This is a genomic window from Actinobaculum suis (assembly GCF_900102025.1).
Lineage (GTDB): Bacteria > Actinomycetota > Actinomycetes > Actinomycetales > Actinomycetaceae > Actinobaculum > Actinobaculum suis.
On record NZ_FNAU01000007.1, the window covers coordinates 1 to 115343 of the forward strand.

Consider the following 115343-nt stretch of genomic DNA (forward strand, 5'->3'; position numbering starts at 1 on the left):
TGCGCGGAATATGTTTTACGGGACATGGTAGAAGACTACCTTTCTCCGGCTGAACGCCGGGGCTAGCCTATGTCCACCAACAGGGGGTCAGGTCCCACCAAGCTCTCCCCTGGGGGAGAGGCCGGATGGGATGATCTAAACAGTGCCTCCTGGTGCCTAAAGGACGGTAACACCCCGGAGCAGATTTGGTACCGCTACCACAGGCTGTGGAATACCCAAGTTGCAGATATGGCTGGCGACTTCAGCTACACGCCCACTTTGAGCGTGCGTAAGAACGTGATTGATCGGAATAGTCCCGATGATCAGTTCGAGCTGACTGCTTCATTTGGTGATGTGAAGGAAACCGCTACCACAACCGGCACCGAAACCGGTTTGCAATCCGAATATGCGGGTCCGCTCCCGGTTACGGCCGGTACGAGCGTTACGGTTTCCGAAAAACTCACGACCGGTGGGGACATTGGCAGCGCCTATGCTCCGCGTCTGCAGTGCGTGAATGGCAACGGAGAAACCGTGGTGGATGCTGGCACCGATGCTCTCAATATTCAGGGCGATACGGCCAGCCACACCTTCCAGGTTCCCAAGGCGGTTAAATCCGGTTTGGATCTAACCTGTACCTTCACGAATGGTAAACCGCGGCACAGTTTGCGAGTGGTCAAGCTCGACGCCGATACCTCGACTCGCCTCCCGGGTGCGACGCTCCGTTTGTGGCGCGATGTTAACGGCGACGGCCAGTTGCAGGAAAACACCGATGAGCTGGTTGTCACCAATTCTGAGCAGAGGGTTCCGGACGCGGATGACGGCCGGGTCCTTACCCCCGAAGATGGAGTGGTTGTCTTCCCCGGTTTGCCGGATGGCAAATACCTGATTGAAGAGGTCAGCGCGCCGGAAGGCTTTGTGATTCGCGACCCCGAACGGGTAGAGATTTCTGGCGGAGATAGAAGCATCTGCTTCTTCAACTACCACAAGCGTTTCCAGTTCACGGTAACGAAGGTCGACGCCGATACCTGGGCGCCGCTACCTGGCGCAGAGCTAGAGTTGTGGCGCGATTCTGACGGCGATGGAAACTTCCGTCCCGAACAGGGCTATGACAACCCGGTTTACCCAGACAGCTTGCGACCGATTTATGGCAATGCTTCTACCAAGGTTGTTACCGATGAGCAAGGCGCCTTCACTTGGCGCGGTCTCGAAAAGGGCCAGTACTGGCTCACGGAAACCAAGGCTCCGGATGGGTTCAAAACCATCGAGAAACCAGTGTCGGTTGTGATCACCGATAAAGACGTGGAAATAATGCTTCCTAATGAGCGGATGCGCGGAACTATCAAGTTCGAAAAGCGCGCCGCGGAAGGTGACCGCCCACTCCTGGGTGGCTCGCAATGGAGGTTAACGTACCCCCAGGATATGGGCGGTCCCCAGACGTCAGTACAGTTTGAGGATTGCGTCGAGGCCCCTTGCACGGGTCCCGATACAGATCCCACTCCTGGCGTCCTACAAGTTACGGACCTACCTCTGGGCACTTATTGGCTTCAAGAGACGAAAGCACCGAGTGGCTATCAGCTAGATAGCTCCTCGCGTGAAATCACTCTTGGTTCGGATGAGCCATTCGCCTTGACAGGCGATCAGGCCATTCTCAACGAGCAGCGCACTGGTCCTGCGTTGCCGCTTAGCGGAGGAATCGGACGCGATATCTTCCGCCTTGCAGGGGGAGGAACGTTACTTGTTGCTCTCACTGTATCTCTAATCATGCTTGGACGCAGGCTCAAGGAGAAACTCGGCTAGTACAGCGATACACGCAGTCAGCGAGTTCCGATTTGAAGGGAATTACATATGGGCGCAAAACCTATGAAGCTAAAGCGTCTTATCGCTTTGGCCTTGGCCTTTGCCGTTGCGTGCATGTTTGGAGGCGCAGCCTTTGCTCGCCCCGCATTTGCCGCACCGGCGCTGGGCGATATGCCAACTGACAATGGTTCGATCATTGTCCACAAGCTGGAAAACAACCCTGTTGCAACCCAGCGTGGCGACGGCACGGAAATCAAGCCGGGCTTGGCCAACAAGCCTCTGGAAGGTGTTACCTTCCGCGTTACCCCGGTGAAGGGTCTGGATCTTAAGGACAATGCATCTTGGGAAAAGGTAAAGGACCTCACCTTCGATGCGGATCACAACCAGGTAAAGGCTGGCTCTGAGGTTATTAACCTTGGTTCCGGTCCGGTTGAGGGAGAACAAGAGCAAGATACCAATAGCGAAGGTATCGCGACGTTCGCAAATCTCCCGATTGGTGTTTACTTGGTGCAGGAAACCAACCCGGGCAATAACCCGATCACCAAGAAGGCGGATCCGTTCTTCGTGACGATCCCGCTGCCGTCGACCGGTGGTAAGTGGCTGACCAACGTTCACGTATACCCGAAGAATGACGTTAAGACTCCGGGTACCAAGGAAGTGACGACGGACGAGAACCTCCGCAAGATTGGCGATGAGATTCCCTGGACCATTACTACCAAGGCGACCCAGGATTCCCCGAGCCAGTACGGCGTTGTTGATCAGTTGCAGCCGTACCTCGATTACGTTGCCAATTCTGCTGGCGTGGAAGTAGAAGGTAAGGCGCTGACCCCGGATGTCGACTTCAAGGTAACGACGGGTGACGCTCCTGCGAAGCACGCAAAGATCGCGCTGACCGAATCTGGTCTGAAGCAGATCAAGGCTGGTAATAACGTTGTATTCACGCTGAAGACGAAGATCACCTCCCTGCCGGAAGGTGGAGTGGTGGAGAACACCGCGTGGCCGATCGATGGTCAGCTTGATCCGTTCGGCAAGTGGGATGGAACCCCGGAGAACCCGCCGGTGACGCCGCCTATTACCCCGACGGAAAAGCCGAAGTACGGTCAGTACCAGTTCAAGAAGGTTGACGCGCAGAACCCGGGGCAGCCTCTCTCTGGCGCTAAGTTCGGAATTTACGCTGACGAGCAGGGCACGAAGCTTCTTGCGGAAGCTACTTCTGATGAACACGGCGTTGTGAACTTCCCGGGTATCTACCTCGGTAAGGGTGACAAGGTAACCGAACGTGTTGTCTACCTGAAGGAAATCCAGGCTCCGGCTGGTTACGTGCTCAACGACACCGCCAAGAAGATCACCCTCAAGCCGGGTGCATACCAGCTTCAAGATACTGACAACGTGACGAACACCCAGCAAAAGGGTCCGAACCTGCCGCTGACGGGTGCGCAGGGCAAGCTCTTGCTGAGCGTTTCCGCGATCGCGGTGCTCGCACTTGCTGGTGGTCTGGCCTTCCGCAACAGCCGCTCCAAGGTGCGTGGCTAAGCACGGCCAGTAAAGCCAAACTCGGCTCCCTCCTTTTGAGATGCTTTAGCACTCGTCTTGAATGCTGAGCACTACGCACGCCGAGTGGCTATGCAAGAGAACGGGTGGGGCGTGCCCTGGAACACTCCAGGTACGCCCCACCCTTCCTCTATGTTTATTTCTGAGGCGCCGCGCTTCTTAAAAAAGATCGCGTTGCGCCGTGTAAAAACGGCATCGTTGCAAGACCCAGCAAAATTAGTTCGGGTACGCGTGCACGCGCCGAAATTTAGTGCGAACGGTCCAAACACGGTTTCCAAAGACTATTGGGAGTAGGGATGAAGCGTTTAGGCACGGCCTTTCTGGTGGGGTTCCTGGTGCTTCTGGGCGCCGGCTTGTGGTTCTACCCGAGCGTGGCCGGCTGGAAGGCTCAATGGGAACAGTCCCAACTGGTAGATGACTACGCTACTGAGGTAGACCATGCCGAACCGGGCAAAGCGGAACAGCTTGCCCAAGCTCATCTCTACAACGACGCCCTTTCCGCCGGAGCAGTGCTCGGCTCCAATGAACGCATCCCCGAAGGCGTCGGCCATCTGGCGGAAAACCCCGAGAGCGGGGAAAAAATCTTGCCCTATATGCAGCAGCTCAACGTGGGCGAGAACGATCTTATGGCCCGTTTACGGATTCCCAGCATCGACGTCGACCTTCCCGTATATCACGGGACCAGCGATGAAACCCTACTGAAAGGCGCCGGCCACTTGGAAGGCACCTCGCTTCCGGTAGGTGGCAAATCCACGCACACCGTGGTCACCGCACACCGCGGCCTAGCTAGCGCCACCATGTTCACGAACCTTGACAAAGTAAAGGAAGGGGACACTTTCACCCTCGAAGTCTTTGGCGAAATTCTCACTTACCGCGTGTTTTCCATTCAAGTGGTGCTGCCCGAAGAATCCGAAGAAGTACGGGTGCAAGAAGGGCGCGACCTAGCAACATTGATTACCTGTACGCCGCTCGGCATCAACACGCACCGGATCCTGGTGACCGGCGAACGCGTGATCCCCACCCCGCAAAGCGATATCGACGACGCCGGTAAAAAATCTGCCCTGCCGCGCTTCCCGTGGTGGGCGGTGGGGCTCGGCGTCGCGCTCCTCCTAGTGCTCGTGTACTGGGGTTACGAGATCCGCATCTACCGGAAAACCCGCAAAAATCTTCCCGACGCCGCCGCATCCGGTAACACGGGCGCGGCCAGCAACTCGGGCGCGGCAAGTAGCGAGAGCACAGCCGCCAGCGCGGGCACCGCGAACACAGCCGGCACAGTGGGCGTAGCGGGTAGCGAGGGCATAACTAAAATAGCCCCCGCATCCGGCAGTGCGGGGGCAAAGGCTAGCCGCGCACGCCGCCGTTCCCGCCGCCGCCGGCGCCGCATTGGTAGACATGAACGATTTGCGGGCGGACCCGAAAGCCCGCCCGCAACAAAGCCTTAAAACCTTCCGCCGCAGAAAGCGCCGGCACGGAAGCTAAAGCTCCGATAACCTAAACCCGATTTAGGTTTCCGGTTTAGGTGGCCGGTTTGCTATTTGCTATTGCGTTGCCTGCCGAGTTCCGTCGTGTAATAACCGGCTTCCTTCGCGCGGTCGTAGGAACGCTGGATTTCGGCTTCTGCCGCTTCGCGGCCTACCCAGTGGGCGCCTTCCACGGATTTGCCCGGTTCTAGGTCCTTGTACACTTCGAAGAAGTGTTGAATTTCCAGCCGGTGGAACTCGGAAACATCTTCGATTTCGGTACGCCACGAGGCACGCTGATCGGTTGCCGGCACGCACAGCACTTTATCGTCGCCACCCTTTTCGTCGCGCATGCGGAACATACCGAGCGCGCGGCAACGAATCACGCAGCCGGGGAAGGTGGGCTCTTCCAATAGCACTAGTGCGTCGAGCGGATCACCATCTTCGCCCAAAGTATCGTCAATAAAACCATAATCGTCCGGATAGCGGGTTGACGTAAAGAGCATCCGGTCCAAACGGATACGCCCATCGACATGGTCAACCTCGTACTTATTGCGGTTGCCCCGCGGAATCTCGATCGTGACGTCGAATTCCATCATGGTGTTGTCCTCCTCGATTACACCGCGCACTATATTTCCCTGGCTAGGGTCCCATTATTGCCGTCTTTTGTGCCAAGGGCCAACTATTTGGCTCTCAGGAGTTGTTTTCTAGTCAGATTACGGCCCGTCCGCCCGCGGCGCAGAGCGGAAACCCGCAATTCCCAACCGCGTAACAACCGCGTAACAACCGCGGGCACCGCCCGCGCTGCAGGAGCAGAAATCACGGGAGCAGAACCGCTGCGTGCCGCATAATCCTGGCGGCCAATCGCGGGCTGCGGCGCGCGCGGCGGCGGAAACCAGCTGAGCGTGCGAGAATGAGCCTGTGAAAAAGTCGTATGTGGTAGCCGGCGTCGTTATTACGCTACTAAGCGGGTACGGAGCTCTGGATGCAATGGATGTGGTACCCGGGCCGCTTACCGTGGCACCCAGTGTGGAACCGGTAGCCGCATACCCGCAGGCAGCCACGCCAGGCGCTGCCACGCCTGCGCTCGCCCCGGCAAACGAGACCGCGGAAAAGTATCGCCCACGCGTGGAACAAGCCCTGCAGGAATTCGCGGCTGATCCGCGCGCAACCAGCGACCTTTCTGTGGTGGTGCGCGATCCGGCCAGTGGGCAAACTCTTGCCAGCCTCAACCCGGATACGCCGCGCATTCCCGCCTCTAATCAGAAACTTCTCACCGCGGTTGCGGCCCTGCACGTACTGGGGCCCGATACGACTTTCCCCACCGTCACCCGATTGGATGGCACCACGCTCTATCTGGTGGGCGGGGGCGATAACCTGCTCTCCCCGGATAGCGGCAACCCGGAAGGTGTGGATGGGCACGCGGGCCTGGGCGAGCTTGCCAGCAGTACCGCGGCGCGCCTTAAAGAATCCGGAATTACCAGCGTTGACCTGCGCGTAGATGCCTCCCTATTTACCGGGCCGGCTTACAACACGCGCATGCACCCGGGTAACCAGGCTTACATTATGGAAATGGCGCCGCTCGCCGTGCATGGTTCCCTGGTGCCCCGCCACGGCTACCAACCAGACCCGGCGGGTAACGCGGCTTTGGTGTTTGCGGATCGTTTACATGAAGAGGGGATTGAGGTGCGCGGCGTGGCTCCCGCTCCAGCAGATGGTGGCGACGCCGCCGCAAACAGAGAATCCGGGCCGCAAGATAGTTCCGGGCCGCAAGCGGGTTCTGGGAGCGAGGCAGAAAATGGTGCCGATAGTAATGCCGCGGCCGGCACTCGCCAGGTCGAAAAGGCCAGCGCTCCGGAAACGGCCCGCGAACTAGCCCGCGTGGAATCGGCGACCGTACGCCAATTGCTCGATTATATGCTCACCGAATCGGATAATACGACGGCGCAAACTCTCGGCCACCTCATGGCCGTGGCCACCGGCCAACCCGCGGATTTCGAGGGGGCCGCAAAAGCCACCCGCACCGCACTTACCGAACTCGGTTTGCCGCTCACCGGCGTAGAAATCGCCGATAACTCCGGGCTTTCTGATGAAAACCGGGTAACCGCGAAATTGCAGGTAGCAATTATAGATGCCGTCTATTCGCACCAGGATCCTACCTATGGGGCAATCGGAGCCGGGCTGCCCGTATCCGGGTTGAATGGAACTTTGGATAAACGGCTGGGAGGCCCGGACACGGGCGGGAAAATCCGTGGCAAAACCGGTACTTTGGCCGAAGCCGTTTCAATTTCGGGCGTACTCACCACCCGCAGCGGCAATGTGCTCGAATACTCAATCCTAGTGAACGGTTTAGAAGACCGTTCGATACTGGATGCGCGGGCGGCAGAAGATGAATTTTTGGGCAAGCTCGTAGCGCTGGAGTAGTGCTGCCCGGGCGGGCGGAAGTTGGAAAACGGCGGGAACCGCATGGCGCTGAGTGATGAAAAAAACAGCCCGCTTGCGAATATGTCTGATAAATTCGCTGACCGTCGATAGTACGCGCAAAGGAGCTGTGCACCGCCGTCTGGGTGTGCGAAAATGCCGCGCTCGCGCGGGTCTTTCCAGGTTTTGCAGAAAAGGTTGAAAGGGATGCAAGGTTGCCCCTAATCCGGTATTCTCGGATTTGTCGGACAAGTTCTGTGTGCAGGGTCGCATGCTGAACTTGGGAGCGCCGCAGGCGCTTTGCGATAACTCGTCCATGTACTCAGTGCGCGCGTATCTGGTCCACGTTTGCCGCGCGGAAAACTTCCCAGTTTCCCCGGTAGCGGGATATTAGATATGCACGCGTTGTTTTTCGACGCCGGAGGGCACGGGGCTGTGCCGAAGCCGGCGTCGTTTGCAACACCTGAGCGTGAAAGGGAAACACATGAAAAAAGAGGGGATGCCACGCCCGTGGAAAGCATTCGCGGTCACCGTGGCAACATTGGCACTTACCGTATCGCCCCTAACGGTATCTGCCACACCGGTGCACGGCGAACAGAGCTCGCCGAGCTCGGCACAACAAACTGAAACCACCGCGCCCACGATAGAAACGCAAGAGCGAGCCGCACCGGCCGAGCAAACAGCACCGGCCGAGCAAGCCGCGCCGGCCGAGCAAGCCGCGGAAAATACTGACCCGGGTGCACAAAACTCCGATAGCTCGGCAAAAACGCCGGAAGCTTCCGGCGCTGTGACTAATCCTGCCGCAGAGTCGGTAGCTAACACAGCAGAAAATGACGAGGCTACAACCGCTGAAAATGGCAAGGAAGCCACCGCGGAGAAAAACTCGCCGGCTGAAAAAGAACTCACTTTGCGCAATACCTTGCCCGAATATGAGCTTCCAGGAAAGCACGTAACAGATGTTATGAAAGCTCCGGGTACCGAACGGCAGTACCTGGGCCAACCAGATCTGATTCGTACTCGCACTGGTCGACTCATTTCTGCTTTCCCGCAAGGCCACGGGCACGGACCACTCATCATGATGGTCTCCGACGATGAAGGAGAAACCTGGAAGGAAAAAACTAACACTCCCGAATCTTGGAAGGGATCCCAAGAAACCCCCACGCTTTTTGTACTCCCGCTAGCCGAGGGTAAAGAACGCCTGATGCTGGTTACCGCCAACCCTGGTTGGGGCCGCGATAGTGCGGGTTTCCAGTACGGCTGGAATACCTCTTATTCTGATGACAACGGCGAAACGTGGACGGAATACAAGCACTGGTATCCGCGCCGTGCCGCAGACAACAAAGACAATGACGCAATTGTGGCAATGGCTTCTCTGGTGCAATTGCGTGACGAAGCAGGTAACCCGATCCCCAAGTGGATGGGTGTTTACCACAACCACGATTTCGTCAATTTCAAGACCTATTTGACGTTTGAAAATGGCGTTGAGAACTGGACCGAACCAGAGCCTTATCTGGCGAAGTATCGCGATAAGGAGTCCGCCTGGCAGATGTGCGAAATCGGTATGTTCCGTTCTCCGGACGGGAAACGGATCGTTGGCATTTCGCGCAGTCAATCGCACAATAATTTGCCCGGGATGATCTACTCCGATGACGAAGGTGAAACCTGGTCCGAACCGGTTTCCATGCCAGGTTCTTTGGCTGGTGAACGGCACAAGCCCACATATGATCCGGTGAGCGGACGCGTAGTTATTCCAATGCGGGAAATCCGCTACGACCTCAATGGCAACAACAAATTTGATGGTCCAAATGACTGGCGGGCCGGCAACTGGGTTGCTTGGGTTGGTACATACGAACAACTCATGAACCGTGAAGACGGCGAGTACCGCATTCTGCTTGGCCGTGATTACGCAAACAACCGTTACGGTGGGGATACCGGGTACACCGGCGTCGTCACGCTGCCGGATGGCACGTTTATTATGCATTCCTACGGCCACTGGGATGAAGCTTTCTCTAAATCCTGGGTGGATCCGAAGCGCAAGAGCTATTTGGTAACTACAGACCTTGCTTATATCAAACAAGCAAAGTTCCGGCTCGCGGACGTGGAAGAAGCCCAGCAAGCAAGTGAGGGTTCACAAGGCGAGGTAGAGGTTCTTAACCCGAAGTTCTTGCAGGTGTCTTTGGAACGTACAGATGATCTTGGCGCACCTGTTATGGAAGGCGATACGCTCACCTTCAAGATCACCTATAAGAACCTTTCTGATCGGACTATTACCGCCTACCCGGATTCCACGAATCTGGATAACGTTCTTACAAGTCACAATAAGAACTGCCGGTGGGGCAAGCTGCTGGCTGGAGATACAAAGGGATGCCCGTTCCCGACCTATAAGGTGACTGCAGAAGACGTTGCAGCGGGAACCTTCACACCTTGGGTATCTTTCCGTGCGACGACGGACGCGGCCGGAAACGACGTACTCGAGCCCAATATTCGCGCGGAAGCCGAACCGATCAAGGTGGTTCCCGGGAAGCGGGAGAAGGAAGATCCGGCGGCCACTCCCGCCCAGCGTGGCGATATGGAAGCGGTGCGCTTGGCCCGAGCGGGCGATGATTACACTTGCTACCGGATTCCGGCTCTAGCTAAGGCAAAGAACAGCTGGCTGCTGGCCGCCTATGATGGCCGGCCCGGTTCTTGTGCGGATGCCCCGAACCCGAATTCGATTGTGCTTCGCATTTCTAAAGACGGCGGCGCTTCCTGGGAAAAGCCCACGGAAATTGCTACCGGCCATGGCACTATGCAGTCGGCCGATAAGTACGGCTATTCGGATCCGTCCTTCATAGTCAATGAGAAGACTGGCCGCATTCACGCTTTCTTCGTGAAGTCGTATGATGCACGCTTCCAGGATTCGCATGCTGGTACCGATCCAGACCAGCGCAATGCCTTGCACGCCGTGGTCGCCCATTCGGACGATAACGGTCTGAACTGGAGCGAACCGAAAGATATCACCGCGGCAATCACCAAGGATCCGGCTACGCGTTCCCGCTTCGCGGCTTCCGGTGCCGGTATTCAGATGAAGTACGGTGAACATGCCGGCCGGCTCGTCCAGCAGTACACAATGACGCAAGCAAACGGCAACTATGCCGCCGTTTCCGTATTCTCTGACGACGATGGCGAAACCTGGCAAGCAGGTGAACTGTTCGGCGTCGGCATGGATGAAAACAAGGTGGTAGAACTTTCCGACGGCCGGCTTATGGTCAACTCGCGGCCAAGTTCCGGGCCGAACTATCGGAAGGTAGCGATTTCGGAAGATGGCGGCCAAACCTACGGGGACGTGTGGGTGGAAACCCAACTGCCGGACCCGCGCAATAACGCCTCCATCATCCGTGCCTTCCCGGATGCCCCGCAAGGTTCGCCGGAAGCGCGCGTGCTTCTCTACTCCTCGTCTTCCCCGCAAGGGCGCCAAAACGGCCTGGTTCGTATTTCTTACGACGACGGCGCTACCTGGTCGCGCGGAACCCAGTTCAACACTGGCTACATGGCCTATTCGACCATGGCCGCGCTCGGTGACGGCCGCTACGGCATCCTCTACGAAGGCGGTTCGGGTAACTACACGAACGACATCATGTTCGCCACCTTCGGCCTGGACTGGATCGGGGCACTCCCGTTAGCTTCCGGTAACCCGGAAAGCGCTGTGCATCGCGGTGCCGATTCGACTATTTCCTTCACCCTCACGAACCTGGGTAAGGAAGCGCTCACCGGGCTCACTTTGATGCCAAACCTGCCCTCTGGGTGGCAAGCCAAGACAGACCAGGTGGAAGTACCGACTTTGGAACCTGGTAAGGAAACCAAGGTGGAAGTGCCGGTAACAATCCCGGCGGGAGCTTCCGATGGGGAATACCCGATCTTCGGGCTCGTGACCCGCGAAATCGACGGTAAGGAACAGCTGAGTAATGCGCGGGCACATGCCAAGCTGACGGTGCGGGAAGGCGAAAGCAACCCGGTAGCTGTCAAGGTAACGCTCGCTTCGGAATTGCCGGCCGAAACCTCCAAGGATAATAATGGTACAAGCAACCTGTTCGATAATGATCCGGCCACTATCTGGCACACCCCGTGGGGTCAGCAAGCCAGCCTGCCGATGAATATTGATCTGCAGTTGGAAAAGCCCACCCGCGTGGTCCGGGTAGAAATACTGCCGCGCGGCAGCGGCGGTTCCAATGGCCGTATTTCTGATGCCGAACTGTGGGTGGGGCCGGATGCCGAAAACCTGCACCAGGTGGCTTCGAGCCAGTTCCCGAACTCCGCGCAGCCGGCAAACTTCTTCCTCGATGAAGAAGTCTCTTACGTGCGTATCAAGGTGACGGGAACCCACGGTGACGGCAGTGCTAACCGCTATGTTTCCGCCGCCGAGCTCGGCGTCTACACGATGCCGGCCGCAACCACCACCGATACCGAAGAAGGTACTGAAGGTGGCACCGAAGGCGGCGACCAAGGTGGAAGCCAGGGTGGCGACCAAGGTGGCGATCAGGGTGGCGACCAGGGTGGAAGCCAGGGTGGCGACCAGGGCGGCGACCAGGGTGGCGACCAGGGCGGTGACCAGGGAGGCACCGGTAGCGATACCGAAACCCCCGCGCCTACGCCAAAGCCGGATACACCTGCGCCAGCGCCTGCGCCAGCGCCTGCTCCTGCTCCGGCCAAGCGCGGCGTGTGGGCCGAGAAGAACGACCCGCGCGGTATGTTCTACGTGAACGCTTGGGGTCAGGGCCAGGCTGATCGCACGGTCAACTACGGCAACCCGGATGATGAGATCATCTTCGGTGATTGGGATGGCGACGGCGTGGATACGCCCATGGTGCGCCGCGGCAATACCTTCCTCGGTACCAATCGTTTCGGGGGAGTAGCCGAGTTCGAATTCACCTATGGTTCGCCCGAAGATACCCGCGTGCTCGTGGGTGATTTCAACGGCGATGGTAAGGACACGATCGCGGTGGTGCGTGGCAACCAGGTACTGGTTCGCAACAGCCTCACCTCCGGCGTCGCCGATGCGACCTACGCTTACGGCAACCCGGGCGATGAAATTCTGGTTGGAGATTGGAACGGGACCGGTAAAGACACCTTGTTGGCCGTGCGCGGCAACCGGTTCTTCGTGCAAGCCAAGCTCACGGACAGCGTGGCCACGCACGAATTCGCCTACGGAAACAATAGTGATAAGCCGATCGCTGGCGATTGGAACGGCGACGGGCGGGATACCGTGGGCGTGGTGCGCGGCAACCACTTCTACCTGCAAAACGGGCTGCGCACCGGCGTTGCGGATGAAGTCCATGCGTACGGCAACGCCAAGGACTCAGTCCATATCGGTGACTGGGACGGCGACGGCATCGCCACCCCGGCAGTCGACCGCCGCTAAACCTGGCCGGTGCCGGCACCGCGAAATCTGATACAAAACCGGCACCGTTAGACCGGCTGTAACCAGCGGGAGGGGCAGAACCACTACGGTTCTGCCCCTCCCGTTTACTATTGCCGAAGATGCCCGCCTCCATGGAAACCGTGCTAGCAAAGAGGCCTAAATGAGAGTGCTGTTGATATAAGGACAGAGCAACAATTCATTTTCCCCTGTCTCACGCCAAATGTGTCGGAGGTCCCGGCTAAGGTATACACATGGAACTGACGGGGAATTTTGGTGCGGGACTATTGGGCGCGAAAGCGCGGGGAAGCAGAGCCGGGAAATCCCGGCCCGGAACAAGGAATCCCCGCGTGGATCCAATCGCGGCAGGGGCGCGTGGTTTAGCACAACTGATTGCCGGGCGTGGCCCGGCAGCACCTTTAGGTACCGCGAAAGCGGTCAATACAGTACTGATCACGCAAGCTAAGCGGGCACGCAATTTGATTCCGCGGCTTACCGAATTAGACGTCGATCTTTCCGAGGTGCGGGTGGGGGCCGTGAGTCGAGCAGATTGGTTGGACGGAGCCTCCTCGGCCGCACAACGCACGATTGGTGATGTTTCTGGTCTGCCGGAAGTACCGTTGGTACCGCTCATTTATTCCTTCATGGCACGAAATGTAATGGGCCAATACGAACCAATAACGGATACGATCATGCTCGTTTCGCCTAATCTCTACCATTTCGAACGCGAATACGGCCTAGAGCGAGAAGAACTAGCTTTGTGGACGGCCGCGCACGAGTTCACCCATGCCGCGCAGTACCGGGTAGCCCCGTGGATACAAGAAACCTTGGCCGGCTATGTAATTAGCGGCGTCAACAAGGGCGATAAAAAGGCGACTGAAAACATCAACGCCCTAATGAGCCTGCTCGAGGGTCACGCCGAATACATTATGAATACCGTCCCGCACCGGATAGTTCCATCCCGCCGCCGTCTCGATATGTCAATGCTCGATCGGCGCAACCGCCGTTCCCGTTTGCAACACGTATTCGAATGTTTTGGGCTCAACTCGAAAGCCGAACAGTACCAGCAGGGCCGCGCCTTCGTGCAGGCTGTGGTTGCACAAGTTGGCCTGCACGGTCTTAACCAGGTGTGGGAAAAGAGCGAGAACGCTCCTACCCTGTACGAAATCTATCGCCCCTCTCTCTGGGTCGAACGGGTGGTATATGGCGCGAGCGAAGAAGAAGCAGCAGAAAACAGCCAGGGCAGCCAGGGAGTCGCCCAATGATGGCTGGGCCACCGCCTGCTTTTGCGCAAGCACGGCGCACCCTGCGCCGCTTGCTCGCCGAAACCGGGCTACCGGCCGGCACCCATTTGGTGGTTGCCGTTTCCGGCGGATCAGATTCCTTAGCCTTAGCTCATGCCGCGCTTTTCGTGGGCCGGCGCGAAGGCTACCCGGTATCCACAATCACGGTGGACCACGGGATCCGGCCCGAATCTGCCGCGGAAGCTACACAAGTAGCTCACACTATGCGCGAATGGGGAGCTTCTGAGGCTCGGGTCGCCAAAATCGAACTCTCGGCAGCTGCATCCAGCCCGGAAGGGAGCGCCCGGACCGGCCGTTACCGCGCCATTGCCGCCTACGCACGCGAAATCGCGGGCGCTAGCCAGCTTCTGAGCACTGGTCTTTCAGCTTCGAGTTTTCTGCCCGGCGTGGCCGTACTGCTGGGCCACACCATGAATGACCAAGCCGAGACGGTGCTTTTGGGGCTCGGCCGCGGCTCGGGGGCGCGGTCTTTAGCGGGCATGGCCCCAGCCGGCCCGCTCCCAGAACATGCGGACCTGCTTGCCTTGCGCCCGCTCCTGGATATCACGCGCGAAGATTTACAGGAAGCACTGGCCGCAGAACAAATTTCCTGGGTTGATGACCCAAGCAACCGGCCCGATGGGCCCTGGCGGTCAGCTAGCGGAGAATCCCTCACCCGCGCAGCCATTCGCCACCAAGCCCTCCCGGCACTGCGGGACGTACTAGGCCCGGGAACCATGCAGGCCTTGGCACGCACCGCCAAACTCTTGCGCCGCGATAGCGAATACCTGGAAAGCACCGCCGAAAATATTGCCCGCCGCCTCGCCGCAGGCGAGCGGGGTGAGTACGGCGTCGGCGAACTAAAACAGCTCCCGCCAGCACTGCGTTCGCGCGTGCTGCGAATCTTGGCACAATGGGCAGGTGCCCAGGAACTAACTTTTGCGCACACGCAAGCCCTGGAAGCGCTCGTTACCGGCCCGGGCGGAACGCGGCAAACTGATCTTCCCGGGGTGAAAGCGGTGAGAAGTAACAACCAGTTGCGCTTCGAAGGCATAAAGTAGCAAGGTACACGGCACGCGCGCGCCGCGGTTCTGTAACGTGTACACACGTACATCCGGAAACTGGCACAGCCAGCCCGCCGGAAATAAACAACCCACCCGGCGCAGGAAGGCGCGGGCGAAGAAAGGAGAGTCGGTGGACGCGACCGATATGGGCGATAAGCTTGAGCACATCCTGATTACCGAGGAACAAATCCAGGAAAAGCTCACCGAAATGGCCGCCGCCATTGACCGCGATTACGACGGTGATCTACTAGTAGTGGGCGTGCTCAAAGGAGCCGTCATGGTGATGGCAGACCTCGTCCGCAAAATCCATTCCCCCCTGCACATGGACTGGATGGCGGTTTCCAGCTACGGCAAGGGCACAAAATCTTCCGGGGTAGTGCGGATCCTCAAAGATCTGGACACAGACGTTACCGGCCGGCACGTGCTCATCGTGGAAGATATTATCGATTCCGGCCTCACCCTCGACTGGCTGAAACGCAACCTTTTGCAACGCGGTGCCGGCAGCGTCCGCATCGCCACCATTTTGCGCAAGCCAGATGCGCTTAAGGTTGATGTGCATGTAGATTACGTAGGTTTTGACATTCCTAATGAATTTGTGGTGGGCTACGGGCTCGACTACGCGGAAGATTACCGCCATTTGCCATTCGTTGGCACACTCGCACCCCACGTGTACGGAGGTTAAGTGGACCAGAGGAAGAACGAAGACCCAGGGCAGGAAACGTTGCGCGGTGCGCAAGGCGGTGTGACGCCCGGTAGCGATACTTCGCAGGAACCACACGGGTACGACGCCGTCCGCCCGGCAACCGGCCGGCGGGCCAGAATAGAAAGCCCAGCCGAAGGCACCCAAAACACGCCGCCCGCGGCGGTAACCCCCGCGCCAGCAGGCGTGGACGGCCCGGCAGTACCTGCCGGCCAATCGGGACAACCCGGGCAGCCCGGGCAACCAGGGCAGCCTTATGGCCAGCCCATACAGACCGGCCAGTACGGGCATCCGGCTCAACCAGGCCAATACGGGCAACCGGCTTTCCCCGGCCAGCAGGTGCCATACGGCCAGCCCTCGCCTTACGGCCAGCCTCTGCCCTACGGCCACCAAGCACCGCCCGCGCGGCCGGGTCAACATGCCGGGCAACCCGGCCAGCCAGGCCAGTACGGCCAACCGGGTCAGTACGGCCAGCCAGGTCAGTACGGCCAACCGGGCCAGTACGGCCAGCCGGGTCACCTGTCTGCAGCGGGGCAACAGCCGGGGCAACAGCCCGGCCAGCCCGAACAATCCGGCCAACCTGCACTACCCGCAGGGCAAACTCCCAGTGGGGGGACTGCGCCCGGCACGCAACCGGAAACCGAGTACGAACGTGAGCGGCGGCGTCGTCGAGCCAAACCGCCCAAGAACTTGCTCACCAACCCGGGCGCGCAACGCCGGCAAAGTGAGCAGCAACGCGAAGAAAATCACCGCAAATCCCGCAACCGTACGATTCTGGGGATTGTGTTGGTGTTTTTGGCGGTGCTACTCGGCTTTAACCTGTATTCCTCGATGCAGTGGAAGCTGGTCAACACTTCCGAGGGCATGGAGTTACTGAAGAACGCCCAGATTGAACGGGCCGAAGTGACGGACGGCGCCAACCAGGTCAAACTGTGGTTGAAGGAAGATACCAAGACGGTTATGCCCAACGGTCAGGAAATGCCGGTGGGTAAGCAGGTACGGTTCCAATACTTGGATCCGCAGGGCAAACAGGTAGCGGAACTGCTCGAAAAGGCCGATATTGAACGCGGATACCGTTCGATCGTGCCGCAGCAGTCCTTCCTCAGCTCCCTGTTCGTGATGCTCTTCCCGGTAGTCCTGATTTTGGGCGTCTTTTATTGGATTATGCGCCAGCAGCAAAGCGGGCGCGGCCTGGGCTTACGGGACCGTAACCCAGAAGCCGAAATTCCAGACGTTACCTTTAAAGACGTAGCCGGGGAAGACGAAGCCGTACAAGAAGTTTCCGAAGTGGTCGACTTCCTCCAAAACCCAGACCGGTACGAAAAAGTGGGCGCAAAAATCCCGCGCGGCGTGCTCCTCTACGGGCCGCCCGGAACCGGTAAAACTCTGATCGCCCGCGCGGTGGCCGGAGAAGCAGACGTTCCCTTCTTCTCCATTTCTGCTTCCGAATTTGTGGAACTGTTTGTGGGTATGGGTGCTTCGCGCGTACGCGAACTGTTCAAGACGGCGAAGAAAAAATCCCCTTCCATCATCTTCATTGATGAGATAGACGCCGTGGGCCGCGGCCGCGGCGTTGGCATGGGCGGCGGCAATGATGAACGCGAACAAACCCTCAACCAGCTGCTCGTAGAAATGGATGGTTTTGACTCGCGCGACCAAGTAGTACTCATCGCCGCCACAAACCGGCCGGATGTGCTCGATAAAGCACTGCTACGCCCGGGCCGTTTCGACCGGCAAATCGCGGTAGATGCTCCCGACCAGAAGGGCCGCGAAGCCATTTTGCGGGTCCATGCCGAAGGGAAACCTTTGGGGCAAGACGTCGAACTTGCGGCGATCGCGAAACGCACGCCCGGGTTTACCGGCGCGGACCTCGCCAATATTCTGAACGAAGCAGCCTTGCTAGCCGCCCGGCACCACCGGGAAGTCATTACCAATGCGGACGTGGATGAAGCTTCCGATCGGGTAATGGCCGGCCCGCAGCGGCGCTCCCGAGTAATGAGCCCGGAAGACCGGCGCATGACGGCCTATCACGAAGGTGGGCACGCGCTCGCGGCAGCGGCTTTGCACCACACCGACCCGGTAACCAAGGTGACGATCTTGCCGCGTGGCCGGGCCCTCGGGTACACGATGGTCATGCCGGAAGAAGACCGCTACTCGGTTACCCGCAACCAACTGCTCGACCAGTTGACCTATGCGCTGGGCGGTTTCACCGCGGAAGAAGTGGTATTCCACGATCCTTCCACCGGGGCATCGAATGATATTCAAAAGGCCACGGAAACGGCCCGGAAGATGGTCACCGAATACGGGATGAGCACCAAGATAGGGGCGGTACGTTTGGTACCAACCGAACAAGAACAGGAAACCCCGGCCGCCTTGGCTAATAAGCATTCGGAAGAAGTAGCCGCAATTATCGACGCCGAAGTGCGTGAACTGCTCGAAACCGCGCACACCGAAGCCTGGCAAATCATTAACGAAAACCGGGATGTGCTCGACCATTTGGCTGGCGTACTCCTCGAGAAGGAAACCGTGCTGGAAGCCGAACTGGCCGAAATCTTCAAGAACGTGCGCAAAGCCCCCAAACGCGAAGTGTGGCTTTCGGACCCCAACCGGCCGGTATCCCACTTAGCGCCGATCCCGCTTCCCGAAGCCGAACCGCGCCCCGCGCCGGCCCCAACGGCACCGGCAGCGCCGGGTAGCGGCAGTGTGGCAACACCGGGAGAGGCTCCCGCACCGGGCACTGGCGCGGCGCCAACGGCAACGCCAACGCCGGCACCGGGCAGCAGTAATGCACCTGCGCCGGCACCAGAAGGAGAGCCGGAAGGAGGCACACTTGCCTAAGAAAAATCAACAAGAACCAGGGCCGAAAACCCACGGTGCTGCGCGGCAGGGCGAACCAGCACCAGCTGCCGCGGCAAAGCCAGGCGCGCCGCAAAACGCTTATACGGGAACGCGGCCCGTTGACGGGCCGCGCATCGAAGCCGCAGTGCGCGAGATTCTGCGTGGCATTGGGGAAGATCCAGACCGCGAAGGTTTGCGCGATACGCCGGGCCGGATCGCCCGGGCCATGGCAGAAGTATTCGCGGGTATCGGCCACGATCCGGACGTAGTGCTGGACGCCCAGTTCGACGTCGGTTTCCATGAAATGGTGATCGTGCGAGATATCGAATTCCAGTCCGTATGTGAACACCACATGTTGCCTTTCTACGGCACCGCGGCCGTGGTCTACATTCCCGGCCCCGCGGGCAAAGTGACGGGATTATCGAAACTAGCCCGGCTGGTGCAAGGCTATGCCCGCCGCTTGCAGGTACAAGAACGGCTCACTACCCAAATTGCGGACGCCCTCATGCACCGGCTGGGCGCGGCCGGTGCCCTGGTGATTATCAAAGCCGAACACATGTGCATGACCATGCGGGGAGTACGGAGCCAAGGTGCTACCACGGTTACGTCTGCGGTACGCGGGCAGCTACGCAAAGCCAGCACCCGCGCCGAAGCGATGAGCCTCATCGAAGGTACATAAACCTCGAAGGTAAATAAGCTCAGGTAAATAAGCCCAAGGAGAGCAGAGTTTATGGAGATTTTCGGAGGCCCCCGCACCCGCGTGATGGGTATCGTCAACGTGACCCCGGATTCGTTTTCCGACGGCGGGGCGTGGGATACTCCCACCAAAGCCATTGCGCATGCCCGCCGGCTTGTAGCCCGCGGCGCAGACGTGATCGATATTGGCGGGGAATCCACCCGGCCCGGTGCGAAAATCCTCAGCTGGGAAGAAGAGTGGGCGCGGATCAAAACCGTGGTAGAAACCTTGGCCCCAGAAATCCCTATCTCCGTAGACACCTACCATGCCCAAACCGCGGCGCGGGCCGCGCGCGCCGGCGCGGCCATTATCAATGACGTGACCGGCGGGCAAGGCGATAGCGAAATGTTCGGCGTCGTCGCCCAAGCGGCACAAGAATACGGCACCGCCTACATTTTGCAGCACGGGCGCGGCAACGCCCAAGAAATGAACGCGCGGGCCAACTACACGAATATTGCCGCGGAAGTAAAAGCCGAAGTATGCGCCCGGCTAGAACTAGCTATAGCCGCCGGGATTCCGGCCGAAAAAATCATTTTGGACCCCGGCTTCGGCTTCGCCAAAACCGGCCGGCAAGACTGGCAACTAGCCGCCCACATCGAACCCTTCCTCAGTTTGGGCTACCCGGTACTAATCGGCGTTTCGCGCAAACGCTTCCTCGCCGCCACCGAAACCCGGCCCGGTAACACCCGGCTCGGCGATACCCGGCCTGGCGATACCCGTACCGGTGATACTCTCCCAAGCGATAGCAGCCAAGGTGCGGCCCACCAAGGTGACGCCGCGCCAGCGGGTGGTGACGCCGCGCCAGCCGGTGCCAGCGAGGTGGCGGGTGCCAGCGGGGTGGCCAATACCAGCGAGGTGGCGGGTGCTAATGCTGTGGAAACTATGGATGGGGCCACGCTTAGCGCGCATCCGCGCGATGCGGCCACCGCGGCGCTCACGCAATATTTTGCGGAAAAAGGGGTGTGGGCCGTGCGGGTGCACGACGTTGCTCCTTCGCGCGTTGCCACCGAAGTGGTGGCGAATCTTGCCGCGGAAGGCGCCTACCCGCAGATGCCCGGCACGCGGGAAGCATACGGCGCCAGTAGTTCGGGCGCTCGGTTAGTCCAGAGTCCCCAGAGCCCCGAGAGTTCCCAGAGACCCCGGAGTTCCCAGAGTGCCGAAAGTGGAGGCGGGAGGTAATGGAAACCACTCGTTACGGGTACGTTTTTGATACCGTCGCGATTCACGGAGTGGAAGCGATCGGTAGCCACGGCGTTTTCGATTTTGAGCGCGAACGCCGCGTGCCCTTCCGCGCCGATATTGAAGTGTTGGTGGATGCCAGCCAGGCAGCGGCGCGCGATCAAGTGGCCGATACGGTTTCCTATGCGGATCTCGCGGCCGACGCCGAAGCTATATTGGCCGGCCCACCCGTAAACCTGATTGAAACCCTGGCGGCACGTATTGCCGAAGCGGCCCTGGCCCGCGGCGGGCTGGCCGCACAAGTAACCGTGCACAAACCCGAGGCGCCGGTAGCCCAAAAATTTACGGACGTGGCCGTTACCGTACGGCGCGATGGGCCACTACTGGCCCGCGGCACCATCCAAGAGGTAGTACTCGGTTTAGGTGCCAACCTGGGAGAACCAGAAGCCGCTTTGGACTGGGCAATTGGCGAAATCAAAAAACTGCCCGTGCACGTCAGCGCCGTCTCGGACTATTACCGCACTGAGCCGGTACTGGATCCCGGCCAAGCCACCCAACCGGACTATACGAATGCGGTCCTCGTGCTTACTACCGCGCTCGCACCCCTAGAACTGCTTGCCGCTCTCCAAGAAATTGAGGTGCGTGGCGGGCGGGTGCGGCACACCCATTGGGGCCCGCGCACCCTCGATATCGACATCGAAAAATTCGGGGACATTAAAAGCTCATATTGGCGCTTGCAACTGCCACACCCGCGGGCCGCTACGCGCGGTTTCGTACTCGAACCCTGGGCAGAAATACAACCCGAAGCCGAACTAGACGGCATACCCGTACGCGAACTTGCGGCCGCGCTCGCGCGCAACACTTCTGAAACCGCACCCGCAGGCAGTGCTTCTAAAACCGCGCCGGCGGGTAATGCTTCTGAAACCGCGCCGGCGGGTAATGCTTCTAAAACCGCGCCGGCGGGTAATGCTTCTGAAACCGCACCGGCGGGCAATCCCCGGCCGGGCGGCGCAGCGCCGCGAAGTACAGCGCCGCGAGGTAGTTCTACCCGGCCCGGAGGTGAAGCGTGAATCGCTCCCCCTGGTTAGTTACCTGCGGCTGGGCCATACTGGGCTTGCTGTGCGGCGAAATTGGCCGCCGGCTTCTCACCCATTCTCCGGCCAGTATTCCCCTGGCAACCTTTTTGCCGATTCTTCTAGTAGCCTGCGTGCTCGCCTGGTATGGCTGGCAAGTACGCCGGCTACGCAAAGGCGAAGAAAGCTATATCGACCGGCTCACCGCTGCCCGCGTTTATGCTTTCGCACAGGCCGCAATCCGCACCGGAGCGCTCATGTCGGGCTTTTTCGGCGTGCTCGCCCTCGCCTACGCCGTGGGGATTTCTACCGCCTGGACCAATGACCAAACTTTGAGCGTGGCCCTGGCCTGCCTGGCCAGTATTGTGCTCACCGGCGTGGGCATCGTCGTCGAACACTGGTGCCGCATCGACCCGCGCGATGACGAACCCGAAACCGGGCAAACCCCAGCAGTAGGCCCACAACCGGGCCCCCAGGTAGCACGAGACGCCCACCCGAAACCGAACCACCCGCTAGCACCAAAACAGCCCTAACCAGCACCCGCCCGTAACGCCCAGCATCCGCCCGCAGCGCCCAGCGCCCGCCCTAACGCCCGGCACCCGCCCGGCACCCGTCCGGCAGCAACCGGCACCCGCCCGTAACACCTCTTACCGCTCCCCAAAACGCGATTTTATGAAACGGTGCGCATGCGCGGCCCTGGAAAATGCTATTTTGGTGCCATGACGTACACACCCCTGGCGCCCGAGATCGCTTTCACCCCGGTCTCCCCGCTCTACCGGAATGTGCAGATCGTTGCCCGGGCTATTCCCTGGGGAGTATTGGCTCTCGCGCTCGCGGCCGCCTGCGCTTTCTGGTGGAAACAACCCTGGACGTGGGTTTTCCCGGCCGCAGTTGTGGTGATCGGAATTTGGCATTGTATTATCGCTGGGCGGCAAGTCAAAGCGATCGGCTACCACGAAACCGCGGAAGAACTCCTCATCTGCCGGGGTATTATGTTCCGAAACCTCTCCGTAATTCCCTATGGCCGCATGCAAACAGTAACGTTAGAAGCCGGGCCGATCCTTTCCCGGTTTGGGCTAGCCAACCTCACCTTAGAAACCGCTTCCGCGGGGAGCATGGGAAACATTCCGGGCCTGCCGCGCGCGGAAGCTGAACGGTTGCGCATTCGCCTCACCGATAATGCGCAGGCACGCCTGGAGGGAATCTAAATGAGTACCGCGGAAATCCCGGCGGTTCCGGAAGAACTTTGGCAACCGGTTTCGAAGTGGACGTCGGTACGCCGCGCGTTGAGCGTGCTGGCCATAATCCTTCTATGGGTGCTGGTTATATTCGTCCGAAAACTGGAAGATAAAGACAATCTGCGGGAAACCTTGGCTAGCTTTATCGAACCGATTGCCGGTTATTACTGGCTGGTTTTTGCCGGCCTAGCTGCAGTGGTGGCGGCTACGGCTCTCTACGGCTACCTGGATTGGCGGCATCGTTCCTTCGCGGTGAGCGATTCGGGGGTACACGTGCGCTACGGCGTGCTTATGAAGAAACATAAGCACATGCGCTGGGATCGTATCCAGAAAATAGATGTGCGCCGCAGATTATTTGATCGCCTCACGGGGCAGGGGAGCCTCGCGGTAGCGCCGGGTGGCATCCACCTAGAAAACTTGGAAATCGGCCTCCTTTCGGTAGCCGACTGCCAGAAACTACGCACCGAACTGCTCGCGGTGGTAGCGCGTGTGCGTGCGGGCCAAGCCCCACAAGTAGGCGACTGGGCCAGCCGTAGCGTCGAAAATGAAGGCGAGGAAATCTACCGCCTTAGCTTCTCCCGGCTGGCTGGCTCCCTGATTTTCTCTCTCACCGCGGTTTCCGGCCTATTTTCCGTAGCGATCAGTATTTGGTTGTATAAGGCGGCTGAAACCGGAGGCTTTTGGGCCCCGCTCATTTTTGCCATCACCGTGGCGATTAATATCTTCCGGAACTTCGCGCGCGCATGGGGCACCCGCGTGGCCGTAACCCCGGATGGTTTGCACATGCAATCCGGCCTGATTTCCTATCAAGCCCAAACCATTCCGCCCGGCCGTGTACATGCCGTGAAACTTTCCCAGCCGGGCCTGTGGAAATTGTTCGGCTGGTGGAAACTAGAACTCGTTACCGCCGATGGGATGAATATTACCGAGAGCGCCTCGGGAGACCCCAATAAATCCCCGCTTATTCCGGCCGGCACTCTCGAAGAAGTACTGCTTGCCACCTGGGTGCTTATGCCCGATCTGGGGGTACCGGATAGGGAAGTTTTCTTGCGGGAAGCTTTGAGCGGCAATTTCCAGGTGGCTGGTTTCGTTCCGGCCCCGCGCGCCTCGCGCTGGCTCGACCCGATCGGGTGGAAACGTTCCGGGGTTGCCCTCACCACCCGTTTGGCGGTGCTTCGGCACGGCCGGTGGTGGCGGCGTCGCCTCATCCTCGTGCTCCACCAGCACTACCAGTCTCTGGTGGCTAAGCAGGGGCCGGTGCAGCGCCAACTCGGCCTGGCAACTCTCAATTTCGCGATGGTTTCCTCCACTTTCAAAGTAGAGCAGCAGAACATGAGTTTGACGGATGTACAACAACTGCTCGAAACTGAAAACCAGGCGGGGAAAGCCGCCCGCGCGGCCGCGAACCCGTGACGAAAGCCCGGGCATCTAGCGAGAGATCGGCAATATTATTGAGTGAAGTCTTCATTTTGTGGGAAGCCGATATTACCCTGAACTCATGTTGCATATATATGGGCCCGGTGGTGTTGGCGGGCTTATTGCCGGCGTACTTGCAAAGAATGGGCAGGATGTAGTGGTAGTAGCTACTCCGCGTACGGCTGATGCCATCAATAACGATGGCCTGGTAATCCGTTCCAAAAAGTACGGGAATTTCTCGGTTCGAGTAAAAGCGGTTACGAAACCCGCTCGCGGCGCGCAGATCCTTCTCACCACTAAGGCATATGCGCTTGAAAACATCGCCAAAACCGTGAAGGCCGCCAACCCTTCCGAACTGGGTAGCTTGTTCAACGGTTTCGCCTTCGCCCGGCGCGTGCATGATCTCACCGAACACGAATCGTGGTGCGGAGCCATTCGCGTACTCTCCAGCCGCACCGCTCCTGGCGTGATCGAACACACCTCGAAATTTATGCGGATCGAACTGCCCGATAGTGCCATGGATGGCGAAATTTCGCGCGTGCTCCTCGAAGGTGGGCTCGACGTCGGCTTCGGCGGCACAGAAGAACAGGTGCTGTGGCGCAAACTCCGCTCACAGTCGCTACTTGCCTTGCTGACCGCGGCCACCAACCTGCCGATCGGGGCAGCCTTGCAACGCCACCCCGACCTGGTGAAAAATGCGGCCGATGAACTGGCCCGCCTCTCCACGCTCATGGGCTTGCGGACCTCGCGCAGCGACGTCATCCAAGCTCTCACCGCTATGGACCCGGATGCCACTTCTTCGCTCGCGCGCGATGTAGCCGCCGGCAAACCTACCTCCGAACTCAAAGAGCTCGGCACCGACATCCTGGAACTTGCCTCCCGCAACGGGATCCCAACGCCCGCGCTTGCCGTATTGGTTTCCGCCGTGGAAGACCGCGTGCGTGGCCGCCGCGCGTAGCAAAGTTTTAGCGCACCGCGCGGCCGCGTAGGGCTTAGTACCCGCGCGGCCACGCGGTGCGGCGGCAGGCGAGTAGCGTAGATGCGCGAGTATTGTGGGGAGCATGTTTATGCGAACGACGCCGCCCGCAGATGGCCCACACGAATCGGGCACACAGCCCGAAGCTTGGCAGGAACGCCACCTGCGCGAAGGAAGCCCGCAAGCAAATTCTCCGCAAGCCCGGCCGGGCCGCATGAAGATCGGGATTCTTTCCGCCGGAAAAGTAGGCGTGGTGCTCGGGGCGGCGCTGCGCGGTGCCGGCCATGAAATCATCGGTGCCTATGCCGCTTCGGAAGCTTCCCAAGACCGTTTGGATGCGATGCTTCCGGGCGTGCCTGCACTCCCGATTGAAGAGGTAGTGGCCCGGGCACAAATGGTGCTGTTGGCACTGCCCGATGACGATTTGGAAGCGATGGTTTCGGGCCTGGCCGAACTTGGTTTGTGGCGGCCCGGGCAGTTGTTGGTACACGTGGCCGGCCGTTTCGGCACGGGCGTGCTGGACGCTGCCGCCACTGCCGGTGCTCTTACCGTGGCAGTCCACCCGGCCATGACTTTCACCGGTACTTCGCTGGACATAAAACGCCTGCTCGGATGCCCGTTCGCGGTTACTGCCCCGCCCGTATTGCTACCTATTGCGCAGGCTCTCGTAGCCGAAATCGGGGGAGAGCCTTTCACCGTGGAAGAAGAAGACCGCCCCGCTTATCACGCGGCCCTCACGCACGGCGCTAACCATTTGGTCACGCTGGTCACCCAGGCGAAACGTCTCCTGGAAACCGTGGGCATAGAGGATTCTTCGCAATATCTGCGCCCGCTTTTGACGGCCGCTTTGGAAGGCGCCCTCAGTAGCGGAGAGGCCGGGCTTACCGGCCCGGTAGTGCGCGGCGACGCCGAAACCATTACCGAACACCTCCACGCCCTCGATGCCCTCAATAAAACCGCGGCCTGCAACAGCCCGGCCGGCGCGGGCGCGCCTGCGGCGCCAAGCAGTACGCCCGCGGCGCAAGCCAGTGAGGGCAAGCCCGCAGCACCAAGTGATTCTGCGGGAGAAACAGCAGCTACTAGCACCGCCAAGGAAGTTGCTGGTGTGGCCAGCCCGGCAAGTTATGCTGATATTCCGCCGGTTTACCGGGCACTGTGCCGGGCCACTACCGACCGCGCGGAAGCCCGCCGGGTTTTGCGCCCCGAAGCTGCCCAGCGCATTCGCGAGTTGCTGGGCGAAGAATAGCGGCCAAAGCGCGAAGATCTAGCAAGGTGAGCGGAAAGAAGCGGCTGGGTGAGCGGGAAACTTGCGTAGGTGCGCGAGAGTAACAGGCCGGGCGTGCGGGGCGTGGCTACTGGTTGTTCTCCCGCCTACATTTTGCGCGCGCGGCGCGGCTCCGGGTTACCATATGCGGCGTGGTAGAGGTAATTCGCACCAAAGCGCAGTTGCGCGCTGTGCGCGCTGAGCTAACCGGTTCCGTTGGGCTTGTAATGACGATGGGGGCGCTGCATGAAGGGCATCTTGCTCTAGTGAAAGCTGCCCTGGCACAAACCGATAACGTAATAGTTTCTATTTATGTAAACCCGCTCCAATTCGCACCCACGGAAGATTTCGCTTCCTATCCGCGCGATCTGGAAGCCGATTGCGCCCTGCTCGATACTCTGGCGGCGCCCGCTTCCGCTCCCGCAGGTGCCGAAAAAACCGGTGTGGTGCGCGCGGTGTTCGCACCGAGCGACGCCGAAATGTATCCGCGCCAGCCCTTGGTACGGATCGACCCGGGCCCGGTTGCTACCCGTTTTGAAGGAACTACGCGGCCCACCCATTTTGCGGGCGTACTCCAAGTAGTACATAAGGTATTCAGCCTGGTAGAACCGGATATTGCTTTCTTTGGGCAAAAGGACGCGCAACAGTTAGCGCTCGTGCGCACCATGGTGGCAGATCTGGATATGCCGCTCCAAATCCACGCGGTACCAATCGTGCGGGAAGCTAGTGGCCTAGCCCGTTCTTCGCGCAATACGTATCTTTCCGCGGCAGAAAAAACTCACGCCCTTGCCCTGTTCCAAGCATTGCAAGCCGGAAGCAAAGCGGCTGCGGCCGGGGCCAGCCCGGAACAAACTTTGGCGGCCACGCGCGCAGTGCTCAGCAACGCCCCGGGGGTGCGGATCGACTACGCCGAACTCGTAGACCCGGAAACTTTCCAGCCGCTTACCGCCCCGGAAGATTCTGTTCCTACTCCCACAGCTTTGCCGGCCCGCGGCTTGCTCATCTTGGCCGCCTATGTGGGGCCCACTCGTTTGATCGACAATATGGAGGTCACTTTTCATGCCCACGCCTAAAAACAGTGCTACTAACTCCGCCGCATTTTCCACCACGCCGGAAGAAGTGCTGGTTGCGGCATCCGTTGCGGCACCGGTGGTGGCATCGGCTGCGGCAGCAGTTACGACGCCGGAAGCACCAGTTGCTACGCCGGAAACTGCGGCTGCCGCACCGGCTGGCGCAGCTAGTTCGACCGGCGTGCGGTGGCGCCGGATGATGACGGGCAAAATCCATCGCGCCACGGTTACCGGCGCAGACCTGAACTATGTAGGGTCGATTACGATCGACTCCGATCTGCTCACGGCGGCCGATATTTTGCCGGGCGAGGCGGTAGACGTCGTCGACATTGCGAACGGAAACCGGCTCACTACGTACGCGATACCCGGAGAACCGGGAAGTGGGATCATTAACGTCAATGGTGCCGCCGCGCATCTCGTAGAACGCGGCGACCTAGTAATTATCATTGCGTATTCGCAGCTCGAAGACGCCGTGGCACGGAGCTACGAGCCGCGCGTGGTTTTCGTGGACGGCGCGAATCGCGAAATTGAACGCGGGGCAGAACCCGGCCAAGTACCGGCAGGAAACACGGCAGGCCTGCACTCTTCCGGGATTAGTTTCGCTGCCGCCCGCGCCTAACATTCATCGGCCGGAGCCATGCTAGCGCCTGCCGGAACCATGCTAGCGCCTGCTGGAACCGTGCTAGCGCCTGCCGGAACCATGCTAGGTAAGGGCTACCCGGGAGGGGCGCGGGAAAAGTGGGTAGAGAAGATCTGCTTTTGGCCGCGTTTTGGACCGCCCCGGGGTGTGGGAGGGGCATGTTTACCGAGTGCGCGCTCGGCAAACGCAGGAGTGCGCGCTGGCGTACAACTGGGAGTACGTGCGCGAGTACATGTGGGAGCACGAGCGCGAGTACGTGATTTTGCCAGCGGGTGGCCGCGGCTTTCCAGCGAGTTAGCACGCCACCAGGTACCCTAGGAAGCGTGACTACGAACGAATCCGAATCCACATTGAAGAACGCACCAGATCAGGTGCCTGGCGTGGACCTTGCCGAGGTGGCGGGGGTCCTTGGTGATGATGCGCCGGAGCAGATCCGTAACCGGATGGCCAAACGTGAACGGCTGTTGGCGGAGGGTACGGATCCGTACCCGGCAGAGGTGCCGATTACGGCGACTATCCCGCAGGTGCGGGAGAAGTATGCGAATCTGGAGCCGGGTGAAGAGCTCACGGATACGGATATTGGCATCGCGGGCCGGGTAATGTTGCAGCGTTCGGGCGGCAAGATTGCTTTTGCGACTTTGCAAGATGGGCCGGGTAACCGTATCCAAGTGTTGTTGAGCTTGGCGAATGTGGGCAAGGAACGTTTGGACGATTTCAAGCACGATGTGGATCTGGGCGATTTCATTTTCGTGCGCGGCTATGCCGGGGCTTCCAAGCGCGGAGAGCTGTCGATTTTTGCGCGGGAATGGCAGATGGCTTCGAAAGCGATCCGCCCCTTGCCTAAGGTGTACAAGAATGAGGCGGGGGAGGATGTTTCCCTGTCTGAAGAGTCGCGGGTGCGTTTGCGGCACTTGGATTTGATTACGCGTCCGCAGGCGCGGGATATGGTGCGTTTGCGGGCCGGGGTAATGAAGTCTTTGCGCGCGAATTTTGATCGGCGTGGATATACGGAAATTGAAACCCCGATTTTGCAGACTTTGCATGGTGGGGCATCCGCTCGCCCGTTCGTGACGCACATTAACGCGTATAATCAGGATCTGTATTTGCGGATTGCGACCGAGCTGTATTTGAAGCGGGCCGTGGTAGGCGGAATTGACCGCGTGTTCGAAATCGGGCGCAATTTCCGCAATGAGGGCGCTGATTCCACCCATTCGCCCGAGTTCACCTCGCTGGAATGCTACGAGGCATACGCGACTTATGATGTGATGGCGGATCTGACGCAGGACCTAGTGCAGCAGGCAGCTTTGGACACTTTGGGCACCTTGCAGGTTACTTTGGCGGACGGTACCGAATACGATCTTTCGGGCCAGTGGCGCAAGATTGATTTGTATGAAACGGTTTCGCAGTGTTTGGGTGAGGAAGTAACGGTAGAAACACCGCGGAAAACCCTCGAGAAGTATGCCGAAAAGCACGATATTTCGGTGGCGCCGTATTGGGTTCCCGGCAAGATCGTGGAAGAACTATTCGAAGAACTGTACGGCGACCAGCTGTATGAACCGACCTTCGTCTACGATTTCCCGGAAGATACGTCTCCGCTTACCCGTCCGCATCGCACCAAGCCCGGGGTTACAGAAAAGTGGGATTTGTATGTGCGGGGTATGGAACTGGGCACGGCCTACTCAGAATTGGCCGATCCGGTAATCCAACGCCAACGCTTGACCCAACAGTCTTTGGAAGCGGCCAAGGGCGATCCGGAAGCCATGCAGCTAGACGAAGACTTCATCGAAGCTCTAGAACAGGGCTTCCCACCCACCGGTGGCATGGGGATGGGGATCGACCGGCTGCTCACCGCCTTCACCGGCCTGGGCATTCGGGAAACCATTACCTTCCCCTTCATTAAACCCAGCGCCTAAATTTGCTACGGCCGCAGTACTTGCAACGGCCCGAACTAAACACGCCGCGCCGCGGCAGAACCAAGCCGCGGCGCGGCGCTGTATTTAAGGTCCCCGGTTGCGGGTCGCTTTGAAAAACTGTCCACCTGGGGGTGGACAAAGCGAATGAAAAAGTGACCGGGAAGATAATATATTTGGGTTGATGTGTGAAGGCGATCAAGCCACTTGTTTTTGGTTGGGTCGCGCTCGGACCGAGGGAGGTCTCATGGAAGCTCACCCAAAACGAACCCTAATATTCCAGATCCTGAAAATAATTATTGCGGCGGTGATCGCGGTTGCCCTGGTGAAATTCGCCTTCTTCCCCAATCAGGAAAAAGCCCCGCCGGTGGTGGCACAAGGCAAGTTCACGAACCCGACCGTTAGTGCTTATACGGCAGATATTGACAATACGCTGAAACTTGATGCGCGGGTGCTACGGGACGAATCGCGCCCGGTGAAGGCCACCGAATCCGGTAAGGTAACGCATTTTTATGTGAACTCGGGAGCGGAAGTTAGTGAGGGGCAAAATATTTTGCAACTCACGCAAACTAATGTTGAACAGGTAGAGGTAGAGGTGCCCGTGCCGGGCGATCCGGATGATCCGTATGCGGCACCGGGTTCGACGACGCAGCTCCAAGAACGCACCACCGAAAAGTACATCAATATTAAGGCCCCGGCAGCCGGCAAGCTCAACCTTGACGTTTTGCAGGGCCAAGAAGTCCAGCTTGGCGAGGTGATCGGCCAGATTGTGCCGGCCACTTTCCACGCGGAAGTTTCGATCACCCCGGACCAGCTTTATGGGTTAGAGCAGCTGCCTGGGGAAGCGACCGTGGCAATTAAGGACGGCCCGGCACCGTTTACCTGCACCGGCCTGCAAACTATAACGGCTTCTGCCGGTAGTAGATCGGGCGTGCCCGGCTTGGATTCGACCCAGGGCGGCCCCGGCAAGGAAGCTACCGGTTCGAACCCGCAACTGCGGTGCGCGATCCCGGCCGAGCAGCAAGTGTATGACGGTATTTCCGCGAAGCTTGAAATCGCGGGGCAGAATGCTACCGGCGTGCTCGTAGTCCCGGTTTCCGCGGTAGAAGGCCGCTACCGGGAAGGGATTGTATACATCCCCGGCCCGGAAGGTAAGAAACCCGAAAAGCGAACCGTGGGTTTGGGCATTACGGACGGAAAGATTATTCAGATCACTTCCGGTTTGGAAGAGGGCGAAGAAATTTTGCAATTCGTGCCTTCCGCGGAAGAAAATGAGCGCCCGCAGGGCCCCATGTTCTAGGCAAGGAGCTGATAAACATGGCGTTACAGCCGCCTTTGCTTAACATGTGGGAAATAACCCGCACAGTGACTTTACAGAACGGCAACCCTTTGCCGATTCTCAAGGGCGTGAATCTGCAGGTGAATGCCGGCGATCACGTGGCTGTTGTGGGGCAGTCTGGTACCGGAAAAACGACGCTGCTCAATATTATTGGCATGCTCGATTTGCCCGATGGTGGCTACTACGAATACGAAGGGCGTTCGGTGGCCGGGCTTTCGGAATCGCAGCGCGCGCATTTGCGCGGCGAGATTTTCGGTTTCGTATTCCAGCAGTTCAATTTGTTCCCTACCCGAAACGCAGTGGATAACGTAGCCGTGCCTCTCCTGTATTCGGATACCGCGCGGATTATGCAACGCCGCCGGCTCGCCGCAGAAATGTTAGACCGTGTTGGTTTAGGGGACCGGTTGGATGCTATGCCCGGCCATCTTTCGGGCGGGGAACAGCAACGCGTGGCTATTGCGCGGGCTTTGGTACGCCGCCCGAAAGTGATTCTGGCCGATGAACCTACCGGGGCTTTGGACGTAAACACCGGTGCCCTGGTAATGGACCTGCTCGAAGAAGTGGCCGCGGAAACCAATGCGGCGCTCGTGGTGATCACGCACGACCCAACGGTGGCAGCCCGCGCCAAAACTGTTTACGAAATTGCGGACGGCGTGCTCCACTCCGGTGGCGCGCCCATTCAGCGGGCCCTTGCAGCCATGCACGAAATAAGCGGGCAACAAGCACAGCCGCCGGCAGCGCCAGCCGCCGGCGTAGAACCCGGGGCAAGGCAAGGAGCTGAACTCGGGACTGAAACCGGGGATGAGTACGGGGCTGGACGCGGGGCTGAACCCGGGGCAGAGCGAGGGGAGACGAGCAATGGGTAGGATACTCGGCGCTCTGGTAGAAGCTTGGGAAGAGATCCGCATTAACCGGATGCGGCTGATTCTTTCCCTGGTGGGCGTGGCCGTGGCCGTATGGGCGATGGCTACCGTGCTTTCGATCGGTTCGTATATTTCTAAGGCGGCGGAGCTATCGCAGGCGGACTTTGCTGGCCGTTCGGGAACCATCGGGATTTCGGCCAACCACATGGGAGATGCTCCAGAAGGTGAGGACTACGAGAACAAACTCCCGTTTATGTTTGATCCGGCGCTGACTGGCGAGTCCGTGCAAGGCGAAAATCCGTTGGAACGCATGATGGAAGGCCCGCGGGAAGATCCTTTCGGCCAGGCCACGAAGGTTATGGCGGAAGAAGCTGGCGCCAATTATTGGACCCGGCAACTCGGCTTCTCCATGTACCTAGAAGCTCCCGGAATGCCCGTGTGCACGGGCGATCAAATGAATCCCTTCGGTGGCATGATGGGCGAGCCCGGCATGATGGGTGAAGGAAGCGCCGAGGGCGAAGGTAGCGCCGAGGGCGAAGCCGATGTGGAAGCCCTGGGAGGCGGCGAAAATGTTCCGGCGAGCGGCGGCGGGCCCGGTGCGGAGAACAGCAGCGAAGTTGGCGCGGAAAACGGCGCCGGGCCGGAAGGCGCCGGGCCGGAAGACGGCGGGCTGGAAGGTGCCGAATCCAGTATGGAAGCTGCCGGCATAGCCGGTCCGGCTGGTCCCTTTGTGGGCGGCGACGCCGGCGACCCCGGTGACCCCGGATTTGGTGCGGGCGGGATCGGCACCTTGGAAAATCCGGCGGATATCGGGGTCGCGAATATGGATATGCTGAGTTTTTCGAGCGTGCCAGATTATTCGGCTGCCCAGCCCGGCGAGGTAGTGCTCGCGGCCGGCGCGTGCATGGATCAAACCGCGGATATTCGCGGCGTAGACCCGAACTATTTCACGATTTATGGCAAGCGGCTAATCGCGGGCCGGCTGCTCACGGAAGCCGATGCGGACCTGCAAATGAACCCGGCGGTGATTAGCGAAAAGCTGTGGAACCAGATGGGCCGGCCCAACCTGGAACTGCATCCACAAGTAGAAATGTACGGCAAGAACATGCCGCGTTTCACGGTGGTAGGGGTGATTGCGAACGCGAGTCCTTTCGATATGCCTTTGCTAACGACGCCGTACGACGCGCTCGTGCAAGTAGCGCCGAAAACCAAGCTGGATACGGCGGAGTGGAAATTCAATGTGATGGTGCCCGAAGGTACGGAAAAGGCAAACCTGAAGGTTATCCATTCCGTGGTGAAAGGCCAGCTGGGCAAAAACTGGAATGTGCAAGATGATTGGGCAAGTTCGTCCAACTGGGCGGCAGATAATTACAATTCGGGCCTCACGAAAGCAATTTCGATTATTGGCGGGATTGTGATTCTGCTCGGTGCTTTCGGCCTGCTCACGGTTTCGATTATTACGGTACAGGCGCGGGTACGGGAGATCGGGATTAGAAGATCTATGGGGGCTTCGGCCCGGCGGATCTTCACCTCTACTTTCCTAGAATCCGTGGTGGCCACTACCGTGGCCGGAGTGGTGGGCGTTATCGCCTCTATCCTCACCATCAGATTCCTACCCGTAAACGAGATTCTCCAGCTAGGTATAGACACCGCGGAGGTGGGCTACCCGCTTTCGGCAGCCTTCCTCGGCGTCGTAATATCCGCAGGCGTAGGTGCACTGTGCGGGATTATTCCCGCCACCATAGCCGTGCGAATCAAACCCATCGACGCCATCCGCTTCTAACCAGCGGTGCCAGAGGCACCGCCACGCAAGCCGTCTTGAATGGCAGAAGGCCCGGTATAGCGTTACGACGCTATACCGGGCCTTATTGGCTTTGCTAGCTTTGTCGCACGCTTTGCTACCAGCCTTGCTACCCGCCTTGCTGCCTGCCTTGCCGCACGCTTTGTTGCTAGCTTTGCTGCCCGCTTTGCTACCCGCCTTGTTGCACGCTTTGTTGCCTGCCGAAGACGCGGGCAAAGTTTTCTAGGACGCGGTGCGAATCGGTCAGCTCGGCAGCGCGAATCTCGCGGTAGATTTCGTCTTTGCGGCTTAGATCCATGTAGCCGCGGTCGGCGTACAAATCCAGCCGGTAGATAATCGCTTCGGCGTCGAGCTCGGGGTGGAACTGGGTGGCATAAGCGCAAGGACCGTAACGGAAAGCCTGCACGGGAGCTCCCTCCCCGGTCGCAAGCAGTACCGCGCCTGCCGGTATCTCCCGCAAAGCCTCATGATGCCCCACAAGTGCCGTGAAATTTTCCGGCAAACCTGCAAACACCGGGTCGGTGGTGGCTTCCGGGGTGAGGGAAATCGTGACCGGACCGGCGTCTTCCCCGTAATGCGTATCCACGGTAGCGCCCAAAAACGTGCCCAAAGCCCCGATCCCGTAGCACAAGCCCAGGAAAGGAATTTCGCGCTCCACCACAATTTCCAACAGGGCGTGGATCTCTTTTTCTACCGCGATTTGCAGGGCGGACTTATTGGCCGCACCGGCGTCGAAAGGACTACCACCCAAAATCACGCCGGCCCGGCCGGCCAGCAACGCTTCCCAATCCGTATCCACATTCCCGGCGTCCACTTCTGCATCGAGCCGGATTTGGAACAGCGCGCTTTGGGGCAGGCCCGCGAACCGGGCCACCGATTCCAGTTCCCGGAAAGCCGCTTCTTCACCCGGGCGGCTTTGCACGAGCAGAAACTGCGCCGGCGCGGCGGAATCGTTGGGCGCGGCGGAATCGTTGGGCGCCGCGAACCTATCCGGCACGGTGGCATTATCCTGCGCCGCGCCAGGGTTTTCCAAAATGTCCAACTGTGCAATCCTTCCTATCCCGTAATTTAAATAAATATACGAACCTCGAAATGGCGAGCTGTGCCTCGGGAATGCTTGCGGTGAGCGGTAGCCGCGAAAGCCGTGGTTACTAACCGTGGGACGCCGAGCTTGTTAGCTGCGTATAGCCGCCCGCTTGTCTACCCGCGGAAGGCCGTGGTTTCTTGGCCAGCTACTGGGGAACGCGTCCACCACACCGCACCGGCGCCCTTCGCCTCATCATTTTCGCGAGAGACGGTAACGAATACGTCCTTACCATCTTCGCCGCCCAGGGTCACCGCCGTCGTACCGGTAATTCCGGGCAGGTCGTATTCTTCGGCGATTGTGCCCGTCGGATCGTAGACGCGGATTTTTCCGGCCCGGTTGAGCGCCACCCAAATATTGCCTTTGCTATCCACGGTCAAACCGTCCGGGGAGAATCCGTCTGCGTCATGGAAAACGCGGCGGTTTACGAGTTCGCCAGTTTCAGTAACATCAAAAACATCGGTGGCACGCGTCGTCGTATCGTTGTAATAGGCACGGGTACGGTCCGGAGAAAAAGCGAGCCCATTCGAAGTGGTCACCGAATCGAGAACAACTTGCGCCTCCAAATCCGGGGAAATCCGCCAAAGTTTCGCCGTGCCGCGCGTTTCATCGTCGCGCACGTAAGGCATAGAACCGGCATAAACGTAACCCCACGGGTCCACGGTACCTTCGTTCATACGGTAGGCCGGGGAGTTAAAAAGGGTGAGCTTTTCTTCCGGGGCACCGAAGGGGTCAGCGGCGAGCGCCAGCCCGCGTTCCGTTGCCACCACGTAACCGCCCTGGGTGCGCGGGCGCACGAAGGCCGCAATTTTCGAACCAGTGGCCAGGCGGGAAACCGCGCCGGACGCATCCATGGTGAGAAGATCGCCGCACAACATATCGACGAAACGCAGGCCACCCCACGCGGAACTCCACACCGGCCCTTCGGCGTGGAAAGCTATGCTGTCTGTGATCTGTTCAAAATTCTGAGCCATTACATAAAGATACAAGCTTTTGCCCGATTCCGGGAGCTTGCCCGCAACGGGCGGAACTGGCCGGCCCCGCGGAAGCTGCCTGCTCGCGGGGTGTGCGGGTCTAGTTTGGATTTTCCGAATCCGGGTTAGGGGCCGGCAAATGCTGCCTGAACCAGCTGGCAGATTCGACGACGGCGGTGCGGGCCTGCGCAATCACGCGCGTCCTTTGCATAAAGGCATGTATGGTGCCCGGGAAAATCCGGAACTGGTGGGGCAGGCCGGCGCTCGCGAGAATTGCGGCGAGTGCGCGCGAATCATCGAGCACGGGGTCTAGTTCGGCCGCGGCAATGTATACGGGCGGAATATCGTATGTGAGGTCGTGACTACCAAGCAGATCGAGATACCGGCCGGCAGGGCCCATTGCCGCTGTTGGGTTGCTTGGCGTTGCCGGGTTACTTGGTGCTGCCGGGTTACTTGTTTCCGCTACTTTGTTGGAACTTAGGGCCGCTGGATTGCCGGAACTTAGGGCCGCGGTATCGCCGGAACCTGCCGGGCCGGCTAACCCCGTTGAGTTGCCAGTTCCTGCCGGGATCGGGCTGGCAAACAGGCCGGCATAGTCGGCGCGATCCGTGGGCCGCATCCCGTCCCACCATCCTCCGTACAGGCGCGCGGAAGCCGAATCCTGCAAGCCAAAACTGCCGTAATACAAATGCAGGGAAGTAATCGCCCTGTAGGCGGTGGTGTAGGCAGCCGCGGCGGCATCACCATGGTTGACCGCGCGGCTATCTCCGGAGTTAGCCGCAATGTTACCAAGGCGTTCGCGGCTTTCTCGCAACATAAGGTAGACGCCGAGTGCCAAGGTGGCGCCGCACGAATCCCCGGCCAGGCCCGCGGCGGCTTGCAGGTGGAACTTTTCGCGGTAGGGCGCGCTCAGCATCGTGGTGATAACGTCCAAGCATTCCGTGAAAGGTTGCGGATACTTGGCCATCGGCGCCAATGTGTAGTCAATCGCTACCACGGCCGCCTGGCTGGCCGCAGCCAATTCTCGGGTCAAGCGGTCATGCGATGCAAATGAGCCGACGCACCAACCCCCACCGTGCATAAAGAACAGCACCGGTAGGCCCAGCACGCGAGCAGCAGTTTCCGTGCTGGGAGCAGGCTGGTTCGCGACTGGAGCGGGCTGGTTCGCGCCCGGAGCGGGCTGGTTTACGGGTAGATTTGCGGGCTGGTTTGTGCCGGAAGCAGGCTGGTCCGCGCCAGGTGCTGGATGGTGCGAGCTGGGCGCGGGATGGTGCGAGTTGGGCGCGGGATGGTGCGAGCTGGGCGCGGGATGGTGCGAGCTGGGCGCGGGCTGCGTGTGCCCGCAAAGAAGCGGGTAGTAAATGCGGACGGGAACTTCCCCGTGCCGCGTGGGAATTCTCGTTTCGCGGATTTCTGCCATTTGCGGGCCGCCGCTATTCCACCAGGCGTGCCGCGCGTCGTAGCGTTGCCGCATATCCGCACAGTAAGCGGCGGTACTGGGGAAACTTTCCCGCGGGCCGTGCGAAACATATAGCTTGCGATCAATGGCGACGGCGCGTTCCGTATCCGCGTCCCAGAGGTCCGGCACATTCCGGCGGTTATGTGCGTGAAATTGTATGCGTTCGGAGCGCGAACGGGGCCCACCAGAAAAATCCATACCTCTATTCATACTCCAAAGTTCAGCCCAAAACCTCCAGCAGGGAGGCTGCGCGGTCCGCCGGGAAACTCAAAGCGGGCCGGGGTTCACCCGGGGCCGGGCTGGGCTTTGGTAGCGTGATAGCCGTGAAGGAAATGGGTGGATCGCGGCGCGGCCAGCGGGAATCAGGCCGGCAAGCTAAGGGAAGAACTGCGGGTAGCAAAAACGCGGGCGCGAAGGCGCCACGCAGTGGCTCGGCATACCCGCGCTCCCGGCCCGGCTTAGACCCTGCCGCTTGGCGGGGTTTACTCGACGATCGCGAACCAGCACCTTCCGCGGATTTTGAAGCCAAAACAGGCGGCGGGGGAAAATCTACTAGCCGCGGCGGCGCACGCAAAGGAGGGCGCAGCTCCCAGCAACGCCGCCGTACCCAGAGTGGAGAACGCCAAGCTCGGCGCGGCCAGAGTAGTGGCCGCCAAAGTCGCGGTACCGCTCAGACCCGGGGCGGTCAGGCGCGTGGCTCGCAATCTCGGGGTACGCAAAGCCGGAGCGCTCAAAACCGGAGCACGCAGGCACGGCAGGCTACTAAGCGGAGCGCAAGCGCGGCTCCTCGCGGCCCGAGAGAAGAAATAGACGAACTGGAATTGCAGCGCCGCAAGCGGGCTCAACGCCGGCGTAGCCAAAATGCGCGGAGTAGGCAGAGCGAAAGTTCCGGATCCGGCAGTCAAAGGTCTGATAGCAGAACCTCGGGGAACCAAAGCCCGGCGGCCCGCAAAACCCGGCGCGGGGGTAAAGCCGCGGCCGGAGCCGCGACGCGCACGCAGGCCGCGCGCCGGCGCTGGCGCGAAAGTGGCCGGCCGGTTGGTGCGGCGGCGTCGGCACGAGAAAGGCGTGCCCGGCAACGCGGGGAACGGCAGGGTACGTTAGCACCGAGTAACGGGAGGCCGAGCACCGGGCGGCTGGGCAAGATTCTGGCGGTGCTGTTGGTAATTGTGGTTTTGGTGGGCGGCGCGATTTGGCTGGTGACCACGGTGTTTGGCAAGGTCACGGAACATCAGGAAAGCCGCGCGCAAACCCCGCAACCTTTGTATGAGCCGGTGGAATGTACGGCGGCAATGCTCGAATCTTCGCTCGGGTTGAAGGGAGGGGTGGTGGGTGCGCCCACGGTTTTCACGCTGACTTTGCGCAATACTTCGATGGATAATCCGTGTTTTATTGACGTGGGCCGTGCGCACGTCAACGTGAAGATCACTTCGGGGAGTGCGGATATTGCGGAGACCGCGGGCTGTGCAGATGTGCCGGAGTCGAAAATTTTGTTACTTGATCGCGGTATGAGTGCCACCACGGAAATCACGTGGCCGGGCCGGGTTTCGCCCGGTACTTGTGCGAGTACGGGAAGTTTTGCGCAGGCGGGTGGTTACCGCGCGGAGGCAAGTGCCCAGGATGGCAAGTTGCTGCTCGGCGATATTACTTTTGAAATGAAACCGGTCGGTTCGCGGTCACAGCAATTGGGGGCAGCCCCGCGAGTCCCGGGCGAAAAGGTCGCCAGTGGGGAAGAAGCAGGTGGCGAAAGTTCTACCGGTGAAGGTACTACCGGTGGAGCCGCCGGCGGGGAAGGAGCTACTGAGGGAGAAGCCCCTGCTGGGGAAGACGCCGCTGGGAACGGCACCGCAGGGGACGGCACCGCTGGGGAAGGGGCCGCTGGGGAAGGGGCCGCTGGGGAAGGAGCCGCTAACCCCGAAAATTCCGTGGGCGCGGGCACCGAAAATGGAGCCGAGGAAGCCGGGAATGGGTAAGCCTCATAAACCGAGAAACCGGAGAAGCTGGCGAAGCTGGAAAACCTGGGAAAACGGGTAACCCGGGGACGCCCGGGAAACCAGGGAAGTCGGGGAACTGGGTAGCCGGGGAACGCGGGTGAGCAGAGAATCCTGGCCAAGGGGAGAATCCTCCGGCCTGCTGCGGCGGCCGTGGCGGCCGTGGCAAAAAGCGGCCTTAGCGGCCTTGGCAAAGAGGCAGACTTAAAAAAGCTGCGGCCTTGGCGAAGAAGCAGCCCTGCAATAAAGCAAAAACCGCGGCGGAAGTAACCATTTTGGCTACTTCCGCCGCGGTTTCGCTTAGCTATCTACCAGCCGGTTTAGGTTCCGGCCTTGCGGCTACTGATACGCGCGCCTGCGGTTTTAGCTTTCGGTGCGCGTACCGGTTCCGGTCAGAATTGGAGGATTCCGCCGTTGAGGGCATCAACCAGATCATTGATGGACTTGCGGCCATTGTTTGGTTGGTTGCCCGTGCCGGTATCAGTTCCGTCTTGGCCAGCATTTGCGCCCGGCGCGGTAGCGTTACCGTCGCCTTGCTCGCTGCCATCTTGGCCGGTGCCGTCCTTACCGGCGTCGTTTCCGGTACCGGACTGGCCACCGGAACCGCCCTTATCGGCGTCGGCACCTTGCCCGTCTCCTTGCCCGGCACCCTGATCGGTAGTGCCCACACCGGCACCCTGCGGCACCGCGCCTGCCTTATAACCGGCCACTGCTTGGTCGCCTACCAGGAAGGTCAGGGTTTGGGGCTTGCTCTTCACCCCGCGTTGGGTTTCGAAGACCACGTTGAACTTGTAAGCGCCCGGCTTCGTGAAAGCCCAAGAGCCGTGGGCGTGAGTCGGTTCCGGAATGTCGATCGTGGTGTCACCTTCCGCGGTGTTAATCAGCATGTCCAGCTGCTTCTTCACGCCGTCGTACTGGTACACGAAAACGTTGCTGCCTTCTGGCTTTTCCACCGGGTCGAGCGTGAGCTTTACAGAACCCCACCCGAACTTGGTGGTAGACCAGCCCGGCCACACGTGCGTGCCATCAAAGGTTTGCCCCAAGTTATAGAACTCGGTGCCCGGCTTGCCCAGGAAGTCGAAATCCTTAGATGCCAGCGGGCCTTTTGCCCCGCGCGTCTTCAACGTGGAATCGGGCACGGCTAGCGTTACCGAATCGATCGTGCGATACACGGAACCCTTCGCGTGCTGGGCAGTATCGTCGTGCACAAAACCGGTAATGCTGTCGCCGAAAGGCGCGGCGCCAATATCCACGTGGCCCTTGGTCAACAGGACCGGCTTCTGGAAGGGATTCTTGTGGGAGGAGCCCAGCGGATCCGTGATCGGTTCATCGCCGAACTGCGGACGGGCAAAACCGCCGCCTGAATCTTCTTCGTCTTTGGCGGCGTTACCGTCACCGTTACCTTCGCCGCTCCCGTTGCCAGAACCGGCGTCGTTACCGGAGCCTGCGCCAGAATCCGTGCCCCCAGCTTCCCCGGTACCGGGTACGCTGCCGTTTTGGGAATCATCTGTTGCGCCCGGTTCGTCTGCGTTGCCGGAGCCTTCTTCGCCTTCACCTTCGCCGGTTGTGGCGCCGCTGCCGGTACCGTCTAGCGTTACCGTGTTATCGAAGGCCGCATTTACTGGGTTGCCGGCCGCGGTATACAGCTCTGCGGTGGAAGACTGCGGTTGGGAATCATCGAGCTTCCAGGAGGACTGCCCGATTGCCGCAGCTACATCCATTTCTGGGGTGGGTACGAAGGTGAACTTGAGAACATGGTCGGTGAGCCAACCGGTGTCGTCCACCAAAGAAAGCTCCCCGTTGGTACCAATCGAACCTTCGAAAGGCTGATCGGAAGCCGGGCTATCGGCGTTCCTATACCAGCCGCCCTTGATTTCCCCGCGCAGGTTCGGATCGGAAAGTTTCACCGTGGTGGTGAACTGATCGCCATCTTCGGAAATCTGGGTGCTGATCGTGTAATCCACCTTGCCGCTGGGCTTGTAGGTATTCGTAGTGAAAGCCGGTGCCTTATCGCGGCTAGCCTTTTGCGGCCAAGCGGAAGCCATCTGGTTCACGGACTTAAGTTGCTCACCCGGAGTGTATTCGATCCCGGTGGAAACCCAGCGGCCGTGGGAGTTATCTGCAGGTACGAATACGGCCTGCAAAGTGGAAGCAGACTTCGTGCTTCCCAGCATTTCGTTGTACGTTCCCACGCCGTTTTGGACCGGTACTTCGGTCAGGAAGTAACCGTCAAGGAAGAAAGCGACGGTACCGGAAGCGGTGGAATCTCCGGCGTTAAAGGTCAGAGTGGAGAATTTATCGTCCCCGTCCGCCCAGGACCTTTTATCGGTGGAGTTGGGCCCCACTGAGAAGCTGTACTTGCTGGTATCGCCTTCGCCGGCGGCGTTGTAGCGGTCAGCAAGCGGCGTATTCGGCTGCGTGGTGGGATCAACCCCGCCCACGTACCAGGTGAAAGGCACCGGGTCGGAAGCAATAATTGCGCCGTCCTTACCGCGCGCTACGGCCCGATAAGTGAGGGTGTAAACACCCGGCTTGGAGAAAATTGTCTCGTTATGGCTGTGCGCGCCGGGAACCAAAAGCGCGGCGCGGTTCGCCGGATCGTGGCTGGAGAGCAGATGGTTCACGTTATCGAAACCAATTGCCATCATTTCCATGCGGCCCGGGCCATCAAAATCGACGAGCTCCAACCAGAACGCTCCATCCCGGAAGTTCTGGGTAGGAATCTTGGCATCGGCACCAAAACCGGCCCAGATCGGTGTATTGCCGGGCCCGGCTACGGCCGGTGCCCGCCACCAGCGGTCCGAAACCTGGGAAACATAGTTGTACATCGGTTCGTTACCAGGTTCGAAAATGTGCAGGTTGCTACCCTGGTTATTTGCCCGCGTATAGCCCTTGCCGAGCCAGTTCGCGGTTTGCCCGAGCGGGTAGTTCACGCTCTTGGCTTCGTTGTACAGCTGGAACTTGCCGTTTTCCCAGAAGACCTTGGGCGCATCAACATGCGCGGCGGTAGTAATGGTCTTGCCCAGGTGTGCGCCGAAAGGCGAATCCTCGGAAACTGGGCGGCTAGTCGTATTAGCTTGGCTGGCTTCTCCTCCCGCGGCAGGCGCGGAAGCGGGCGCTAGCTCCGAATTGGTATCTGCTTCGTTACCGGTTTGGCCGTAGATGGCCGCGGTGTATTCCTCATCGGTAAGGAAACGCAGAGTTTCGGTGCTAGTTTCCTCGGTACCGTTTCCCGCAGCGGCGTCGGTGAGGGCCGAATCGTCGGCAAAAGCGGGGGTGGCACCCAGGGCGCTCGTGAAGGCCAGAGCTCCAACGGCGATAAGCGCGTGGAATTTTCTCATGGGTTATTCCTTCTAAACGAAAGTATTTCCTGGGAATTTTATCGATAATGCGAATCGTTCGCAATAAGGTTTGAGGGTCGACGCCGAGGTATTCGTCTCGCTTACCGCGTGGCTATCCGAGGGGGAGCACGGCTTCCATGGCTTCGCGAATATCGGCGCAGGGTTTGGTGCGCAGGCCTTCCGGAATGTCTTTGGCGGCGGTGCCGCGCGGCACGAGGGCGAGGGTGAAGCCGAGCCGGGCGGCTTCTGCCAGGCGTTGTTGGATGCCGGTGACGGGCCGCAATTCGCCGGTGAGGGCTACTTCTCCGCAGGCGATCACGCCGGGGGCTATGGGTAGATCCGCGTAGGCGGAGGCCAGGGCGAGGGCGATAGCAATATCGGCGGCCGGTTCGCTTGCTCGCGCCCCGCCCACGGTGGAAACGAAAACGTCTTTTTGTTCCAGGGCAAAGCCGAGCCGGGCTTGTAGTACGGCGATGGTGATTGCTACTCGCGAATAGGAAACCCCGGCCGTGGTGCGTTGTGGCCGCCCGGTAGCGGGAACTACGAGGCCTTGTAGTTCTACGGGCATGGGGCGGCGGCCTTCTAAGGTCATGGTTACGCAGGTGCCGGGAACCGAAGAGGTGCGCGATGATAAAAACAGGCCGGAAGGATCGGCTAGCCCGTTGATGCCCGAATCGGTGAGTTCGAAGCAGCCGACTTCATCGGTGGCACCGTAGCGGTTTTTTACGGCGCGGACCATTCGTAATTGGGAATGCCGGTCGCCTTCAAATTGGCACACTACGTCTACCAAATGTTCGAGCACGCGCGGCCCGGCAATATTGCCGTCTTTGGTTACGTGGCCCACGAGCACTACGGGCATGGCGCTGCGTTTAGCCACTTGGACGAGCGCGCTAGTTACGGCCTTGACTTGCGCGGTGCCACCGGCGGCGCCGTCGATCTGCGCACTGGAAATAGTTTGCACCGAATCGACAATCAGGAGGGAAGGCCGCGCGGTTTCTACGTGCCCGAGCACGCGGGCGAGGTCAGATTCGGCGGCCAGGTGCACATGCGGGTGCAGGGCGCCGATACGTTCCGCGCGTAAACGTACTTGCGCGGCCGATTCTTCCCCGGTTACGTAGAGTACCGGGCCTGCTTGGCGAGCTTGGGCCTGCGCGGCGGCTTTGGCGGCAACGTCCATGAGCAGGGTAGATTTCCCCACCCCTGGTTCCCCGGCGAGCAACACGACGGCGCCAGGCACTAGGCCCCCGCCCAGCACGCGGTCTAGTTCACTCACGCCGGTGGGGTGTTTAGTGGCCGCGGCTCGCGGCACCTCGGTAATCGGCGTGGCCGGGCTAGTGGGGGCGAGTGGCCCGGGAGTGCGGGAATCCCCGCCCGGGCCGGCAGCTGCCGCGGCGGGGCTTGGCTCTTGAACTTCTAGGGTGCCCCATTCCCCGCAGCGGGTACAGCGGCCCATCCACTTCGCGGCCGTCCATCCACAGTTAGTGCATTCATAAGTCGGCGTCGTCTTTGCCATACTCATAACCCTAGAACAGGGGTCCGACACTAAAGGCACCGGCGCGAGTGCCCTAAACACAAAGCGTGGAAAATGCGAACATTGCGAAACAGAAAGCGCGGAGTTGCTGGCGGGTGCGGCGTCGGCCCGGCGCGAGCGCCGCCGGCCCTACCGGGTGGCGAACTCCTCGAGGAGTTCCGAATCTCCGGAGACGATAATGACGTCGTCCGCGCCGATGCGGGTGTCTGCGCTGGCATATTCGAAGGCTTGCCCGGCGGCTTTCACGCCGATGATGCGTACGCCAAAGCGTTCGCGGATGCGCGATTGGGCAATAGTGAAACCCTGAATATCGCGCGGTGGGCGCATTTTGACGATGGAAAAACCGTCTTCCATTTCGATGTAGTCGAGCATGCGGCCAGAAACCATGTGGGCCACGCGCTGGCCGGCGTCGAACTCCGGGTACACCACGTGGTGGGCACCGATGCGCCGCAAAATTCGCCCGTGCGAACGCGAAATTGCTTTTGCCCAAATCTGCGTGGTCCCGAGGTCTACCAGGTTTGCGGTGACCAGTACGGAAGCTTCTAGGGAGGTGCCGACGCCGACGACGGCCGTGCGGAAATCTTCGGCTCCCACTTCCTCCAACACTTCCATGGAGGTCGCATCCCCTTGGATAACGCGCAGCCGGCTCGACCATTTTTGAGCCAGATCCGGATCGCGCTCCACCACGAGCACGTCGCGGCCCAGGCCGTCTAGCGTGGTGGCAATAGCGGTACCAAAACGCCCCAGCCCAATTACGAGCACGCCCTTCTCATCAATATCCGCCACGTCAATCCTTTCTGTTTGGCCATACCCAGTCTAAGTGGAAGCGCGGGGGCGAGCCTAGCACCCGGCCGCGCCCGTAAATCCGCCCCACGGAAACCTGCCACACGGAAACCTGCGATCCGGTGCCGCTGCCGCTATAACCTGCCCGCCGCAGTATCGCGGCGCCTCGCTACCAAATAACTTGCTACCTAATAATCAACGTGCTACCCAATAATCGGGCGTTCTTGGGGGAGGCGGATGGTGCGGCGTCGGTTCCGCAAGGCGAGGGCGGCAGCAATCGTCATGGTGCCGGTGCGGCCAAAGAACATGAGCAAAATGAGTACCGCCTTTGCCGAACTGGGCAGGGCCGAGGTAATGCCGGTGGAAAGCCCGCAGGTAGCGAAGGCAGAAATGGATTCGAGGAGGATTTCGGAGAAGTGGAAATCGGTGAGCTGTAAAAGCGCGATCGTGCTGATGCCAACCATGAGGGCGCCGGCAAAAGTCGCGGCAATGGCCAGGCGGAGAACTTCGGCCGGGATGCGTTTCCCAAAGGCTTCGGTATCACGATCGCCCCGGGCTTCCGCGCGGATCGCCAGCAAGAGCACCGCGAAAGTGGTTACTTTAATGCCGCCGGCGGCGGAAGCTGAACCTCCCCCAATAAACATGAGGCCGTCAATTATGAGCCAACTCGTTTCGGACATCGCCCCGATATCCGAGGTGGCAAGCCCGGTAGAACGCGCGTCGGTGGAAAGTACAAGAGCGGCATTAATCCGATCCGCGGTGTTTAAAGCTCCCAGAGTTTCCGGGTTGTGCCATTCGAGAGCGCCGAGCGCGAATGCGCCCAAGATCCACAAAATTAGATACGTGGTGAGCGTAATTTTTGTGGTGATAGACCATTTTTTGGGTCGTTTCCGGTTGCGCCACATATCGAGCACTACCGGGAAACCAATAGCGCCCGCGATCGTGCCGAGCATAATCGGAATGGTAAGCGACCAATTTCCAACGTATGGCTCCACCCCTTCCGGCATGATCACAAAGCCGCCGTTATTGAAAATCGAGACGGCCATGAAATAGGAATGCCACAAGCTGGTAAGGAGCGGTTCTCCTTTTTGTAGGAAGAAGGGGAGGAGCAAAACCAAAAGGATCGATTGCACCGTCAAAGAAACGATCACGACGGCGCGGAGCAAGGACCCGACTTCCCCTAGGGAGGATTGGTTTTCACTGGCCGTGAGCATGCGCTGAGTCAGGCCCACATGGCGAGAAACCGCGCGGCCCAAAATCGAAGCGAGGGTCATTACACCCAAGCCGCCCACAATAAGGCCGAAGGAAATAAAAAGCTGCCCGATCGGGGACCAAAAAGTGGCGGTGGAAACCGTGGTCAAACCCGTTACGCATACCGCCGAAGTCGCGGTGAAAAAAGCATCAATAAGTGGGGCAGGCTGCCCGCTAGCCGTAGCTACAGGTAAGGAAAGCAGCCCGACTAACAAGAGAATAACCAGTGCGAATACTCCCAGCGCTGCGCGGGCCGGGGTTTCGCGGGCGATTCGGTCAACACTTTCACGCATCCTGTCGAGGAGGCGGGCGCGTGCTGCCGGGCGCCCACTCGATACATTTTCACTCACTCCGTGAGCCTAAGCGGCAAAGTCAACACCTGCAAGAACTCTGGTAACTCCCAAAAATGAGTTATCCTGAAGCATGTTGTAGTCGCTTGTGCGACCCTTCATCGAGACTTCAGGACGTGCCATGACCAAACTACCGCTCAATAACCCCCAGTTTTATACGGTTGCGGAGGTTGCTGATCTTGTGCGCGTTTCTCGGATGACGGTGTATCGAATGGTCCACTCTGGGGAACTACCTGCCGTGCGAGTGGGTGGTTCGTACCGGGTACCAGTTTCTGCGGTAGAAGATTTGCTCGGTGGTTCCCTGCCCGAAGCTGGACGGCGTACCGCCGGCGAATAAGTACGGCCAGGTGCGCGGTTACGTGTGCGGCCGGGTGGTGGCCAGGTACGTGGCCGCGTGGCGGTTACGTGCGCGGCCGGGTGGTGGCTAGGTGCACGGTGGCTAGGTGCACGGCTGGGTGGCGGCTACGCGAACCGGGAAGGGCAATAAAACCAACTAAGCGGCTAGACGTGATGACTACCCCACATTAAAGGAAGAAATCAGGGGCGGCCGAGCGGTAAAATAATCCAGGTCTATGGGTGTAGCGCCCGTATTTAAATGTCATCTGTTCCAGGAGGTGCCCGTGGGGTCCGTCATCAAGAAGCGCCGCAAGCGCATGTCGAAGAAGAAGCATCGCAAACTCCTTCGCAAGACGCGCCATCAGCGTCGCAATAAGAAGTAACGCAATAAGAAGTAACTAGTACAGCAAGTATCAGTACGGCCAAGTGCCAGTACGGCAGTACGGCCAAGTGTTGGTACGGCGAGTGCCAGTGCAGCGAAGAAAATCGGGTCCGCGTAGCGGACCCTTTTCTTTTCATTTACGCAAAACACTATTTTCGAAATTTCGCACTCGATTTCGCACTCGATTTCGCTCTAGATTCCGCATCCTTTCGTCTTTCGGGGTTTTGCGGTCTGCGATCTTTCAGGATTTCGCAACCTTCCGCCCGGGGAGAAATGAGAGACATGATTTTTTTGGGGCCGTTGGTCCTGTCAAACCGAAAAAGTGTGCACTACCGTAAACAAAGATCTGCGATTTCAGCTAAATTTTCATCCGCGCACACGAGTGCTCGCCAGGGTGATAGCACGCGGAATTGCAGGTCAGGAAGTGTGGATTTAGTGCATGTGCTACTCAATGCGAGGTAGCGGGTGAGTAAGTTCTGCCGGTATTGGAAATAGGGGATGGGTGCCTGCGCTTGTGGTGCAATCAGGTTTGGGACCTTGGTCTCCGGCCAGATTTCGCGCAAAAATCCATCTCCTACAATGGAAAAACCAGAAATTGAAGATAAAACTGTAGTGCGTCTAAATTTGCGGGTAGGGTCCGCAACCGAGGCGCACGCCGGAAAAATGCGTGATTTTCCGGATGGAACGTTGAGGGGAAACTTCCAATGAACGAAGAAGTCCGCTGGCTCAGCGACGACGAGCAGTATGCCTGGCGTGCATATCTACGTGCAACGGCTATCATCTCCGAAAATTTGAATCGGGATCTGGTGCGCACGCATGCGATATCGCATAACGAGTACGATATTTTGGCACGGCTTTCCGAAGCTCCCGACCGTACTTTGCGCATGTCAGCGCTCGCGGATGTGATGGTACATTCGCGTTCGCGGCTTACTCACACGGTCCGCCGCCTGGAAGATAAAGGGCTTGTAGTCCGTACCGCTAATGAGGAAGATCGGCGGGGTGTGGATTGTACGCTCACCAAGGCCGGTTGGGATTTTGTGGTTGAAGTGGCCGTTACGCACGTCAACTCCGTGCGCAAGCACGTGGTGGATAAGCTGGGGCACGATGATTTTCTCCGCCTGGGCTGGCTGTGTACCCGTCTGGTGGATAATCCGCGCGATATTCGCTAGAGCGCGATTCGGTAAAGCTGGTTTGCTCTGGCGCGAACTGGGCACTTGCCCACAGCACGGTAGCTTCCACCTAGAATTGGGACCATGATTGACGTTACGCGAGTGCATATTGTCCGCCATGGCGAGGTAGATAACCCGACCGGCGAGCTGTACGGGCGCCAGCCCGGATTCCATTTGACGAAGCTCGGCCACCGTATGGCCCAGCGCGTCTCCGATTATTTTGCGGATCGTGATATCCGTGCTGTGGTTGCCTCGCCGCTCGAACGTGCTGTAGAGACGGCCACTCCCACCGCGGAGCGGTTCGGCTTGGAAGTGCAAACCGATGCGAACCTGATCGAAGCAGGAAATAAATTCGAAGGCGTGAACGTCAACCGCAACCGCGCCATCTTGGCCCACCCGAAATATTGGGGCTGGTACACGAATCCTTTCCAGCCTTCTTGGGGTGAGCCCTATACCGAGATTGTGGACCGGATGAGTCAAGCTGTGCGTAGCGCCTTAACCCAGGCACGCGGCGGGGAAGCCGTGCTGGTTTCGCACCAACAGCCAATCTGGGTTTTGCGTCTCTTTATTGAAGGCCGCTCGTTGGCGCATGATCCGCGCCGAAGGCAATGCGCGCTCGCTTCAGTCACCACTCTTACTTTCCAGGCCCGCCGTCTGGTGGCCCTCGACTACGCCGAACCGGCCGCCGACCTGGTGAAAGCCTCCAAAGACATTACCCCCGGAGTTTCCGAAGCGGCACTGCGCAGCTAGAAGCACTGCACAGCTAGAAGCATAGAAACACTGCGCGTAACCAGAAACACTGCGTAGTAAAACGCGCGGACGCCGCGCGCCCGCCCTAGTTTTTCGGTTCCGGAACTTGCTTATGCGGTTCCGGAACTTAGTTGTGTGGTTCCGGGAGCCTTGGTTGCGCGGTTCCGGAGTTTAGTTTTTCGGTTCCGGTGCGCCGGGGCTAGTGGTATCAGTTTCGTTCTCGGGGTGTGGCTCGCCACCATTGGATGTCCGGTCAGCTTCGCCGGCGCGAGCAGAATTTCCGTGTGAGTAGCCGGAGCTGGGGTGCTGCGAGTTTTCGTTGCCGCCGTCTGCGCGATTATTTTCGGCACGGCCGCGATCAGTGTTGCTGGTTTCCGGTTCGGTAGCGACATCCTGAGCGGTTGCTGCCTCACGTTGCTGGCGTTCCCACTCGCGGAAACGCACCCGCGCATCCAAACGAGACAGGAATTCGGGATCATCATCTGGCGCAACCTGCCCGGAACGGCGCGGACGATCACGGCGAAGCCCTTGCCCGCCTAAAGAAATCGAACCTGTGGGATATTTCAGCGGCCAAGAAAGCGCAATCCACAAGACCGAACCGAGCACTGGCAAAACTACCGTCAGCGCGATCCACGCCGATTTTGCCAGGCGTCCGGGAACTTGCGATTGGTCAGTACGAACACAATCGACAATTCCGTAAACCCACACCGTGACCGCGAACAGGGCCATCAACACTCGAGCCATGCCTACAATTCTAACCTCTGGAAGTGTGCACCTCTTACATAACTTGCACACATAAGCAGTCGGCGTACCGCACCCGGCCTGGCTACCTGCATAATCTCGGATAGCCTACCAACACCGCGAGCGCGATTAGCCGCCAGAAACCAGAGGCGGCCGGGCGTGAATTATTGCGCCAACCGGGCCCGAACAATTACCGCAAACCGGCCAAATTCCTCATCCGAGCCAGGCGGCCAGGGCGTAGGCAAACGCCGTCGCCAATCCGTAACTGAGCTCCACGAAACCAGTGTTTCGCAAAACTGGAATGAGGGCGCGCCCTTCTGCCCGCTGCGTGCCCGCGCGGGTAACCGTTCGCGCACACCCGAAAGCAAGATAGGCGGGGTAAGCGAAAAGCACTACGAGCCACCAGCGCGATCCTAAGAAAATGCAAAGCACGACGCCGAGGGCCAAGGCCAGTGCCAAAGTGGCGGCATAAACCTGCCGGGCACGCGCGTCTCCCAGGCGCACGGCCAAAGTGTGTTTACCCGTCACTGAATCGGTGGGAATATCGCGAATATTGTTGACCATCAACAAGGCGCAGGCGATCAGGCCCATGGCGCAAGCGGCGATCCATGCCGGGGCGGGTACGGCAAGTAGCTGCACGTATACGGTCCCGGCGGTAGACATGAGGCCAAAGAAGAGGAAGACCCCAACTTCGCCCAGTCCGGCATAGCCATACGGATGTTTACCTCCGGTGTAGAACCAGGCGGCGAGCGCGGCCGCCACGCCCAGGCCAAGTAGCCACCATTTGCCGGTGAGCGCGACGAGCCACAAGCCACAGACGCAGGCAAGCACGTAGCAGGCAATGGCAGCGCGGAGCACTACTTGCGGTGAAGTTCTCCCGCCCCCGGTGAGGCGGGGTGGGCCGGTGCGTACGGCGTCGGTGCCGCGCACCCCGTCCGAATAGTCATTGGAAAGGTTGACGGCGATCTGCAAAATCAGGGCGATGGCCAGGCACAGCCCGGCTCTTGCCCAGTTGGCGCCGCCGCCCCAAATCGCAATTCCGGTACCGGCAAATACCGGCGAAACACTTGCCGGCAGGGTGCGGGCACGAATGCCTTCCACCCAATCATTGAAAGTAGCCACGATTCGACATTTTAGGTGGACAGCCGGTTTCCGGCTACCTCATGTGCATCGGCTACCCGCATGTGCAGATGGGCGCGGCGGCAGCGGGCGCGCGCCGGTGGGCGCCGGCCGGCCTACCAGTATCTGTGCCGGCCTACCGATGCCCGTGTCTGTGCCTGCCTACTGATGCCCGTGTCTGTGCCTGTGCCGGCGCCTGCGTCTGTGCCGGCCTAGCGGTGCCCATGTTTGTGGCTGCACCCCTCCGCCATTTGTGCTCGTGTTTACACGTGCGAGCCGTAGGCGGAGTAGCCGGTCGCGCCGGTTTGCGGCGGGGCGGGCCGGGCGAAGCGGGAAACTACTTCTACGAGGAGTCCGATTAGCAGGCCAATGAAAATGATGTACCAGTGGGTGGTGGCATTGGCGCTCAAGGTGACAGAGCCCGTGCCAAAACTGGCATCAAGCCGCAAACCGAAACGGGTGATGCCGTAAATAATGGCGGTCACGGAGGTGAAGGAGAAGGGCATAATGATCCAGGAGATCGGCCCGTATTGCAGGCGCGGATCGCGCGAGCGCCCCCAATGCACACCGAACAGCACGGTAGCTACCAGCGCGGCCAACACCACTACTACGATCAGCCAAATCGGCAAGCCGCTGGCAATCAAATGTATCCCGGAAACGCCGTCGCCCCCGCGATATTCGGCCGGCAACAACTGTAAGAGCGAGGCATCTACAGAAATGTTCATGGCGCCGCCTAAGCTTCCGGCCAGTGCCACCGCACCTGCGGTGAGGAAGTAGGGGAAGGCGATCAGGAGCAAGGAGAAACGGCTACCTACTGAGGAGTCGGCGAGTTGCCCGCCGGCTCCGGTGAGCACGAAAATGCCAAGCATTAGCGCCGCGAAGGTCACGCTGAGAATGAACCACGCGAAGGCAATTGCCACCCCGTGGCAGAAAGTGGGGATCGGGGAAGCACTGGTGAGCAGGTAGCGGTTTTGCGGGGTGGAGCGAATTGTGAGCAGGCGCCCAAAACCGGAAGCAAATAGGCCGAGCGGGATCGCGGTGGCAGCCGCCAGGAGCGGACTGGGGTTAATCGAACCGGTAATCCCTTCGAATGCGAAATCGCTACGCGTAAATGCTGCCAAGCCCGCGGTGCAGGCGGCGAGCACAAAGGCGGAAAGCCAGGCGGGCATCCACACCATGAGCGTGGAATTGCGTTGCCCGCGGCCCGACCAGCGGTGCGTATAGAACAAGGTGAGGCCGATAATCGCGGTGGTCGTCAAAGCGGTGGCGTAGAAAGTGCCGTTGAAACTAATTCCGGAAGCGCCATCTATCGTGAGCGACGCCGAACCGCCCAGGCCAAATACAGTGGTCAGGGAGCTGTATGCCGCCAAAAGGTGTTTATAGGTGCCGCCCGGTACTCCCGTATTTGCCCCGGAAGTGGCGTGGGAAAGTGCTCCGCCGATCAACCCGGCCGCCAAATTAACCAGGAAGGCCACTACGAGCGCAATAATCGGTGCGAATGCGGCCACCAACCACACCGAGGCGTGGAAGCGGCGCCGCTTTGGCGGTGCTACCGCCGGTGCGGAAGGCCCTTGCGTGGAAGCCCCTTCATTGAACAAAGAGTCGAAGCGGAAATCGGCGGCTGCGTCTTTGCCTTGCGGCGTCGAACCCGCATCGGAGGCGCGGTTCTTAGTGCCCGTATCGGCAGCGCGCGCGGCGGCACGTCCGAAAGAGGTGGTATCTGCGCTGGCGGCACTCGCCGTGCTGGTAGCGCTCGCTGTGCTAGGGGCGCTCGCCGCACGGGTGGGGCTAGCAGCACTTCTAGCGCTCGTAGCGCTGGCCTCTGGGGCGGAAACCTTACGCGGTTCGCGGCGCACGGGCGGCAGAGTGCTGGACGTCCAGTCGCTTGGAACGGGCCTACTGGGAGCAGGATTGCTGGGCCCCGTACTGCTTTGCCCCGTAACGCTTGGCCCCGTACTGCGCGGCGCAGCGCTAGCTAGTTCCGCACTGCTTGGCGCCGAGCGGAAGGGCGAAGAGCTTTCTGGCGCATGAGTAGACGCATGAGTGCTGGGTGCGTAACTACCGGGTTCGTAACCACCGTACGCATAATCACCGGAAGTAGAACTACTGGGCGCAGAACTCCCTAGCGCGGAACTTTCGCGGGCCGGGCTGCCAAATCGTGCATCGCGCGGATCGCCAACATAAATCCTGCCGGAGGGGCGGTAGTCACCGTCGTAATGGTCAGCGGTGTAGTTACCGTCATAACGATTATCGGCGGGGTAGCTATGGGTAGAGCGGGCCGGGGCGGGGCTACTTGCCTCGCCGGTGGATTCCACAGCATCCAGAGGAAGCGGGATATCCCGAGTGCCGGCCAGATCTCCGGCAGTTACCGGGTCTACCGCGCCGAAGGCAGCCTGCCACGCGGCTTCTTCCGCGGAGAGATCACCTTCCCGGCGCCACTCTGGTTGCTCGGGTGTTCCCGGTTTTCGTGCGTTATGTTCGCCCATTTCCGTTCCTCGTATCCTGCTCTTCCCCATGCACGCGTCTGCCCGTATTGCCGCATACGCTAGCGGATAGGTAGCTACCTGCACCGACTCTGGGTGGCGCGGGTGCTGTCCCGTTATCTTTCTGTAACCATAGCGAACGTTCCTCCCGGTGCGCTCTCTATGCAAAGCGGTTGGCGGCACGGCGTCAAACCTTTATTTTCGCTGCTACTAAGTCCGCGTGGTAGGACCTAGCACCTGCTACTGCGTCGTGCTTTCCCGCCCTATCGCGGCTACTACTCCACGATAGGTTTGGAGTCGGTCACGGCAATACGTACACCGTTTATTGGGTAATTCTACGGTTTGTAGTGGGGGAGAGCACGTTATACGCACCCGTTTTGCGGGGTGCTTTAGCGGGGCGTTTTGCGCCGTCCGACTTGCGCGATTTGGCGTATTGGCCACTTCTAGCCGGCAGCTCGCGAAATAATGGTTGAATGTTGCTATGGCTATGGGTAAGCGTGCAGATCTCAGCAAAAAACCGGTCGAAGTGTCTACCATGTTCGATCAGGTAGCACCGCGGTACGACGCCGTAAACACCCTCCTCACGGCCGGGCAGGTCCACGTGTGGCGGGAGGCAATTGCGCAAGCTCTGGATATTTCTGCGGGCATGCGGATCTTAGATATTGCCACCGGCACCGGTACTTCCGCGGCTAGCTACGCGCGCTTGGGGGCAGAGGTAACCGGCGTCGATTTTTCGCAAGGAATGTTGGAGATTGCCCGTACCCGCCACCCCGGGATTACTTTCCAGTGGGCCGACGCTACGAATTTGCCACAGCCGGATAATAGTTTTGACGCCGTGACTATTTCCTATGGGTTGCGAAATATAGCGGATCCGCAGGCGGCTTTGCGGGAAATGTTGCGCGTGGCGCGCCCGGGTGGCACGCTGGCAATAATCGAGTTTTCGCATCCGAGTTCAAAGCTGTTGCGGTTCCCGTACCGCACCTATCTGAAATACGTATTGCCGAAGGTGGCAGCTTTGGCTGGTTCGGACGGTCCGGCTTATGCGTATCTCATGGAGTCGATCTTGGCGTGGCCGAACCAGCAGGAACTGGGCCGCTGGATACAGGAAGCTGGCTGGCGGCAGGTGGAATATCGGAATGTGACCGGCGGCATCGTGGCAATCCATCGTGCCCGCAAACCAGTAGCCGCGTAACAATGAGCAGGCTTTCCCGGTGGCGGGGCGCCGCGTAAAAATCAAGAAAAAGGTAAGGTACTGAGCCGTGAGCCAAACCAATGCGACGGTACTAACATCGCGTGTTGAAGAACGCCTGGCGAAGGTGGAGCGCTTGCTCGATACTCATGCTTCGCTCGACGATCTACGCGTAGCCGCCATGACAACATATTTGCAAAAGGCGGGTGGGAAACGATTGCGCCCTGCCCTCACCTTGCTGTGTTCGTATTTGGGGCCCAATCCGGAAGATCCACAGGTGGAGCAGGTTGCTGCCGCTATCGAACTCACTCACTTGGCGTCTCTTTATCACGACGACGTTATGGACGACGCTCCCTACCGGCGGGGAAAGCCAGCCGCGCAAGTGGTTTTTGGTAATTCGGCCGCGATTTTGGCCGGCGATATTCTTTTCGCGCGGGCTAATGCCCTCATGGCTAATCTTTCCCCGCGGGCGGTGCACGACCATTCGGTAACTTTTGCCCGGCTCTGCCGCGGGCAGCTGAGCGAATGGCTGGGGCCAGAAGTGGGAGATCCGGAAAATGAATTCTCTCAGCGCAGTTACTATTTGCAGGTTTTGGCAGACAAAACCGGCTCGCTCATTGCCGCGGCGGCGCGCGAAGGCGTGTATGCGGCCGGCGGGACGGCGCAAATAGCGCGCGTGGTCGAAGAATTTGGGGAAAAAATCGGCGTAGCTTTCCAGCTTACGGACGATTACATAGACGTCATGTCCGATTCCACCGAGCTGGGTAAAACCGCGGGTACGGATGTGCGGGAAGGTGTAGATACCATGCCCACGATCCTGTTGCGCGAACGCCAGGCCGCCGGCGAACTTGATTCGCGGGGCCAGCGGATTTTAGAACTGGTAGACGCCGCCCGCCAGCATAGTTCGCGCACTTGCGTGCGAGCGGGGGCGGCTCTCGCGGGAGCCGCTAGTACCGGGCTGGCAGATGCAGCGCCGGCAGGTGCGGCGTCGGCAGGTACAGCTTCGGCGGGTGCGGCGTCGGCAGGTGCGGCGTCGGCAGGCACAGATCTGGCAAGCGGGATGAGCGATGCGGAATTGCAAGAAGCGGTGGAGCTTTTGCGCGGCCACGCGGTGATGGAAGAAACACTGGCTATGGCCCGGCAGTGGTGTGCGGAAGCAATTGCTGCTCTGGCAGCGATTCCAGAAGCCGAGATTCGTGAGGCATTGGCCAGTTTCGCGTGGTCCGCCGTCGAACGCAACGCGTAGCGCGCAGTTAACGCATAGCGTGCAGATATTGCACGAAACCCAATATTGCGCGAAACCCACGGATTTTCGCATGAAACACGTGGCCTTCGGCGCGAAACCAGCGGTTTTCACGCCCACCCGCGGAAGGGTAAGCGGGGCGCAAGCAGAGCTGTGCGCAAGCCGAGCCAGACACGCCGGAAGCTAGAAAGTACACGGGGAAAATAGGTGGGACACGCCGAAACGGGGCACGGAAGCTAAATAGTGGCGTATTGCCTTTTGCTTTTGAGCGAACCCACACCCATTAGGGCCACTTACGTAAGTAGAATATTGCGAGTATGCCCATGGTAAGGAGCTCAAACTAGTGGCACGTTTACTTGATCGAATCTTGCGCGCTGGAGAAGGCCGCAAGTTGCGCAAGCTCGAACGGATATCCGAACGAGTAACGGCTTTAGAGCCGGAAATGGAAGCGCTTACAGACGCAGAACTGCGGGAGCAGACCGACCTATTTAAGGAGCGGCTGGCAGACGGGGAAACTCTTGACGATATCCTCCCCGAAGCTTTCGCCACCGTGCGGGAAGCTGCCAGGCGAACGATCGGGCAGCGCCCCTTTGACGTCCAGGTCATGGGCGGGGCGGCACTGCACTGGGGTGATATCGCCGAAATGAAAACCGGTGAAGGTAAAACCCTGGTAGCCACCATGCCTTCCTACCTGAACGCCCTGGAAGGTAAGGGCGTACACGTGGTGACTGTGAACGACTACCTGGCGTCTTACCAGTCGGAACTGATGGGCCGAATTTACCGGTTCCTCGGTTTGACCGTGGGCTGTATCGTAACCGGGCAAACCCCGGAGGTCCGCCGCCAGCAATACAATGCCGATATTACGTACGGCACCAATAACGAATTCGGTTTCGACTACCTGCGTGACAATATGGCGTGGAAGCCGGAAGAAATGGTGCAACGCGGCCATCACTTCGCGATCGTTGACGAAGTTGACTCGATCCTGATTGATGAAGCCCGTACCCCGCTTATTATTTCGGGGCCGGCAGAAGGTGATGCGAACCGCTGGTATTCCGAATTTGCGCGAATCGTCACCCGGTTGCGGAAAGACACCGACTACGAAGTTGACGAAAAGAAGCGCACGGTAGGCGTGCTCGAACCGGGCATTGACAAGGTAGAAGATGCCCTGGGCATCGATAACCTTTACGAATCTTTGAACACGCCGCTCATTGGCTACCTGAATAACGCCATCAAGGCGAAGGAACTTTTTGAGCGAGACCGTGACTACGTGGTCCTCAATGGGGAAGTGCTCATTGTGGACGAACACACCGGCCGCGTGCTGCCAGGCCGGCGCTATAACGAAGGTATGCACCAAGCCATCGAGGCTAAAGAAGGTGTGGAAATCAAGGCTGAGAATCAGACTCTGGCCACGATTACCTTGCAGAACTACTTCCGCTTGTACGACAAGCTTTCCGGTATGACCGGTACGGCCGAAACCGAAGCCGAAGAGTTCGCGAATACTTATGAACTCGGCGTGGTGCCGATTCCCACGAATAAGCCGATGATTCGGCAAGATCGTACGGATCTGATTTACCCGACCCGTCAGGGCAAGCTGCGCGCCGTCGTGAATGATATTGCTGAGCGGCATGAAAAGGGCCAGCCGATCCTGGTAGGTACCGCTTCGGTGGAAGCTTCCGAAGAACTTTCAAACCTGCTGGATAAAGCCGGCATCCCGCATTCGGTGTTGAACGCTAAGCAACACGAGCGGGAAGCGAAAGTGGTGGCGGAAGCGGGCCGTAAGGGCGCCGTGACGGTAGCAACCAATATGGCCGGCCGCGGTACCGATATTATGCTCGGCGGCAATCCGGAGCATCGTGCGCAGGAAGCTTTGCTCAAGCGGGGCCTTTCTCCGGAAGAAACGCCGGAAGAATACGAAGCGGCCTGGCCGGAAGAACTAGAACGGCAGCGGGCAGAAGTCGCCGCGGAACATGACGAAGTGGTGGAACTGGGCGGTTTGTACGTGCTCGGTTCGGAACGTCACGAATCGCGGCGTATCGATAACCAGTTGCGTGGCCGTTCCGGGCGGCAGGGCGATCCGGGCGAATCCCGTTTCTACCTGTCTTTGGAAGACGACCTGATGCGCCTCTTCGCGGGCGGGGTGGCCGGCCGGATGCTGGAAGCCGCTTCCGACGACGACACTCCGATCGAAAACAAGTCGATCGCGAAAACAGTGCGCCGCGCTCAAGGCTCAATCGAATCGCGTAACGCGGAGATGCGGAAGAACGTCCTCAAGTACGACGACGTTATGAACGATCAGCGTACCGAGGTCTACTCCACGCGCCGCCGTATCTTGGAGGGCGAAGACATTGAGGACATGGTTTCTGGGTTCCTCGACTTCGTGGTGCAAGACGTAGTGGATTCGCACATTGTTGGCGTACCGGAAGAAGAATGGGACCTGGACGCCCTGTGGAACGACCTCAAGGGCTATTACACGCCCGGTTTCACCGCGGAAGAGTTGATGGACGACGCCGGGGTAAGCCTGGACCGCGAAACTTTGCTCCGCGAGCTGAAGGAAGATATTCACGCTCACTATGAAGAGCGGGAAGTCCAAGTAGGTAGCGATAAGATGCGGGAAATTGAGCGGCAGATTGTGCTCTCGGTGCTAGACCGCAAGTGGCGCGAACATCTTTACGAGATGGACTACCTGAAGGAAGGTATTGGCCTGCGGGCAATGGCCCAGCGTGACCCCCTCGTGGAATACAAGGACGAGGGCTACCAGATGTTCCAGGCCATGGACGCCAATATTCGGTCTGAATCAGTGCGCTACCTCTTCCACTTCGAACTGCCGGAAGAACGAGCCGCCCGTTTGCAGCGGCAGGCTACGGAAATCCAGGCGGCGATGGATGCGCAGCGGGCCGGCCGGGCAGCTTTCCAGGCTCGGAAGGAAGCAGCAGAACGGCTTGCCGCGGGAGCCAGTGCGGAAGGCACAGCAACCGGAAGTGGCCAACAGGGCCGGATCGACCCGGCACAGTTGGGTATCAAGGTCGGATCGCGCCAGCAAAACGTCAGCTATTCCTCGGCGGCGAAGGACGGTTCCGGGGAAGCCGAAACCCAAAGCGCTTCCGGGAAGCGCCGGGTAGGGGCGCCGGCCACGGCCGGCCAATCGGCAGCCCAACGCGCCGCGGTATCTGGCGGCAACCGCGCCCAGCGCCGCGCCGCAAAGCGCGCCGCCAAACGCCGCCGCTAAGCGCCATCGCTAAGCGCGCCGCCAGGCTAAGTACCGCGCGGCGTAAGTGCGGGCAAGGCAAGGTGCACTAGCAGGCGCGGCACTACATAAGTGCGGGCAAAGCTCCGCGTGATAGCGGGTGCCGCGCTTGCAATCGCGGGCGTTGCACAACGTAAACGCGGGCAAGGCGTTAGATATAGATACATATAACCGGTGGGTGGCGGTCTGCTTGATTGCAGGCCACCACCCACCGGTTTGTTATTGATTTATGCGTTCAACTCCGGCAGATTCTGAGCTTTGCGCGATCCAGGTGTTGCGTGGCGCAAATATGTTTCAGGCAGGGCTTTACGGATTAGTTTTCGCGCGGCTATCTTTGCGAAGCTGTGGGCGGCGTGGGGTAACTGTTAAGTAGCATGGGTTAGCCGTAAGCGGCACGGGGTAACTGTAAGTGGCGCAGGTTAGCCGAGTTCGAGGGCCATCACTTTCCAGCGCTTGCCGTGATATTCGAGCCGGAGTGCGGCGGCCCGGACTCGGACGCCGTCGTGAATAGCCGCAATCGTTTCCGCCACTCGGGGTAGCGGGGACGTCATGCGCAAACGGCAAATACGAGGCGGCGGGCAGGCGGGAGCTTTTCCTTCGATCCGCATGGCCAGGCCGGCGCGGCGACCCAAAGCCGCAAATACGGCCGGATCGAGCCAGTTGCGCAAATGCGAAAGCGGGCGGTGGCCGAGCAAAATCTGGACCGCATAAATCATCACCCCGCCAGCAACATGTTCGGGAGAACCAGCACCTTCCGGAAGCTCCACATCTAGCCCCACTAAAGAATCACGCCAAATACCGTGATGCGGGGTGGCGGTAAGCGCCACCCGGTCCCAAGGCTTTTTCGGAGAAGTAACCGGCATAGGTTCTTGCGGGATACTGGCCTGCGGCGGGCGGGCTGGGGGAGGAGCTCCCGCAATATGCAAGATCTCTGCCGGAGCACGTTCCGGGATTGCTTCTTGCACCGTCTTTTGCACGGCGCGGGCCGCGGCACTCAGCTCCGGCGGACGCGGCGGAATAGTGCCAGCATCACTTTGCCAGGAGGCGCGGCGCGGTGAAATCGGCGCCGCGCTGGTATTCGGAGGTAGTGAATGCGGCGCCACGCTGGTATTCGGAGGTAGTGAATGCGGCGCCACGCTGGTATTCGGAGGTAGTGAATGCGGCGCCACGCTAGTTCCCAGAGGTGGGGAAGCAGCGGTGGGAGCAATTCCCACGGCACCGGTAGGTGCTTCCGATTTGGCTACGGCAGGGGGCGCGGAAGAGGTCCACGACCTTTGCACAGAAACAGAATCCATGGTTTTTCCTTTAGGTGATATTTCTTCGGGCTGGGAAAGAAAAATCGCTGCTAGCCGGCCGCAGGAATGACTAATTCTTGGCCGGGCATAATAAGACTCGGATTGGTTAGCTGATTTGCCTGCGCGATGGCATTGACCAGCTGCATAATCTGCCCATCGGAAGCATCAGCCGGCAGAAAATAGGTGGCGATCTGCCACAAAGTACTTCCTGCCTGCACAATATGCGTCCGCTCGGCTGGTGTTTCCCGGTTTGGTGTGGCCGGGTCGTTTGCTTCGGTTATGGAACTGGGCCCCGGATCGCTCGCTTCGGCTATCCGCCCGGAACCTGGATTGCTAGGCCGGGTTGCTGAACTGGCGAAATCGAGACGCGTTTGTTGTATACGCGCGCGAGCCGATTCGGGAGAGGTACGGGCCGAACCGGGAGAGGCGGGCGCGCCGGTTTTGAACGATCCACCCCATCCCAGGTCGAGGTCGGTGCGCACAGTTTCCGCGTGCATGGTGGTGTGCGTGGTGGTGTGTGCGGTGGTGTGCACGGTAGCTACCGCAGCAGTATGGCTGGGTGTACCCGGCGCTGCGACGGCGAGGGCCGGCGAAGCGCTAAGCGTGAGCATTGTACCCGCGGCCAAAGCCAACCGCACTTTCCGAGTACCGCAATGCCTTGCCAGAGCCACCAAGAAACCTTGGTGCCCGCGCGCGGCGCGCGCGAGAGCCAGATAAGAAAGGCAGATCCACAGGCTCAGCAACATGCCAGCAAAACTTAGACCACACAGGAGCCAGGACGTGTAAAGTGACCCAGTCGGCCCGGAAAGACCAGGCCATTCAGTGACTAGCACGAACATGAAACCGAGGGCTGCGATTAGAGAACCCCCGCAGATAGCTTTTGTTTTCATTGCCCTCCAATCGTGACGTTTGATGCGGTTAGGACTGATTACATAGTTTCGATAGCGCTAGTTATGCCCTCTGCTGGGTATTCCAGGTCAACTAGGCTGCCAAGTTATCCACAACCAGGACCATTTGCCTACTACCTGCGATCATGTATTTAGGTACCGCATTCGGCGATTAGAGGCCCTATGGGGCCGGCGAAGTTTTGGGGAAGTGCTTTCTGACCTGCAGCTACGCTTCGGGCATGGAGAATATGCACGAAGAAAAGTACGGGCTGCCCACTAATTCAGATATAAACCCGGTGGGCCAAAGGCCTAGACGAAAAAACCTGCCCGAAGGCTTGCCCGTGCCCGCGCAGCTCCGGGCTGAGCCGGCGGCGAGTGTTGATCTAGAGAGCTATATGGAGAGCCTGGCAGGTGATATTTCGAGCCTCTTAGCGGCAGAAGAAAAAGCGGCCCTGCTGGCCAGTGCCCGAGAGTTGCGGGAAGCAGAATCGGCGCGTATCTGCCTGGCGGATTATTTGCGCGGGCAAGTGGGCGGCGTCGTCGAACTAACTACGCGGGAGGGACAGGCAAGCGAGTTACGGATCGTGGAAGTGGCACAAACCTGGCTACTGGGAGAGGGGTATCAACGCCGCGTTTTGGTGCCGGTAAGTGCGATTATGCGGGTGCGGCAAGGTAGTGCGCGGCGCGGCCGGCAAAGAAATGAGCGCGTGGATATGCGTGAGCTGGGGATTGCGATGCGGTTAGAAATAAATGCGCCTTTGCGGGCACTGGCCCGGAAAAACCGCCGCGTCTATATCACGCATGAAGCCGGGAGATTTTCCGGGCAAATCAGGCACGTAGGTAGGGACTGGCTGGAAATACGGGATTCTGCCGCACCTACCGGTCCGCAATTTTTGGCTTTGAGTGGCCTAATCCGAATAGAAACGAATAAATAGGAACGAACAAGTAGAAACTAACAAATAGGTACTAGCAAATAGGCACTAGCAAGTAGGAATGATTAAAAAGAGAGCGCAGAATACAAGGGAACGCACAATGCGGAAGCGGCAAGCGGCAAACGGCTGGAAGCTACGCTTTGGTGTTGCTGCTGCGCTCCGCATGTAGCGCTTCCACCCGTTCTCGCGTGGCCGCATAGCCGCGTTCCACATAATCGGCGAGCACACTTTCTTCGATCCGCCACTGGCCGCGGCCACCTACCTGAATGGCCGGAATTTCCCCGTTTTTGATTAGCGTACGCACTTGGCCGGCAGAAACGCTGAGATAGTCAGCGACGTCAGCAATGGTAAGAAACTTGCTCATATCCCCTCATTCTCCTCAAAGGCTTCTCGTAGAAGCTGAGCCAAAAGTACTACGTGAGCCATTTTGAAACCACCCGCAACGGATGCTATCCACAGTTGTGGATACAGGAATGCATTATAGGGACAAGTATGCCATGGTTCTCCCATAACAGCACCTCGGTGTTCAAAGTAATTAAATCTGCACGAAGTGAGCTCTAAAGACGGCAAAGCGCCTCAAAACCACAAAACGGCCAGGTCCGAAGCAGTTATATAGCAGTACCGAGATGCAGCGTAAACACAAGGAAGGAAGCCTGATGCGTCCACGCCTACAAAGGCTGAAAGACCCGCGTTTGGCCGCGGGCATCGTCTTGATTTTGGCCTGCGCAATTATTGGCGGCTACGTACTATCCGGCCCGCAAACGGTGCGCGTGTACCGGGCAACGGCAGCGGTGCTTCCGGGCACGCCAGTGGCAAAAGCACCTTTGGAAGCTGTGGAAATAAGTCCACAAGTGGCGGGCGCTTACCTGCAAACTGCCGGTGCGGGCACGATTGGGATACCGATTGCTGCCGGCGAGTTGGTACCGCAAAGTGCTTTGGAGGAAGTGCCGCGGGCCGCGCATGTAGTTTTACCGCTCGCAATTTCGCCGGCCGGGGTGATCGCGCCCGGGGATCGAATCGAAATATGGCAGATGCGGCCGCCTGGCGTTACCAATACCGGCCCTGGCAATAACTTCGGGGAGGCGGTAGCCGAGCCGCGTTTGGTGTGCCGCGATGCTCGCTTGGTGGCGGTGCGGGAAGCGTCCATGCAGGCCGCCCCAGAAGTAGAGGTATATATCCCGCTCGCAGATATACCTCCGGTTTTGCGGGCATTAAACACCGGCGCGAACTTCGTGATCCTTTCCCCGCAAGGCGAGCCGGTAAGCATGCCGAAGGACGCGGTAGATAGTGAGCCAAGGAATGCTGACGCCGCGGGTGCCAACGAGGCTGCCGGTGCCGACGACGCCGCGGGTGCTGACGACGCCGCGGGTACCAACGAGGCAGCCGGTGCTGACGATACTGCGGGTGCCGCAGGACCTAACGAGGCCCTAGTCGGCGCCGAAAATCGAGAGGAATAAATGCAGATTTTGCTTTTGCTTCGCGGGGAGTTGGAGATCGCTACTTTGCAAGCCTGCGAACAGACCAGCTGGCATGTGGCGCGCCGGTGTTCTGACCCGGCCGAACTTTTGGCCGCCGCCCAAGCTGGGATTGGTGACGTTGCAGTTGCCGATGAGCTCGATTTAAGTTTTGTGGCCGCGCTGCACCAAGCGGGAGTGCGCGTGGTGGGTGTAGGAGTTTCGGCAAATATTGGGGCCGATGCGGTGGCCTCCCCGCACGCCGCAGAAATCATTTCCTGTATTAGCACCGTCCAGGTTGCACTCGAAAACCATCGGCAGCTAGCTGAAAACACTGCCGCTACTCACACACCTGGCACGGCAGATACCGAAAATGGTCAAAACTCAGGAAGGCGCGGGGTTTTATGCGCAATCTGGGGAACGGGCGGCGCGCCGGGCAGGTCTTGTTTGACGCGCGATCTTGGCGCGGCCAGTGCCAGCCGCGATCCGATCGTGATCGACGCCGATACCTGCAACCCTTCCCTCGCGCAATTACTCCACACCGGCCAGGAAACTTCCGCGATCGTCGCTTTGGCGCGAAAAATAGAAACTGGGGAAGGGATAACCGGGCAGGTGGATAAAAACCTGGTCCGCCTCCGTCCCGGGTTTCGTTTCCTATCCGGGTTGAACACGGGTGCGCGCTGGCGGGAACTGCCCGAAGCCGTATTAGAACGCTTATGGGAGGAACTGCGCAACTACAGCCGTTTACTGATCGCCGATTGTGCGGCGGGTTTGGAACCGCCTTCGGAGTACGACGTCGTACCCGAACACGAAGCCGCAACCAGGACTCTTCTGGAAGCGGCGGATATGCGGATTTTGGTGGGAAAGGCCGGGCCAGTGGGAATACGCCGGATGATCGCGCAGGCCCAGATTGCCCGCGATCATGGACTGGATTTTTATCCCGTGGTAACGCACGTGGCGGAAAAAGAGAAGCGGGAGATTCGCACTCTGCTCGAAAAATATGACATGCCCGAGGTGGGGTGGGTGCGGCGCGATGGGGCGCGGTTCCGGGAAGCTGAAACGCAAGGGTTGCCCGTGCCGGTGCTGTATCCGCGTGCGCCCGTGACCGGTGACATCCGGCGGCTCGCGAAAACAATTATGGCCAGCCTAGAAAAGGAAACCGGGCACAAGAATGCACAATAAACGAGATCCGTGAAAGAACCGGCGCCACGTGAAAAGGCGCCGAATGCACAAACGGCACGGTAGGAACACGCAGGAAGGCGGAGCTTGGGGCGCGCGGCCCTAGACTAGGGGCTATGCGAATCTATATTCCGGCGACCACCGCTGATCTTGGGTCTCTGACGATTTCTGCGCGCATCGTGCACGCGGCAACGCCCGCGCTCGCCCAGGAAGTGGCAGACGATGACCGTGACTATTTGGAAGCCATTGCTTTCAACGCGGCCGCCGACGATTCTCTGGACCGGATCGCGGCAACGCTGGCAGGCCGGCTCGTGATTCCCGGCCAGGAAAGCCCGCGGTATCGCCGCGTGGTGATTGCCGCGGATGTAAAAGATACGGAATTGGTGCCCGTGGATGCGGCCGAGGCGGCGGCGCTGTTCTTGCCCGCAGATACCGCAGCGGCGCAATTACCTTCCGCGCTCGCGATGCCGGTAGCGCTCAGCTGGGAGCAGGTGGCAGCTTTCCATGTTGATTCCTGGGAAGCAGAGAAAGACGTGCAGCTCGTGGTGGAAGCAGATAATGCTCCCGATGCGGGCGATGCAGCGTTCGCGCGGCTCGCCGCAGCAGACCTTCTCTGGTACGACGTATCGGAGAGGCTCGATGTGGCCGTGGAACTTGGGGCGGCATTCCGCGCCTAAGAAAAACTGGTAAGGCTTAGCTGCTGCGTGCTTCGGTACCGCTTGGCCGCGCGCACCTGGGGACCGCCTAGCTACAGCGCAACTGGATGCCGTTTGGCCGCAGCGTAACTACTAGCTACCGCGCAACTATCGGGCCCTTAGCATTTAGTGCAAAACAGTTCGCACGTCTGTACATAAGCGACGTCGTTGGCGTCACGTCTTTGCGGTAAGGGGAGCCGTACACTGGAACTATGGCAAAAATTCAACTAGAAGGTGTTCCGGTAGAAACTGCTGGCGATTTGCCCGCGGTGGGTACAAAAGCTCCTGCTTTCACGGTGGTGAATGCAGATTTGGAGGATGTGCGTTTGGCGGATTTTGCGGGCCAGCGCGTGGTTCTCAATATTTTCCCGTCTTTGGATACGGGTATTTGCGCTACTTCGGTGCGGACGTTCAATAAGCTGGCTGAACAGTTTGCGAACACGGCGGTGATTTGTGTTTCCATGGATTTGCCGTTCGCGCTTGGCCGTTTTTGCGGTGCGGAAGGGATTCAGAACGTGGTGACGGCTTCTGCTTTCCGGTCCGATTTTGGGGAAACGTACGGGGTGCGGATGGTTGACGGCGCTCTAGCGGGTTTGCTGTCGCGTTCCGTGGTGATTGTTGATACCGATGGCACGGTGATTTACACCGAGCAAGTGCCGGAGATCAAGACGGAACCGAATTATGAGGCCGCCGCGCAAGTTCTTGCTTAAACGCGGCGTTCACATAGCCGTGCCTGCACGAGCTGGAGGGCTTACCCTGAACGGTAAACGCCGGAGCAGGGCGTGTAGGCGCGAGCAACGCATATAGTTGCCGGCAGGGCCCGCAAGCGGTTACGCATATACCTTGAGGGTGGAGCTGCCGTCTTCGCGGGGGAGGACGGTGAGCCGATTTTGGATCATGCTACGCATTTCGGAAACATGGCTCACCACTCCCACGGCCCGGCCACCGTCGGTAAGGTTATTGAGCACAGCCATCACTTGGTCTAGTGCATCTTCCGAAAGTGAGCCGAAGCCTTCGTCGATCAATAGGGTGTCGAGGTGAATCCCGCCGTTTTCGGCACGCACCACATCGGCTAGCCCGAGGGCGAGAGAAATCGAAACATAGAAGGTTTCCCCGCCGGAAAGCGTACGGGTAGACCGCACCACATCCCCGGTAGCCGAATGGTCGATCACTTCTAATCCGAGCCCGGTTTTCACCTGATGGGTGCCGCGCTCTTTTTCGTCGGTCCGCACTAGTTCGTAGCGGCCCAAGGAGATATTTAGTAAGCGCTCGTTGGCTACCGCCACGATCTGTTCGAAACGCCGTTGCACCGCATAAGTTTCCAAAGGAATCCGCGTCAAAGATTCGGTGCCAGCATTCGCAATCCCGGCTAGCCGCAACATGGGGGCCGCATCCCCTCGCGCGCTCAACCATGCGTCGTATTGTGCTTGCGTGCGCGCATACTCCGCACTGCCTTGCTTATGCGTATTGGCGGCAGAAGTCGCTTGGGCGCGGGCTTGCCGTAAGGCCGCCTCGGCAGTCTGTGTGGCTTGGCGAATTTCCGCCAAATCCGGTGCTTCCTGGCCGGCTAGTTGCGCGATTTCGGGGCTCGCGAGCGCTTTAGTTACTTCGCTGGTTTCTACCCGATAGTTTTCTAGTTCGGTTTCTAGTTTGGCTAGTTCGGTTTCTTCTAAGGCGTGTTTCAGGACTTCTGTACCGCTCGCAAAGGGCGAGGCGGCGAGCTCGGCTGCGAGTTCTGCTTCCCGTTGCTGTGAGGTGTGGGCAGTATCGGCCACGGTTTGCAAAGCCTGATTCCAGGTTTTTTGGGAGTTTCGCACTTGCGTGGTTGCTTCTTGCCGGGCGTGAATACTTTCGTAACCGGCCAGTTGTCCCCCTATTTTTTGGCGCGCCGCGGCAATGCTAAGTTCCCGGTTTTCCATCGCACCTTGTAGTTGTGAGCTTTGCGCGGCAAGGCTTTGCGTCTCTGTTTGTAGGTCCGCAATGTTTGCTTGTAACGTAGTAATTTTTGTGGCCAGGGTTTGCGCGGTTTGCCGAGCCTGGCGTGCCGTAGCTAAAGCCTCTTGTGCGGCCTGCAAAGTGGCGGCGGCTGTGGCGGGTGTTAGCTCACCAATTTCTGCTTGTTTTTCGGTGATCCGGGCGCGCGTGTTTTGTTGGGCGGCCTCCGCTTTCGCTAATTCGGCACGGGCCTGGGTGGCTACCTGCGCCGCGGCGTCTGCTTCTGCCCGCGTTGCTCCTTGCGGGCTGGGGCTAGCCGGATGCGGATGTTCTACCGAACCACATACTTGGCAGGGTTCCCCAACCACTAATTGGGTAGCGAGTTCGCCCGCGATCGAATCGCGCCACCGTTGGGAAACTTCCTGGGAATGTTTATCGGCCGCCGCACTGGCCTGCACGCAGTCCGCAAGTTGGGCTTCCTGGTTTTGCAAAAGTTTTGTGAGCTCGGCGGTTTCGGTTGCCAGCTTGTGTTCCCGCATGGCTTTATCAACCCGCGTTGCCAATTCCGGTTCGGCGCTGGCCGCGGTTTCTTGGGCGTGTTTTTCTTCCGTGGTGGCCGCTAGTTCGGTTTCATGTTGCTGTGCTTTAGCTGCCAGGGCGGCGGCCCGGGTTTGCAAGGCTTGCAAGGACTCTTCGTCACGTTTCTGGGCGGCTACAGAATCTTGCAGGCTAGCTTCGGTGGCAGCTAATTCGCGCAAATGTCCCGAAAGTTCATCTAGTTCCCGGAGGCGTTTTTCGCCCGCGGCAAGTGCTTGGGCGCGGTGTGCTAGGGCCTGCTCCGGGTCGTAAAACGGCGGGGTAGGAGCCGGGGTGGGGGCAGCGGCGCTCGGCGCAGTGCCGTTTGTGCTGGTAGGCGCGCCGGTTGCAGGGTTTTCTGGACCGGTAGCCACCGCGGCCGTGTCTGTTTGCGTGGGCGCTGTGCCTGTTTGCGTGGGCGCTGTACTTGTTTGCGTGGGCGCCGTGTCTGTTTGCGCTAGTGCCGTGGCAAGATCGAATCCGGTGGGGAGTTTGTGTTTGCGAAATTCTTGCTGTGCCGTTTCGAGGTTTTCTTGCCAGGTGCGAGCCGCTTGGGCGGCGGTAGCCAAACGGTTGGCTTTGCGTGCTTGCGTGATCTGCTCGCTCAGTTCTGCCATGCGCGGGGATGTGGCGGCAAGTTCTGCTTTCCGGGTGAGTAGTTGTTCGCGCCGGCCTAAAAGTTCGGCGAGGGTTTCTGCCTCTCTTTGTTTTGCCGTGGCGGCGGCCGCAACTTGTTCTGCCTGGGTGGCGGCTTGTGCGGTAGCATCCGCAGTTTCCTGCGCACTCTTGGTATAGGTTTCGAGTTCTGCCAGAACCGTTTTAGCTTCTTCGGGGAGTACGACGCCGGTAGCGGTTTCGCTTAGTTCTTGCCGGGCCGTAGTTTCCAAGCCCAGCGCGGTGGCAGTATTTGAAGCTGCCCGCGCGAATTCTTGTTGGGCTTGGGCTACCCGTTTTTGGCTTTCTCGCGCATTTTCTCGCAACCAGTCTGCGATTTGCCCAAAGCTTGACATGTCGAAAATTTTGGACAAGAGCGCGGTACGAGAAGCTGAATCCAGGCGTAAGAAATCCGCAAATTTGCCTTGTGGTAACACAATGGTTTGCACGAATTGGTCGCGGTTGAGGCCGATCAACCGGGTGATTTCAATTCCGGTTTCCCGGGCGCGCGTGGCCAAAACTTGTGCGGATTCAAGTTCGTTTAGGTCGAGTGCGGTTTCGGATAGTCGCCAGAGTTTGGCAGTGGCAGCCGTGGGCGTCTTATTGCCTTCTTTTAAGAATTGCGGGGTGCGGCGCACCCGGTAGGTTCCCGATTCGAGACTGAACACCAAATCCACGTAGGATTCCACGTTGTTGCCCACGTGGTGCGAGCGGAGCCGCTCATTAGTGGAATCTGCCCCGCCGGCTACGCTGCCATACAGGGCGAAAACGATGGCATCAATAATCGTCGATTTACCTGAACCGGTAGGTCCTTCCAGTAAGAACAGCCCGGCCTGGCCGAGGGCATCAAAATCGATGAACTCTGTGCCTGAAAAGGGACCGATTGCCTGTAACTCTAGTCTGCGTAGTTGCATTATTCGGCCTTCTTTCGGGTAGCTTCCACGGCTTGGCGGAGAATTTTTTGTTCCGCATTATTGAGTTCGCGGCCCCCGGAACTAACCATAAAATCTTCGAGAACTTTCAGGGGGTCTTCCCGCTTCACGTCCGTGTTCACCGGTACTGCTGCGGTTTCTTGGCGCCGGTGTTGTACTTCCAGGGCGTGCGGGAACGCCTGCAAAATCCGCGCATTCATTTCTGCCGGGCGGGAATCATCGGTAACTTCAATGCGCGCGAATTTATCCCGATCCGCCCGGTAAGCATCGCCCAAAATGTTTTCAAAACTATCCTGAATCGTAACGATCGGCCGCCACACCGGCGCCGGAATCAGCTCGACTTCCAAATGCGGGCGGCGCCCGCCGCGCACCATATTCGCATCCGTATCAGTATCCGTATCAGTATCCGTATCAGTATCCGCAGCAGCATCCGCCCCAGCATTTGTATCGGGCCAGGTGAAGGTCAACAAAACTGAGCTTTTTGGTGCGCTTTCGGAGAATGAAAAAGCAATGGGTGAACCCGAATAGCGCATGGGCGGAACCGGCTGATTTTTGGCTACCTGTTGGGGCGAGTGCAAATGGCCAAGTGCCACATAATCCACGGGCCCGGGGCCTTCCGTGGCTCCCAAAGTGAAAAGCGCGGCCGGAATCTCGCCAACCCCGCCCACCGAAATATCACGCTCGGAATCAGAAGGAGAAGCGCCGGTCACAAACTCGTGGGCCATCACAATTCGCGCCGGTGCAGCACTTTGCTGTTCTTCGCGTGCGATGCTACGCCGCACGAGTTCCAAAGCGGCTCGCATTACTGCTTCGTGTGAACGGGCGAGCGGTTCGGGAGTTTCGTTTTCCGCATCGGCGCGGGATTCTGCTTCCGGACGGACGTAGGCAAGGCGGTGCCGTTCGACGTCGGGATCAAGATAGGGGATCGGATAAACCAGGGCACGTTCGTTCCCGGAACGTACTTCTACCGGTTCGCCGGCTTGCCGCGGATCGGTGCGAATATGTAGGCCCGGCCGCAATAGCTCGGCCGTAAAACCGAGCCGCTGCGCCGAATCATGGTTCCCGGAAATCAAGATGACGCACGTGTGCTCCGCAAGCTGGGCGAGCGTGCGGGAAAGCAAGTTCACCATGGTGACGGGAGGAACCGCGCGATCATAAACGTCCCCGGAAATGAGCACCGCGTCAATATCGCGTTCGCGCACCAGACTTATCACGTGCTGCGCCCACAGCTCGAAAGCCGGGGTGAGATCAGCCCGGTGTAACGTGCGCCCCAAATGCCAATCGGAGGTGTGCAAGATCTTCATACTTTTAGAGTAACCGCCACCTCCGACACAATTGCCCCGCCCCGGCGCGGCGGCCCCGCTGCGCCACCCCGCCCCGGTTCCTTTGCGTTGCCTCGGCACAGCTTCCCGTGGTTGGCGAGCTTGCCCTCCCATTACCCGGCGAACACACCGGGCTTGCAGCTGCGTTTGTGCAGGTCACACTACTGTTCCCACTCGGGTTTGGGAACTTGGGCGAGCAGGCGCCGGAAAGATTCCACGCGTTTGGCAGCCAATTTACTGGTGCTCTTAAAAGCATCGAGGCCGCAGTCGGGTTCGGTAGGGGCGTGTGTGCAGCCGCGCAAACACTGCAGGGTTGCTTCCTCCAAGTCGGGATAGCCGTGCAAAAGCCCTTCCGCGGAAACATGCGCGAGCCCAAAACTACGCACTCCGGGCGTATCAATCAGCCGCCCGCCTTCCGGTAAAGCGAAGGAAACCGCGCTTACCGAAGTGTGCCGGCCCTTCCCGGTCACCTCGTTCACGCTCCCAATTTCGCGGTTTGCTTCCGGCACTAGCGCATTGAGCAGGGTAGATTTACCCACCCCGGAGTGGCCCACCAATACCGTGTTATGCCCGCGCAGTTCCGCACGCAATTCTTCCAAACCGCGCCCGCTCGCCAGATCCGTGGTAGCGCTGGCTTCGGTGCCCGTCGAGGTACCGGTTTGCGCAGTGTTTTCCGTGGTTACTGCTGTTTCTGCGCCCTCGTTTTCTCCGGGAGCTGGCGCGCTTGTACCTGGCTGGTCGGAAACCGTTTGCGCATGCACATCTGGTAGTGCGGTTACGAAAACTTGCAGACCGAGTGCCTCGTACACGGATTCCACGTGTTTCGGGGAAGCTAGGTCTGCCTTGGTTAGCACCAAAAGCGGTTCCATACCGGCGCAGGCGGCGGCTACCAAACACCGGTCAATCATTCCGAAACGCGGCTCGGGCATTGCTAAGGCCACGACGATAGCCATGCGGTCCGCATTGGCCACAATCGTCCGTTCCCGCCCGCCGCCTTCTTCGGTGGACCGGGTTAGTTCGCTCGTGCGCGGTTCGATTACCACGATGCGTGCCAGCGAACCGGGCCGCCCGGAAAGATCCCCGGTGAGGCGCACGCGATCGCCCACCACTACGGCGCCGCGGCCCAGCTCCCGCGCTTTTACCGCGGTCACTTCCGTGCCTTCATCCAGCAAGACGCCGTAACGGCCCCGATCCACCGCGGTCACCTGGCCGAGCGGACGGTCAGAATAGTCGGGCCGGATTTTTGTGCGCGGGCGGGAAGGCCTGCCGGGGCGTACCCGCACGCGCGGATCATCAGTGCCAATATCGCGCACTAAGCCTCGCCCCTCACGAGCGTTTCCCACATTTGCGGGAAGTCCGGCATAGTTTTTGCGGTAGTTTCTACATCTTCGACGACGACGCCTTCCACGCCCAGCCCAATAATGGCCGCAAAAGTCGCCATCCGATGGTCGGCATAGGTCTGCAGCTGGGCAGCGTGCATGGGCGCCGGAGAAATCAGAATATCGTCCCCGGAAATACTGGCCGTACACCCGAGCCGGTTCAGCTCCGCAGTGATTGCCGCCAGGCGGTCCGTTTCGTGGCCGCGCAACTGGCCAATATTACGCAGGCGGGAAGGCCCGGTAGCAAAAGCGGCCACGGCAGAAATCGTCGGCGTAAGCTCACCGACGTCGTGCAAATCGGCGTCGAGCGGCAAAATCTCGGAAGGGCCATGCAAAGTAAGCACCTCGCCGCTACGTTCCACCCGGCCACCCATACGCGAAAAGATATCGGCAATCTGGGCACCCGGTTGGGTGGTACGAGCCGGCCAGCGGGGGATCGAAACGCTCCCCCCACTCACCATGGCAGCGGCCAAGAAAGGCGCCGCATTTGAAAGATCCGGCTCTACCGTCACCTCACCCAGGTGCAAGGTGCCCGGTTCTACCACCCAGCGGCTTGCCGGGTTACTATCGCGTGCGGCCAGCCCCACCGGCACTTCCGTACCGTCCGCGGCATATCCGCGTACCTTGGCACCGGCGTCGAGCAAAGCCTGGCAAGTCATATTTAGATGCGGGGTAGAAGGCGGCGTCGCACCCGTAGAACGCAGATCCAAACCCTTTTCAAAACGCGGTGCGGCCAATAAAAGCGCGGAAATGAACTGCGAGGAAGCACCCGAATCGATGTTCAGTCCCCCGCCCGCAACGCTACCTTCGCCATGCACCGTGAGCGGCAAAACGGCCTGGCCGTGGGCATTCGTGGCCGCTTCAATCCGCACCCCGAGTTCCCGCAAGCCCTGCACTACCGGGTCCATGGGGCGTACGCGGGCGCCGGCGTCGCCATCCAGGTGGACGACGCCGGAGGTCAGCGCCGCTACCGGCGGGATGAACCGCATTACCGTACCGGCCAAACCCGCATCAATCGTGGCGCCGCGGTGAGGTGTGCCCGAAATGGTGATCACATCTTCCGCTTCGGTTTCACCGCGCTGCCAATCTACGGTGACCCCGAGTTCGCGTAAAGCCTGGGCCATAAGGTCGGAATCACGGGCCCGCAAGGGAGCCTTAATAACTGAAGGCTCCGGGCCAGTACTCAGAGCGGCGAGGATAAAATACCTGGCCATCAAAGATTTAGAAGCCGGAACATCAACCGTGCCACTAATTGGCGTGGGATGGTACGGAGCGGTCCACAGTGTTGCCATTAAGCTTTCTTAGCCTCCTGAATATGCCTGCGGGCATCTTCTTTCATTTGTTGTTTTACTTGGGAAATCTCGGCACGGTGTTCGCGCCACCGCGCATAACGATAGCCGAGCGAAGGTTGGCCCTTACGGTCAATTGCCGCCAAGAGGGCTCCGCCCATAAGGCCCAGATTCGCAAAAAACTCTTTGCGTGGAGTTTCCGGCGCTAGCACCGCGGTGCCGCCACTGGCGGGGCCGCTCGTGGTTGCCGAGCCGGAAGTTTGTGCCGGGGTAGTAGCGGCGGCTGGATCAGTGCCGGGCGTGGCCACCTCGTAAGCAGCCGCGAAGGAACTGACGGTTACCGGGATCTGCGTAGCTGTCAAAAGCGCCCCGGAAAGCCGCTGGTGTTTACCCACCGCAAGCAACCCGCCGCCCACCGCCCGGGTAATACCCAAGACGCGTACAGCTAGGTCACGATGCGAACCTTGCACCTCAACACCCAGCGTAGCCGCAATATTCTCACAACGTGTAACTTGTTCACGATACTGCTGCGGGTTCAGTGCCGCCCGCACACCGTCATAAATGTACGGGGCCGCCAGCAGCGGACGCGCAATTACTCTGAAAATACCCATGCCTCATTTCTACCTTAAAAGCGCCCCGAGAGGTGATGAAGATCGCTAGTCGGAAGAAAGTAGAGCGGAAGAAGCGTTCCAAAGTTGACGGATGCGGAACGCCCACCAGAAAATGCGCGGCCCGAAAATGCGCGGGGTTTCCGCTAATACCGGTAGAGAGCAGGCTAGGCTAGAGGATGATGAGCCAAGAACTTGTACGTAGCGCCCCGGAGGAAACCGCTCAGCAGCGTGCTGCGCGGTTCGAGCGGGACGCCCTGCCCTTTATTGACCAGCTGTACGGGGCCGCGATGCGGCTTACCCGTAATCCAGCGGACGCGGAGGATCTGGTGCAGGATACTTACGCGAAAGCTTTTGCGGCTTTCCACCAGTACAAACCGGGCACGAACCTAAAAGCCTGGTTGTACCGGATCCTCAATAACACCTTCATTTCTAACTATCGGAAACAGAAGCGCCAGCCGCAGCAGACCGATGCTTCGGATATTGAAGATTGGCAAGAATATCGCGCCCAATCTCACGATTCGCGCGGTATGCGTTCAGCCGAAGCGGAAGCCTTAGATAATCTCCCGCCCGCGGAGGTACGCGAGGCTATGTCACAACTTTCGGAAGAGCGCCGCATGGCCGTATACCTCGCCGATATTGAAGGTTTTTCCTACCAGGAAATCGCTGAGATTATGGGTACTCCGATCGGTACCGTCATGTCACGTTTACATCGCGGGCGCAAACAGTTGCGCGAACTCCTTGCCGATTATGCGCGCGAGTTGGGATACGGAAGGAAAGACGAGAGTGAGTAGCGGAGAAATTTGGGCGCGCTGGGAAGTGCAGGCCCGAGACGTGGCCGCCACCAGTGCCGCCGAAGATTGCACTTGCGAAGAGCTGGTGGACCACCTGTTTGAATACCTCGACCATCAGGTACCGCGAGAGCAAGAAGAACGCTTGGATCGGCATATCGCCGGTTGCGAGGACTGCCAAGACCGCGCCCAAGCCGAAAACCACGTGCGCCAGGTACTCAAAAAATCCTGTGCCACTGCTGCTCCCGCTACTTTGCGCACGCGCATCACCCAGCAGATTTCCATTTTCCGCCGCATGACGCACTAGTACATGACGCACTAGTAGCAGCCGGTCCTTTCACGAGCGGGAGATTAGCGGTGGAGCCCGGCGGCGCAAGAATAACTGTGGAGCCCGGCAAGCGCCTAAATGACTTGTAGCCGGTCTTTTCGTGGGCGGGAGATTCCTTACAGCCGCGCTTTGTGGGTGACTGAAGCCCGCTCAGTTGCTACACTAATCCGGTGCATATGCGGCGAATCTGCCGCTTGGGCCATAACAAAAGTTTTAGTAGGGGGAGAAGCCGATGTCGAAGCGCGGTCGTATGCGCCGGGCTCGCCGCAAGAAGAAGGCGAACCACGGCAAGCGCCCGAACACCTAAAAAGGTGCGGGTAGCAATAAAGCTATAAATATTAGGAAGGGCGAAGGCTCGGGAAACCGGCCTCGCCCTTTTTGTTCCCTGCTGTCTTCGGGGCCTACCGCCTTTGTTCTCTGCTGTCTTTGGGGCCTACCGCCTTTGTTCTCTGCTGTCTTTGGGGCCTGCCGCCTTTGTTCCCTACCGCCGAAGTCTCGGCATATAGGCATATTGGCCATTTCGTGTTGGTTTTGCCTGAGGTTTTTGTTGTTATTGCGGGCGAAAATGCGTTTTGAAGTCGATCTAGCTTGGGCCTTGGTTGGCCATTTCGTGTTGGTTTCAGCATGTGGAAATTCGTGGTTAGGCTGCCCTAACTTCACTACCATGAGCGGTGCGTGCGGGTGGGTGGCTCCGAAAAAAAACAGAGCCAGCCCGCGGTGAGCGTAACGGGCGCGGCCTGCGCGCAAAGCGGCTAGCCGTGAATGCGGCTAGCCGTATTTGGAAAAGCCTGCCGCTCATATTCACAAATTGGAGAAAGAAGGACACGTGGGAAAACAGGTGCATTGGGATGGCCAGCTCAATGAGGAAGCAATAGCGCTGTACCGCGAAGGTGGGAAGATTACTGTTATCCCCACGAAGGTGGGTTACATTATTGGCACGGTGGATCGTACCGGTTTGGAACGGAAATTCCGGGTCAAGCATCGCGCGCTCAATAAGCCTGCGGTGGTGCTGGTGGGCTCCATGGAGGAGTTGCGTGAACTGGCCCAGCTAACCCCCGAAATTGAAGGTTTTTACCAGGAATGCTGGGACCGCGATATTTTGATGGGCTGCATCCTGCCCTGGCGCCCGGAAGCAGAAAAGTACATTCCGGAAGGTGCCAAGCATCTGGTGCAGGACGGCTTGGGTACTTCGTGCTTCGTCCTCAAATTCGGGGTGCCGGGTGAACAAATTGCCGCGAAACTGTGGGAGGAGGATAAGACGATCCTCTTCGCCTCTTCCGCAAACCCCTCCGGTAAGGGCAACCGTGGCCTGGTAGAGGGCATCGGTGAAGAAATTGCCACGGAAGCTGATCTGATTATTGCGGCAGATGAATACCCGCGTTCGATCCAGCCCACAGCCACGGAAGAAAGCCGCTGGGGGCAAGGCATTATGGTTTCCATGGTGGATCGGGAAGGCAAACTCATTCCCGAACAACACGGAAAGCGCAATGTGGAACCGTGCCCAACCTTTATTCGCAAGGGAATCTACAATGAAGAAGTATTGGAGATCCTGGTGCGGCGCTTCAATTCCTGGAACTTCCGGCAGGGCGCTTACTACTAAAGATGCTAGGCGCACCGCGGGCGCGCTAGCGAGAGTGCCGCGGGCGCGCTAGCGAGAGTGCCGCGGGCGCGCTAGCGAGAGTGCCGCGGGCGCGCTAGCGAGAGTGCCGCGGGCGCGCCAGCGAGAGTGCCACGGGCGCGCTAGCGAGAGTGCCGCGGGCGCGCTAGCGAGAGTACCGAAGCCGCCGAGTGCTCCACAGGCTGTAGGCTTAGTGGATGAATGAAGGAGGTTTCGTGAAAAACGTCCGGGTAATTTTCGTCGGCGATGAACTCGTGGCGGGATACGGTGATGCCCGCGCGCTGGGATGGACGGGCCGCGTAATGGCCCGCACCCTCACGGACCCGCCGCTAATGAGTTTTAACCTTGCCGTGCCGGGAGAAACCACGGCGGAACTAGCGCAAAGGTGGGAAGAGGAAGTAGAGCGCCGCCTGGACCCGGAAGTCGAATGCCGGCTCGTGATCGGGTTGGGCTCCCACGATGTGGAAGCCAGCAGTTCCCTGGCCCGCACTCGCCTCCATCTGGCCAACTTATTGGATTCGGCAGCACGGTTGCGGCTCGAGCCGTTCGTCGTCGGCCCGCCTCCGCGCCCGGGCGTGCGCCCCTGGGCTCTCGAAGAACTTTCGGATGCCTACGCAGATGTGACCACCCGCCGCGGTTTTCGCTACGTGGATACTTTCCATCCGCTGGAAAATCATGAACAGTGGAACACAGATATGGAACTTTCAGGCGGCTACACCCCACGGCAAGCCGGTTACGGACTCATGGCCTGGCTGGTCTTGCACAATGGCTGGCATACCTGGTTGGGCGTGCGGTCCGCCAACTCCACCGAGCAGTAGGCCACACCAAGCACGCCGACCGCGCCAGGCACGCCGACCGCGCCAAGCACGCTGAGCGCGGCAAGCACGCTGAGCGCGCCAAGCACGCTGACCGCGCCAGGCACGCTGACCGCGCCAGGCACGCTGAGCACACCCCGCGCAATAAGCCGCGCCGATCCCGCAGATTGCGCCGACATCCCCACTTCAAAACGGCATCCGGAAAGCGCGGCTCACACCCGGGCCCGTATATTCACCGGGTTTGTATAGCCCCTCGCGTTCCGAAAGCGCGGCTCACACCCGGGCCCGTATGTTATGGACTACACGCGCGGGAGCGGAGCGATTCCGCTTAGACTATTTCCATCATGAAAGAGGGCCATTTACGGCTGGTGAGCCGTGACTAATATTTTGCTGTTGTTGATTGGCCTCTTGCTGACAGTGGGAACTGGTGTTTTTGTGGCGGCCGAGTTTTCGATGGTCGCGCTAGATCCGGCTGCGGTAGAGGCACAAGCCAAGGATGACCCGAAGGCACGTCGCGTTGCCAAACGTTTGAAGCATCTTTCGCTTTATCTTTCCGCCTGCCAGGTAGGTATTACTCTCACCACGATTCTGTTGGGCTATGTGGCACAAGCCCCGCTAACCGAAATTTTCGCGCGGTGGCTAGGGCATACAGGCCTGGCACAAACCGCGGCGCTCGCAATCGCGGCGGCCGGGGCCTTTATTATCGTCAACCTGTTCTCCATGCTTTTCGGGGAACTCGTGCCAAAAAACATGGCGTTGGCAAATTCTTTGCACACGGCCGAACTTGTTTCCAAACCCCTGCACTGGTTCACGGTGCTTTTCAAGCCGATCATTATCGCGTTCAATAACGCTGCCAACTGGCTCTTGCGCAAATTCGGTATCGAGCCCGCCGAAGAAGCATCTTCTGCCCGGTCTGCTACCGAGCTGGGAGCTTTGGTGCGGCAAAGCGCGGCCGCCGGAACTTTGGAACCATCCACCGCGGAACTTCTCACTGCCTCGATTGGCGTGGGCCGGCTCACCGCCGTCGACATTATGACCGATCGCGGGCGCGTGCACTACATCCCAGATACCGCGAGCGCGGCAGATGTGGTGGCTTTGGCCGCACAGACCGGTTTTTCGCGTTTCCCGGTAACCGGGGAGAAGGGGCTGGATGATATTCGCGGGCTCGTGCATTTGCGCCGGGCCGTGGCGGTTCCTTATGAGCGCCGGGCCGAAGTAGCGGTTACGAGCAGTTCGCTCATGTCAGAAGCTCCGGTGGTGCCGGAAACGATGGATCTTTCTAATTTGCTCCTGGAGTTGCGGGATACCGGTTTGCAAATGGCCATCGTTGTGGATGAGTACGGGGGTACTTCCGGAATCGTTTCCCTAGAGGATGCGGTGGAGGAGATCGTGGGCGAAATTGCTGATGAGCATGATCCGGATTTGGAACCGGGCCATCGCACCGGTTCGGGTACGTGGGTGGTTTCCGGGCTTGTGCGTCCCGATGAGTTACTGAAGGCGGCCGGTGTGGCCCTCCCGGAAGATGGACCGTATGAAACTCTGGGTGGGTTGATTATGACGAAACTGGGGCGCCTGCCCGCGGTTGGCGATCAGGTGCGAGTCGATCGGGTTACCTTGACGGTGCTTTCGCTGGATGGGCGCCGGGTGGAGGAAGTAGAGGTGCGTGCCGACGACGCCGAAACTTCCGGCTCCGCGGCAGATGGCTCCGCGGCGGCCCATTCGTCAGCTACAGCCGAGGAGGGCAGCGATGAATAATTGGCTGGCGTTAAGCCTTACGGTGCTGCTGCTTTTGGGCAATGCCTATTTTGTGAGCGCAGAATTTGCGCTCACCGGTTCGCGGGCTTCCCGCTTGGAACCTTTGGCAGCCACGAATAAGCGGGCACAAAAAGTTTTGGCGGCGATCCGCAATCTCAACGAAATGTTGGCGGCCTGCCAGTTGGGCGTAACCATTTGCTCGGTAGCCTTGGGGGCTTTGGCCGAGCCGGCGATTGCGCGTTTGTTGGCTATTCCCTTGGAAGCGATAGGTGTGGGCCCGGCTGTGGTGCACACGATTTCCTTCATAGTGGCCTTGCTGTTGGTGACGGCTTTGCACGTGATTATTGGCGAGATGGTGCCGAAGAATGTGGCGGTCACGCATCCGGAGAAAAGCGCGCTCCTGCTCGTCCCTTCGCTCCTGGTTTTCGATAAAATCTTCCGCCCGGTCACGGCCTCTTTGAACTGGATTTCCTTGCATATTGTTTCCTGGCTGGGAATGAAACCGCGCCACGAAGTAGTTTCCGCTTTTACGGCCGAAGAAGTGGCCTCCATTGTGGAAGTTTCGGAACGGGCCGGGGTGTTGCAAGATCCACAAGGCCTGATCTCCGGGTCCCTGGAATTCTCGGAACGAAGCGTGGGGGAGACGATGGTGCCGCTGTCCGGCGTCGTGAGCGTACCGGCCCACGTAACCCCGGAACAGATCGAGCGGCACGTAGCAGAAACCGGGTTTTCGCGGTTTGTGGTGCGAGACCGTAACCACGTGCTCGGATACGTGCATGTGAAAGATGTGATAGCGGTACGTCCGCAACAGCGGCGGCTGCCCATACCGATGTCGCTGGTGCGGCACATGGAAACTCTGCGCGCGGAAGACGAAGTGGAAGATGCTTTGCGCATAATGCAAGGCACAGGTACCCATATGGCGCTCGTGGAAAAGAACCCGGGTGAACTGGGTGGCATTATTTTCTTGGAAGATGTGATCGAGGAACTCGTGGGGAATGTGCGCGACGCGATGCAACGCGAACGCTAATTAGATTCGCAGGATCTTGCTTACAAAATGGGGTTGCGATAGGCGGTGGCAATCACCACAACCCGCGGGAAACACGGGAAGACGAGGGCCGATAATCAACCCTTTGTTCCTGCTGTGAGCAAGAAAGTTGCAAACTCGTTATACTCCGTTATCATTTTGTGACATAGCGGTGAGTGCTATCCTCCCGCTCGTAGTATTTTTCTTCCGTGCGTTTTGGGGTCGATTTTTCCGCGACGCTAGGCGCACGAGTATTCGGCGATTTGCAACAGATGGAGAACCCGAGTGGCTCAGGAGCGTTACGTCACCGCACCCGCACGGCGGTCGCGGCTTGAACTGCGCTCTGAAACTCCGCCTCCGCGTACCCGCCGGGAAGCAAAACTCGCCCAGTATGTGGCCGTGAGCCGCACCCAGCGCACCCAGCATACGCAACAGTCTCAGCAGGCTCAGCAGGCCAATTCACGGGCCGGGAAACGAGCCGCAAGTGCCACGGGTGGCACGCGTGTTTTTTCGACGACGCCGTCCGCCGAGCCCCTGCCAGATCGCTCGCGTAACACTGCCCCGGGCACGCAACCGTTACCCACTGCCACGCCGCCTTCGAGCCGCGTAGCACGCCGGCGAGAAGAGACAGCGGCGAACTTGGCTGTGCGGCGCCGGGCGCAAGCAGAGCCGCAAGTATCCCGTTCGGGCCGGCGCGCGGCCAGCGCGGTACCGGAAGCCATGGAGCGGCCAGAAGATTCTCCGCGGCCGGGTCGGCGCGCGGCCCGGCGTCAAGAAAACAGCAGGGCAGAGGTTAGGCGGGCAGAAGGCCGGCGTTTAGAAACTAGCCCGGCAGAAAGTAACCTGGCTGATAACCGCCGCGCAGATACCAACTTGGCAGAGCTAAGCCGGGCAGAAAGCCGGCGCCTAGAAACTTCACCGGCTGATATTGCTCCCGCGGGGCGTATACACCCGCGCGGTATAGCCACGAGGCGCGCGGTGGATCGCGAAGGGGAGCAGGAACGGGCTGTTCGCCGGCGGGAACGCGCCGAACATTTGCGGGCTGAACAAACCCGGGCGGCAGCCTCCCGCAGATCGGGCCGGCGTGCCCAGATTCAAAACGAGCTGGATAAGGCTTTCGCCGCGGTGCTTTCCGCGGAAACCGGGCCCGTGGCGGGTGCGGATATGCCCGCACCGGCAAATCCTGTGGCAGATGCTCCGGTGGCGGCGCTGGCTACTGTGGCGGCGCCGGCTACTGTGGCAGCGCCGGCCAGGAGATCGCGGGTGGGCCGTCCGGCTGCGGCGCGGGTAGCGGCGGCGTCGGCCCCGCAACCAGCGCACACCGCGGAAGCTAGACCGCTCGCATCCACTCCGCAACCCACGCAGCTGCAGCCGTCCCTGCGCGCCACGCAAGCGGCAACGTCAACGCAGGCAGCAACGCCCACGGAAACAGCAGAAAGCCGGTTGGCGGCACGCGTGGCGAAGGCCGCGGTGAAAGCGGCGAAGGCCGCGCACGCGCCGCTGGAATCTCGCGCCTCCCGGTTGGGGCTCACGCGGCGGCGGCTCATGCTGGTTGGTACGGCAGCGATTGCCGGTATTGCTTTCCCCGCGGCGATGACCTTCCAAGGCGCCGCCTCGCAACCTTTGACCAGCTCCGTGGTGGGTCCGGATAGTGAAGAAGACATCTCCACCCCGGCCAGCCTTACCGGGGCGCGCACCGCACAAGTGAAATCACAAGTGCGGGCAGCGGCGCAAGAATCGGTACTTTCCTGCGCGGTGACCAGCGGTGCTTCCGGAACGCGCACGGCGCTCGCGGTACCCACCTCCGAAATCATTGTGATGCCGCTCGAAAGCGGCGTGTACCGGGTCAGCTCGCCATTCGGGGTGCGTACCGACCCGATCACGGGTGGCCGCTCCGTCCATGCCGGGCAAGACTACGCCGCTCCCGCCGGCACGCCGATCCACGCGGTCGCGAACGGCAAGGTCGTGCACGCGGGTGCGGGCATCGAAGGCCGCTCCAACAACCTCATCATTATTGAGCACGAGGTTGGCGGGGTGAAGTTCCAATCTTGGTACGTACACATGTACGACGACGGCGTCTTCGTGAAAGAAGGCGATGAAGTGACGGTGGGGCAAGTGATTGGTGCCGTTGGTTCGAACGGTTATTCCACCGGCCCGCACCTGCACCTAGAAATCCATGACGCGCAGGGTGAGCTCATGGACCCGGCAGTCTTCCTCGCCGAGCACAAGGCCATGCCGGTAGAGGACTTGTGCAAGTAGCGGCCGGCGAGGGTCCGAAAAATTAAGGTGAGCTTTGCGCACTGGTTACGCATTTGCCACGCGCGTGAACTAGCGTATCTGCTATGCCGGAACCTGTGTACCAGATCAGCGAAACCCCGCTTGTAATTGCCCATCGGGGCGGGGGTAATGAACAACCGGAAAACTCTTTTGAAGCCTTCCAAGCCATGTATGACGCCGGCTTTCGCTATTTCGAATCCGATGTACATGCCACTGCGGATGGCGTGGCGGTGATTATGCACGATCCTTCCCTGGATCGCACCACCGATGGGTCAGGGCTTGTAGTTGAACACACCTGGGCAGAAATAGAACAAGTGCGAGACGCTTCCGGCCACCACCCACCCCGGCTCGATGCCGTTCTGGACGCCTTCCCGGATGTGACTTTCAATCTTGACGCCAAAGAAGATACTGCCGTGGATCCGCTCATCACCACCTTGCAACGCACGGGCGCTACCAACCGCGTGTGCCTCGCGAGCTTCTCACAAAAACGGATCGACCGGATGCGGACCTTGCTTCCGCAGGCCGCCTATTCGCTTGGCACTTCCGCAATTGCGGGACTGGTAGCTGCTTCCAAAACTCGGGCTGCGTTGCGCTGGGCCCGCCACGGTGGCCGCGTGCTGGGTTTACCCCGCAATATGGAAGGGATCCAAGCCGTGCAGGTGCCCGTTTCCTTCCCGCTTCCGGGGTTTAGCATGCTGCCCGGTTCACCCGGCGTAAAAATCCGCGTGGTCACCCCGCGATTTGTGGAACTAGCCCATGCTTATGGTCTGGCCGTACACGTGTGGACCGTGAATTCGTATCCGCAAGCCGAATGGTTGGTCGATATGGGGGTAGACGGCATTATCACGGACGAACCCACCATGATCTCGCGCCGCCTGCGCGAATCTGGCCGCGGAGCGATAATCTAAACCGCAGTAGCAGGGCGGGCGCGGCTAAGTAGTGGGCCACCTGATGCTGGCTTGCTGGTGGGAAAGCGTTCGCGATTTGCGTGCGGGGCAAACACGGCGTGCGTGCGGGGCGCGGGGTAGTGAATATACCCCCGTGGGGTATGATGCGGGCCATGGCGAAGCAGGAGAAAACAGCCCCGGAACCGGAAAACACCGCACCGAAACAACGAGAAGGTGCGGCCCCGGAACCCGAAAACACCACGCATCCGCATGGCTATATTCAAGATAAGGAACGGTATGCGCGGCGGATGAAACGCATTGCCGGGCAGGTGCGTGGCATTGAACGTATGATCGACGAAGGTAAATACTGCATCGATATTCTCACCCAAATTTCTGCGCTCACCGCCGCTCTGGAATCGGTAGGAATTGCCCTGCTAGATGACCATATGCGCCACTGCGTGAGCGAAGCCGTACGCGAGGGCGGGGATGTGGCCGAAGAAAAGCTTGCAGAACTCAGCACCGCCATCGCTCGTTTCGTGCGTTCCTAGTATCTGCGGTATTTGCTGCCAGGTACTGCTAGAAGGTGCGGTAACCGCGCTCGGAAAACTCCATAGCCACTGCCCGAAAACTTAGTAGCCTCGCTGTAAAACCAATTCCTATTTGTACACTTTGGGCGGGAAGTTGGCACAAAATAGCGGTTCTTGAAGGTTTACTGGTAAGCTGGGAGGGCTGTAACTGAATACAATGTTGGGTATCGCGAAGTGGCGGTACACATAATTTGCCCCGCGCGCTTATGTGCAGGCCTGCAGAAACTAATACGCCACCGTAGTCGTGGTTTCTCGCCCGCATCGGGTATGGCGAATTGGATATAGTGAATTTGGTTTTCGCTGCGTAAAGCTGGTCTTGCTGTAGCGAGCTGAACTAGTCGCGCACACGCTCGCATAATTTCTGATTTATTACCGGAAAATGGCTACCCGTCGCATCGGTATACCAATCATGACGCGTCAAATGCGGCTTACGGAGCGCCGCCGCGGAGCATTGCCGTGGAACACGGCCAACCCAACAAGGCCTGTACTTTCAAACCCGCGTGGGGCAGCAAAGCAAACCAATGGAGGTAGAAGATTATGAAGGCATGGCAGTTTATAAAAACTGGAGAACCGCTACAGCTCGCGGAGGTGCCGGAGCCGAAGGCCGGGCCGGGAGAAGTAGTTATTGATATGAAGGCCGCGGGCCTATGTCACTCTGATGTAGGCCTGCTGGAAGACGAAGGCTGGCTTTCCTTACTGGCGAAAACCCCGATCACCATCGGGCATGAAAATGCTGGGGTGGTGGCTGAAGTTGGGGAAGGTGTCACAGATTTCCAGGTTGGTGATCGCGTGGGAGTGTGTCCTACCGCTGACGGCGTGGGCGCACCTGGTTACGGGTTCGACGGAGGCTTTGCCCCCAAGATGGCAGTTGACGCTCGGGCGTTGGTGCCGCTACCAGACGGCGTCGACTTTGCAAACGGGGCCGCCGCAACCGATGCGGGTATGACGTCTTACGCCGCGCTCGTGCGGCAAGGTGGAGCCAAGAAGGGCGATACCGTCGGCATTATTGGCTTGGGCGGTTTGGGTCAGATCGCGGCGCGGGTTGCCGTACTCATGGGCTGCGAAGTTTACGTGGCGGAAATCAATGAGGATGTATGGAAGCTAGCCCGTGAAATTGGGGCGAAGGACGTCAGGAAGTCAATCGCCGATTTTGCGGACGTTACTTTTGATCTGATTGTGGACTACGCGGGTTTCGGTACGACGACGGCGCAGGCCGTGGACGGGATCCGGCGGGACGGCACGGTGGTAGTAGCGGGCATGGGCAGACTAGAAGCTACGATTTCCACGAAGTCGCTGATTTTGAACCAGTGCCGGCTCATTGGTTCGAATGGCGGCACGAAGGAAGACGTAGCTGGCGTGTACGAGTACATGGCCACCGGCAAACTCAATCCGCAGCTCACCAAGATTAGCTTCGAGGAGATTCCGGAGGGAATCGAAAAGCTCAGGCAAGGCAAAGTGGTGGGCCGGCTGATAGCCGTCTACGAATAAGAAACTTGGCCGCTTACGTTCCGAAGCGACCGGCCGGGCCTCTAAACGGGGCATGGTAGTGCCGTGCCGGTGCGAGCGGTAGTGCCACGGGATGAAAGCCCCGTAGCGCTAGCGCGCGGCGCGCGGTCCGCAACGTCCGCGAGTCGCGCGCCGTGGGGCACAAAACCTGAGCTGGCAGCGTTTCGTGGAGGTTTCGCACAGTTCACAGCGGGGGCGGGCCGAATTTCCCCTGCTTGACACCCGCCCTCGGTTTAGGCTGGAGGTGTAATGCTCAACCAGGTGCGAAACCATGCACGGAAGGAACGTAATGAGCACTCACTTAGATCTCGAAGCGCAACTGGAAAATCCCACGGAAGCAGAGATCCGCGCCATCGACGCGTGGTGGCGTGCCGATTGTTATTTGACGGTCGGTCAAATTTATTTGCAGGATAATCCGTTGCTACGCCGTCCCCTCACCGCGGACGATATTAAACCTCGGTTGCTTGGCCACTGGGGTACTAGCCCGGGGCTGGCTTTTATTTACGCGCATGCGAACCGGCTCATCAAACGCACCGGTCAAAACATGATTTACATTACGGGTCCGGGCCATGGCGGGCCGGCCGTCGTCGGCGCTACCTACCTGGAAGATACCTATACCGAGGTTTACCCGGAAATCACCCAAGATGAAACCGGGTTACACAAACTTTTCCGCCAGTTCTCGCAACCGGGTGGCATCCCCTCACACGTTTCGGTAACCACTCCCGGTTCGATTAACGAAGGCGGGGAACTGGGCTACGCGCTCGTGCACGCTTTCGGTGCCGTTTTTGATAATCCCGATTTGATCGCACTCACCGTTGTGGGCGATGGTGAAGCCGAAACTGCGCCGCTGGAAGGTTCGTGGAAGGGGATTTCCTTCCTCAACCCGGCCCGCGATGGCGCGGTGCTTCCCATTTTGCATTTGAACGGTGCCAAGATTGCTTCGCCCACGGTGCAAAGCCGTAAGGATCCGGAACAGTTGCGCAAACTCTACGAAGGTCACGGCTATGAAGTGATCGAAGTGGAAGGTAGCGACGTACCGGGGATCCACGAACGGTTCGCGCGGGCTTTGGCCCAGGCCTGGCACAAGATCAAGCAGATTCAAGCCGCCGCGCGCGAACTGGACGCCAATGGTGTGATGAAGGGGCTCACCCAGGTTCCCGGTAATGGGGAAATGCCCACGTGGCCGATGATTATTTTGCGTACCCCGAAGGGGTGGACGGGCCCGCACGAAGTGGACGGCACGGTAGTGGAAGGCACTTGGCGTGCACACCAGGTACCGCTGGCCGGAGTTAAAGATGATCCCGCGCATTTGCAGATTCTCGAAGAGTGGATGAAGTCTTACCGGCCGGAAGAACTCTTTGATGAAAACGGGGCACCCACTGATTTGGTGCGGGCCAATAATCCGGAAGGCAAACTGCGCATGTCTGCCAACCCGGTAGCTAATGCGGGTGGTTCTTATGCGCCGTTGAGTATGCCCAACTGGCGGGAATTGGCGATTGATTTTGCGCCCGAAGAACGCGGCAAGGCGGCGGGTAAGAAAGAATCCACCCGGTACTTGGGGGAGTTCATGCGGGAACTGTACCGGCTCAACCCGCAAACTTTCCGCGTCTTTTGCCCCGATGAGCTCAACTCGAACCGTTTGGGGGCGGTGCTGGAAGAATCCGACCGTACCTGGATGGAGAAAACCAATGAGCTGGACGTAAAGCTCTCCCGGGCCGGCCGCGTAATGGAAGTGCTTTCGGAACACAATACGCACGGCTGGCTGGAAGGCTATACCCTCACCGGGCGGCACGGGCTGTGGGCTTCTTATGAAGCTTTCGGCATGGTTTCTATTTCGCAAACCATTCAGCACGGCAAGTGGTTGGAAGAAGGTGTGAAGCTGGATTGGCGGGCCCCGGTGCCGGCGCTAAACCTGCTGCTTTCTTCTACCTGCTGGCGCAATGACCACAATGGTTTCTCCCACCAGGGGCCGGGCATGCTTTCCTCGGTGCTGAACTTGCGTGGGGATATCGTGCGCGTTTACTTGCCGCCGGATGCTAACTGCTTGCTGGAAGCGGCCAGCCATATTTTCCAGTCCACCGATCGCGTGAACCTGATCGTGCAGGATAAGCAACCGCAATTCCAGTGGCTCACCCCCGATGAGGCTTACGAGCACGTAGAACGCGGGTATGGCATTTGGGATTGGGCCGGGAATGAAGATCTGGAATCCGGGGAGGAGCCGGATATTATCTTTGGTTGCGCTGGAGACGTAGTAACCGCGGAAGTGGTTGCGGCCGCCCAGATTATTCGCGAACGGCTCCCGCAAATGAAGGTGCGCGTGGTGAACGTGGTACGGCCCCAAGTTTTGGCGCGCCCCAAAGATCACCCGCGTGGCATGAGCGATATTGAATTCACGGAAACCTTTACCGACCACGTGGATTGCATTTTCGTTTTCCACGGTTACCCGGGAAGCGTGCATCAGCTCCTGCATGGCCGGCCGGACGCGGATCGTTTCCATGCCCGCGGCTTCATCGAGGAAGGCACCACCACTACGCCTTTCGACATGGTGGTGCGCAACCGCGTGGACCGCTACCACTTGGTGCAAGACGCGATCAACAACTGCAAGCGGTCTATCCGCGGCGGTGCTGATCTGAAGCGTTGGTGCAGTGCCGAACTCGAAAAGCACCAGCGGTACGTGGTGGAACACCTGGAGGATATGCCGGAAGTGGCGAACTGGGAATTCCATGCCGACGCCGGTAAATAACGTATCCGGAAGGAAACGTATCCGGAAGGAAACGTTGCTGCTAGGGCAGCAGTGCCGCTAAAACGTTGCTGCTAAAACAGCGTGGTGAGAAACAAGTGGCGCGCTACTGAGAAAATACGGTAGCGCGCCACTTTCGTAGCCAAGTAACAACGAAACAGTAGTGGGCCGCGCTTCGTAAGATTTACAAAGCGCGGCCCACCCGCATCTGTAATGCAATTATTTCGTTGTGCCCCGAACAGGATTCGAACCTGCGGCCTTTCGCTCCGGAGGCGAACGCTCTATCCCCTGAGCTATCGGGGCTCGGTGGAAAACTATAACATCCTAGCGCGCACCTGCGGGTTAGAAAAAGAATTGGTGACGAATACGACGTCGTCCCGGCCCGGGCGTATGCCAAAAAGGATCGATGTGAGGCCTACCACCAGTCGGTGCCGTCAACCGGCGTCGCCACCCAGCGCGGCCGGCAGTGCCGCAACCCAGCCGCAACCCAGCCGCAACCCAGCCGCAACCCAGGCCGCCCAACCAGTGGCGCCTGCCAGGGCCGGTGGCTCGAATAGTCGCTCGCGCCGTGGCCGGGCGCCGCACGCAACGCGGGAGGCACGGTTCGTAGTGGCGGTGTTGCTCGCACCCTAGTGGGAAATCCAATGCGGGCGCGGCGGGCCGGATAGACTGGCGGGGTGACTCCCGAAGAACTTAGTGAACTAATTGGGCGCGTCCTGGAAGCGGCGCGCGATGCTGGCAAGATTAACCTCGATGGGGAAATCCCGGCGCCGAAGGTGGAACGCCCACGTTCGCGCGAACACGGAGATTGGACCACGAATGCGGCCCTGCAATTGGCTAAGCGGGCAGGCATGCAGCCGCGCGAACTGGCGGCAGTGATCAAGGCAGGTCTGGATGCGGAAGCAGGTATTGCGGCGGTGGATATCGCCGGGCCCGGCTTCGTAAATATTAAGCTTTCGGCGGGAGCCGCTGGGCAACTGGCGCGCAGCATTGTGGACGCTGGGGAAGCCTACGGTAGATCTGACTCCGCGGCCGGCACCACGATCAATCTGGAATATGTTTCTGCCAACCCCACCGGGCCGATCCACATTGGCGGGGCGCGGTGGGCGGCCGTTGGCGATTCTTTGGCGCGGATCCTCAAGTTCACCGGCGCGAACGTGGTCCGCGAATACTATTTCAACGATCACGGCAACCAGATCAACCGGTTCTCCGCGTCTCTTTTGGCCCGTGCCCGCGGCGAAGAAGCTCCCGAAGATGGTTACGGCGGGGCTTATATTGGGGAAATCGCAGACCAGGTGATTGCCGATTGCGCGGCTGCCGGCGAGCCCGATCCGCGTACTTTGCCGGATGCGGAAGCACAAGAAGTTTTCCGGAAGCGCGGCGTGGAACTCATGTTCGCGGAAATCAAAGAGTCTTTGCATAATTTCCGCGCCGATTTTGACGTCTTCTTCCACGAAGATTCTTTGCACGAATCCGGGGCGGTAGCTAAGGCCATCGAGATTTTGCGTGAACGCGGCGTGATCTACGAAAAGGAAGGCGCCACCTGGCTGCACACCACCGATTACGGGGATGATAAAGACCGCGTCATCATTAAATCTGACGGCGAGGCCGCGTATTTTGCCGGCGATATCGCCTACTACCTGGATAAGCGCCAGCGCGGCGCCGACCATTGCATCTACATGTTGGGTGCAGACCACCACGGGTACATCGGTCGCATGTACGCTATGGCCCGCGCTTTCGGAGATACCGCCGGCCCGAACGAAAACATGGAAATCATGATCGGCCAGCTGGTTAACCTCAAGCGGGATGGCAAAGAAGTGCGTATGTCCAAACGGGCCGGCACCGTCGTCGTTCTCGAAGATCTGGTCGACGCCGTGGGCGTGGACGCGGCCCGGTACTCGCTGGTACGCACCTCCGCGGATACTTCACTCGACCTGGACCTGGACGTACTTGCCTCCCACACGAACGACAACCCCGTGTACTACGTGCAATACGCCCACGCCCGCACGGTTTCGGTAGCGCGCAATGCTGCCAGCCACGGAGTAGACCGCGCCGATGCTTTCGCCCCGGATCTGCTCGAACCGGCCGATTCGGATCTGTTGGGCCAGCTCGCGCGGTTCCCAGAAATCGTGACCACGGCGGCCACCCAGCGCGAACCCCACCGCGTGGCCCGCTACCTGGAAGAACTCGCCGGCGCCTACCACACTTGGTACGGCAAGGCGCGGGTAACTCCGCGCGGCGAAGAACCGGTAACTGATCTGCACCGCACCCGGCTGTGGGTAAATGACGCCACCCGGCAGGTACTCGTCAACGGGCTCGGCCTGCTCGGCGTTACCGCGCCAGAAAACATGTAGGTAACCGCCGGTTGCCGGGCCGCGTGGTACGGGCACGGTGGGCACCGTGGCCGCCCCGGCCGGCGCAGGCACGGCTGGGCGCAGCTGGCGCGGCAGGCACGGCAGGCGCGGCTAGGAAGCAGGCGCAGCGCCCGGCGGCAGGCACGGCGGGCACAGCGGCCACCAGGGCGCAGCAGGCGCAGCGCCCGGCGGCAGGCACACAACAAAGTGGGCAATAACAAGTTGGCAACAACAAGTAGAGGGAAGGGAAGCTCATGGAAAACCAAAAGGTATACGAGGAGCTTGCCGCTCCAGAACCGGAAGGCACAAACACGGGAGTGTGGCCGCTAACCGCGCGCCGGCAAGCAGATGGCGGGCTGGAAATCGGTGGCGTGAGCACCGCCCAGATCGCTTCCGATTTCGGAACACCGATATACGTGCTCGACGAAGTGGATTTCCGCTCCCGCGCCGCAGCCTGGAAACAAGCCATGGACGCCGCCTTCGTAGACCTCGCCGGCGCCGACGTCTACTATGCCTGCAAAGCTTTCGCCTCCGTGGGCGTGTGCCGCTGGGCGCTAGAAGAAGGCCTGCGGCTCGATACCTGTTCGGAAGGGGAAATGCGCACCGCCTTGGCGGCCGGCGCCACCGGAGAACAGCTCGGCCTGCACGGCAACAATAAATCGCGCCGGGAAATCCAGCAGGCGCTCGAACATGAGGTCGGCCACCTGGTGGTCGATTCATTGGCAGAGCTCGCTCACGTTGCCGATGTAGCCCATTGGGGTGACGACGGCGGTACCGTGGCCAAAGTGATGCTACGCGTAACCACAGGCATTCACGCCGGCGGGCACGAATATATTTCCACAGCGCATGAAGACCAAAAATTTGGGTTATCGATCGCCAGCGGGGAAGCCTGGGAAGCGATTAGTGAAACCCTGCGCCATCCGCGCTTGCAGCTCGTAGGTTTACACTCGCATATCGGCTCGCAGATTTTCGCATCCGAAGGATTCGTAGCCGCCGCGCGCGCCCTCATGGATCTACGCGCCAGGGTGTACACCGAACACGGGATCGTATTACCCGAAGTCGATTTTGGGGGAGGCTTCGGGATCCGCTACACCGCGGCCGACCCGGCCCCGCTCCGCCCAGAAACATATGCGCAAGCCCTCGCCGAAGTAGTGCGCACCCACACGGCCGAAACCGGAATTCCTGCCCCGCGCGTATCCATCGAACCGGGCAGATCCATCATCGGCCCGGCCGGTGTGACCCTCTACGAAGTAGGAACCATCAAAAACGTGCAACTAGAAGGCGGACGCACACGCCGCTACATTTCCGTAGACGGCGGCATGTCAGACAATATTCGGCCCGCTCTCTACGGTGCGAACTACACCGCCGCGCTCGCGAACCGCGTACCGGAAAAGCCCTCGATGGTGAAAAGCGCCGCGGCAAATGCGGCCGCTACTGCTGCGGATGCAGTTACCGCGGATGCTAGTGCCGCTGGTACTAGTACTGCGGATGAAGGCACTGGCAGCGCCGGCGTGGTCAGCCGCGTGGTGGGTAAACACTGCGAATCGGGCGATATTGTGGTGCGCGATGTCAGCTTGCCGGCAGACGTTACCGCGGGAGACATTCTGGCGGTGCCCGCCACCGGCGCATACGGGCGTTCCATGGCTTCGAATTACAATATGCTCCCCCGCCCGGGCGTAATCTCGGTACGCGACGGGCAAGCCCACTGGCTGGTCTACAGCGAGGAAGTGCCCGATCTGCTCTCCCTCGACGCTGAATACACCGGCGAATAAAACGCCAAATACCCGCTGAATGGCAATGGATTACGGCTGACCGCATTGCCAGTAAGTGCGAATTACGACGCCGAACGGGGGTGGGGTAGCGCGCTGCCGCGCTACCCCACCCCCGTTACACAAACTCAGCTATGTTTCCGCCCGGGCCGGAGCTATCTATTTGGCTGATTTGTCCGGCTCGCTCGTTTCGCCGGGTTCCCCGGCCTCGTCTTAGTGCGTTTCGCCGGCCGCGTCCGTTTCGATCTTGGGCAGGTGCCAGCTGTCATGGGCGTGGGCCCAGCGGTCCACGGTTTCCAGCACCGGCAAAAGTTCATTTACCGGGAGCTGGCCGGCCGCGGTGTCATGATGGCCGTCCGTAGACCACGTAGCTGCCGAACCGTACAGGGAAGGCGCAATTCGCGAAATTGCGCCCAGCGCACTCATCGCCATCGTAATCAGCGGAATATGCAGTTCTTCCGAAGCCCGCCAGGTGGCCCGCATCAAAGTAAACACATCGCCCGCATTTTGCGGCTGTACCGCGATCTTCCCAATCGAAGTTCCACGTACCTGCATAAGCCGCAAACGGTTAACGATCTCATCTTCCGGCGGGGTAGCCCGGTGGTCATGATAGGAAGCCAAAACTGGTACCTGGGCCTGCGCGGCCGCCGTAATAATTGGCTGCGTCCAATTCTCTGTGCGGAAAATCTGCACATCAATCGCATCAATCTTGCCGCTTTGGATAAGCGCGAACAAAATTTGCGCATACTGTTCGGGCATCACAGCCCGCTGCCCACCTTCTGCCGCCGTGCGAAAAGTAGCTAAAATCGGCAAATCCGTCAAATCTCGCAAATACGCGGCGGCCTGCTTGAGCGCCGTAGCGTCGCAAGAATCACGCAAGAAATCGACGCGCCATTCCAGCACATCGATGCCGGCCGGAAGTTCCGCAACTTGTTGGCTCATTTCCTCAGGCGTGGCCGGAGTGATCGGTACAAAGATTTTGGTGGGTCCGCTCCCAATGGCGGCATCCCCAACTCTAACGATAGGCATGGTGTGCTCTCCTTCACGCGTCGTTGCGATGGTGGGGGTCAGTTTACCTTTCTTTGTATGTAGAAGGCGAGTGGGCACACTTAAGAAATTCACGTGCCTGCGCAGCGGAGAAATACGCGACCTGAAACATAGACGGTCTGGAAAACGCGAGAGCCGAAAATGCGCGGCCTAGGAAATACGTGCTAAATAATCCATGATTGGTGCTAGCTCGGCCGCCGGTAACTGTCCCGGCGCGCTAGTAGCCTGCGCCGCAATAGTGGCAAAGCTCGCGCTGCCTCCAAAAATGCCGGTAGCAATGCGTGTAATCGCGCCGGCTGGGCCCATCGCCATGCTAATTATCGGTACCGGAAGTGCCTGGCTAGCCGCCAAAGTGGCACCCAAAACCGTGAGCGCATCCCGCTTTGAATTTGCGGTAGTGGCGATTTTCACGGCATTGGCGCCGCGCTGTGCCATCTGCGTTAGCCGGCCCAATATTTCGGCTTCGCTCGGAGTTTCCGCAAAATCGTGGAAAGAGCCAATTACCGGCACGCCGGCCCCTTGAATACCGGCCACAATTCCTTCCACCAGGCCGCTATCGCGAAACATTTCCACGTCCACGGCGTCCACGGCTCCCGATTCGGCCAGTGCTACCAGCAAATCCGCGTACACCGGGCCCTCAATTTCTTTTTCTCCACCTTCGGCACTAGTGCGGAAAGTGGCCAAAATCGGCAGGTCGGTAGCCGTCCGCAAGTCTTGCGCGGCAGCCAGCATCGCGGTTTCCGAAAGGGCTTCTTCCATGTAATCCACGCGCCATTCCAGCAGGTCGGGAGTAAAAGTAGGCGCGCTTTCGGCGTCGTCGGCCCCGGGAGGGGTACCGCCGGTCCCGGTAAAAGTAAGGGGTTCGGTGGCGCCGGCCCCCACAGACGGGTGCCGCTCGCCATGCGCGGGCGTAAAGCCTTCGGTACCGGGGTATCGATACCCGCTCGCTTGGGCTGCGCTACCAATGAGTTCAAGTTGCGTACGCGCAACGAGGGGAACAATAATCTTAGGTGTTCCGATTCCTAAGGTGGTGCGGCGCCGTGGAGCGCTACCGATTCTGAGTTTTCCGGCCATGGAGGCTAGCGTATCGCGGACGCACGCGGCGCCGCGAGTGCCAGGCAGATAAGCTAGGTGAATGCATTACCGCGGTGCGTAGGCAAACGCGGCGCACATGCAGTTTCCGTAATGCACAAGACGAAGATAACATTCATATTCACGGTAACGTCACGAGGTCTAGAGGAGAATAGATAAGCGTGGAGGAATTGAAAGTTGCGCTCCTCGGCGCGGGTACGGTTGGTTCGCAGGTAGTTCGCTTGCTGGAAGAAAACGCGGAAGATTTCGCGGTACGGGCGGGCGCTAAACTAAAGATTATTGGGATTGCGGTGCGGGATACTAGCAAGCCGCGCGATCCTGCAATTGCGCGGTCTTTGCTTACAGACGACGCCGAATCCATTATTGACCAGGCGGATATCGTCATTGAGCTCATGGGCGGAATTGAACCGGCCCGTACCTATATCCTCCGCGCCATGGCCGGCGGAGCATCGGTGGTCACGGGCAATAAAGCCCTGCTAGCCGAGTACGGCCCGGAAATTTACGACGCCGCCGCCGCGGCCGATGTGGATCTGTACTACGAAGCAGCCGTGGGCGGCGCGGTGCCGATTGTGTACGGGCTACGCGAATCTTTGGCGGGCGATAATGTGCTTTCCGTGCTCGGTGTGCTCAACGGCACCACGAATTACATTCTGGACGAAATGACGCATAACGGCTTGAGCTATGCGGAAGCTTTGCGCAATGCGCAGGAACTCGGGTATGCGGAAGCCGATCCGACGGCCGATGTGGACGGTTTTGACGCCGCCGCCAAATGCGCTATTTTGGCGTCCCTCGCTTTCCACACGCGGATCAATTTGGAGGACGTTCACACCCACGGAATCCGCGATATTACACCGGAACAAATCGCTGCCGCCAAACGCGAAGGCTATGTGGTGAAACTGGTGGCTTCGGCCAAACGCCGCCCGCACGGCATTGAACTGTACGTGGGCCCCTCCCTGGTACCGCAAGGGCACCCGCTTTCTACCGTGCATGGCGCCTACAACGCCGTCGTTATTGATAGTGAAGCTTCGGACCGGCTCATGTTTTACGGACCGGGTGCAGGCGGGAGCCCCACGGCTTCCGCGGTACTTTCCGATGTGGTAGCCGCCGCGAATAAGAAGGTTTATGGAGGCCACGCCCCGCGCGAACTTATTTATGGGGAACTGCCGGTACTTTCTGCCGCCGAATCGCGTTCGCGTTTCCAGTTGCGGATGGCCGTGCCCGACGTAGTGGGCGTACTTGCCGCAATAACGAGCGTTTTTGCCCACCACGGGGTTTCTATTTCGGCGGTTGCACAAGAATCGGTGCTTCCCGAAAACAAGGGCCACAACCGCGCAATTCTTACCGTTACCACGCACGAAGCATCCCAGCGGGCACTGGAAGATACTATTGCGCAGTTGCGGGAAGGCATCCCGGTAGCGGCTTCGGAAGGCCAAGAAGATCCCGGTACCTTGCCGGTAGAAATCTCTAGTTTCATTCGAGTGGAGGAAGCGTAATGGCACATCTATGGCAGGGAATTATTGATGAGTACCGGCAGTGGCTTCCCTTCGGGGAGGAAACTGCGGCCGTGACCTTGCGCGAAGGCGGCACCCCGCTGGTGCGGGCACGCGCCTTGGAAGAACGTACCGGTGCCCAGGTGTATATCAAAGTGGAGGGGGCTAATCCCACCGGTTCTTTCAAAGACCGCGGGATGACTTCCGCCATCACCCAGGTAGCTACCACGGATACCCGCATGGTGGCTTGTGCTTCTACCGGTAACACTTCCGCTTCGGCGGCGGCTTATGCGGCGCAAGCGGGCTTGGAATGCGCGGTAATTTTACCGGCCGGGAAGATTGCGGCTGGCAAGCTGGCCCAGGCGATCGTGCACGGTGCCCGCCTGGTAGCCGTGGACGGAAACTTTGATGATTGCCTGCGCATTGTGCGTGCGCTTACCGAAAAATACCCGGTGGCACTGGTGAATTCGGTGAACCCGTACCGTTTGCAAGGCCAGAAGACGGCCGCTTTTGAAATCGTTGACGAACTGGGAGACGCCCCCGATATTCACGTGCTCCCGGTAGGAAATGCGGGCAATATTTCCGCCTACTGGATGGGGTATAACGAATACGCGGGGCGCCGCACGGCTACTTCCATGGGAGAACTGCCCGCAAGCGCCACCCCGCGGGCCACGAAAGTGCCGCGCATGTGGGGCGTGCAAGCGGCGGGTGCCGCGCCCTTCGTGGCCGGCCATCCGATCGAAAATCCGGAAACTATTGCCACCGCGATTCGCATTGGAAACCCGGCGTCGTGGGATTATGCGGTAGCGGCCCGGGACGATTCGGGCGGGTGGATCCGCGCCGTTTCGGATACCGAAATTCTGGAAGCGCAGGCGCTACTGGCCGCGCAGGTAGGTATTTTTGTGGAACCGGCGTCTGCGGCTTCCGTGGCCGGCCTGCTGGCCGCCGCCCAAGCCGGGGAAGTACCCGCGGGTGCCACAATTGTGTGTACCGTTACCGGCAATGGTTTGAAGGACACCGCTACCGCGCTGGCCGGGCGCGAGTTGGACCTGACCCCGATCGAGCCGAGCGTGGAAGCCGCGGTAAAGGTATTGAGCCTGTAGATTTTGCTGGTTAGCACGGCTAATAAAACAGCACCGCTGATAGATTTTGCTGGTAAGTTCCGGAGGAGGAATATAAATGCGCATTGCGAAATCAAGCGCGACCGTGCGGGTGCCCGCCACCTCGGGAAACCTGGGCCCGGGCTTCGACTGCATGGGGATGGCCCATAACATTTGGGATGAAGTTTCGGTGCGTTTAATCACCGGAAAAACCACGGTCACCATTGAAGGCGAGGGTGCCGATACCCTGCCCACCGATGAATCTCATCTCATCGTGCGGGCCATGCGCCGCGCTTTCGAAGTGGCCGCCCTTCCTAATGTGGGTTTTGAGCTTTCCTGCCGCAATCGCATTCAGCAAGGCCGGGGCTTGGGCAGTTCCGCTGCCGCGGTAGTGGCCGGTTTGGTTTTGGTGCGCGGTTTAGTGGATCGCCCCGCTTTGCTGAACGACGACGTCCTCCTCGAACTTGCCTGCGAATTTGAAGGGCATCCCGATAACGCCGCGCCCGCGCTCTTTGGCGGAGCCGTGGTGGCGTGGAAAGACGAGCAGGAAGAAGCTACGCATGCGGCCCGCATTCCCGTCTCTCGGCGGGTGCGTACCACTTTGCTAATTCCTTCCAGTGAGCTACCAACCGTAGAAGCGCGCGCGGTTTTGCCAGCAGAAGTCCCGCACCGGGATGCGGCCCTAAATGCTTCGCGGGCCGCCATGCTCACTTTGGCTTTAGAACATTATCCGGAGCTTTTGTACACGGCTACCGAAGACCGTTTGCACCAGGAATACCGGGCCACCTCGCTTGGTGACTCATACCGCATTATGCGTGCCTTGCGGGATGCTGGATGGCCGGCAGTAATTTCTGGGGCGGGCCCCTCGGTATTGGTTTTTGATCGGCTCGATGCGGAAACCGCCGCAATTATGGAGCAAAACGGTTTCCGAGTGGATTATTCGGGAATGGCCACCCGCGGCGCACATATTATTGAGGAGGGTTAGCAGGCTTCCAACGGGTTCCGGTTCACACATTTTCGGCGTCGTATTTGCGCGAGAACCACATATTACTGGTAAAGTATCCGGTGATCGCGAAGAATGCGTTAGAGCAACCGATCAGTACCTTCTTGTGAGAACGTTACTGGCTGTACCCAGATGGAGGCCAAACGGAAGAAGGTTCCCGCAGATTTTAATGCCAGGGGCACTCAAGCCAGGGGCACGCGCGGGTATTTATACATTCAGCTCATGCCGGCACTGGGCCGGCTTTAATGCCGAGGAAGGAACCTCGTGACGGAAACTCCCAAAATTAAGGGTGCTATTTCACAGATGCGCGTAGGCGAGCTTCGCGCGCTTGCGGATGAGCTTGGCCTCTCCGTAGATCCCAAGGCTCGTAAAGCAGATCTTCTCGCGGCCATCCGCGAAGTAGTGCCGGCGCGCCGTGGGCGGCCCGCAAAGAAACAAACCGAAACCGCAATATCGCCGGAAGGCGAGAAGCAGACCGCTCCCGCCACCGCAGAAGCTGCTAAAGAAACTGTTGACGCTAAGGGTGCGGCAGCGGCGGAAAAAACAGGGGCGATGGGTGCTAGCACTGCTTCCCTCACCACGGAAGAACGCCGTGAGCTCGCGGCCAGTGAGCCCGCCCCACGTCCCGCGAAGGCGCGCAAGAAGAAAGAAGATAAGTCGGCAAGCGCGCCGCGTCCGGGCGAATGGAAAGACGCTGTAGAAGAAGCCGAAGAAAAGCACGCGGTAAAGAAAGAACGCCGCGCGCCAGAAGAAGGCACAGAAGAACATAAAAATGCTGCCGGTACGCGGGAACGCCCGCGCCGCCGCACCCGCGTGGTGGAAAGTTTGCGCGCGGAAGAAAGAACGCCAGCGGCCGCGGCTACTGACGTTCCGGCAGCGCAGCGCCAGGAAAAGAGCACCGCTGAAAGTGCGCAGAGCCCGGCAGAAGCCAGTGAAGCTCCAGCACTGCGGCGCCAACGCCGCGAGGCGGGCGAGGCTCGGGAAGGTACCCGGAGGCGGGAAGGAACCACGCGGCGTCGTATCCGCAATCACCGCGGCTCCGATGGTTATATTGATTCCGAATCGGAAACCAAGGCGGGCACTATTGAACTTGACCTGCCTGCCCCGCGCGGCACGGTAGGGGAAACCAAGCGTTCTGAAAAGATGTCTGCCGAAGACAAGCGGGCCGCACTGGAAGCCATTGGTGATGCGGCCGAAAGGCGTGCGGAACAAGAAGAGGATGCGGGGGAGGGCCGCCGGCGCCGCCAGCGTAACCGCAACCGCACCAAGGAACGCGAAGCCCGTGCGGAAAGCAGTGAAGCGCGCGAAGAACAGCCGCGCGTACGTAAACGCAGCGTGGAACGCAGTGAACGCGCCGAACGCAGCGAACGTACGGAACGTACTGAGCGCACTGAACGTACTGAGCGCCGGGAGCGCACCACACGCGAGGCCCGCGCGGCCAGCACCGAACAGGAAACCACCCAGCGCACGCGCGAAGAAGTACTGCTTCCCGTGGCCGGTATTGTGGACAAGGCCGGAAACCAGTTCTACCTGCGCACTGGCGGCTACTTGCCCGGAAAGAACGATGCGCGTATTTCCAACAATCTGGTACGGCAATTGGGTCTGCGCCGCGGGGATGCGGTGCAGGGCGCGGTACGCCAGGCCGAAGAAGCTGAGAATGCAAATCAGCGGCGCGGAAATCGCCGCGGAGCTGCCCGGGGCCGCCAGCAAGGCCGGCGCCGGCAAACTCCCGCAAAATCCGTTAACCAGTTGGTGGAAGTTTCTGCCATTAATGGTGTGGCTCCCGACGAAGCCACGCAACGCCCGGAGTTTAATAAGCTCACCCCGCTGTATCCGAATGAAATGTTGCGGCTGGAAACCGGAAAGAAGTCGATTTCGCAGCGAGCCATTGATTTGGTAGCGCCGATCGGCAAGGGGCAGCGCGGGCTCGTAGTTTCCCCGCCCAAGGCCGGTAAGACGATGATTTTGCAGTCGATTGCGGAATCTATCGCGCAAAACTATCCCAACGTACACCTCATGGTGGTGCTCGTGGATGAACGGCCGGAAGAAGTTACCGATATGCGCCGGATCGTACGCGGAGAAGTAATCGCTTCTACCTTCGACCGGCCGGCTAGCGACCACACCACCGTGGCCGAACTGGCCATTGAACGCGCCAAGCGTTTGGTAGAACTAGGCCAAGACGTAGTGGTATTGCTGGATTCGCTTACCCGCCTGGCCCGTGCCTATAACCTGGCCACGCCGGCCTCCGGGCGCATCCTCTCCGGTGGTGTGGATGCCACCGCGCTCTACCCGCCGAAGCGTTTCTTTGGCGCCGCCCGCAATATCGAAAATGGCGGTTCGCTCACGATCATTGCCACCGCGCTGGTGGAAACCGGATCGAAGATGGACGAAGTTATTTTCGAAGAATTCAAGGGCACCGGCAATATGGAACTGCGACTCTCGCGCCAGTTGGCCGACCGTCGTATTTTCCCGGCGATCGATGTTAACTCTTCCGGCACCCGCCGGGAAGAAATGCTCTATTCGCCCGAAGAGCTCAAGGTTTTGTGGTCCTTGCGCCGCGCCCTGGGCACGCTTTCGGTGGAAGACGCATCCGACTTCGTGCTCAAACGGCTCAAGAAGACGGAAAACAATGCCGAATTCTTGGTTTCTATTATGCGCAGCGTGCAGGCCTCCGGCCATGCCGCGCTGGGCACCAAGGGAGACTAAGCGTCGGGCAAGTAGGAATTGGTTTCCGCGGGCTTGGAAAACTCGCGGAATACTTTCCTGGCGCGTACGCTTATACCTAATGTTATCGGTGGTGTGCTTGCTCACGGGCGGGCGCAATGCGGGTAGCGGCGTGTAATAATACTTCGTCGGCTTCCGGTTCACCGGTTCGTCGAAAATGGGCGCTGGCCGTAGGTACGGCGTCGTTTCGAAAAACGTTTCATCCGCGGAGAGATGGGGCGCGCGAATTGGACCCGGGGGCACTAAACGATCCAAGGAGAACACATGAAGCAGGGCATTCATCCCGAATACCACGACGTGCACGTGGCGTGCGGCTGCGGCAATCAATTTGATACGCGGTCTACTTTCGCAGGGGACACCATGCGGGTGGAAGTGTGCAACAATTGCCATCCGTTCTACACCGGCAAGCAGAAGATTCTGGACACCGGTGGGCGTGTGGCTCGCTTCGAAGCTCGCTACGGCAAGCGCCAGAAGTAGCTTCTGCAACCGGCACCACCGCGCTTGGCGCGCCCGTGGTGCAAGCGGCGGTATAACCGGGCATACCCGGGAGTGCCGCCGTTTATTGTTGCCGCAAGCGTTGCTTTGGTGTTGCTGCGATTGTTGCTTTCGTGGCGCGGTGTCGGGTTCGCGTAAAGCGGGTCGGCGGTGCCGGGCTTGCGTAAAGCGTGTCTAGCGCACTGCTGGGTCGCGCAATCACTGGGGCAGTATTTAATGCCGTTTTGGTGCGGGGTGCGTGCTGTGCCTGCCGCGCGGACGGGAGAGCCAGAAAACTGGGCCAATGGGCTCGGTGTGTATTGTGAGTGGTGGACCGAAGTACCATTTACATGGTGGAAATAGTTATACAGAAAGCGTGAGAGCGGCCAGCACCGCCTGGTACGGCCAGCCGCTTTGTCTTTCGTTGCAGATCAGAAATACATCCGGAAAGGTGGCCCGTGGCAGATAACCGCGCTGAAGTAGCTGAACAAATGATGGCGGAATACGAGCAGATCGAGCGTGACATGGCCTCGCCCGAAGTGCTCAGCTCGCCCGATAAAATGCGCTCCCTGGGGCGGCGGTATGCTGAACTGGGAGTAGTAGTGGGTATTTACCGCCAATACGCACAGGCCGCACAGGATCTAGAAGAAGCACGCGAGATCGTAGCGCAAGGTGGGGAAGACGCCGATCTTTTCAAGCCGGAATTGCCCGGCCTGGAAGCCACTTTTAATGATCTTTCTGAACAGCTCACGCAGGCTTTGTTGCCGCGTGATGAAGACGACGCCCGCGATGTAATTATGGAAATTAAGGCGGGGGCCGGCGGGGAAGAATCCGCGCTTTTTGCTTCCGATTTGGCCCGGATGTATGAACGCTACGCAGCCAAGCAAGGGTGGACGTGGGAAGTCCTTTCCGCCAATATCACCGAACTGGGTGGCATTAAAGATTCCGAGATTGCGATCCGCCATCGCGGGCAACTTAGCGATCCTGCGGAAGGGGTGTGGGCACACCTGAAATACGAAGGTGGAGTACACCGCGTGCAACGCGTACCCGTTACCGAATCGCAAGGGCGTATTCAGACTTCTACGGCCGGGGTATTGGTTTTTGCGGAAGTCGATGATCCAGGGGAAGTGGAAATCCACGATTCAGACCTGCGCATTGATGTGTACCGTTCTTCGGGCCCGGGCGGCCAGTCGGTGAATACCACGGATTCGGCCGTGCGTATCACCCACCTTCCCACCGGGATTGTGGTCTCCATGCAGGATGAAAAATCCCAGATCCAAAACCGCGAATCTGCCATGCGTGTGTTGCGGGCCCGTTTGCGGCAGATGCAACTCGATCAGCAGGCGGCAGAAAACGCGGAGTTGCGGCACTCGCAGGTGCGCACCTTGGACCGTTCGGAACGTATCCGCACGTACAACTTCCCGGAAAATCGGATCGCCGATCACCGCACGGGTTATAAGGCACACAACCTTGACGCGGTGCTCGACGGCGACCTCGACGAAATTATTGATTCCGCCCGGCAAATGGATGAAAAGGCACGGCTGGAACAAGCCGAACAAAAATAAGACCGCGAGACCGGCAAAACTAATAACGCGGGACCGGCAAAACTAATAACGCGGGACTGGCAATACCAACAACACTAATAACACGGGGCAGGCGAAAGTACGGTGAAGCAAGGCGAAGCTAATGCGGGGGCGGTGCCAGCTAACGGGCTCGCGGGTGCCGGCGGAGACGCTAGTACCGGCAGCGGCACGGACGCTAACATCGGCACGGACGCAAGCATTAGGCCCAGCACCGCTGCCCGGACCCCTGCCAGCACCGCGCGGCCGGGCATGGATCCGGTTGCCAGCTACGCCGGTGGCGTGTGGGCTAGCTTATTGCGCGATGCCACGTATTTACTGGCCGAATCAGGCGTCGCCTCACCGGGCCATGATGCGCGCGAGCTGGCCGAATTTGTGCTCGGCGAGCGGCCCTGGCCCAGCCGGCGCATAGCTTCCACCGCCGAGGCGCGGCGTTACTTGGAGCTCGTAGCCCAGCGGGCGGCGCGCATCCCCTTGCAACACCTTACGGGCCGCATGTACTTCCGCTATCTGACGCTAAAAAGCACCCCGGACGCGCTGATCGTCCGGCCCGAAACCGAATTGGTGGCCGGCGAAGCAATTGATTTTCTGCGCGAACTTGTGGCGGCCGGAAATCCGGCCCAGCTGGGCGGCGCGCCAGCGGCGGGCGCGGCACCGGCCCCGCTCGCGGTAGATTTGGGAACCGGTTCGGGTGCGATTGCCCTCGCTATCGCCACCGAAGTTCCCACGGCCCGCGTGGTTGCCGTGGATATTTCCGCCGCAGCTTTAGCTTTGGCCGCAGAAAACGCCCGCCATTACCAAGTCCCCACGGCGCGTTTAGAATTTCGCCAGGGGGATGCGATGGCGCCACCGGCCAGTGCAGCATCGGTGGTGGCGGACTTGCGGGGGAGGTGCGACGTCGTCGTCACCAACCCACCCTATGTGCCGCCGCAGATATTTTATTCTCATAGTCCGGAGGTGCAAGCCGACCCAGAATTGGCTTTAGCCGGGGGCGGCCCGCACGGGTTGGAAAAACCGGAAGCATTTTTGGCCAGTGCGGTGGAGCTATTGCGGCCCGGTGGGCTAGTGGTGATGGAACACGCGGAAGAACAGGCCGCGCCCCTGCGAGAAGCGGCTCGCAGGGCAGGGCTCACGCAAGTGGGAACGGGAAATGACCTAACCGGCAGGCCGCGGTGGCTGCGCGGCTACAAACCGGTATAGGGCGGGAGAAGCACCGGCGAAGCAACCGCAGCAGCGGCAGAAATATCGCATACAGAAATCGAGGCATTACGTTATGCAGATCTTTGAGGTTTGCGAATCGAAAGTATCGCGGGAAGCGGGGTGTATCTCCCCGGCTTTCGCAGCGGCGCGGGCGGCGGTAGCGGCGGGAGAACTGATTGTGCTCCCCACCGATACCGTGTACGGGATCGGCTGTGACCCGCTCAACCGGGAAGCCGTTACCAGGCTGCTAACCGCGAAGGGACGCGGGCGCGATAAACCCTCGCCGGTGCTCATCAGCTCGCTGGATGACGCGCGGCGGCTGACGGTGGAAATCCCTCCGGTAGCGGAACAGCTCGCGGCCGAATTTTGGCCCGGCGCGCTCACCATTGTGCTCCCCGCCCGCCCGGAAATCGGCTGGGACCTGGGCGAAACCGGTGGCACTGTGGCCCTGCGCATGCCCGATAACGAAATAGCTTTGGAACTGCTGCGCGAATGCGGACCTTTGGCTGTTACCTCGGCGAACCTTACCGGGCAGCCGCCTGCCCGTACAGCGGCAGAAGCCCAGGCACAGCTGGGCGAGAAAGTGGCGGTCTACCTGGATGGCGGGTCGGTGCGCGGGGGTGTGCCTTCCACTATCGTGCGGGTAAATATTTCGCGCCCGGCGGCCGGCGCCCCGCAATTGGAGATCTTGCGGCACGGTGCTATAGCCGACGCGGAGATTGGACGCTTCGGCTCGCTCGCCGCTCCGGCACAGTAAGCTAGCGGGCGATGCGCGTATACATTTTGATGGCGGTGATTGCGGCAGCGATCACCTACTTGCTGGTCCCCTTGGTACTTCGCCTTGCCCTCGCGGTAGGGGCGATGACCCAGGTCCGCGCGCGTGACGTACATACCGTGCCCATTCCGCGGCTTGGCGGGATAGCGATGCTCGGCGGTTTTGCTGGCTCCCTCGCTATCTGTTCCCAAATTCCGTATCTGCGGGAAGTGCTCGGCCCCAGTTCACAAGCGTGGGGCGTGCTTTTAGGGGCCGCACTCATGGCCCTCGTGGGCGCGCTCGACGACATATGGGAGCTCGACTGGGCCACAAAACTTGCCGGTGAGGTTTTGGCCGCGGGCGTAATGGCCTGGCAGGGTGTGCAGTTCCTAACGATCCCCTTCATGGGCCTGACCGTTGGCTCCTCGCGTCTATCAATCGTATTCACGATCATTTTCGTGATCGTTATCGTCAATGCCGTCAATTTTATGGATGGGCTAGACGGCTTGGCTGCCGGTATCGTTTTTATCGCCGCCAGCGCTTTCTATCTTTATTCTTACGCGCTTACCCGCAATGCTACCCCCGGGGATTACACTTCCGTGGCCTGCGCAATCTCCGCGGCACTGGTGGGGATTTGTGCCGGTTTCCTGCCCCATAACTTCCATCCCGCGCGCATTTTCATGGGCGATTCGGGCGCGCTCATGCTCGGCACGATCATCTCCGGTGCCACGATTGTTGTTACCGGCCAAATCGACCCGCAAACCACTTCGCTGGGATACTCGCTCCCGGCCTACTTGCCCTTGTTGTTGGCGTGCGCCGTCGTACTCCTACCCCTTATAGATTTCGTGTGGGCGGTAGTGCGCCGCCTCGCGCGCGGGCAATCACCATTCGCTGCCGACGCCGGTCACCTCCATCATCGCCTCCTTCGCCGCGGGCATTCGCACCGGGGAACCGTACTGATTTTGTACATGTGGGCGGCGGTTTTCTCTTTCACTACGATTTTATTGGTCGTCTTACCGTGGCACCGGGTGCTACTTATCGGACTGGTTGCCTGCACGGTAGCGATAATTATTTCTTCGCGCGTCTTTTCGGTGCGCGGGCGAAAAGCGACGACGCCGCCCGGCCAGCTTTCCGATAGCGCTGCGGTAAAAAATAGTGCGGCGGTAAAAAATAGTGCGGCGGTAAAAAATAGTGCGGCGGTGAAAGATAGCGCGGCGGTGAAAGATAATGATGACGTGGATTTGTACGGCCTGGCCGAAACGCACGAAACCGAAAAGCCCGGACCGCGGGCGGCGGATATAGCCGGGGCGGGGGCTACGAAACGCACTGAGGCGGGGGCTACGAAACCCACCGGGGCAGGGGCTACGAAACCAACCCGGCCGCAGGTAACAGAAAAGGAGAAGCAATGACGACGTCCGAGCGGATGAATAGGCGGGCTAACTTGTATTCGATGCTGGCCATCGCCGTGCTTACCGCTATTGTGGCTGGGTTACTCGCGAAATTTGCCGATCTGGAAACCGCGAAGGCGGCCCTGGTAGGTGGGGCGATTGGGATTGGGCTGGAACTGGTTTCGATGCTTTTATGGCTCGTTCCGAAAGCTGGAGGATGGGCCGGAATGCTCGCTTATGTGTTGAAAATCTTGGTTTTGCTCGTGGTGCTGAGCCTTCTTCGGGCCTATAGCGCACTCGATGAGACGGTGGTGGCCCTGGTGGCGGCTGGCGCAATCCTGGTGGCTTTGACGGTGCAAACCGTGATGGTTATGCGATCCCGGCCGGCTCTGGAATAAGCGTGCGGCGGACGCTACAACACACGTATATGCTGCGGAAGGGCAGCAGCATGGGCTCGCGGCTTGGGGGAAATGGTTCGCGGCCTGAGCTAATGGGTTCGCGGCTTGGGAAATGGGCTCGCGGCCTGAGGGTATGGGCTCGCGGCCTGAGGGCATGGGCTCGCGACCCGAGAAAAATGAGACTGGTAAAGCCTGGCCAGATCTGAAATCCTAACTCCGGAACAAAATGTCACGGAAACGGAAACGTTCCGTGACGTTACCTCCGCGAAGCTGAAAGATTAGGATAAAACCGCTAGACTATCCACGAACAGAACTCATTTTGAGATAGTTTTTGATAGTTTAGAGGCCGTCTGGAGGCCGTAACAGGCCCTTTGGGCCCTAGTGCCTAAGGGCTGGGGGCTATGATGAGTTCCGTTGTTCCATTTATTGGGGAGGCTTAGGGGTGGTGCCCAGCGTTCCCTGTACTATGGAAGCTAGTTGTCAGGCACGGTTAGCCGCCCAAAAGGTGCGCGACCGAGATTATGTTGTGAGAGGGTGACGAATGGCAGTCGGTTCACTCGCGACTCTTCCGAGCTTTACCGCACCAATGACGGGCGGCGGGGGCGAAGCGTTTCACATCCCCGGCGTTGAGGAGTTTTTCCCGGAGCCATTTTTATTTGTAGGTACCCCATTCGAGATGAACCGGCTCATGGTGATCCGGATTATCGCGGCCTGCGCATTACTGCTTATCTGCGTACTCTTTGCGCGGCGAGCACGACTCGTTCCGCGCAGGGCGCAGGCAGCTACGGAAATGCTTTTCGAATTCTCTACGAATAATATTGGTACGGAGATCCTGGGCGGTAAAGCACGGCCCTACCAGCCGGCGATTATGACGGTATTCCTCGGGGTTCTTTTCATGAACCTCACCGGGGTTATCCCGGGCCTGCAATTAGCAGGAACTGCCGTTGTTGGTATGCCCTTGGTATTTGCGATCTTCTCCTGGGCGGTTATGATCTGGGCAGGGATTCGAGAGCGGGGCGGCGCTCGTTACTTCAAAGATGAGCTGTTCCCGCCGGGTATGCCCAAGGCTATTTACGTCCTACTTACGCCGATTGAGGTGATTTCCACCTTCGTCTTGCGGCCCTTTACGCTGACGGTCCGTCTGTTGGCCAACATGATGTCCGGGCACATGCTTATGGTTGTGTGCTTCCTGGGCACCCACTTCTTGATAGTGCAGATGGGCGGAATAGGGATCGCGATGGGCGGTTTGACTTTGGTCGGCTCCATCGTAGTAATGCTTTTCGAAATGTTCATTGCCGCGTTGCAGGCATACATTTTCGCGCTGATTACAGCTGTTTATATTAGCCTTTCGATTTCTCACTAAGATCCACTTAGCGAGGAAGCGAATCCGTGAAAAATAAAATGTCAACTGACATATAGAAACCACAGAAAAGGAAACAAAAATGGGAGTTCTCGCAACTATCGGTTATGCCCTCGCCGCGCTTGGTCCGGCTATTGCCATTGGCATGATTGGTTCGCAGAATCAGAGCGCTACGGCCCGGCAGCCGGAAATGGCGGGAGCCTTGCGTACCAATATGATTCTGGCGATCGCCTTTGCTGAAGCCCTCGGCCTCCTCGGCTTCGTCGCGGGCTTCGTCTTCAAGTAGGCCGATAACTCATGATTCTTGCTGAAACACAGAATGTGATCCTGCCCGCGTTGCCGGATCTACTATGGGGATCGGTCTGCTTCCTCATCATCGTGATAGCAGTGATGAAGTTTGCGTGGCCAAAGTTCTCAGCGCTACTCGATGAACGCGGTGAAAAGATTCAGGCCGGTTTGGATGCCGCTGAAGAAGCCCGCGCGGAAGTTGCCAGTGAACGCGAGAAGATCGAAGTGGAAATCCGCGAAGCTGAACTCGAAGCGGGACGGATTCGCCAGCGCGCTCAGGATAATGCCGATGAAATCCGGTCACGCGCGCGCGAAGAAGCGAAGGTGGAAGCCGAACGCACTGTCGCCGTGGCGCAGTCACGTATTGCCGCAGATAGAGAAGCAGCGGTACGGGTTTTGCGCGGCGACGTAGGCGATCTCGCGGTCAAACTCGCGAACCGAATCGTGGGCGAACAGGTGCGGCTCAACCCAGAAGTAAACCAGGGAGTGGTCGATTCCTTCCTCGATGAACTCGAGCAAACAGAAGGATCGAAGAGTGCCACCCCGGCGGGAGGGCAAGGGGCGTAAATGCGTCTACTGAGAAGTAGTAGGAGCCGGAGATCCGGCCACCGATTGGGGCAAATCTGGGGTGATTTGCGGCCCGAAGGAGACCTGCGGGGCCAAGAAATGGCCGCGGAGATTTACTTCGCAACGCAAATACTGGAAAGCTCCGGGGCATTGCTCCGAGTGGTGCAAGACACCACGCGGAGCCTCGAGGGCCGGCAAGAGCTGGTTGCCACAATTCTGGGAGGAAAAGTTTCCGAGAATGTGGTCAAGCTGGTGCAAGCCGCAATTTCCCTGTCGTGGTCGGAAGATGATGATCTGCCTAACGCCTTGGAATGGGTAGCGGCAGGGGCGCTAATACGGCAGGCGCGCGGGCGCAAGGAGCTAGACCGGCTGGAAAAGGAACTCTTCGCCGCAGTGCGAGTGTTCCGCCAACAACCGGGCGTGCGGGTGGCCGTCGAAGATATCTACGGATACCCCGAAGACTCTCGCGTGGAGTTGGCAAAAAAGCTATTCACCGGCGTCACCGCGGAAGCTCTCGAGCTCATCGAATGGGCGGTGCGGGATTCCGGAGACGTAGGCGTGCTCGAAACACTACGGGCCTTTGCCGATATGACGGCCGAACTGGCCGGGCAATCAGCAGCTACGGTGTATAGCGCCTACGAAATTTCCCCGGCGCAAGAAGAACGCCTGGCAAATGCCCTCTCGCGGTATTACGGGAAGCCGATCTCTATCCATGTGACGATCGAACCGGAATTGGTGGGTGGATTACGCATCGAATTTGGTGCTGACGTCCTGGACGCTTCTCTACTTCAAAGAATGAAAAACGTTAAAGCATCCGTCGCCCGAATGTCGGCATCGGCGGGACGTAGCAAGGAAAAAGTTAAGAATGGCTGATGTAACTATTCGGCCCGAAGAGATTCGGGCGGCGCTCGACGATTTTGTGCGCACGTACGAGCCTGAGCACACGGGAAGCGAAGAAATTGGCCACGTGACAATGACGGCCGACGGTATCGCCCGTGTGGGTGGCTTGCCCAACGCCATGGCCAATGAGCTACTCGAATTTGAGGACGGCACCCGTGGCCTGGCAATGAACTTGGAAGAACGAGAAATCGGTGTGGTAGTACTCGGGGACTTCTCTTCGATTGAAGAGGGGCAGGAAGTACGGCGTACCGGAGAAGTTCTTTCCGTACCGGTTGGTGATGGCTATCTCGGCCGTACCGTAGATCCGCTGGGTAAACCGATTGATGGCCTCGGCGAAATCGAAGGCTTGGAAGGCCGGCGCGCCCTGGAGCTGCAGGCTCCCGGCGTAATGGCCCGCAAATCCGTAAACGAACCACTGGAAACCGGCATTAAGGCGATCGATTCCATGACGCCGGTTGGCCGAGGCCAGCGGCAGTTGATTATTGGTGACCGCCAGACGGGTAAGACGGCCCTCGCGATCGACACCATCCTTAATCAGCGGAAGAACTGGGAATCCGGCGATCCTAACAAGCAGGTGCGGTGCATCTACGTAGCTGTGGGGCAGAAGGGCACGACCATTGCTTCGGTGCGGTCCACGCTGGAACGTTACGGGGCCATGGAGTACACGACGATCGTGGCTGCGCCTGCTTCTGATCCGGCGGGCTTCAAGTACCTCGCTCCTTACACTGGTTCGGCAATCGGGCAGCACTGGATGTATGGCGGCAAGCACGTGCTGATTGTCTTCGACGATCTGTCCAAGCAAGCCGAAGCCTACCGTGCTATTTCCTTGCTGCTGCGCCGTCCGCCGGGCCGTGAAGCTTATCCGGGTGACGTTTTCTACCTGCACTCGCGTTTGCTAGAACGTTGCGCCAAGCTTTCGGACGAACTCGGCGGGGGCTCGATGACGGGCCTGCCGATCGTCGAAACCAAGGCTAATGACGTTTCGGCTTATATTCCCACCAACGTAATTTCGATTACGGATGGGCAGATCTTCTTGCAATCAGATCTGTTCAACGCGAACCAACGCCCGGCTGTAGACGTGGGCATTTCGGTCTCGCGTGTGGGTGGCGATGCCCAGATCAAGGCCATGAAGAAGGTAGCGGGTACGCTCAAGATTTCCTTGGCACAGTACCGATCGCAGGCTGCTTTCGCCATGTTCGCTTCCGATCTGGATCCGGCTACGCGCCAGCAGCTCACGCGCGGGGAACGGCTCATGGAATTGCTCAAGCAACCGCAGTACACGCCGTATCCCATTGAAGACCAAGTGGTTTCTATTTGGGCTGGTTCTACCGGAGTTTTGGACGAAATCCCGGTCGAAAAGGTGCACGATTTCGAATCCCAGTTCCTAGATTACGTACGGCACAACACGGGAGTTCTCACTGCGATCCGGGAATCCGGAGACCTCGCCGCCGAAGTCGAAGAAGAACTTAAGCAGGCCGCCGAAGAGTTCTCTTACTCTTACCGGCTGGCCGAAGGTCTTATCGACAAGACCGAAGAGCCCGAGGTGGAGCGCGAACGCGAAGTCCTCCCGGTCACGAGGCAGTAGGGCGGATATATGGCAGGTGAACAGAGGAAGTATAAGAGCCGGATACGCGCAACCAGTACGCTCCAAAAAGTGTTCCGGGCGATGGAGCTCATTGCGGCCTCTCGGATCAGCAAGGCGCGGACGGCGGCCCAAGGCCGCGATCCGTACACCGAAGCGGTCACGCGTGCCCTGCAACTCGTAGGTAACCATCGTTCCGAATTCGATCATCCGCTCTTGCAAGAGCGCACCGATACCAATCGGGTAGCGGTGCTCGTGGTCACTTCAGACCGCGGTTTGGCTGGTGCGTACAACGCGAATGTCTTGCGCGAAGCCGAACGCTTTGCGCAAGAACTCAAAGAGGATGGCAAGGAACCGGTCCTATACGTGACTGGACGCCGCGGCATTCAAACCTTGAGTTTCCGGGAAACGGAAATCGCGAAGTCCTGGGAAGGTGAATCAGATAATCCGAGCGTGGAGCAGGCAAATGATATTGCCAATACCTTGCTCGAGGCGTTCACCGCTCCGGCCGAAGAAGGCGGAGTTGCGGCAGTGCACGTCGTCTTCACCCGGTACGAATCGATGATGAAACAAACCGTGCAGGTACGGCATATGTTCCCGCTCTCGATCGTGGATTACGGTAGTGGGCGGATCGATCGGGGAGCTGAAAAACCCGTAGATTACCGCGGTACCGGTCCGGCCGGAAGCCCGCCGCTCTACGAGATCGAACCTTCCGGAGATGAAGTTTTTGAAGCGCTAATCCCTATGTATGTGCGGCAGCGCATCCGGACGATCTTGCTTATGGCCGCCGCCTCCGAGCTGGCCGCGCGCCAGCAGGCAATGCGGGCAGCAACCGATAACGCTAATGAACTGATCGAGAAGTACACGCGCTTGGCTAACAACGCGCGACAAGCGGAAATTACCACGGAAATTACCGAGATTGTCTCGGGAGCCGATGCCCTTGGTAACCGATAAGGAAGAAAGAGTATGACAGCACAGATTACGGAGCAGACTAAGGCTCCGTCGGGAGTCGGGCGCATCAGCCAGGTGACCGGCGCGGTAGTCGACGTCGAATTCCCCTCCGATTCGCTCCCGGAACTTAATAACGCGCTGGTAACTACCGTCAAGATGCCGGCCGATGATACGGGTAAGAACTTTACGGAAGAAAAGGTTTACCTCGAGGTCGCCCAGCACCTGGGAGACAACATCGTTCGCACGATTGCTATGAAGCCAACGGATGGTTTGGTCCGTGGCGGGGAAGTAGTCGATACCGGCGGCCCGATCTCGGTGCCGGTGGGTGAACAAACCCTCGGCAAGGTTTTCAATGTGATCGGGGAGCCGCTGAACCTGAAGGAAGGCGAAACCTTCGAAGCGAAGGAACGGTGGGGTATCCACCGCAACCCGCCAGCCTTTGAGGATCTCGAAGCGGAAACGAAGATGTTCGAAACCGGAATGAAGGTTATCGATCTGCTCACCCCGTACGTACAGGGTGGAAAGATTGGCCTCTTCGGTGGTGCCGGTGTGGGTAAGACCGTGCTGATTCAGGAAATGATTCAGCGCGTGGCCCTTGACCACGATGGTGTATCCGTCTTTGCGGGCGTGGGTGAGCGTACCCGTGAAGGTAACGACCTCATCGTCGAAATGGAAGAAGCCGGAGTGCTTGATAAGACGGCACTAGTGTTCGGCCAGATGGACGAACCGCCGGGTGTGCGTCTACGTATCGCCCTTTCCGGCCTGACCATGGCGGAATACTTCCGCGATGTAGCTAATCAGGACGTCCTGCTCTTCATCGATAATATTTATCGTTTCACGCAGGCCGGTTCCGAGGTGTCCACCTTGCTGGGTCGTATGCCTTCTGCCGTGGGTTACCAGCCCACCTTGGCTGATGAAATGGGGCAGCTCCAGGAACGGATTACCTCCACGAAGGGCCACTCGATTACGTCCCTGCAGGCAATTTACGTGCCCGCCGATGATTACACCGATCCGGCTCCTTCCACCACCTTCGCCCACTTGGATGCCACCACGCAGCTTTCGCGTGATATTGCCTCCATGGGTATTTATCCGGCGGTGGACCCGCTCACTTCCACCTCGCGCATCTTGGATCCGCAGGTAGTGGGCCAGGAGCACTACGATGTGGCCACCGAAGTGAAGTCCATCCTGCAGAAGAACCAAGAACTGCAAGACATCATTTCGATCCTCGGCGTAGATGAACTCGGGGAAGAAGACAAGGTCACGGTAGCGCGTGCGCGCCGGATCCAGCAGTTCCTCTCCCAGAACATGTACGTGGCGGAGAAGTTTACGGGCGTACCTGGTTCGACGGTTCCGGTTGACGAAACTGTCGAAGCATTCAAGCGTATTTGCGAAGGTAAGTACGACGACGTCCCTGAACAGGCCTTCTTCAATATCGGCGGTATTGAAGATCTGGAACGCCGGGCCAAGGAATTGAAGGACGCGTAATGATCCACGTCGATATCGTTTCCCAAGCTGGCCGGATGTGGGAAGGAACGGCCGAGTCCGTGGTGGTAACAACGGAAACCGGAGAAACCGGGATCCTTAAGAACCACCAGCCGCTCCTGGCTTTGCTAGTAGCTGGCCAGGTACGGGTAACGGACTTGGATGGTACGAAACACGTCTTTGATTGCGGTGAGGGCTTTGTCACGGTAGATGATAATCAGGTGATTATTGCTGTAGACGCGGCCCATGAAGTTGCCAGCTCGGCGGCCTAAAGCACCATTCGCTAAGGCAGCGTGCAAAGCGTCATAGCCGCGGCGTACGTGCCTAAAATCGAGACATACGGAAAGGTCCCACCTAGTATCAAGCCATAAGATGGTTTTGCGACTAGGTGGGACCTTCGTTTAGGTTAACGCCCAGCCCGAGCTTGGGAACAGATCGTGGAGAAAGGCATGAGAGATGAACGGAAGTCTTTTATCCGCCCTCGCCTGGGCAGTCGTTATCGTGCTGGCACTTACTTTGCTAGGCCTGGGCTTCTTTCTGCTACGGGTGCGCCGTTTGCTTTCCTCATGGGGTTCTTCCCAGTGCTCCGTACGCGGGCCGCACGGCTGGCAAACCGGCGTCGTATTCTTCCGGCAAAAAACTTTGGACTGGTATTCCATCCGCTCCCTTTCTAACCGACCCAAGCTTTCAATACCTCGGCAGGGTTTTACCGGTCAATTGCAGAAACTTCACGAAACCGATCCATCCACGGCCATAGTAAAAGTCAAAGACCCAGATACCGGGCACGAATACCTCATGGCCATGGGTGTTGATACCTATAACGCACTCGTGGTTTGGGAAGATAGCGCACCGCCGGCCGCCAGCACGCCATTGTTTTAATTGCGCTAGCACCCCTTTGTTTTAATGCGCATGGGCAATTGTTTTAATACGTACGGGCGATGCGCTACCACTGCGATGTGGGC

The 115343-nt window shown here is 59.4% G+C and carries 90 protein-coding genes and 1 tRNA gene; 69 read left to right on the top strand and 22 right to left on the bottom strand.

What is annotated here, in order from left to right; genetic code table 11:
• The first annotated feature begins 69 nt into the window (after window positions 1-69).
• From BLT47_RS04730 to BLT47_RS04740, 3 genes are all read left to right on the top strand, one after another.
• Window positions 70-1776, top strand: a complete 1707-nt coding sequence (locus BLT47_RS04730; protein ID WP_143021771.1) for an MSCRAMM family protein — start codon at window positions 70-72, stop codon at window positions 1774-1776.
• Window positions 1777-1824: 48 nt separating this feature from the next.
• Window positions 1825-3309 (top strand): SpaH/EbpB family LPXTG-anchored major pilin, encoded by a 1485-nt coding sequence (locus tag BLT47_RS04735; RefSeq protein ID WP_074662257.1) that lies wholly within the window; start codon window positions 1825-1827, stop codon window positions 3307-3309.
• Window positions 3310-3623: 314 nt separating this feature from the next.
• Window positions 3624-4769 carry a class C sortase gene (locus BLT47_RS04740; RefSeq protein ID WP_074662261.1) on the top strand — a complete coding sequence of 382 codons (1146 nt, stop codon included), beginning with the start codon at window positions 3624-3626 and terminating at the stop codon, window positions 4767-4769.
• An 89-nt stretch (window positions 4770-4858) separates the two neighbouring features.
• Here BLT47_RS04740 and BLT47_RS04745 read toward each other — a convergent pair whose 3' ends face one another.
• The gene (locus tag BLT47_RS04745; protein WP_049620314.1) at window positions 4859-5383 is read right to left on the bottom strand and encodes an inorganic diphosphatase; all 525 of its coding nucleotides are present in this window, start codon (window positions 5381-5383) and stop codon (window positions 4859-4861) included.
• Between the two features lie 325 nt (window positions 5384-5708).
• Between BLT47_RS04745 and dacB the strand changes: the two genes are divergently transcribed.
• The 20 genes from dacB (at window position 5709) to BLT47_RS04845 (ending at window position 33975) form a co-directional block, all read left to right on the top strand.
• Window positions 5709-7211 carry a D-alanyl-D-alanine carboxypeptidase/D-alanyl-D-alanine endopeptidase gene (gene dacB, locus BLT47_RS04750; RefSeq protein WP_074662264.1) on the top strand — a complete coding sequence of 501 codons (1503 nt, stop codon included), beginning with the start codon at window positions 5709-5711 and terminating at the stop codon, window positions 7209-7211.
• A gap of 481 nt (window positions 7212-7692) precedes the next feature.
• Window positions 7693-12606: an exo-alpha-sialidase gene (locus BLT47_RS04755; protein WP_074662267.1), complete on the top strand. Its 4914-nt coding sequence runs from the start codon at window positions 7693-7695 to the stop codon at window positions 12604-12606.
• 347 nt (window positions 12607-12953) lie between these two features.
• Entirely contained in the window at window positions 12954-13868 is a 915-nt protein-coding gene (locus tag BLT47_RS04760) for a zinc-dependent metalloprotease (protein WP_074662271.1), read from the top strand.
• Window positions 13865-14947 (top strand): tRNA lysidine(34) synthetase TilS, encoded by a 1083-nt coding sequence (gene tilS, locus BLT47_RS04765; protein ID WP_256332526.1) that lies wholly within the window; start codon window positions 13865-13867, stop codon window positions 14945-14947. Before BLT47_RS04760 ends, tilS begins: the two co-directional genes overlap by 4 nt.
• Before the next feature lie 133 nt (window positions 14948-15080).
• A complete protein-coding gene (gene hpt / locus BLT47_RS04770; RefSeq protein WP_049620312.1) occupies window positions 15081-15632 on the top strand; it encodes a hypoxanthine phosphoribosyltransferase in 552 nt (183 codons plus the stop codon).
• Between the two features lie 708 nt (window positions 15633-16340).
• Window positions 16341-18488, top strand: a complete 2148-nt coding sequence (ftsH, locus tag BLT47_RS04775) for an ATP-dependent zinc metalloprotease FtsH (protein WP_407706096.1) — start codon at window positions 16341-16343, stop codon at window positions 18486-18488.
• Window positions 18481-19167 carry a GTP cyclohydrolase I FolE gene (folE, locus tag BLT47_RS04780; RefSeq protein WP_256332527.1) on the top strand — a complete coding sequence of 229 codons (687 nt, stop codon included), beginning with the start codon at window positions 18481-18483 and terminating at the stop codon, window positions 19165-19167. Before ftsH ends, folE begins: the two co-directional genes overlap by 8 nt.
• A gap of 51 nt (window positions 19168-19218) precedes the next feature.
• Window positions 19219-20403, top strand: coding sequence for a dihydropteroate synthase (gene folP / locus BLT47_RS04785; RefSeq protein WP_065414946.1), 1185 nt, complete (start codon window positions 19219-19221; stop codon window positions 20401-20403).
• Window positions 20403-21473, top strand: coding sequence for a 2-amino-4-hydroxy-6-hydroxymethyldihydropteridine diphosphokinase (gene folK, locus BLT47_RS04790; protein WP_074662280.1), 1071 nt, complete (start codon window positions 20403-20405; stop codon window positions 21471-21473). The genes folP and folK overlap by 1 nt, the downstream gene beginning before the upstream one ends.
• Entirely contained in the window at window positions 21470-22009 is a 540-nt protein-coding gene (locus tag BLT47_RS04795) for a DUF3180 domain-containing protein (protein WP_049620496.1), read from the top strand. Before folK ends, BLT47_RS04795 begins: the two co-directional genes overlap by 4 nt.
• A gap of 186 nt (window positions 22010-22195) precedes the next feature.
• Window positions 22196-22684 (top strand): PH domain-containing protein, encoded by a 489-nt coding sequence (locus BLT47_RS04800; protein WP_074662284.1) that lies wholly within the window; start codon window positions 22196-22198, stop codon window positions 22682-22684.
• Window positions 22685-24127, top strand: coding sequence for a PH domain-containing protein (locus tag BLT47_RS04805; protein WP_074662288.1), 1443 nt, complete (start codon window positions 22685-22687; stop codon window positions 24125-24127).
• A gap of 85 nt (window positions 24128-24212) precedes the next feature.
• Window positions 24213-25088, top strand: a complete 876-nt coding sequence (locus tag BLT47_RS04810) for a ketopantoate reductase family protein (RefSeq protein WP_074662293.1) — start codon at window positions 24213-24215, stop codon at window positions 25086-25088.
• 103 nt (window positions 25089-25191) lie between these two features.
• On the top strand, window positions 25192-26352 hold the full coding sequence (locus BLT47_RS04815) for a Rossmann-like and DUF2520 domain-containing protein (protein WP_320753497.1): 1161 nt from the start codon (window positions 25192-25194) through the stop codon (window positions 26350-26352).
• A gap of 170 nt (window positions 26353-26522) precedes the next feature.
• Window positions 26523-27443 carry a pantoate--beta-alanine ligase gene (panC, locus tag BLT47_RS04820; protein ID WP_074662452.1) on the top strand — a complete coding sequence of 307 codons (921 nt, stop codon included), beginning with the start codon at window positions 26523-26525 and terminating at the stop codon, window positions 27441-27443.
• Between the two features lie 193 nt (window positions 27444-27636).
• Window positions 27637-28059 (top strand): aspartate 1-decarboxylase, encoded by a 423-nt coding sequence (gene panD, locus BLT47_RS04825; protein WP_074662455.1) that lies wholly within the window; start codon window positions 27637-27639, stop codon window positions 28057-28059.
• A gap of 401 nt (window positions 28060-28460) precedes the next feature.
• Window positions 28461-29993 carry a lysine--tRNA ligase gene (lysS, locus tag BLT47_RS04830; RefSeq protein ID WP_074662458.1) on the top strand — a complete coding sequence of 511 codons (1533 nt, stop codon included), beginning with the start codon at window positions 28461-28463 and terminating at the stop codon, window positions 29991-29993.
• Between the two features lie 244 nt (window positions 29994-30237).
• Window positions 30238-31290, top strand: coding sequence for an efflux RND transporter periplasmic adaptor subunit (locus BLT47_RS04835; RefSeq protein ID WP_074662296.1), 1053 nt, complete (start codon window positions 30238-30240; stop codon window positions 31288-31290).
• Between the two features lie 65 nt (window positions 31291-31355).
• Window positions 31356-32195 (top strand): ABC transporter ATP-binding protein, encoded by an 840-nt coding sequence (locus BLT47_RS04840; protein ID WP_407706085.1) that lies wholly within the window; start codon window positions 31356-31358, stop codon window positions 32193-32195.
• Entirely contained in the window at window positions 32188-33975 is a 1788-nt protein-coding gene (locus tag BLT47_RS04845) for an ABC transporter permease (RefSeq protein ID WP_074662300.1), read from the top strand. Before BLT47_RS04840 ends, BLT47_RS04845 begins: the two co-directional genes overlap by 8 nt.
• A 187-nt stretch (window positions 33976-34162) precedes the next feature.
• Here the strand turns inward: BLT47_RS04845 and BLT47_RS04850 are convergent, their stop codons facing one another.
• From BLT47_RS04850 to BLT47_RS04860, 3 genes are all read right to left on the bottom strand, one after another.
• Window positions 34163-35035, bottom strand: coding sequence for a glutamine amidotransferase (locus BLT47_RS04850; RefSeq protein WP_176764482.1), 873 nt, complete (start codon window positions 35033-35035; stop codon window positions 34163-34165).
• Window positions 35036-35193: 158 nt separating this feature from the next.
• A complete protein-coding gene (locus BLT47_RS04855) occupies window positions 35194-36051 on the bottom strand; it encodes an SMP-30/gluconolactonase/LRE family protein (RefSeq protein ID WP_074662304.1) in 858 nt (285 codons plus the stop codon).
• A 100-nt stretch (window positions 36052-36151) separates the two neighbouring features.
• Window positions 36152-37639 carry an alpha/beta hydrolase fold domain-containing protein gene (locus BLT47_RS04860; protein ID WP_176764483.1) on the bottom strand — a complete coding sequence of 496 codons (1488 nt, stop codon included), beginning with the start codon at window positions 37637-37639 and terminating at the stop codon, window positions 36152-36154.
• A gap of 1025 nt (window positions 37640-38664) precedes the next feature.
• Here BLT47_RS04860 and BLT47_RS09115 point away from each other — a divergent pair.
• The gene (locus BLT47_RS09115; protein ID WP_143021772.1) at window positions 38665-39483 is read left to right on the top strand and encodes a hypothetical protein; all 819 of its coding nucleotides are present in this window, start codon (window positions 38665-38667) and stop codon (window positions 39481-39483) included.
• 410 nt (window positions 39484-39893) lie between these two features.
• Here BLT47_RS09115 and BLT47_RS04870 read toward each other — a convergent pair whose 3' ends face one another.
• The 4 genes from BLT47_RS04870 to BLT47_RS04885 all read right to left on the bottom strand — a co-directional run bounded on the left by BLT47_RS04870 (window position 39894) and on the right by BLT47_RS04885 (window position 46757).
• A complete protein-coding gene (locus BLT47_RS04870) occupies window positions 39894-42842 on the bottom strand; it encodes a choice-of-anchor M domain-containing protein (protein WP_074662316.1) in 2949 nt (982 codons plus the stop codon).
• Between the two features lie 112 nt (window positions 42843-42954).
• Complete coding sequence (gene radA / locus BLT47_RS04875) at window positions 42955-44355, bottom strand: DNA repair protein RadA (protein WP_074662321.1); 1401 nt, start codon at window positions 44353-44355, stop codon at window positions 42955-42957.
• 147 nt (window positions 44356-44502) lie between these two features.
• A complete protein-coding gene (locus BLT47_RS04880) occupies window positions 44503-45159 on the bottom strand; it encodes a potassium channel family protein (RefSeq protein WP_049619961.1) in 657 nt (218 codons plus the stop codon).
• Window positions 45160-45359: 200 nt separating this feature from the next.
• Window positions 45360-46757, bottom strand: coding sequence for a TrkH family potassium uptake protein (locus BLT47_RS04885; RefSeq protein ID WP_231583142.1), 1398 nt, complete (start codon window positions 46755-46757; stop codon window positions 45360-45362).
• Window positions 46758-46878: 121 nt separating this feature from the next.
• Here BLT47_RS04885 and BLT47_RS04890 point away from each other — a divergent pair, with 121 nt between their 5' ends.
• From BLT47_RS04890 to BLT47_RS04910, 4 genes are all read left to right on the top strand, one after another.
• Window positions 46879-47094, top strand: coding sequence for a helix-turn-helix domain-containing protein (locus BLT47_RS04890; RefSeq protein ID WP_065414958.1), 216 nt, complete (start codon window positions 46879-46881; stop codon window positions 47092-47094).
• Window positions 47095-47377: 283 nt separating this feature from the next.
• The gene (locus tag BLT47_RS04895) at window positions 47378-47476 is read left to right on the top strand and encodes a 30S ribosomal protein bS22 (RefSeq protein WP_005504750.1); all 99 of its coding nucleotides are present in this window, start codon (window positions 47378-47380) and stop codon (window positions 47474-47476) included.
• A gap of 703 nt (window positions 47477-48179) precedes the next feature.
• On the top strand, window positions 48180-48644 hold the full coding sequence (locus BLT47_RS04905; protein ID WP_074662328.1) for a MarR family winged helix-turn-helix transcriptional regulator: 465 nt from the start codon (window positions 48180-48182) through the stop codon (window positions 48642-48644).
• 84 nt (window positions 48645-48728) lie between these two features.
• A complete protein-coding gene (locus BLT47_RS04910) occupies window positions 48729-49394 on the top strand; it encodes a histidine phosphatase family protein (protein ID WP_074662333.1) in 666 nt (221 codons plus the stop codon).
• A gap of 171 nt (window positions 49395-49565) precedes the next feature.
• Here the strand turns inward: BLT47_RS04910 and BLT47_RS04915 are convergent, their stop codons facing one another.
• From BLT47_RS04915 to BLT47_RS04925, 3 genes are all read right to left on the bottom strand, one after another.
• Entirely contained in the window at window positions 49566-50138 is a 573-nt protein-coding gene (locus BLT47_RS04915) for a PLDc N-terminal domain-containing protein (RefSeq protein ID WP_083330078.1), read from the bottom strand.
• 210 nt (window positions 50139-50348) lie between these two features.
• The gene (locus BLT47_RS04920; protein ID WP_074662338.1) at window positions 50349-51257 is read right to left on the bottom strand and encodes a 1,4-dihydroxy-2-naphthoate polyprenyltransferase; all 909 of its coding nucleotides are present in this window, start codon (window positions 51255-51257) and stop codon (window positions 50349-50351) included.
• Window positions 51258-51517: 260 nt separating this feature from the next.
• Complete coding sequence (locus BLT47_RS04925) at window positions 51518-53740, bottom strand: hypothetical protein (protein WP_074662342.1); 2223 nt, start codon at window positions 53738-53740, stop codon at window positions 51518-51520.
• A 478-nt stretch (window positions 53741-54218) separates the two neighbouring features.
• On the opposite strand from BLT47_RS04925, the gene ubiE reads away from it, so the two are divergent.
• The 3 genes from ubiE (at window position 54219) to secA (ending at window position 59395) form a co-directional block, all read left to right on the top strand.
• Window positions 54219-54929 carry a bifunctional demethylmenaquinone methyltransferase/2-methoxy-6-polyprenyl-1,4-benzoquinol methylase UbiE gene (gene ubiE / locus BLT47_RS04930; RefSeq protein WP_407706087.1) on the top strand — a complete coding sequence of 237 codons (711 nt, stop codon included), beginning with the start codon at window positions 54219-54221 and terminating at the stop codon, window positions 54927-54929.
• Between the two features lie 67 nt (window positions 54930-54996).
• Window positions 54997-56172, top strand: coding sequence for a polyprenyl synthetase family protein (locus BLT47_RS04935; protein ID WP_074662346.1), 1176 nt, complete (start codon window positions 54997-54999; stop codon window positions 56170-56172).
• 340 nt (window positions 56173-56512) lie between these two features.
• The gene (gene secA / locus BLT47_RS04940; protein WP_049619970.1) at window positions 56513-59395 is read left to right on the top strand and encodes a preprotein translocase subunit SecA; all 2883 of its coding nucleotides are present in this window, start codon (window positions 56513-56515) and stop codon (window positions 59393-59395) included.
• A gap of 437 nt (window positions 59396-59832) precedes the next feature.
• Here secA and BLT47_RS08935 read toward each other — a convergent pair whose 3' ends face one another.
• Together BLT47_RS08935 and BLT47_RS04950 are read right to left on the bottom strand one after the other, a co-directional pair.
• Window positions 59833-60708, bottom strand: coding sequence for an Rv3235 family protein (locus tag BLT47_RS08935; protein ID WP_143021773.1), 876 nt, complete (start codon window positions 60706-60708; stop codon window positions 59833-59835).
• A gap of 50 nt (window positions 60709-60758) precedes the next feature.
• Window positions 60759-61598, bottom strand: coding sequence for a LysM peptidoglycan-binding domain-containing protein (locus tag BLT47_RS04950; protein ID WP_074662351.1), 840 nt, complete (start codon window positions 61596-61598; stop codon window positions 60759-60761).
• A 236-nt stretch (window positions 61599-61834) separates the two neighbouring features.
• Here BLT47_RS04950 and BLT47_RS04955 point away from each other — a divergent pair, with 236 nt between their 5' ends.
• Window positions 61835-62530, top strand: a complete 696-nt coding sequence (locus tag BLT47_RS04955) for a hypothetical protein (protein ID WP_074662355.1) — start codon at window positions 61835-61837, stop codon at window positions 62528-62530.
• Window positions 62531-62660: 130 nt separating this feature from the next.
• On the opposite strand, the gene BLT47_RS04960 is transcribed toward BLT47_RS04955, so the two are convergent.
• The gene (locus BLT47_RS04960; RefSeq protein ID WP_049619974.1) at window positions 62661-62891 is read right to left on the bottom strand and encodes a helix-turn-helix domain-containing protein; all 231 of its coding nucleotides are present in this window, start codon (window positions 62889-62891) and stop codon (window positions 62661-62663) included.
• A 292-nt stretch (window positions 62892-63183) separates the two neighbouring features.
• Between BLT47_RS04960 and BLT47_RS04965 the strand changes: the two genes are divergently transcribed.
• From BLT47_RS04965 to tpx, 4 genes are all read left to right on the top strand, one after another.
• The gene (locus BLT47_RS04965) at window positions 63184-63984 is read left to right on the top strand and encodes a hypothetical protein (RefSeq protein WP_074662359.1); all 801 of its coding nucleotides are present in this window, start codon (window positions 63184-63186) and stop codon (window positions 63982-63984) included.
• A complete protein-coding gene (locus BLT47_RS04970) occupies window positions 63985-65163 on the top strand; it encodes a MinD/ParA family ATP-binding protein (protein WP_049619976.1) in 1179 nt (392 codons plus the stop codon).
• Between the two features lie 113 nt (window positions 65164-65276).
• Window positions 65277-65837, top strand: coding sequence for a DUF6912 family protein (locus BLT47_RS04975; RefSeq protein WP_074662364.1), 561 nt, complete (start codon window positions 65277-65279; stop codon window positions 65835-65837).
• Between the two features lie 230 nt (window positions 65838-66067).
• A complete protein-coding gene (gene tpx / locus BLT47_RS04980; RefSeq protein WP_074662368.1) occupies window positions 66068-66565 on the top strand; it encodes a thiol peroxidase in 498 nt (165 codons plus the stop codon).
• A 120-nt stretch (window positions 66566-66685) separates the two neighbouring features.
• On the opposite strand, the gene BLT47_RS04985 is transcribed toward tpx, so the two are convergent.
• The 5 genes from BLT47_RS04985 to BLT47_RS05005 form a co-directional block, all read right to left on the bottom strand.
• Window positions 66686-69934, bottom strand: coding sequence for an AAA family ATPase (locus BLT47_RS04985; RefSeq protein ID WP_074662372.1), 3249 nt, complete (start codon window positions 69932-69934; stop codon window positions 66686-66688).
• Entirely contained in the window at window positions 69934-71256 is a 1323-nt protein-coding gene (locus tag BLT47_RS04990) for an exonuclease SbcCD subunit D (protein ID WP_074662375.1), read from the bottom strand. Before BLT47_RS04990 ends, BLT47_RS04985 begins: the two co-directional genes overlap by 1 nt.
• 179 nt (window positions 71257-71435) lie before the next feature.
• Window positions 71436-72587 carry a ribosome small subunit-dependent GTPase A gene (gene rsgA, locus BLT47_RS04995; protein WP_074662378.1) on the bottom strand — a complete coding sequence of 384 codons (1152 nt, stop codon included), beginning with the start codon at window positions 72585-72587 and terminating at the stop codon, window positions 71436-71438.
• Window positions 72587-73945, bottom strand: coding sequence for a 3-phosphoshikimate 1-carboxyvinyltransferase (aroA, locus tag BLT47_RS05000; protein ID WP_065414979.1), 1359 nt, complete (start codon window positions 73943-73945; stop codon window positions 72587-72589). Before aroA ends, rsgA begins: the two co-directional genes overlap by 1 nt.
• The gene (locus tag BLT47_RS05005) at window positions 73945-74553 is read right to left on the bottom strand and encodes a DoxX family membrane protein (RefSeq protein ID WP_074662382.1); all 609 of its coding nucleotides are present in this window, start codon (window positions 74551-74553) and stop codon (window positions 73945-73947) included. Before BLT47_RS05005 ends, aroA begins: the two co-directional genes overlap by 1 nt.
• Window positions 74554-74732: 179 nt before the next feature.
• Between BLT47_RS05005 and BLT47_RS05010 the strand changes: the two genes are divergently transcribed.
• The 12 genes from BLT47_RS05010 (at window position 74733) to BLT47_RS05060 (ending at window position 88881) form a co-directional block, all read left to right on the top strand.
• Window positions 74733-75344 (top strand): sigma-70 family RNA polymerase sigma factor, encoded by a 612-nt coding sequence (locus BLT47_RS05010; protein WP_082160123.1) that lies wholly within the window; start codon window positions 74733-74735, stop codon window positions 75342-75344.
• Entirely contained in the window at window positions 75337-75648 is a 312-nt protein-coding gene (rsrA, locus tag BLT47_RS05015) for a mycothiol system anti-sigma-R factor (RefSeq protein ID WP_049619985.1), read from the top strand. The genes BLT47_RS05010 and rsrA overlap by 8 nt, the downstream gene beginning before the upstream one ends.
• Window positions 75649-75901: 253 nt before the next feature.
• Complete coding sequence (locus tag BLT47_RS09710; protein WP_407706097.1) at window positions 75902-75976, top strand: 50S ribosomal protein bL37; 75 nt, start codon at window positions 75902-75904, stop codon at window positions 75974-75976.
• 519 nt (window positions 75977-76495) lie between these two features.
• On the top strand, window positions 76496-77269 hold the full coding sequence (locus BLT47_RS05020; protein ID WP_074662386.1) for an L-threonylcarbamoyladenylate synthase: 774 nt from the start codon (window positions 76496-76498) through the stop codon (window positions 77267-77269).
• 233 nt (window positions 77270-77502) lie between these two features.
• Complete coding sequence (locus BLT47_RS05025) at window positions 77503-78105, top strand: GDSL-type esterase/lipase family protein (RefSeq protein WP_083330080.1); 603 nt, start codon at window positions 77503-77505, stop codon at window positions 78103-78105.
• Between the two features lie 372 nt (window positions 78106-78477).
• Window positions 78478-79857 carry a hemolysin family protein gene (locus BLT47_RS05030; RefSeq protein ID WP_074662395.1) on the top strand — a complete coding sequence of 460 codons (1380 nt, stop codon included), beginning with the start codon at window positions 78478-78480 and terminating at the stop codon, window positions 79855-79857.
• Window positions 79850-80884, top strand: coding sequence for a hemolysin family protein (locus BLT47_RS05035; protein WP_074662399.1), 1035 nt, complete (start codon window positions 79850-79852; stop codon window positions 80882-80884). Before BLT47_RS05030 ends, BLT47_RS05035 begins: the two co-directional genes overlap by 8 nt.
• 282 nt (window positions 80885-81166) lie before the next feature.
• Window positions 81167-83140, top strand: coding sequence for a M23 family metallopeptidase (locus tag BLT47_RS09645; RefSeq protein WP_074662403.1), 1974 nt, complete (start codon window positions 81167-81169; stop codon window positions 83138-83140).
• An 83-nt stretch (window positions 83141-83223) separates the two neighbouring features.
• Complete coding sequence (locus tag BLT47_RS05045; protein ID WP_083330081.1) at window positions 83224-84066, top strand: glycerophosphodiester phosphodiesterase family protein; 843 nt, start codon at window positions 83224-83226, stop codon at window positions 84064-84066.
• A gap of 257 nt (window positions 84067-84323) precedes the next feature.
• Window positions 84324-84593 carry a metal-sensitive transcriptional regulator gene (locus BLT47_RS05050; protein ID WP_065415005.1) on the top strand — a complete coding sequence of 90 codons (270 nt, stop codon included), beginning with the start codon at window positions 84324-84326 and terminating at the stop codon, window positions 84591-84593.
• A 576-nt stretch (window positions 84594-85169) separates the two neighbouring features.
• On the top strand, window positions 85170-86120 hold the full coding sequence (locus BLT47_RS05055; protein WP_049619993.1) for a zinc-binding dehydrogenase: 951 nt from the start codon (window positions 85170-85172) through the stop codon (window positions 86118-86120).
• A 307-nt stretch (window positions 86121-86427) separates the two neighbouring features.
• On the top strand, window positions 86428-88881 hold the full coding sequence (locus tag BLT47_RS05060; RefSeq protein ID WP_074662411.1) for a phosphoketolase family protein: 2454 nt from the start codon (window positions 86428-86430) through the stop codon (window positions 88879-88881).
• Window positions 88882-89108: 227 nt separating this feature from the next.
• On the opposite strand, the gene BLT47_RS05065 is transcribed toward BLT47_RS05060, so the two are convergent.
• Window positions 89109-89181 (bottom strand) — tRNA-Arg (locus tag BLT47_RS05065).
• 374 nt (window positions 89182-89555) lie between these two features.
• Here BLT47_RS05065 and argS point away from each other — a divergent pair.
• Window positions 89556-91232 carry an arginine--tRNA ligase gene (argS, locus tag BLT47_RS05070; RefSeq protein WP_074662414.1) on the top strand — a complete coding sequence of 559 codons (1677 nt, stop codon included), beginning with the start codon at window positions 89556-89558 and terminating at the stop codon, window positions 91230-91232.
• A gap of 254 nt (window positions 91233-91486) precedes the next feature.
• A complete protein-coding gene (gene lysA / locus BLT47_RS05080; protein WP_083330082.1) occupies window positions 91487-93004 on the top strand; it encodes a diaminopimelate decarboxylase in 1518 nt (505 codons plus the stop codon).
• Window positions 93005-93214: 210 nt separating this feature from the next.
• Here lysA and aroD (BLT47_RS05085) read toward each other — a convergent pair whose 3' ends face one another.
• Window positions 93215-94030, bottom strand: coding sequence for a type I 3-dehydroquinate dehydratase (gene aroD / locus BLT47_RS05085; RefSeq protein WP_074662422.1), 816 nt, complete (start codon window positions 94028-94030; stop codon window positions 93215-93217).
• Window positions 94031-94198: 168 nt separating this feature from the next.
• Window positions 94199-95122, bottom strand: a complete 924-nt coding sequence (gene aroD / locus BLT47_RS05090) for a type I 3-dehydroquinate dehydratase (protein WP_074662425.1) — start codon at window positions 95120-95122, stop codon at window positions 94199-94201.
• Window positions 95123-95301: 179 nt separating this feature from the next.
• On the opposite strand from aroD (BLT47_RS05090), the gene BLT47_RS05095 reads away from it, so the two are divergent.
• From BLT47_RS05095 to BLT47_RS05185, 19 genes are all read left to right on the top strand, one after another.
• Window positions 95302-96633: a homoserine dehydrogenase gene (locus BLT47_RS05095; RefSeq protein ID WP_049619999.1), complete on the top strand. Its 1332-nt coding sequence runs from the start codon at window positions 95302-95304 to the stop codon at window positions 96631-96633.
• A complete protein-coding gene (gene thrC, locus BLT47_RS05100) occupies window positions 96633-97733 on the top strand; it encodes a threonine synthase (protein ID WP_049620000.1) in 1101 nt (366 codons plus the stop codon). Before BLT47_RS05095 ends, thrC begins: the two co-directional genes overlap by 1 nt.
• Before the next feature lie 76 nt (window positions 97734-97809).
• On the top strand, window positions 97810-98715 hold the full coding sequence (gene thrB, locus BLT47_RS05105) for a homoserine kinase (protein WP_049620001.1): 906 nt from the start codon (window positions 97810-97812) through the stop codon (window positions 98713-98715).
• 282 nt (window positions 98716-98997) lie between these two features.
• A complete protein-coding gene (gene rho, locus BLT47_RS05110; RefSeq protein ID WP_256332531.1) occupies window positions 98998-101439 on the top strand; it encodes a transcription termination factor Rho in 2442 nt (813 codons plus the stop codon).
• Between the two features lie 282 nt (window positions 101440-101721).
• On the top strand, window positions 101722-101934 hold the full coding sequence (rpmE, locus tag BLT47_RS05115; protein WP_049620002.1) for a 50S ribosomal protein L31: 213 nt from the start codon (window positions 101722-101724) through the stop codon (window positions 101932-101934).
• Between the two features lie 455 nt (window positions 101935-102389).
• Window positions 102390-103496 carry a peptide chain release factor 1 gene (gene prfA / locus BLT47_RS05120; protein WP_407706090.1) on the top strand — a complete coding sequence of 369 codons (1107 nt, stop codon included), beginning with the start codon at window positions 102390-102392 and terminating at the stop codon, window positions 103494-103496.
• 102 nt (window positions 103497-103598) lie between these two features.
• Window positions 103599-104711 (top strand): N5-glutamine methyltransferase family protein, encoded by a 1113-nt coding sequence (locus BLT47_RS05125; protein WP_256332532.1) that lies wholly within the window; start codon window positions 103599-103601, stop codon window positions 104709-104711.
• 73 nt (window positions 104712-104784) lie between these two features.
• Window positions 104785-105468, top strand: a complete 684-nt coding sequence (locus BLT47_RS05130; protein ID WP_083330083.1) for an L-threonylcarbamoyladenylate synthase — start codon at window positions 104785-104787, stop codon at window positions 105466-105468.
• Window positions 105469-105479: 11 nt separating this feature from the next.
• Window positions 105480-106874, top strand: coding sequence for a glycosyltransferase family 4 protein (locus BLT47_RS05135; protein WP_083330084.1), 1395 nt, complete (start codon window positions 105480-105482; stop codon window positions 106872-106874).
• Complete coding sequence (locus BLT47_RS05140; RefSeq protein WP_065414993.1) at window positions 106871-107251, top strand: hypothetical protein; 381 nt, start codon at window positions 106871-106873, stop codon at window positions 107249-107251. The genes BLT47_RS05135 and BLT47_RS05140 overlap by 4 nt, the downstream gene beginning before the upstream one ends.
• A gap of 541 nt (window positions 107252-107792) precedes the next feature.
• Window positions 107793-108614, top strand: a complete 822-nt coding sequence (atpB, locus tag BLT47_RS05145; protein WP_082160193.1) for a F0F1 ATP synthase subunit A — start codon at window positions 107793-107795, stop codon at window positions 108612-108614.
• A 79-nt stretch (window positions 108615-108693) separates the two neighbouring features.
• Window positions 108694-108897: an ATP synthase F0 subunit C gene (gene atpE / locus BLT47_RS05150; RefSeq protein ID WP_049620483.1), complete on the top strand. Its 204-nt coding sequence runs from the start codon at window positions 108694-108696 to the stop codon at window positions 108895-108897.
• Between the two features lie 11 nt (window positions 108898-108908).
• Window positions 108909-109466, top strand: coding sequence for a F0F1 ATP synthase subunit B (gene atpF / locus BLT47_RS05155; protein ID WP_049620482.1), 558 nt, complete (start codon window positions 108909-108911; stop codon window positions 109464-109466).
• 45 nt (window positions 109467-109511) lie between these two features.
• Window positions 109512-110339: a F0F1 ATP synthase subunit delta gene (locus BLT47_RS05160; protein WP_049620481.1), complete on the top strand. Its 828-nt coding sequence runs from the start codon at window positions 109512-109514 to the stop codon at window positions 110337-110339.
• The gene (atpA, locus tag BLT47_RS05165; protein ID WP_065414994.1) at window positions 110332-111951 is read left to right on the top strand and encodes a F0F1 ATP synthase subunit alpha; all 1620 of its coding nucleotides are present in this window, start codon (window positions 110332-110334) and stop codon (window positions 111949-111951) included. Before BLT47_RS05160 ends, atpA begins: the two co-directional genes overlap by 8 nt.
• A gap of 9 nt (window positions 111952-111960) precedes the next feature.
• Window positions 111961-112902, top strand: a complete 942-nt coding sequence (locus BLT47_RS05170; RefSeq protein ID WP_074662429.1) for a F0F1 ATP synthase subunit gamma — start codon at window positions 111961-111963, stop codon at window positions 112900-112902.
• Between the two features lie 12 nt (window positions 112903-112914).
• Entirely contained in the window at window positions 112915-114384 is a 1470-nt protein-coding gene (gene atpD / locus BLT47_RS05175; RefSeq protein ID WP_049620478.1) for a F0F1 ATP synthase subunit beta, read from the top strand.
• Window positions 114384-114653 (top strand): F0F1 ATP synthase subunit epsilon, encoded by a 270-nt coding sequence (locus BLT47_RS05180; protein WP_049620477.1) that lies wholly within the window; start codon window positions 114384-114386, stop codon window positions 114651-114653. The genes atpD and BLT47_RS05180 overlap by 1 nt, the downstream gene beginning before the upstream one ends.
• 184 nt (window positions 114654-114837) lie before the next feature.
• Entirely contained in the window at window positions 114838-115260 is a 423-nt protein-coding gene (locus tag BLT47_RS05185; RefSeq protein ID WP_074662432.1) for a DUF2550 family protein, read from the top strand.
• The last annotated feature ends 83 nt before the right edge of the window (window positions 115261-115343 follow it).

What these genes read in the sequence shown, in the direction of transcription:
- BLT47_RS04730 (WP_143021771.1), top strand. Translation starts at nt 70, where the DNA reads ATGTCCACCAACAGGGGGTCAGGTCCCACCAAGCTCTCCCCTGGGGGA.
- BLT47_RS04735 (WP_074662257.1), top strand. Translation starts at nt 1,825, where the DNA reads ATGGGCGCAAAACCTATGAAGCTAAAGCGTCTTATCGCTTTGGCCTTG.
- BLT47_RS04740 (WP_074662261.1), top strand. Translation starts at nt 3,624, where the DNA reads ATGAAGCGTTTAGGCACGGCCTTTCTGGTGGGGTTCCTGGTGCTTCTG.
- BLT47_RS04745 (WP_049620314.1), bottom strand. Translation starts at nt 5,383, where the DNA reads ATGGAATTCGACGTCACGATCGAGATTCCGCGGGGCAACCGCAATAAG.
- BLT47_RS04755 (WP_074662267.1), top strand. Translation starts at nt 7,693, where the DNA reads ATGAAAAAAGAGGGGATGCCACGCCCGTGGAAAGCATTCGCGGTCACC.
- tilS (WP_256332526.1), top strand. Translation starts at nt 13,865, where the DNA reads ATGATGGCTGGGCCACCGCCTGCTTTTGCGCAAGCACGGCGCACCCTG.
- folP (WP_065414946.1), top strand. Translation starts at nt 19,219, where the DNA reads ATGGAGATTTTCGGAGGCCCCCGCACCCGCGTGATGGGTATCGTCAAC.
- folK (WP_074662280.1), top strand. Translation starts at nt 20,403, where the DNA reads ATGGAAACCACTCGTTACGGGTACGTTTTTGATACCGTCGCGATTCAC.
- BLT47_RS04800 (WP_074662284.1), top strand. Translation starts at nt 22,196, where the DNA reads ATGACGTACACACCCCTGGCGCCCGAGATCGCTTTCACCCCGGTCTCC.
- BLT47_RS04805 (WP_074662288.1), top strand. Translation starts at nt 22,685, where the DNA reads ATGAGTACCGCGGAAATCCCGGCGGTTCCGGAAGAACTTTGGCAACCG.
- BLT47_RS04810 (WP_074662293.1), top strand. Translation starts at nt 24,213, where the DNA reads ATGTTGCATATATATGGGCCCGGTGGTGTTGGCGGGCTTATTGCCGGC.
- BLT47_RS04815 (WP_320753497.1), top strand. Translation starts at nt 25,192, where the DNA reads ATGTTTATGCGAACGACGCCGCCCGCAGATGGCCCACACGAATCGGGC.
- panD (WP_074662455.1), top strand. Translation starts at nt 27,637, where the DNA reads ATGATGACGGGCAAAATCCATCGCGCCACGGTTACCGGCGCAGACCTG.
- BLT47_RS04835 (WP_074662296.1), top strand. Translation starts at nt 30,238, where the DNA reads ATGGAAGCTCACCCAAAACGAACCCTAATATTCCAGATCCTGAAAATA.
- BLT47_RS04845 (WP_074662300.1), top strand. Translation starts at nt 32,188, where the DNA reads ATGGGTAGGATACTCGGCGCTCTGGTAGAAGCTTGGGAAGAGATCCGC.
- BLT47_RS04855 (WP_074662304.1), bottom strand. Translation starts at nt 36,051, where the DNA reads ATGGCTCAGAATTTTGAACAGATCACAGACAGCATAGCTTTCCACGCC.
- BLT47_RS04870 (WP_074662316.1), bottom strand. Translation starts at nt 42,842, where the DNA reads ATGAGAAAATTCCACGCGCTTATCGCCGTTGGAGCTCTGGCCTTCACG.
- radA (WP_074662321.1), bottom strand. Translation starts at nt 44,355, where the DNA reads ATGGCAAAGACGACGCCGACTTATGAATGCACTAACTGTGGATGGACG.
- BLT47_RS04890 (WP_065414958.1), top strand. Translation starts at nt 46,879, where the DNA reads ATGACCAAACTACCGCTCAATAACCCCCAGTTTTATACGGTTGCGGAG.
- BLT47_RS04905 (WP_074662328.1), top strand. Translation starts at nt 48,180, where the DNA reads ATGAACGAAGAAGTCCGCTGGCTCAGCGACGACGAGCAGTATGCCTGG.
- BLT47_RS04910 (WP_074662333.1), top strand. Translation starts at nt 48,729, where the DNA reads ATGATTGACGTTACGCGAGTGCATATTGTCCGCCATGGCGAGGTAGAT.
- BLT47_RS04915 (WP_083330078.1), bottom strand. Translation starts at nt 50,138, where the DNA reads ATGGCTCGAGTGTTGATGGCCCTGTTCGCGGTCACGGTGTGGGTTTAC.
- BLT47_RS04925 (WP_074662342.1), bottom strand. Translation starts at nt 53,740, where the DNA reads ATGGGCGAACATAACGCACGAAAACCGGGAACACCCGAGCAACCAGAG.
- ubiE (WP_407706087.1), top strand. Translation starts at nt 54,219, where the DNA reads ATGGCTATGGGTAAGCGTGCAGATCTCAGCAAAAAACCGGTCGAAGTG.
- BLT47_RS08935 (WP_143021773.1), bottom strand. Translation starts at nt 60,708, where the DNA reads ATGGATTCTGTTTCTGTGCAAAGGTCGTGGACCTCTTCCGCGCCCCCT.
- BLT47_RS04950 (WP_074662351.1), bottom strand. Translation starts at nt 61,598, where the DNA reads ATGAAAACAAAAGCTATCTGCGGGGGTTCTCTAATCGCAGCCCTCGGT.
- BLT47_RS04955 (WP_074662355.1), top strand. Translation starts at nt 61,835, where the DNA reads ATGGAGAATATGCACGAAGAAAAGTACGGGCTGCCCACTAATTCAGAT.
- BLT47_RS04960 (WP_049619974.1), bottom strand. Translation starts at nt 62,891, where the DNA reads ATGAGCAAGTTTCTTACCATTGCTGACGTCGCTGACTATCTCAGCGTT.
- BLT47_RS04965 (WP_074662359.1), top strand. Translation starts at nt 63,184, where the DNA reads ATGCGTCCACGCCTACAAAGGCTGAAAGACCCGCGTTTGGCCGCGGGC.
- BLT47_RS04970 (WP_049619976.1), top strand. Translation starts at nt 63,985, where the DNA reads ATGCAGATTTTGCTTTTGCTTCGCGGGGAGTTGGAGATCGCTACTTTG.
- BLT47_RS04975 (WP_074662364.1), top strand. Translation starts at nt 65,277, where the DNA reads ATGCGAATCTATATTCCGGCGACCACCGCTGATCTTGGGTCTCTGACG.
- tpx (WP_074662368.1), top strand. Translation starts at nt 66,068, where the DNA reads ATGGCAAAAATTCAACTAGAAGGTGTTCCGGTAGAAACTGCTGGCGAT.
- BLT47_RS04985 (WP_074662372.1), bottom strand. Translation starts at nt 69,934, where the DNA reads ATGCAACTACGCAGACTAGAGTTACAGGCAATCGGTCCCTTTTCAGGC.
- BLT47_RS04990 (WP_074662375.1), bottom strand. Translation starts at nt 71,256, where the DNA reads ATGAAGATCTTGCACACCTCCGATTGGCATTTGGGGCGCACGTTACAC.
- aroA (WP_065414979.1), bottom strand. Translation starts at nt 73,945, where the DNA reads ATGGCAACACTGTGGACCGCTCCGTACCATCCCACGCCAATTAGTGGC.
- BLT47_RS05005 (WP_074662382.1), bottom strand. Translation starts at nt 74,553, where the DNA reads ATGGGTATTTTCAGAGTAATTGCGCGTCCGCTGCTGGCGGCCCCGTAC.
- BLT47_RS05010 (WP_082160123.1), top strand. Translation starts at nt 74,733, where the DNA reads ATGAGCCAAGAACTTGTACGTAGCGCCCCGGAGGAAACCGCTCAGCAG.
- BLT47_RS05035 (WP_074662399.1), top strand. Translation starts at nt 79,850, where the DNA reads ATGAATAATTGGCTGGCGTTAAGCCTTACGGTGCTGCTGCTTTTGGGC.
- BLT47_RS05045 (WP_083330081.1), top strand. Translation starts at nt 83,224, where the DNA reads ATGCCGGAACCTGTGTACCAGATCAGCGAAACCCCGCTTGTAATTGCC.
- BLT47_RS05055 (WP_049619993.1), top strand. Translation starts at nt 85,170, where the DNA reads ATGAAGGCATGGCAGTTTATAAAAACTGGAGAACCGCTACAGCTCGCG.
- BLT47_RS05060 (WP_074662411.1), top strand. Translation starts at nt 86,428, where the DNA reads ATGAGCACTCACTTAGATCTCGAAGCGCAACTGGAAAATCCCACGGAA.
- lysA (WP_083330082.1), top strand. Translation starts at nt 91,487, where the DNA reads ATGGAAAACCAAAAGGTATACGAGGAGCTTGCCGCTCCAGAACCGGAA.
- aroD (WP_074662422.1), bottom strand. Translation starts at nt 94,030, where the DNA reads ATGCCTATCGTTAGAGTTGGGGATGCCGCCATTGGGAGCGGACCCACC.
- aroD (WP_074662425.1), bottom strand. Translation starts at nt 95,122, where the DNA reads ATGGCCGGAAAACTCAGAATCGGTAGCGCTCCACGGCGCCGCACCACC.
- thrC (WP_049620000.1), top strand. Translation starts at nt 96,633, where the DNA reads ATGGCACATCTATGGCAGGGAATTATTGATGAGTACCGGCAGTGGCTT.
- thrB (WP_049620001.1), top strand. Translation starts at nt 97,810, where the DNA reads ATGCGCATTGCGAAATCAAGCGCGACCGTGCGGGTGCCCGCCACCTCG.
- rpmE (WP_049620002.1), top strand. Translation starts at nt 101,722, where the DNA reads ATGAAGCAGGGCATTCATCCCGAATACCACGACGTGCACGTGGCGTGC.
- BLT47_RS05130 (WP_083330083.1), top strand. Translation starts at nt 104,785, where the DNA reads ATGCAGATCTTTGAGGTTTGCGAATCGAAAGTATCGCGGGAAGCGGGG.
- BLT47_RS05135 (WP_083330084.1), top strand. Translation starts at nt 105,480, where the DNA reads ATGCGCGTATACATTTTGATGGCGGTGATTGCGGCAGCGATCACCTAC.
- BLT47_RS05140 (WP_065414993.1), top strand. Translation starts at nt 106,871, where the DNA reads ATGACGACGTCCGAGCGGATGAATAGGCGGGCTAACTTGTATTCGATG.
- atpB (WP_082160193.1), top strand. Translation starts at nt 107,793, where the DNA reads ATGGCAGTCGGTTCACTCGCGACTCTTCCGAGCTTTACCGCACCAATG.
- atpE (WP_049620483.1), top strand. Translation starts at nt 108,694, where the DNA reads ATGGGAGTTCTCGCAACTATCGGTTATGCCCTCGCCGCGCTTGGTCCG.
- atpF (WP_049620482.1), top strand. Translation starts at nt 108,909, where the DNA reads ATGATTCTTGCTGAAACACAGAATGTGATCCTGCCCGCGTTGCCGGAT.
- atpA (WP_065414994.1), top strand. Translation starts at nt 110,332, where the DNA reads ATGGCTGATGTAACTATTCGGCCCGAAGAGATTCGGGCGGCGCTCGAC.
- BLT47_RS05170 (WP_074662429.1), top strand. Translation starts at nt 111,961, where the DNA reads ATGGCAGGTGAACAGAGGAAGTATAAGAGCCGGATACGCGCAACCAGT.
- atpD (WP_049620478.1), top strand. Translation starts at nt 112,915, where the DNA reads ATGACAGCACAGATTACGGAGCAGACTAAGGCTCCGTCGGGAGTCGGG.
- BLT47_RS05180 (WP_049620477.1), top strand. Translation starts at nt 114,384, where the DNA reads ATGATCCACGTCGATATCGTTTCCCAAGCTGGCCGGATGTGGGAAGGA.
- BLT47_RS05185 (WP_074662432.1), top strand. Translation starts at nt 114,838, where the DNA reads ATGAACGGAAGTCTTTTATCCGCCCTCGCCTGGGCAGTCGTTATCGTG.